This window comes from Chryseobacterium sp. CFS2 (assembly GCF_036543225.1).
Lineage (GTDB): Bacteria > Bacteroidota > Bacteroidia > Flavobacteriales > Weeksellaceae > Chryseobacterium > Chryseobacterium culicis_A.
Genome location: NZ_JAZHQU010000006.1, coordinates 230686 through 346028 on the forward strand (window position 1 = coordinate 230686; position 115343 = coordinate 346028).

Below are 115343 nucleotides of genomic sequence, written 5' to 3' on the forward strand. Positions count from 1 at the left end.
AAGTACGGTTACAAACCGCTGTCATAAACTGTTTATCGTGACTTACCAGAACAATAGCTCCGGGATAGTCTTTCAGGAAGTTCTCCAACCAGATGATGGATTCCATATCCAGGTGGTTGGTAGGCTCATCGAGAAGCATAATATCATTCTTCTGAAGAAGTAATTTTGCCAATTCAATTCTCATTCTCCATCCTCCGGAAAATTCATCAGTAATTTTCTGGAAATCGTCTGCTTTAAATCCTAAACCAAATAACACTTTTTCCATGTCACCTTCAAGATTATAGGCATCATGGTTCATCAAAAGGTCGTTCAGTTCGGTCATTTTATTAATCAGATCCGTGTAAGAATCGCTTTCATAATCTGTTCTGACAGTCATTTGGTGATTCACCTCTTCAAGCTCATCTTTCCAGGCATTAATCTGTTCAAAAGCCTGCATGGTTTCCGCCCATACCGTTCTTCCTTTTACAAAATCAAGATCCTGCTTCAGGAAACCAATGGTAACACTTCCTTCCGTCACCACCTCTCCTTCGTAGAAATTAATTTCTCCGGACAGCATTTTTAATAAAGTGGATTTACCCGCTCCATTTTTACCTACCAGACCTACTTTATCATCCTTTTTAATGGTGAAATTGACATTTTGAAATAAATAATTTCCTGAATGATGTAATCCTAAACTTTGAACCGAAAGCATCTTAATTAATAATTAGTAATGAATAATGAATTTTCGGGTGCAAAAATACGGAAAAAGAAATGAATAGCCCAGAAATAAAAAAACTGGCCAGTTTTGAATTGTTTTCTTTCTCAATCAAAAGGCAGGTATAGTTCCTGTAAGAGATTTTAGTAAACAGAAATTTCCTCCATTTTGAGAGGAAATTTTTATTATATACATTAGTGTAATCACAAAGAAATAACGATCCGTATATCAATCAATTGATTTTCATTATTTTATTCAATCAAAAAAACAGATTGAATTTCAATGCTTAAAGTATGCTTTAATTTGTGTGTGGAATCTAATACTTCACAAGTATTAACGAATTACATTTCATTACTCTAGCTCAATAGGGTTATGTCCTTTTTTCTCTGCTTCACTTATTTTTGATTTGTTTTGCCCTTCTGAAAATACAGTACCCATACTTTCTAACTCACGTTTTGCATTGGCTCTAAAATTTGCTCTTGCATCTGCTAATTCTTCTTGTGTGACTAACTTAGCCCCTTCGTATCGTACTTTTTTTATTGTGACGGTTTTGTCTTTTAATTTAGAACTAGATACTGCTTTTACTAATTCATAATCATAATCTCCCGTTTTATCAATTATTTTTACGATTAATCCGGGGAGACCACTGAATTTGTATGGACCATAGGGAAAAGGAATTTCGGTTGAATACCAAGCTACCCAGTCTCTACCTTTATAATTTACTTCTGCTTTTTTACAGTTAATAGAGTTAATTACTTTTGTCTCATTAACTAGCTTCCAATTACGAATTACCGGACTATTATACGATAGCAGAGTCATCCCGACTGATTCGTAAAATTCTGAATTTTCATTTGTTTGGATAATTAAAAAGTTAGACCTTGAGGCAGGAATACCACTTAAATCAATAATATTACTTTTTTTATTATATGCTGCTGAAAAAGCAGAATCAAATTTCAGTTTATTTTCACTACTGAAAAAAGAACGTTTATCGGTTATTTGTAATGAATATAATTCTTTTATAACGTAATCTCGATTTAGATTATTAGGCTTATACTGAAGTAAGTAGGTAAACTCACCCCTTAACGAATCACTTATAGCTGTCTGAGAAAGCGAAATAGAGAAAATGAATAAAAATATAATTGTTAAAGTGTGTTTTTTTATAAAACTCATAATGTATCATTTACAAGAAACGTTCAAAAAAACTTCGTATACACTCTTTTTTAATTGTAATTAAACAAGTAACTTTTCAAAGGTAAACACAAACTATTTTTTGAACGACTTCTTTTTTAGATTAATTTAATCAATCAGTTTCATTCTTTATAATTCAGTTAGTTAAGGAGTATATGGACTGTCATACATACAGTAATTACTTTGAATATTGGATCCCCAAGTATTCCATTGACCTTCAGACCAATCTTGGCAAGTATATGCTGATGTGCAAGATACTATTACTGTTCTACATTCAGCAAAGAATGCTGCTTTTGCTTTAGTCCTAGTATCTTTTTTTGACAAGACGGCTTTTTTAGTAACCGTTGTAACTTCTTTTGCTTTAGAATTTACTTTATCCAAGTTTCCTTTTGCACTTGCAAAACCTGCTATACCAACCATAGCAATAAATAATAATTTTTTCATGATTGTAATAAATTTGAGTAGCTAATATAAGAACATAAATCAATCAAATGAGAAAAATTCAATTATGTTAACTAACTCATTTAATGCAAATTAAATACTTAAAACATAAATATATAATTTATTAAATTATATCTCATGATATAATGAAATATTTAAAATAATATTGAATCATGTATAGAATAAAATATTTTTACAGTTGTTGATTTACAGTAGCTACATTATGAGAATTTTGGTTTTATCCGAATGTGAAGAACCTTTTTTCTATTCAGATTAGCCAAACTTTTTGCTTAGCCCCAACTTTTGCATCTGTTGCCTTTCTTCACTGTATGTAATATATAAAACATAAAAAAGGAGACACCAATCAGATGTCTCCTAACCTAAATTTAAAACTGAGAAGCTTGGGCACTAATTCTTCATTTCATTTAATATAATAGTTGCCGGCGTTTTTAAAATAGTACGAACCCAGATATCATTATTGGGAACGCTTGTCCCATAAAGGAAATCAGCAACAAAACTGTCTTCCGGCAGGTGAAGTTCTACAGAAAGTCTTGTCTGGCTTGCCTCATCTACAGAGGTGCTGCTTGAGACATTGAGTCCGTTGTTGATCAACTCAATATTAATTTCCCGCTGAGTTCTGTACTGGAAACTATCACTGTACAGTCCAAAGTTTGATGAGATATGGGTATAATCTGCAAATCTTCCAAAGTCATATATTGGTTTTTTGTTGATGGAAAGGTCTTTTAAATATTCTTTCATTTTGGTATAAAAACGACTAAGAAAGGAATGTTTATTATAATCTGTTCCAAAATATGCTTCATTCTCTGTATTAAAGATCAAGGATTTTGCATTGGTTTCATCCATCATCAGTTTTCCATATACTTTTGACAGATCATTGTATACTTTATCACGGCACACATAAGCCTGTGAAAGCCCATTAACCGTTTCTATTTTATATTCTGAAAGTAATGCTTCCCAGATTTTATTTCCATCAACATTGGTTTTTTCATTTCTGATATCTGAAACATAGTTATGCAGATCATCAACACTCATGAAATCTGTAGAAATATAAACAGATTGTGGTCCTTCCAGATATCCACCACCTATATCAGCATGATCTCCGGGTACAAAAATTTCTTTCCAGACGGATGACTGATTTTCAGATTTCTGATCCTGCATGATAACCGAGTTTTCAAAAAAACCGGTAAGCGGAAAGAAAAACCTGCTTTCATTGACTGCACAAATATGCAATGCATTCTCTACCTGTACAGGCATTTTCATATTATAGGTATTAAAAGGTTTAGACTCTACGGTATCAAAGACGCCCAAAAATTTTATTCTGCAATTTCCCACCGCATAATACGTTAAAAGCTGGTTACAGAAAGTTCTTGCCAGCATGCCTCCTCTTCCGAATCCGTATATATAAAAATGATATTCTGTTGTCTTATCACCAGCAATCTGCTGCACAAAATCGCCAGCTTTCTGAAGTTTATCATCGGAAGAATATCCTCTTCCATAGGGTGGATTTGCACAGGTTGCCATAGCAAAGTTACTATCTTCATTGCCTGTTACAGTACCGATTCCTTCAATATATATTTTTTCATCTCCAGTGAATAAACTGTATAATTTATAGATGTTGGTAAACGTACCATAATAGCTTTCATTATTATTCAGTGGTTTATCCGGTGAAAGAATATTTACCCCATTATTTCCTGTTCCGTCAAAGAAAATCCCGACGGAAATCACTCTGCTGCCATTCATGTTCTTACTTTAATTTTTTATTACAGATCTTGTTTGTGTTTTTTTCAATTAACATCCCCAAAAGAGACATTTCAAAATAACAGAAGAAAAACAAAGCGAGCTAGAGTGAAAAGTACCAAATAAAAAAATCCGTATTTCTACGGAATCAAATTATATTTTTTCAAGAGAGTAAATATTATTAACAATGGCATAGATCACTATTCCCACTGTATTTTTAGCTCCGATCTTTTCCAGGATACGCTGCCTATGGCTCTCTACAGTTCTTGGGCTGATAAAAAGTTTTTCTCCTATTTCGTTGTTGGTAAATTCCTGACAGATGAGTTTAACCACATCTTTTTCTCTTTCGGATAATTCATCTTCTGTTTCAAAAAGAGAATTTTTCTTGGCAGAACTGTTCATGTAAGTAAATAGCATCTGATGGTCTTCAGCCGTGAAAAAGACTCCATTTTTATCCACCATTGTAATGGCATCAATGAAGGTTTTCTTATTTGAATTTTTTGGAAGAAAGGCAGATACACCCAGCTTGACCATATATCCAAGAATAGAGGTTTTATAATGGGATGACAGGATAATAATTTTAAGATCAGGATATTTTTCCTTCAGGATTTCTACCAGTTCAAAACCGTTCATTGGTTTCATCTGAACATCTACGAGAGCAATATCAGGAAATTCATCTTGTGAAAGTTTTCCGAGGGCTTCTATAAAATCGGGACCATTATCCGCGGTAAGGTTCACCGATATATTTTTTTCATTGGACAGCAACATTTTTACCCCTTCGAGGATCAGCTGTTCATCATCAATCAGTGCTAGTTTGATTTGGGAACTCATGATATTTTGGAATTTTTATGATTAAACGACTTCCTTTGTTTGAAAATGTTTTTTTCCATTTGTGTGTGGCATTCATTGATTGGATGCGGGATTCAATATTTTTAATTCCCATTCCTTTTTTTACTTCTTCATATTCAAAACCCTGTCCGTTGTCGGAAATCACCACTGCCATATTTTCAGGATAATCCTTAATGTAGATCCAAAGATCAGTGGCATCCGAGTGTTTGATTACATTCGTAGTAAACTCCTGAATAATCCTGTACAACTGTACTTCCACAAAAAGATCTTTCTTTTCGTATCCCGGCATTACCTGCAGGGAAATATTAATTTTATGGGAAAGGTTGGCTATTAATTCTTCAGCGTATAAAACCAGTCCCACTGATTCCAGGTTTACGGGGTATAATGAATGGGAAATACTTCTGGCAGCATCAATCAGGGAAGACATCTGACCATAGATATTTTTTTTGATAAGCTCATCACCCTGGGTATCAAGGTTATTGAGCCATAAGGAAAGAATATTGAGCCGGTTTCCGATATCATCATGAATCATGACTGCAATTCTTTTTCTTTCTTCTTCCTGGGCTTTGATGTTTTCCAGTACTAATTTTTTCTGATGAAGAACTTCTGCCTCATGCTGTACATTTTTCTCTTTAATTATTCTGGTTATAAAAGCTCTGTAAGCTAACAGAATAAAGGATACTATAACTGTTATGGTAACAATTATAAGGATCAGCAGATTGATATTTAAAGTTACTTCTTTAATTTGAAAAAAGTGTATAAAAATGAACAGTACAAAATACTCGAAAGAATATTATTGGCACTGAGAATAATATAATAATCGTTTTCTGACAGATTCGCTATCTGATGCTGGATGATAAAGATAAATACAGAGACTGAGTAATAGAAGAAAATACTGGCATCTACAAGTAGAAAACGGTTCTGCAAAGATGTATTCTTAATCTCACGGATCAGGGTAAATCCGGAAAGACAGATAATGATAATATTGGAAACCACTTTTGCTATATCGGCATTTCCGGGATAATCAAATCCATATTTCGAGATCATAAAACCTGCCGCGATCAGTGCGGTACATCCAAGAACAGATTTTGGTAAGTCCAGTTTTCTGATAAATAAACCAGTCAGCAGAAAAAACTCTCCTGCAATATATAAAGGATAAAGGAATGACGTATCATTCAATCTGAAGATATAAGGCAGCGCAAGATTCAGCAGCTCAATAAAAAAAAGAAAAGCAATACAATGAAAATACTGCTTTTCTTTATGATTTAATATGCGGTATTTTGCTGCTCCCAGCAGTATAACAGATAGGAGCAGTGCATAATTCAGGAATAAAATTGCCTTATAAAGTCCAGCCATTCCTTAGTTTATCGTTTTTAAAATTCACCTCCAACTTCTACATCCGGAATACGGCAGATAGGCGGACATGGTTTTGCCCAGTCGTAAGTATTGGAAATTGGTTCGGCTCCAAGTTCTGCATTCCTAAGATTTTCACGGAAAGAGATAAAGATAAGCGTTACCAACATTTTCCCGTAAATATCATTGTATTTGATTCCAAATGAACAGGTGATACCTGCTAAACCATCATCTGAAAGGCAAAGGTCTGCTGTAGGAACATAGAATTTTCTGAAAATTCCACTTCCTTGATTTTCTCTGGTCTCTTTATAAAACCAATCCATCCCTTGATTTCTCCAGCGTTCAATAGCATCTACAGCTTTATCCTGCTCAAGAATTGGGGTATTGGAAACCGGAAGTCCCATATTGGCATTTTTTTCCATGCTCTCAAGATCTTTAGACAGAACCGCATTTCTAATAAGCGTATATTCCTGGATTTCCTGGAGTCTCAGATCCTTTTCCAGCTCGGTAAGGAAGCTGTATGGATATTCTTTTACATCTATTTTTACCCCATCATTGTTCATAGGATAAAAGATAAGAATCAATCGGTCTCTGTAAATTCCTACTGCCGCACAGAAGTCTTTATAATCCTTAAACTCCTTCATCCATTCAAGGTGTTCTCTGGAAATATTAAAAACATAGTTGGTAGGGATAAGTTTTTGAATTTTGGAAAAGTCAGAAAGGCATGCTTTCCACTGGTTTGACGCTGCTCTACATTCTTCTACAGGCAGCATATAGTCTACAATGTTTAATGTTGACATAAGCATAGTTTTTAGTCGTATAAAAATATACAAACTAAATATGCTATGCAAGAGGATTTTAATTAATAATTTTTCACAGTAATATGATAACAGCTCTGCTGCTTCTCTTTGATGTAATATATTCTACCGGCTTTCTCGTAATACTTTAAAACTTTCTCCAGAGCTATTTCCATTTTGGGATTGTATTTCAGAACATTGTTGAATCTTACGTAAGAAATGTCAAAAGAGTTGCCGTAGTTGTGAGAACTAATCCCCAGAGAGGCATTAGAATTCACTCTTCTCAGCCTGCACTGGTCTTCAAGAGTTCTGGTAATGGATGAAACAGTAAATGTACCACCTTTTGTATCCTTGCTGAACTTGGAACCTATTTTCTCAAGAGTTGTTTTTGCCTTGGATACCATATAAGGTCTGCTGTAATCAAGTCTCTGAACCTGATATCCTTTGCCGGATTTTTTTATTTTGTGGAATTTTCCTTTGTTGATATATTTCTGTACGGTTTTGGAATCTTTCAGTAATTGTACCCCAAAACTCTTTGATGCATCAAGATGAGGTTTATAAAGTGGCGTAGGCTCAACTTTCAATACAGTGCCAAGATCATAGCAGGGAAAAGCTTTTTTAGCTGTCTGCGAATAATGTAAACTATAAATAAAAGGTACAAAGACCACACAAAGAAACTTTCTCATTCACCATCCTTTAAAATTACAAATGAAAGATAAAACATTTATGTTATATCTTTCAAAACTGACGATAATACTCTCTAAATAAATCCCAAACAAACTTTACACCAAATTACAGATTTTGCAATTTTTGTTCCCACTTTTTTGAAATATTTTTTCAGTTTTTGCTTTTTACTTTAAGATTTAAATTTTACATTTGAGATACTTTAAACAATAAACAACATGATAAAAAAACTTTTCGCTGAATTTTTCGGCACATTTTGGCTTGTTTTCGGAGGGTGTGGAAGCGCTGTTTTCGCAGCTGGTGTTCCAGACATCGGCATCGGACTTTTAGGCGTTGCTTTAGCCTTCGGTCTTACTGTTCTTACGATGGCTTACGCGGTAGGCCATATCTCAGGAGGGCATTTTAATCCGGCAGTTTCTTTCGGACTTTTAGCGGGAGGAAGATTTCCTGCAAAAGACCTTGTTCCTTACATTGTAGCCCAGTGTCTGGGAGCAATTGTAGCAGCAGGATGCCTATATACGATCCTTAACGGTGCCGGAGCGGTAGAGTTCTCAAAACCCGGAGATTTTGCCACAAACTTTTACGGTGAAGCCGTTTACAATGGAAAAGCTTTCAGTATGGGAGCCGCATTTCTTGCTGAGTTCTTACTCACTGCTTTTTTCCTAATTGTAATCATGGGAGCTACAGACAAATGGGCTAACGGTAAATTTGCCGGTCTCGCCATTGGTCTTGCTCTTACTTTGATTCACCTGATTTCTATCCCGATTACGAATACTTCTGTAAACCCTGCAAGATCACTTTCTCAGGCAGTCTTTATGGGAGGCATTGCTATGTCACAGCTTTGGCTGTTCTGGGTAGCCCCTATTTTGGGAGGAGTTGTAGGTGGATTGATCTATAAGTTCTTACTTCAGAGAGATACTGCTGAAATTGCAGATTAATTTTAAAATAATATCCCATTATAAAATCCTGTCAGGCGGCAGGATTTTTTTATTTTCTGATTTTGAATAAATTGCTTTGAAATTCTTTGTAAACGCAAAGATTTTATGAAGGAGAGCTTTTATTCAAGGGAACAAAGTGGTTTACGACTACGTCGCTGATGAAGCTAATTGTAATGTTTGTTTAGTAAGAATCAATGAAATTGATTCCTTCTTTGCATCCTTAAGACATATCAATAAGAAATTAAACTTTGCGTTAAAAAAAAAATTTTTGATCTTATTTCAGTTTTTTGATTTCAAAAGGGTTTTTGAAGATCAGTTCTTCATGTTTTCCTTTGATTTCCATTTTACGCTGGAGAAGATTCAAAGCCATTTTTCTGATAAAAAGATCTTTATCATTCAGCTTCCAGTAAGAATCTTCATGAAGCTGTTTAGGGTTGCGGATCAGATAAAATTCAGTTTCCCAGGTATCAACATTATGATAGAATTCAATGATTCCGCAATGTTCAGGGATAAGTTCTGCATCTACCATTCCCATCGGGAGCAAGAAACTGAAAGCATTACACATATAATCTCCACAGGAAATTTTATCATGTTTCAGAAATTTTTCTCCGGTATCTTTATTCAGGTATGATTTTTTGAAATCATTTTTAAAATCACTTTTTGAAAGTTTGATCTCTATTTCATGACTTCCCCCATCTGAATCTATGATCAGAATATCCGCTTCCCAATCTGCCTGAAAATAATTCGTCAGTACAATTTCTTTTTCAAAATCGCAGTGTGAATGGATGTAGGCGTGTATAAGTTCTTCTATTTTGAGCATGAATATAATTGTACAAAGTAAAATGTATAATGTATTTATGATAATGCCGGAATACAAAATTGACAAGCAAAGCGAATTGACAATTCACCATTGCTTTCTTTAGTTTAAATCATCAACTCACCAGCAGACTGCATCCTCTGATATCGGAATGGTCTATTCTTCCTAATACCTGAAATTTATCACCTACTATTTTTCCTAAATCCTGTGTGGCAATAAATGAACAGGAATGGGTATTGGCAAGATCAATAATGTTAATAGCTCCTGTACGTCCTTCTTTTTCGTAAGCTAAAGGATCTTCTGCGTTCCGAACCATAATTCTCATCCAGTTTGGACATTCATATTCGTTATTTCCAAGGGAATAAGCCTGTGAAAGCAACTCTGTCATAGAATATTCAGAATAGATTTTATCTGTTTTAAGCCCTTCCTGCAAGATTTTCAACAATTCATCCTTTGTCATTTCTTCCTTTCGTCCTTTCATTCCTCCGGTTTCAATCACCACTAAATTTTCAGGGAATTTCAGAGATTCTTCGCTTTGCTCAGAATGACAGTAATCAAGAAAGTCTAATAAGGCAAAAGAAACTCCGAAAAGAATAACTTTTTTATCCTGCAGTGTATTCAAAAGTTCAAAGAGTTCAGAATGATTATAAAGGAAATATCCGTTTTCCGGTTTGGCAGATTTCTTCATCAGATAATCTACCATATAGATCAGTGATGAATTTTGTTTCTCAAGATAACTTGGGAGTAAACCCAGAAAAATAAAGTCTTCCGGTTTTCCGATAAACTGCTCAAAACTTTTATAAATGCTCTCTTCATAAAGATCCGGATCTGCTATAAAATGTTTGGAAAGATTCATCTGGGTAGTTCCTGAACTCTGAAAGAAAAGATCTGCAGCAGCATTTTTATCCAGGATCTGATGGTTTTTAAACATTTCAATAGGCAGGAAAGGAATTTTTACCAGACTGTCTACCTCAGCGGGATTAACCTTCAGAAAATCAACGAATTTCCTGTATATTTCAACATTTTCATATTGATAACGAAATGTTTTCAATGATGCATTCAGGAAATCCTGTTCAGTCTGTATGTTGAATATATTATTTAATTCCATAACTTTTTTCAACCCTGCTACCACCTCATTACAAGATAGTTACAAAGGTAATGTATTGATATTAATAATTTTTTAATGTATGAAACCTATTTTGGTAGACTTATTGCAATTATCTAAACGGAATATGGATTAAAAACAGGAATGGGTTTTCCACCCGTTCGAAAGTTACCTCTTTTAGGGGTAATTTTTTTTTGTTTTATTTTTCAAAAGTCCTGAGTTCAAAATCCTTTTCAAAAACCCCATAAGTGAAATAGGAAATCCAGTCTCCAAGGTTGATATATTTTGCATTCTGTTCAAGATCCAGCACCATTGGCAAATGCCTGTGTCCGTAGATAAAGTAATCAATCTTCTGCGTTTTCAGCTTTTCTTTGGAATAAATAATCAGAAATTCTTTATCTTCTCCAAGGAATGCTTTGTCTTCTTCTCCGGAGATCATTTTATTTTTTTGGGACATATATAAAGCAATTTTCATTGCAATATCCGGATGAAGCCATTTGAAGAACCATTGAGCCACAGGGTTTGTGAATAGTTTTTTCATTCTTTTATATCCTTTGTCTCCAGGCCCTAATCCATCTCCATGAGCCAGCAGGAACTGCTTCCCTCCCATTTCAAAATATTGTTTCTGGTAGAATACCGTGCACCCAATCTCTTCTTCCAGATAATCTTTCATCCAAAGATCATGGTTTCCGACAAAGAAATAAATATGAATTCCCCGGTCTTTCAATTCTGCAATTTTTCCAAGCACGCGCACGTACCCTTTTGGAATAACATGCTTCCATTCATGCCAGAAATCAAAAAGATCACCCATTAAAAATAAAACCTGAGCATCTTCTTTGATCTCGTCCATCCAGCGTATGAATTTCTCCTCACGCACCTTACTTTCCTTGGTTGTAGGAGCTCCAAAATGCTGATCCGAAGCAAAGTATACTTTTTTTCCAGGTTCTAAATTAATTGTTGTTTTTAGCACTTTCTGAGTTTTGTGGGATAAAATTATTGATTATCTTCTGCAAACCATTCTCCATAAGAGTTTTCTGTCTCATGAAGCTTAAGATAAGCTAAAGAAATTCCTTCAGGAAGTCTTGATTTGATTTTAGCAGCAATGGCATATAACATGTTTTCACACGTTGGCTGGAAGCTGCAATAGATTACTTTATGTCCCTTCTGCTCAAGATCATCTCCTAATTCTTTGTGAGGAGACAGGGCATTAACAAGAACCGCATGGTCCCATACATCTACGATTTCAGACTTTACGATACTTTTAATATCTCCGAAATCTACCACCATTCCATTTTTAGGATTTTCAATATCATTGATCGGTTTTCCTTTCACTGTTACAAACAGCTTATAAGAATGTCCATGCATATTTTTACACTTCCCATCGTAGTTGTAAAGTACGTGAGCCGTTTCGAATGTAAAAATTTTTGTAATACGTATCATAGTACAAAGATATGATAAAACAGCTTAATACAGAAGAGACTGTTTCTATTACAACGATTTTACCTATTCTTTTTAATCAATTTTTAACGTTAAATTATTATCCTGAGATCCATCCACATTCATTGCATTGGAAGGTACAGAAAGCCAACTATTTTTATTCATTATAAATTTAAACTGGTAAGTCTTTCCTTTTTCGAACTTAGATGTTGGGATTGACAGTTCAAAAGTATTATTCTTTTTCAGACTCATCTGAAATACTTTATCCTCAGGATTCCAGTCATTAAAGGAGCCTGCCACTGAAATATTTCTGATCAGCTCTGTGCTTTGTTTTTCAGGAAACTGATAGGAAAAAATAACAATATCTTTTTCTTTTCGGTACCCGTAAATTTCTTTTTTACGTCCGGGATGAACAAAAGATTCGGTTCTTGTATATTCCTCTGCCAGCGTATATGGGTTCAGCAGCTGTTTATCCATGATGCCTGCAATCTGGTTCACCATGGTATAAAAAACCGGAAAGGTTTTATATCCACTGGACATCAACACAATAGACATATTCTGGTCCGGATAAATTCTGTATGCACTAACATTTCCACCAGAAAAATGATATGATTTTATGTTATTAAAAGTTGACATATCCCAACCGTGGGTAAATTTGATATCTTTATTTTTATATTCAAAAGGTTTCCACATCAGGTCTTGCGTGGACGGTTTCAGGAAATCATTCTTACTAAGATGAATACTCCATTCTAAAAAAGCAGGCAGCGTAATTGCCAATCCATTGGCAGAGTGAGCCCTTCTTCCTTCCACAAAGGTGGATTTATCATAGTGACGGGTATCATTGTTGTAGATATACTTTACAATTCTGTTCGGAATTTTCTCCATAGAATCAGAGGAGAATACCACTTGATGTCGGGAGTCTGAAAACTGATTTTTTGTGATATAGTCTTCAAATTTCTCACCCGTTATTTTCTCAATAATCATGGCGATCAGCATGTAATTTGTCTGATTGTATCTATAATCACTTCCTGTTTCAAATTCCATTTTTTCTTTTGATAACCGCTCAATAACTTCAGCATTGGGAGCATCTATGGAAATATCACTGAAACGAATCCAATCCGGCAGTCCTGAAGAATGAGAAACAAGATTTTTTACCTGAACATTTTGCCAGTCTGTTGGTACATTGTCAATATATTTTGAAATTTTATCTTCCAGGGATACTTTCCCTTGTTCAACAAGCTGAAAAAGGCCGATATTTGACATCAGTTTGGTAGTAGAATATACCCTGAACATGGAATGGGAATCTACTTTTTTATCATTTTCCAGCGTTTCTGTTCCATAATATTTCTGAAAAGTTACTTTATTATCGGTTACGATTCCTACCGCTATTCCCGGTATTTCATTGATTTGAATAACCTTTTTTATATAGTTATCAATAGCTTTTGACTGTTCTGCTGTCTGGCTGTAACCCGTAAAGAAAAAACTTGAAAATAATAGAGTTAAAACAGATGATTTCATAAAGATGTTGGTTTGATGTTTCCTTATTAAAACAACTGTGTTTCTTATTATATTACATTAGGAAAAAGTTATCTGGGGTTTATGGTTTTAACTTGTCTGTTTCAAAACCTAATTCATTCAAATAATCAAATCCGTTTTGTATTTCCATTGAATTGAAGCCCGACCATCCTTTTTGTAAGCCCAATAAAATAAACTGTTTGATGTATTGTGGCTTATTGAGATTTACCTCATCTTCTGAACACGTGATTTTATTCATCAGCTTCACCCCTGATTTTAAAGGCTGTCCCATAATATAATCATCCACAGTCATACATTTGATGATTAAAGGAGTTTGTTTTTGTCCCTTAAAAAAAACTTTTACAGTCAAAGTATTAGTTTTAGTTTCGGAATGATATTGATCAGAAACTGAATACAAGTATTCTACTGCATTGATGGTTATTTTTCTTAACTTACTTTTCATTACCTCTTTTTTCTACCAAGCTATTTCAAACATTATTTTATCGTTTTTTCAAATCTATTAATGACTTTGTACTCTTTGTCTTTAATCACAATATCATAAATTCCTTTATCCAGAATTAAAAAACGATTGTCTTTGGAAGTATTAATCTCAATGATATCAGCGGGAATTCCTTCTTTTTCAAACTCTCCTTTTCTGTATGCTAACACCAAAGCCGGATAGCTGGAAACTTTAGAAACCGGAATCTTATAAAATTTTCTGTTTTTATTCAGCATCCAATCTGGTCTGCCTTTACTATATTGTGTGACGGGATGAATGATTTTAATATCGGTATACAAATCTTTGTCTTCACCATTATATATTCCCTGGTTTTCATCTTTTAAAACAACAGGAACAGTATTACGTACCAATCTTAAAAGCGGTTCATTATACTTCAGATTGCTTTTTTCTGAAAACTGAGTCTGATCAATGGTAAACGGATTAATCCCTGTTAAATCCGAAAGCCTTCCTGCCATTGTTTTCTCCCATGATTTATGAATTCCTTCATAAGCATGTTGATATCCGCAATAGATCAGATATTTTCCATCTTTATTTTTCTGCATAAAATTGAAGATATTTTGTGCTTCTCCAATTTCCCTTTCTTTATTATTTCCTTCAGCCTCGTATGGAAATAGGGTAAACCCAATTTTCAGAGCATTATAAATAAAATTCCCAAATTCCGGTTCTTTGGAATAATATCCACTGCTGAGGGTTGCAAACTTTTCGCTGTTTAAAGAGTCATTCGCCAATGTTTCAATTCCTAAATACCGATATCCTCTCTCATATAAACCCTGAAGTAAAGAAGAGGCAAAGTTTCTGTGGCTTGCATTGTGATGAGCTTCATTAATGATAACAATCTGTTCATGGACTGCTTTTTCCAAAATATAATCTTTTGCCTTAACAGGATTTAATTTTGTAAACTTCAAGCTATCTGTGACACTTAGTTTTTTAACCCTTAAAAAAGTCATATCCCAACTTTCTAGTGCAGGTTTATATTGTCCGCTTATTGAATAATACGTTGCTGTCATCTGGCTTCTCCATGACTGACTTTGAGTGGAGTCTGCCACCTTTTTTTTAATATCATCGGTAAACCAGTAGGGATTTTCCTGACTATAACTTGCTATGCTCAGCAATAGCAAAGCCAGTGAAGAAAAGAATTTCATGTGTATTTAGTTTTTGAATTAATGTTTTACTGCTAAAAAAACTTTTCCAGCCAGTCATGATCCAGACGTTTGATCTTCTTGGTTTCAGGATCAAACAAAATCCAGAGTGTACTGGAGGCCACCACAAGTTCATCATTGCAATAAAATTCAACTTTCCTTGGCTGCCTGGCTCCCTCAGGAGTCATGGGATAAGTTCTTACCGTGATGATATCATTCAGATAAACCTGCTTTTTATATTGAATATGATGATCCAGAAGCATCCAGGCATCGTTGATATATTCGGTTTTATACTTTAAAAGATCCCAATGCTCAGCGGCTACTTCTTCCACCCAGTGCACATACTGTACATTATTCACGTGGTTATTCTGATCAATATGTTCTTCTGTTACTCGTATCTGTTTTTCGTACATTAAGTTCATTCTCCTGAAAGTTTACTCAAATTTATCATTTTAAAACAGAACTGTCTTCATCCGGCTCTACACTTTTGTGCATAAAAAAACGGAATCATGCGTTATGATTCCGTTACAATATTCAGTATAATGAAATTCTTATTTTTTCCCCGCAGGTTTTGCAGGCGCTGCTGTAGCTCCTAATTTACTTTTCACAAGAGCAGTGATATCCTCACTTCCATCGTTGTAAACAAGATTATTAGATTCCTGTGATGCCACATCAAATATATAATTCAGGCCTCTTTCTTTGGCAGCAGAGGAAATAGCAGATCTTACTTTTTGCTGTAGAGGAGTCAGCAATTCACTTTGTTTAGCAGCAATATCTTTACCTGCCTGTGCTCTGGCCTCTTCTATTTTCTTACCAATACCTTGCAGTTCTGTTTGTGCAGCGATAAGTTCTTTAGTCACCGCTTCTTTATTAGCTTCACTCAGAGTTTTCTCTTTATCTTTTGCTGCTTTCAGTTTGTTCTGATATTCAGTAATCAGTTTTTCAATTTCAGTCTGCTTGGTTTTAGTTAGATTATCAATAGTGGTACCTATAGTTTTTGCTTCGGGTAAACTTGCAAAAATTTCATCAGTATTTACGCTTCCAATCTTCTGTTGGGCTTTCGCAGCATTTGCAGTAAGTGTTAATCCTAATGTAATAAAAAGTACTTTGATTAAATTCATTTTTAATATTTTTTTTCGTCCTCAAATATAATTCAAATTTTCATTATTTATCATGGGGATTTTTCATTTATCATTTCATTACCCGAATGAGACTTAAAACCGAACTTAATCACCATCAATACAGAAAAACCTCCCCACAACAGAGAAGGTTTAACATCAAAAAAATATGGAAAAAATGACTAATGGAATTGTGCGGTTTCTGTAGAATCTTTCATCGCTACGGTGGCTGAAGAGCCATTGGTAACAATATTCTGTATTTCATCAAAATACCCTGTTCCTACAAAAGACTGATGCTTCACTGCTCTGAATCCTTTCTGCTGTAATGCAAACTCACGCTCCTGAAGCTCTGAATATCCCGCCATTCCTCTTTCTTTATATGCTAATGCCAGTTCAAACATAGCTGTATTCAGCGCATGGAATCCTGCCAGCGTAATAAACTGAAATTTATACCCCATTTTAGCCAGTTCCTCACGGAAAGTAGACATTTCTTCTACGCTCAGCCTTGCAGCCCAGTTAAATGAAGGAGAACAGTTGTAAGCCAACATTTTCCCAGGGAATTTTGCATGAATTCCTTCTGCAAATCTTCTCGCCTGCTCCAGATCAGGATTTGAGGTTTCCATCCAGATCAGGTCTGCATACGGAGCATAGGATAAACCTCTGTCAATCCCCTGTTCTACTCCGTTTTTCACTACATAAAATCCTTCGGAAGTTCTTTCTCCTGTTACAAATTTCTTATCTCTGTCATCAATATCAGAAGTCAGTAAATCTGCAGCATCCGCGTCTGTTCTTGCAATAATAAGGCTCGGAACTCCCAGTACATCGGCAGCCAGACGGGCAGCAATCAGTTTATTTATAGCTTCCTGAGTGGGTACTAATACTTTTCCTCCAAGATGTCCACATTTTTTTGCGGAAGAAAGCTGATCTTCAAAATGAACGGCTGCTGCACCGGCTTCAATCATTTGTTTCATCAGTTCAAAAGCATTCAGGTTTCCTCCAAAACCTGCTTCTGCGTCTGCAATAATGGGTACCAGATATTCTTTATTTCCTGTTCCGCTCACAGACTGTACCTGATCTGCTCTCAATAAAGCATTATTTATTTTCTTCACAACAGAAGGCACTGAATTGGCAGGATACAATGACTGATCGGGATACATTTCACCTGATAAGTTAGCATCTGCAGCTACCTGCCAGCCTGAAAGATAAATAGCTTCCAGTCCGGCATCTACCTCCTGTACCGCCTGATTGCCTGTCAATGCGCCAAGTCCTGCCACATAATCCTGGGTATTTAATTTATCCCAGAATTTTTTGGACATTTCTGTAGCAATTGTGTAATCTATGGTATAAGATCCGCGAAGTTTCAAAACTTCTTCTGCTGTATAAGGTCTTTTCACCCCATTCCAGCGTGGATTTGTCAGCCAATCTTGTTCAATAGCCTGGATTTGTTCTTGTCTTGTTTTCATAATATTTGGATTTTGTTTGATTAGGTTTTAGATTAATTTTGTTACTAGTTTCTGATTCCATGGTTAATTGGTTTTCAACCAGCAACTATAAAACCAGCAACCAACATTTTTCCTAAATAAAAGGATATGCTTTAAGGGTCAGAAATTCTTCAAATTTTTCAGAAAAAATCAATTCATTGAAAAGTTCTTTGGCAAGATTAAATTTCCCGTTTTGGAAACGAAATTCCCCCACATACTTTTCAATATTGTCCATTTCTTCTTTTTCCCACTGCAAAATCATACTTCGGGTTAATGTTCTGTCATCACTCAGTACAGCTTCGTTTTTTAGCCATTGCCAGATCTGGGTTCTTGAAATCTCTGCAGTAGCAGCATCTTCCATCAGATTATAAATGGCAGCAGCACCCGTTCCCATCAGCCAGCTTTCAAGGTAAAGAATTCCTACATTGATATTTTTTCGGACGCCTTTCTCTGTGATCTCTCCTTTGGGAATTTCCAACAGATCGCTTTCCGTTATATGGTATTCAAATTTTTTCTCGATCTGATTTTTAGAAGGCATATATTGGTCAAAAATTTCTTTAGCAACAGTCACTAATACCGGATGTGCCACCCAGGTTCCGTCATGACCGTTTTTCACTTCCCGTTCTTTATCATTTCTTACTTTCTCAAAAGCAGCATTATTAGCTTCATCATTATCTTTTACAGGAATCTGCGCGGCCATTCCACCGATAGCATGTACATTTCTTTTATGACATATTTCTATCACTCTTTTTGAATAAGCACTCATAAAAGGAGAACTCATGGTCACCTGATCTCTGTCCGGAACAATAAATTCAGGAAGATTTCTGAACTTTTTAATGTAAGAGAAAATATAATCCCATCTGCCACAGTTCAGCCCTGCGCTGTGTTCTTTTAATTCAAATAAAATTTCATCAATCTGAAATGAGGCAGTAATGGTTTCGATTAAAACAGTGGCTTTAATAGTTCCCTCCGGAATTCCCAGATAATTTTGGGCAAAAACAAAAACCTCATTCCACCAGCGTGCTTCTTTATAATGTTCCAATTTTGGAAGATAAAAATAAGGGGCACTTCCTTTTTCCAAAAGCGGTGTTACATTTCTGAAAAAATACATTCCAAAATCAATCAGTGAACCGGAAGTTTTCTCCCCACTGATTTCAATATGTTTCTCCGGAAGATGAAGACCGCGTGGACGAACCTGTAAAACCGCAGTTTTTTCATGAAGAGTATACGATTTTCCTTTTTCGTTGACAAAATCAATAGTCCGGTTAATCGCATCAGAAAGATTAATCTGTCCCTGAATACAGTTTTCCCATACCGGCGAAGTGCTGTCTTCAAAATCAGCCATAAATGTAGACGCTCCGGAATTCAGGGCATTGATAATCATCTTACGGTCCACCGGTCCGGTAATTTCTACTCTCCTGTCCAGCATATCGTCAGGAAGCGGAGCACATACCCAATTTCCGTTTCGGATTTCTGCTGTTTCTTTTAAGAATTCAGGAAGTTTTCCTTCATCAAGATGCTCCTGTATATTTTTTCTTTCTTCTAAAAGTTCAAGTCTTTTATGATTGAAGTTCTGATGGAGTGCAATCAGAAAATCTACCAAATCAGGAGTAAATATTTCCTCAAACTGCTTCTGCGCCTTAATTTCTAATTGAGTCTTAGTTTCCATAACTTATTGATTTTGTGATTTGATGTTACAAACATAAATAAAAATTTTCACAAATAGCGAACGTTCGCTAAATTTATTTAAAATTTATTATGCGAATAATCGCATCTATTTATTTATATTTGAGTAATGAATTCAGAAAGCGACTTTATCAAAACAGTTTTTGGGTTAAAACTGAAACAGCAGAGACAAAAGAAAAACTGGTCTCTGCAGGATCTTGCTGTAAAGACAGGATTATCAAAATCTTACCTCAACGAGATTGAAAACGGAAAAAAATATCCCAAGCATGATAAAATCATTCAGCTTTCTGATGCTTTGAGTTGTACTTTTGATGATCTGGTTTCCACCAAGCTTGATAAAAGTCTTGCTCCTTTCAATGAAATTCTGCAGTCTGATTTCTTTAAAGAAGTTCCACTGGAACTGTTTGGGATCAATAAAAACAACCTGATCAGCATTATCAGTGATGCTCCTAAAAAAGTAACTGCTTTTATCAATGCGCTGATTGAAATTTCCCAGAATTATAATTTGGGAAAGGAAAGGTTTTATTTTGCGGTATTAAGATCATTCCAGGAGTTGTACGATAATTATTTCCCGGAAATTGAGGAAAAAGTAAGGGTATTTATCCTGGAAAACCAGTTACAAATCGGAAAAAATTTAAAATCTGAAGTGCTGGAAAAAATTCTTATAGAAAAGTTCAGTTATACCATTCAATCTGAAGATTTTGAAAAATACGGAACGCTGGATAATCTCCGTTCACTTTTTATTCCGGAGAAAAAACTATTGCTCTTGAACCAAAAACTAGAGAAGGATCAAAAAACTTTTATCCTTGCAAAAGAAATTGGATTCAATGTTCTGGAATTAAAAACCCGCCCGAACACTTATTCCTGGCTTGATTTCGGCAGTTTTGAAGAAATTCTGAATAACTTTTACGCTTCTTATTTCGCAGGAGCTCTGCTAATTTCAAAACAACCCGTTATTGAAAAAACTTCTGAGTTCTTTCAGCAAAACACATGGGAACCTAGCCATTTCGAGAACCTTATCAACAGCTTTACCCGCTCTCCCGAAACTTTTTATTACCGGCTTACCAATATTCTTTCGGCTGAAATGGGAATCAAAGATCTGTTTTACTTATGTCTGGTAAAAAAGAAAAATTCATATAAAATTCAGATTTTAAAAGAGCTCCACCTGAACCATCAGCAAGCTCCTCATGCCAACGCAATGAACGAACATTATTGCAGGAGATGGATTGCCGTGAAAAACCTTGATGATTTAAAAGAAAATGAAACCCTGACAGATGCTCAGATCTCACATTATAAAGATCAGGGAATAAGCTATCTGGTTATTTCCACCTCACAGAGAAATCCTTTTTCGGATGGAAGCAACAGAAGTTATTGTCTGGGGATTTTATTGAATACTCAGACGATCAAAAAAATAGGTTTCATCAAGTCTCCTTCTTTAAAAACGATCAATGTAGGTGTGACCTGCGAATCATGCAGTATTGCCGATTGTGAAGTAAGACAAGCACCTCCGGTAAGGCTGGAAAAGGAACATTTTAACCTGAGTATGAAAAGCTCTGTGGAGAAGATCAGGAAGAGGTTTGAGAATTAAAGGGTGAAGAATGAATGGTGAATGGTAAATCGTCAATTCGCTTTGCTTGTGAATTTTTAATACTGTTATGAAGTATTCTTTTATGAACTTTTCCGCCTTCAATTCACTTACGAAGTAAAATTCACCATTGACTTAATTGACTTTTATTTCCTATCTTAGTGAAAACACACTTATGATATTAGACTTATTGTTTCCGAACCGTTGCACCCATTGCAACAGAATCATTGATCCTGAACTTTTGATATGTGATCTTTGCCTTACCCAGATTCATTTTACCCATTATGATTATTTCGAAAACACTCCGATCAAAGAAAAATGCAGTTTATTTTTTCCGGTTGAAAACGCATTTGCTTTAATACAGTTTGAAGAGAAAGGCTTAAGCCGGCAGATTGTTCATGAGCTAAAGTACAGAAGCAGGGAAAAGGCAGGAAAAATTCTTGCAGACTGGACTATCGAACGCCTGGAATTCAAGGATGAAAAACCTGATTTATTGGTGAGCGTGCCCCTTCACCCCAGGAAACTTAAGGAACGCGGATATAATCAACTTCATTTATTCACAGAAACTTTATCTTCATTTTACAACATTCCTTTTAATCATCAACTCATTAAAAGAAATCATTATTCAAAAGCACAGGCTTTAAAGGATAAACAACACAGACTGGAATCTGTCCATACATTCTCCATCACTCAACCTATTACCGGAAAGCATATTCTTTTGATTGACGATGTTTTCACTACAGGAAATACGGTTTCGTCTATAGCATGGGAGATTCTCAATGCAGGAAATAATAAAGTGAGTGTTTTGGTAATGGCTGTGGATGTTTAATGTGGGATGCGAGGTTCGAGGTTCGAGGTTCAAGAAGGAAAGATATAGGGTGAAAAATTCAGAGTATGAGGTACAGAGCTATGTTCAAAAATATTCTCAAACACTAAAACCCTAAAACTCTCCCACACTCTTACCCAAACCATTTTCATCATTCAATTCTTTTTCCTAATTTTCCGGAAACTAAACCACTATGCCAAATCTGCTTTTACTGCACGGAGCCTTAGGTCACAGCGACATTTTCAAACCTTATCTGAATACTTTATCCCAATATTTTACGGTATACACTCCTTTGTTTTCAGGACATGGAGATCAGGAACTTCCGGCAGATGGCATTACCATTGAAAAATACACCCAAGAACTCTCCGAATACTGTAGAGTGAATAACTTAACAGATGTATCAATCTTCGGACATAGTATGGGAGGCTATGTTGCCCTTTGCTACGCAATGGAAAATCCTGAAAATGTAAATTCTATTATAACACTGGGGACAAAGTTCGACTGGACTGAGGAACAGTCTTTGAAAGAAAGTAAGATGCTTAATCCAGATGTTATTCTTGAAAAAATTCCGCAGTATGCCCAACTTTTAGAATCCCAGCACGGAGCAAAATGGAAACAGCTTCTTCCGGCTATTGCTGGTTTAATGATTGATTTAGGTAAAAATCCTCCTTTGGAAAACAATCTTGCTACGATTACTACTCCAACTCAAATTATGGTGGGAGATAAAGATAACATGGTAACTATCGAAGAGAGCACAAGGGTTTACAAAAGTCTTCCCAATGCAAAATTGGCCGTACTCCCAGACACAAAGCATCCTATAGATAAAGTACGACCTGATTTATTATTGAATTTAATAAAAGATTTCTGGAATCTTTCTTAAGTTATCTCTGAAGTTTTTCTCCGTAGCTCAAGTCTCCGGCATCTCCTAATCCTGGAGTGATATACCCTTTTGAAGTCAAGTGTTCATCCATTGCTCCTACCCAGATATGCGCTTGAGGATATGCATTCTGAATGGTCTCTACCCCTTGTTTTGATGCAATTGCTACAACAATATGAAGCTGGGTCGGATTTCCATTGGTTAGCAGGTCTTTGATCGCTTCAATTAAAGAAGCTCCTGTTGCCAACATGGGATCTGCCACAATCAGAGGTCTTCCCTCGATGCTCGGACAAGTCAGATAATCCTGTTTGATAGAGAAATAATCGTTGGCATCGTGTTTTCTGTAGGCTGCTACAAAACCACAGTCTGCTCTGTCAAGATAGTTCAGGATTCCTTCGAATAATGGAACTCCGGCTCTCAAGATAGTTGTAATAACGGGTTGTACAGCAATTTCTCTGCTTTTTATTGTATCTAAAGGAGTTTGAATTTCAACTTCTCTGTACTCCAGTCCTTTACTGATTTCAAAAGCGGCAATCTCCCCGATTCTTTCCATATTTCTTCTGAATCTCATTCGGTCATGTTGAATGTCAACGTTTCTAAGTTCGTTGATCCATTCATTGACAAGAGAAAAGTGTTGCGATAAAATAGTAAGCATGAAAATTTATTTTTTTAATTTCAGTTAATTGATATTAATTGCTGCAAAATTACAACTAAAAAACGAATTGAAAGTTTGGGCTTGAGGAGAAAATCTGCTCTAATTCAATAAAAAACTCCGGCAAGCTTTGCTTGCCGGAGTTTCTGATGAACACTTGTTCTCATTATTTTTGTCTGAAATACACTTCAATTGGAACTCCGGTAAACCCGAATTGTTTTCTCAACTGGTTTTCAGTAAATCTTTTATAAGGTTCTTTCACATATTGTGGAAGGTTACAGAAGAATACAAACTGTGGTGACGGTGTAGGAAGCTGTACACAATATTTGATTTTAATGTATTTTCCTTTTAGTGCCGGTGGCGGTGTCTGTTCAAAGATCGGAAGCATTACTTCATTTAGTTTTGAAGTTTTAATTTTCTTCTTACGGTCTTCGTAAACCTCCATGGCTAATTCTACCGCTTTTAAGATTCTCTGCTTCGTTAATGCTGAAACGAATAAGATTGGAATATCCTGGAACTGACCAATTTTATCTTTGATTGATCTTTCGAAATCACGCATCGTATTGGTCTGCTTGTCTTCGATCAAATCCCATTTATTCACAAGGATCACAATTCCTTTTCTGTTTTTCTGAGCTAAACCGAAGATATTCATATCCTGAGATTCCCATCCCTGGGTAGCATCTACCATAATGATTACCACGTCAGAATATTCAATAGAACGGATAGATCTCATTACAGAATAGAACTCAAGGTCTTCGTTTACCTTAGACTTTCTTCTCATCCCTGCAGTATCTACCAATACAAACTCATGTCCGAATTTATTATATAAAGTCTGGATACTGTCTCTGGTAGTTCCCGCAATATCAGTAACGATATTTCTTTCAACATCCAATAAAGCATTGGTCATCGTAGATTTTCCTACGTTTGGACGGCCCGCGATAGTGATTTTTGGAAGCCCTTCAAAAGGATCTTTATATTCTGTAGTGGGAAAATCTTTAATGATATCATCTAACAAATCTCCTGTCCCGGAACCTGTAGCTGAAGAAAGTGTGTAATATTTATCAATTCCTAACTGATAGAATTCAGTTGCAGGAAGCTCTTCTTTTGCAGAATCTACCTTGTTGATAACGATATAAATCGGCTTGTTGGATCTTCTAAGAAGTCTGTAGATTTCGTAGTCTGTATCAGTAAGTCCTTCTTCCACATTCATCATGAAGATGATAGAAGTTGCTTCATCCACTGCCAATTGTACCTGCTTACGGATTTCCTCTTCAAAGATATCATCTGTACCTACATCATAACCTCCGGTATCAATTACTGTAAAGTCTACTCCATTCCAGTCGGATTTTCCGTAATGACGGTCTCTGGTAACACCAGCTGTAGAATCTACAATAGCTTCTCTTCTTTCTAATAAACGATTAAAAAGCGTGGATTTTCCTACGTTGGGACGTCCAACGATTGCGACAATATTTGACATAAAAAATGTTTAATAATCCTTTTGCTTTGCTCAGGATATGTTATTAATGGGTTACTCCAACTTTTGGAGCCCAATTTTTTGCAAAGATAAGGTTTTATTATTTAACAGCACTTCAAGGATGGAAGCCGGAAGAAGGAGGCTGGGACGCTCTATTCATCGGAGAATTCATAAGAGTCATTCACTTTAAAACTGAACAGAAAATATCTGGAATGCCACTATTCTCCTTATAAAAGCAGATTATTTTTAAATTTTTATTGAAAAATAATTATTTGTATATCAACAAGTAAAGGGATTTGCACTCTCATTATGTTAACTAATCTTTAATTTTGATTTTCATATTTAAAATAAATTCTATAATTTCGCAACATAGAAACAGACCTATAGTGTAACGGTAGCACTCCGGTTTTTGGTACCGTCAGTCGGGGTTCGAATCCCTGTGGGTCTACAAACCATCCTTTTTAAGGGTGGTTTTCTTTTTTAGATCTAAATCTGAAATGAACGGCAAATCATCTTTTGTTATTTATATTGAAATTAATAAAAAAGGCAGCCATACATGCTGCCTTTCCTTATTTTCATTTTATCTAAACTTTTGGATGCACTCTAAATAACAAATTTTAATATTATTCATTAAAATACTCTTCGAAATATTTATCATTTTCAGGATTGTTTAGTTCGCACTCTACAATAATAACTTTTTTGTTTTTTAAAGTATTTAAATTAGAAAATACTTTATTAAAATTATCTATTAAAAAACTGATTGACTCGGAAGGAAATCCAATATTAGTAATTATAATAGTATCTTTTTTCTGATCCACAAGGATTTTAAGTATATCAATATGTAGTTTACCTAAAATATCATCAGTTCGAAGCTCAATATTAGTTAACTGATTAAAAAGTCGGATTAAATTATTACGTTCTTTCTTTCTAATTTTGTCATAAAAAGAGGTAATCATTAATGCATCTCCATAAGCAAAGTTTAAAAAAACATACTCATTTTTATTTTTTAAAAATTTCAATTCTTTTAAGTTTATTAATAATATTTCATTCATTATCTAGTTGGTTTTACTGGAAATTTATATGTTTTCGGTACATATCTAAGTGGATTACTAGTATCTCGTGTAGAATGTTCCATTAAAATGTCTAAATACTTGTAGCTTCCTGTTTGTATTTTATATTGAATTGCAGCATTAATCCTATGATTACCTTCAGTAAAGAAGAATGTTTCATTATAATGATAAGCATGTTTTCCTCAATATTTGTAAGAGTTTCTAATGCCTTTTCCAGTAGCTTTGGTATATTAATTTTGTTCTCTTCCGGCTTATCATTTAATTGTGTTTCTTGTTCTTCAATCTGCTCTTTATATTCTTTTTCATTTCAAGATATTCTTCATCGGTATTACTTCGAAAAGCAGTTTATTTCTTGCCAGAGAAACCTTTGAATTCAACCTATCAATTTCATCGGATATCTTCTTTCTTTCATCCTGTGGGGCTTTTATAAACTTCTGATAGTTATGCAGAAATACTTTTTTTATGAGTTTTTGTGCAGAGCTACTCATTTCCAATTGCTTTAATCCTTCTTCAAAAACTGAATTGACCAATTCTGCTCTATGGCGGAATCCACAGGCCCTCTTTCATAAGGAATTTATATCCGGCGGGATATTGTTAAATATTTTAAAATATCAGGCTGAGTAAAAGCAATATGATAAAAATGGACCATTTTTAACGTCTTAATATCATCATTATAATCATCCTTTATAAGGTACCACCACTCTCATCCTTAAGTGAGTTACATCTTATTCCTTCAAAAGAAGTTACTCAGGTACATTTCAAACGCCTAATATGATTTTCGATATTTTAAACAGTCTAATTTCTACTTTTTCTCATACACACATCCATTATTTTTGTTCGCATTAAAAAAAATAGAGCATTGAAAATCAACACTCTATTTCATCATCAATACGTTTAAGATTACCCCGTTAAAATATATATAGGACATTATCTAAATTATTGTTATTTCACACAACGATTCTTATATGAAAGCCCAAGAAAAGATGTGAGGTCTGTTATTGGAACCTCCTTATTTGAAGAATCATCAAACTTTTGAACAGTACCATCTCTCCAATGAGTAATAGAGCTTTTTAATACACTCATTTTTGTAGTACAATTGATCTGTACATAAAACTCAGTAAATGCTATTCCCGGATTATTCTTTATGGTTTCTTCTATTTTGTGCCATACATAAACTTTATTCCCATCCTTTCTTTCTAACTTTTCATATATTTTGCTGTCATATTGCCCTTTTGTCAGAAATTTATACTCATTTATTTGTTGGGCATATATTGATAAAGATACAAGCAAAATTATCACAAATAAACTTTTCTTACTTATTATATTTAATTTATATTTCATTTTATTAATAAGTGTTTATTATTTTTCCAGAATTATATCATTAATTTTTGTGCTATCAACCTTTATAGGTAATTCATTAATTTTCCATCCATTTAAGGGAATTGAGGAAGTATTGTATATCGGATAAATATCTAAAATAACATTATTTACAGGTTCTATTGAATCAAAAACTAAAAGATACCTTTGTCCCCTTTTTAAATCTAAATTTATTGTATTAGTATATTTTATATTATTTACAAAATATTCATAATCCACACCTATTCCATTAGTGTTTTTGTGATGCCAATCACTTACTACTAATGCTGAAGTGTATTTTTGTCTATTTGATACATTTTTAAGACCATTCACTGAGCTAAAGTACCAATAACCAATCACGACTATGACGATGAAAATTAGAATAAAATGGAAGTTCTTACTGACTATCTTGTTCATTTTTTTATTTTATTTTCTATAATAACATCTGTTGTATTAAAGTAAATTCCGGGTAAAACAGTTGTACCAAAGTAACCACTAAGGTAGCCATTTGTCAAACCATTATAATTTCCCACTCCCATTCCAAAAATACCAGTTAATGCTTTTGCGCTATTTACCTCAATATCTTTCATAAATCCTTTTTTCCCACCATCATAATATGAAGTACCAAAGTTATTAAGCATATTACCTCCGTAATTTAGCCAATTCACTTTGATAGCTCCAAAACCTTGCCCACCTCCTATAAATGCATTAATACCAGTTTGTTTCCAGTCAATACTCCCTTTTATAGTTTTTTGTAACGTCATATCTGCAACTCCTCTTATTAAAGCCCCTTGCAGATAACTAGCTGCTGTTTCTCCTCCAAGTGTAGCAATATAGGACCCCACAAATGGTGCGGCTAAAGCACCTCCAAACATTAAATAGAAATTTCGTTCTACTTTATCCGCTCCTGTTCTTGCAACTTCACTATAATAAAAAGCTCTATTTTGTTGAAAATTCCATTCCCCAAGTGCACCAGTGAGCTTACTCATCATAAGATAACTGTTGTAACCATAATTTTCAGAATCATTCCATGTAAATCTATTTCCATGAGCATTTATAGTAACTGGGATAACATTTTCCCAGTTACCCATTGTAAAAGTACCATCATACCCTACCGTAGAATTATAGGCAAGACCAGTGCCACCACTACCTGTAGGTCCGTCCTGATAGCTGGTAAATCCTCCGCCATCACTGAACCAATAAGAGTTTGTACCTTCTGGAGTTGCATTCCACATAGCCGCTACGATTTCGTCTGTTGAGTACCTGCCATCAGGATCAAACATATTAATAGCATTATTCATCACATAGGCATAAGGGCTGGTAGAATGATAGCTTTCTGCCAGCTGATCTATACCATTCCATCTTCCCAGATCCGGCATGTACTGTCTCCAGCCATAATCCAGATTCCCGGTACCTTGTAATTCTTTACCATTGTAAAGATATTTAAATTTATTATTACTTGTATCTCCTGTGTTGTAACCGGCATGTTTTAATCCAAAAGGATAATAATTATTTTCCTCCAGAATTACAGGCTGTCCAACATTACCTTTAGTATAAGACAATCTTATATTTCCCAAATGGTCTTTATACTGGTACACATATCTGCTGTTCACAAAATCATAGTATCCTTCCTCATTAGCCAGAACAAATGAAGTCTGTGCGCCTGTAGAGCTGTTGGCAGTGTACTGAAAGCTTCCCAGATAATCTGTTACTTCCGCATCTTTGGTCATTTGTACTTTCGTACCATCAGAAGAATAAACATATTTCAGCGTTTCTGTCTGGGTTGTAAAAGGAATTATTGAAGGAAGGTTCAGAAAATTATAAGAAATTTTTTCCAGTTTCTTATCCAGATGCTGTATAAGGTTTCCATTGGCGTCATACCTCATTACTGCTCCTTTTCCGCGGGCAAGTGGATACCCACTTAAGGCATTTCCTTTTCCTGACTCTGCCACATATTCCAGTTGGTTTCCACCACTTAGATAATTATAAGTAAGGTCATCCATCACCTCAGCTGTTCCATTGACTGCACTTCCCGTTCTATTCATTGAAATGATATTTCCACCCGTATCATAACCTATAACCTCACTATATTCTTTAGAATAAGGATTGGTTGCGGCTTGGAAGAATCCTGCCAATAATCTTGATGCTCCGTCATACACATAACCATATCTTCTTAATGACTCATTGGCACCGGAAGCTGTTTTCCAATCGGTTTCTACAATACTTCCGTTGTATTTCGGTTTCACTCTATGGTGGCTAAAAGAGTTGTTAGGCATTTCTACTCCCTCTACAGTATTATATTTTACTCTGTAGGCAAATAACTTACTTCCCATGCTGTTGATATCGGAACCATTAATTCCGGTAAGCCATCCATGGATATTATAAGTATAATCAATGCTCTGAAGTGTACTTCCTGTCTTCTTATTAGTTATCTGTCCTAAATCATTATAGGTATAGTCAGAAAGAAGTTCTTCTTGGTTGGATCCAATCTGCTGATAATGCTTCAGCAGGAAATTCTGAGGACTATATTCAAATCTGTCTTTTACCGTAATTTCAGTATTAGATGTATTTTTTGAATGGAAAGTATAGGACTCTTTTGTTTTCCCTGAAAAATCCAGTAAAGCTTCTGTACGAGTAAAACCACCCAGATGATTGACTTTATAGGTCCCGATCAACCTTCCCAAAGTATCATACCACAGTACCGATGAGGTCCATTTTTCATTTTCGATATTTCTTGTGATAGATACTGTAGGAAGCATTTTAGTACTTCTTACAGATGATAAACCATTGACAGTAATGGACAATGGTGCAGGAGCAAGGGTGTTGGTTCCTTGTATTTGTTGAGGCCTATCAGGCACCCCCAAAGGATACTCATCATAATAATTAACCCCTAAAACGGTCAAGCTTCCGGTAGGAAAAGCTTCCTGAGTATAGTATATGTTAAGATTATTCTGATTAAATGATGAACTGCTGGGCTTTTCATTATTAAGTACATTAACTGAGATATTATTCAATGCCACCTGAATATCAGATCTTGAAGCAGTGGAAGGAAAGAAACCATAGTATAAAGACCTTCCAAAAGCATCATATTTTGTGAACATCCAGCCCTTTTGTCCAAAATTGTTCGTAGTGGTTCTTAAATTTCCATCCTGTCCAAGTACTTGTCTGTTCTGTTTATCAAATACAAAATATTCCCAGTCCTTCCCCGGCACTTTTTTCTCAGCAAGCCTATTGTATTGGTCATATTTGTATTGGTAACATAACGTATTCAATACTGCCTGAATTTGCGCTGTAGTATTAAATACGGCTGCCTTAGGAGGAATTATAAATGCTATATTTCCAGTCTCATTATATACATAGTACGTATCAAGATTCTCCTGTAAACCATCTACAGTAGTATTGACCTGACGGCTCAGCATTTTCTTTCCTTGTGAGTTGGTAAATATTTGTGTTTCGTTCCCATCCTCATCTTTAGAAACGGTCTTAAATAAGGTGCCTGCCTTATAATATCCTCCAGAAGTATAGGCATCATCTGTTCCCGATGATAAAGAAACATCATAGATACCTGTTAATGGATTCCAAACTGTTACAGCCCGAAATCTCTTAACTTGCCCATCGGTATTGAGTGCGTATTCCATTTTTTGAACGTGTGTTCCACTTATCTGCCATTCTGTTCCAGGCATTGCCTGTTTCTCCGGTCTTCCCAATGGAGATTTTTCATAAGCTGCTTCCGAATAGGCATTGGGAACGCCATAATAAGTGTTTACAGTATTTCCATTCGTTGCTGGTAAATAAGCTCCATTCTGTGAATCTGCGGGTAAAGGGAGATAAGATTTAGTTTGTCTTCCTGAAGAATCATATGCAATAGGAACTACAATGTCTTTTGCTGACGGAGATCCCTTTATCGCAATATTCTGAATAGGCCTTCCCAATCCGTCCATATACTGTACAGTCTGGATCTGGGCAGCACCAGCCTGTTCTGAGGTAACAGCTTCCATATAAGTTCTGCTGTAAATATAGTTCTCACTCTGCGTTAAACTTTGCGCCTTGCCCAGAACAGAGAGAAAAAGAGAGAATGACAATATAATATTTTTCATACTGTTAGATTTAAGATATTAAGGTTGTGGCTTGTTGTTGTACTTATATTCCTTTAGAATATTTCCATTTACATTGGCTACTGTTTTCAGCCTTCCGCTTCTATCATACTGATAAATCTCTCGAATACCATTAGGAGGAGTGGTAGTGGTAACACCTATTAAAGGATCATAGGTATAGGTTGTAATCTGAAAATTTTTCAAAACAGCATTACTTCTGAACAAGTCTAATGCTTTAACAAGTTCTGTTTCAGATGGGATATCTTTGTCAGCATTGGATTTTAAAATAATATCATCTGCCAGAGTTCCTATATCTGTGAGTCTGGCTCCTTCTATTTTTGCAATAGGCATAGTTTGGTTATATCCCCAGATTAAGACAATAGGGAATCCATTTCCTGAATTCTCGTCAACATTTACCATATATTGACGTATATTCCCGTAGCTATCATAAACCTCATATTTTACAGCTGTTTTACTACTTCCATTATCTGTATTGCTGACCTTTAATGATATTGGATCAAATCTTCCCGAATCAGTATAGAAGTTTTCTGTTTTAGCTGCAGCTTTTCCATCTATCTTGGTCTCTGTTTCCAGTGGTACAGAAAAAATATTGGCATCCATCATCTGTGTTTTATTTTTATCTGCTGCATACCTGATCCAGCTTTCTGTTGTGATGCCGTCAGAAGATATTCCTTTCATAAATCCTGCTTTAAAATTGACAGGATTAAAACTTATTTCACTTATAGTCTTTGCAAAGACATTCCCTGAAAAATTTTTTGTAATGGTTTTTGTATTCTTGATGTAAGCAGGCTTTGTATAGATTTCTGCATTACCATCATATACATCTATTTTCAGATCAGGAAGGTTTTGAAGGGTCTCAAATTCTGTCTCATATTCTAAAGAAGATAATAGCTGATTTTGGACATTATATACCTCTTTCTTTTCTAATACACCGGATTTTGTTATTGGATAGTATTGCCAAAAGCTGGTAGGGTTGCCATCCACTGTATATGAAGTTTTTGAATAGTCATCCGGATTTTTGAAATAATAACGCACAAAACCGTTTTCTCCGTCACTTACTGATACATTTTTATACAATACATAGCCAGGGAAAAAATTATCACTACTTTCAGCTTCATTTCTGAAAATATACCCACTAGAGCTAATGGGATCACTGAATGAACCATAGTTATATTGTTCTGTTTTCGATGGAATAGTCTCCGTACTGCTCGTGTAATATTTAATATTTTTGAGTCTGGGGCCATACTTATAAGTGCTGGTTTTATTGGGATAAGTACCATTCTTCAGTTTTATCTGAGACATTAGAAGCTGTGCTTTACCTCCTGTCCCGGAAACATTTATTGTATAAGTACCTGGTAATAATTGATAGATGGATGCCTGGTTAGAAATACAAAATGTATTCATTACTTCATTATTTTTTTTCAGCGTATAGGTCAAGTCAAAATGATAATGCCCTCCTGGGTGAGGATCATTGCCTTCTGGATCTGGCTGATCATTGGGATCAGGGGTATCTGGAACCCATATTCCAGGGGGGTAATATTCACTGACAAGAAACTGTAATGCTACTGATTTTGTTACTCCCGGAGTTCCTGTAACAGTTAAAGTATATGATAAGCTCTGATTGGTATCTACATTAAGTACCGGAACTAACGGCTCCCAATCCTGGACATATGGATCACTTATTATTCCTGAACCCAATGCATTTTCCAGATATTGTGGCGTATTTCTATTGAAAAAGTAATCATGCGCCTCATAGTTATATTCCACGACTCCACCCATAGGATAAACAATTCTTTTTAACAATCCAGGCATTTGGTAAGAGTCGAAATTACCAGGTGTGGAAACAGGCTCAGGATAACAAGGATAAATAAACTTCTCATTAAGAGCATCCTGATAAGGGTTGTATACAAAACTTGTTTTTTCAAAATCTATCTGGTCTTTGTCAATCTTTATCAGTTTTGTTAGCAGCCTTCTTCCTTTCTCTTCGGTATTATCGGAAGGGGAGGAAGGATAAAGTTGAATCCAGCTGTAAGCGAATTTATATCCCGAAATCAAACTTCCCCATATATCTTTCAAAAGAATTTGTGAGATACTGTAGGGATCATTCATTGTCTTTTCCTTTGTTGTGTCATACTGATAATCTATATTCACAGATCCTATGCCGTCAGCATTTATCTTTGAAAGTTTACAACTCCGATATACAATAGGAGAAGTCCACTCTTCGGTAGCATGCTTACTGTCTTTTCTGTATTCGAAGCTTGCAACAACCGTATTATCCGGCATTTTGATCTGGCTTAAAAAGAAGGCTGATCTGTACGTTGTAATAGCATCAGCATTACTACTCTCACTATAATCTTTAAAAACATACTGATACCCGCCTTCATCTGTAATGGTAAAACTTAATACTGTAAAATAGATCGGTGCTGCGGTGTCCCTGATATAGGTTATTTTTACTTTATTCGCCGAAAGGCTTTGAATATCAATGCTACCAGTCGATGCATTTTTGTTAAATTTGAATTTTCCTGAAACTCCCGGTAAATTATAATAGTAAACATCATCAAAAATTTCCGGGGAATTACTCGATGGATTATTACTGTATTGAACCTCATTTAATGCGCCTATAATTTCTCTCGAAATAACCCCACCTGCAAAGAGAGACCAGCCTGTACCAGCTTCTCCTGCAGGTTCCAACGCTTTTACATTCATAGAATTATAAGACAGTGATAGTGGCAAAGAAATATTCTTGGATCGAGTAGGAAGCTCAAGCAAAGGAATAGATACGTTTGATGTACCACTAGCTATTGTAGCTGGGGTATTATTATATGCGGCTAAAGAGGATACTGATGCCACAGGATGGGCAAAGTTTCCAAAATTAATTTCCGGTGTCTGAGCCCTTAACATATTGGAGATTAAAATTCCGATCAATATTCCGGTAAAGTGTAACAGCTTGTATTTTATATTTTTTTTCATAACATTATTTTTTGATGAGCTTAGCATTTGCTGTTTTATTGTTATCAGTTTTTATGGTCACCAGATAAGCTCCCTGAATGAGTGCCTGAGTATTAACCTTAGTCACTCTATTCTTTGTTTTAATACTCTGAAGCTGTCTTCCGCTCATGTCATACAGCAGAATATCTGCATCTTTAAAATCAAAGCCAATTTCTATGTAAGCATAATCGGAAACTGGATTTGGATAGATTTTGATATCATATTTTTCAATTAACTGATCCACCTGCTTGTCACCAAGCTTTACAATCTTCCAGTTTTCTTTACCCAGCTCTTCTGCACTGGTTCCTGCCAGAATAATGGAACCATCTCTGTTGAGTTTTAAATCAGAAAGTCTTTCTTCCTTCTTTCTGGATTCTCCTTTGACATGTTTTCTCCACTGTTCATTTCCGTTTTGATCAAGGTACAGCATCCAGAAGGTTTCATCATCAGTTTGTATTCTTCCTTCAGCCTGAGTGTAGCCTCCTAATAGAATGCCTTTGGAATATTTATCATCTGCTGAATGCAGAACGCTCATACTCATTAGAATATCACGATTTTTGAAATTATAAGACTTCTGCCATTGTTCATCCCCTCTTTCATTTAAAGAAATCAGCCAAAGATCTGTTCCTTCTTCTAGTCCAACAGTTTTATTTCCTGATCTTTCTGATCTGGATTCTCCTCCAATGATGAAGCCAGTTGAAGTTAAGGCCAGGGTTCTGATATGATCATCTCCTTTCCCTCCGAAGTTCTTTTCCCATTCTATTTTTCCATCTTTTGAAAGTTTTACAATCCAGTAATCACCTTCACCATAGTTTTCAGTCTGTTTAGCAGTCTTATCTTTGGAATCACTCATAGTATGGCTTCTTGAATAAATTCCAACTAAGGCTCCTCCATCACGGGTGGGAATCATCTTTTCAACTTCATCAAGTCCACGTCCTCCTAATGTCTGTTCAGATAATATTTTTCCATCTTTATCAAGCCTTACAATCCAGACGTCCTTAGAACCATAACCTTTAGAGGAATTTTGTACATTTCCAGCTACAATAAATCCCTGATCTGTAGTCTGAATTACAGCTCTTGCTTCTTCATTTGAAGAGCTGCCCAATGTTTTTTGCCACAATTCGTCACCAAATTCATTGATTCGAATTAACCAAATGTCTGATCCTCCCTTAGAATCATCCTTTTTATCCAAACCTTTGCCTGAATATGAAGTTCCAGAAATCAGAAAACCGCCGTCCTGAGTAGTAACAGTTGAAGATAAATAGTCGTGATTGTTTCCTGAAAAATATTTTTCAAAAACCTGTTCTCCTTGCTGATTAAGTTTTACAAGGTGAAAATCATAACCGTTGTTTTGTCTGCTGTTCTGTTGGAGTTTATCACTGTGAATAGAACTTCCTGTGACAAGATATTGTCCGTCAATTGTTGTTGTAATCTGGCTTAGAAAATCCTGCGAATTGGATTTAATATCTTTCTGCCAAAGTACCTCCTGGGCAAATATGCCCGAAATAGTGCATAGAGATAATGCACACATGTAGAGTTTTTTCATACTTGTGTTATTAATGTTAAGTAAATGTTGATTTATTTATTGTGTATATAGAAATACACAAATTGCTGAGTAAAATTATTGTTTCATGGTTATGTTTTTAGCACGTTCAAAATTAGGAACTTTTAATCTTTATCTCAAAGAAAATTTATTAACTGTCTTTAATAAAAGCAAAGATATACCTGCAAAGCGACAATACTTGTCGTATTATATTTTTATAAAAAACTTTAAAGTAATAATATTGAATTCGTAAACTTTTGATAAGTACTCTCCCACAATGTTTCTTTAAAATTTTTTATATCTCATTACAATGACGAAAATAAAATAGTTTCTAATCAACTACAATTCTTTTTGTTGCGATTTTTCACAAACACATAAATATCTCATTTACAATAATTCATACATTTAAATTATTCACAAATATGATAAATCCTCTATAATATTTTTCTGTTAAATATTTTGTTCATCTTTTACTCTATCTCATTATGAATTGGTCAATAAGATATTTTGTAAAACAAAAAAAGACAGCATTTCTGCTGTCTTTTTACTTTTCATTTTTATTTATTAAACCAGATCAAACCTGTCCAGATTCATCACCTTTGTCCATGCTGCTACAAAGTCATTTACAAACTTTCCTTGTGCATCGGCACTTCCGTATACTTCTGCGATTGCTCTCAATTCAGAATTGGAACCGAAAACAAGATCAGCACGGGTGGCGGTCCATTTTGGCTGTCCTGTTGAACGGTCTGTTCCCATATATAACTCTCTGTCATCCGACATTGCTTTCCACTGTGTTCCCATATCTAAAAGATTTACAAAGAAATCGTTGGTAAGAGCTCCCGGACGATTGGTAAACACTCCATGCTTTGAACCGTCAAAGTTGGTATCCAAAGCACGCATTCCTCCTATCAGTACTGTCAGTTCAGGGGCAGTAAGTGTTAACAATTGTGCTTTGTCAATCAATAAAGACTCTGTAGACACTGTAAATCTTCTTTTCAGATAGTTACGGAATCCGTCAGCAATGGGTTCAAGATAGCCCATAGATTCTACATCCGTCTGTTCCTGAGAAGCATCCATTCTTCCCGGAGCAAAAGGAACTTTTACGTCCTGACCTGCATTTCTTGCAGCCACTTCGACTGCGGCATTACCAGCCAGTACAATTAAATCGGCCAATGATATTTTTTTACCTCCGTTTTGAGAATCGTTGAATTCTTTTTGAATTCCTTCCAATACTCCTAATACTTTATTTAATTGTGAAGGATTGTTCACTTCCCAGTTTCTTTGAGGCTCCAGCCTGATTCTTGATCCATTGGCACCACCACGCTTATCACTTCCTCTGAAAGTAGAAGCAGATGCCCATGCTGTAGATATCAGTTCAGCGTTGCTCAATCCTGAATTTAAAACTTTTGATTTTAATGCTTCCACATCATTTCCGTCCACCAATTCGTGGTTTACTTCAGGAATAGGATCCTGCCAGATCAGTTCTTCCTGTGGTACATCTGTTCCCAGATAACGGGCACGCGGTCCCATATCTCTGTGCGTAAGTTTAAACCATGCTCTTGCAAATGCATCGGCAAACGCATCAGGATTTTCATAAAAATGTCTTGAAATTTTTTCATACACAGGATCCAGTCTCAACGAAAGGTCTGTGGTAAGCATTGTTGGTTTATGCTTTTTGTCAGCATCAAATGCATCTGGGATAATATCTGCTCCATCCTTAGCTACCCATTGGTGAGCTCCGGCAGGGCTTTTTGTCAGTTCCCATTCATTTTCAAAAAGATTTTTAAAGAAATAATTACTCCATTGAGTCGGAGTTTCAGTCCATGTTACTTCAAGACCGCTGGAAATAGCATCTCTTCCGCTTCCTGATTTATAACTGCTAGACCATCCAAGCCCCTGTTGTTCAATTCCTGCTCCTTCTGGTTCTTTACCTACATGATCTGCAGGTCCGGCTCCATGGGTTTTACCGAAAGTATGTCCTCCGGCAATCAAAGCAACGGTTTCTTCATCATTCATCGCCATACGTCCGAAAGTATCACGGATATCTTTAGCGGCTGCAATCGGGTCAGGATTTCCATCCGGACCTTCAGGATTCACATAGATAAGCCCCATTTGTACGGCAGCTAATGGATTTTCAAGATTTCTTGAATGAATGTCTCCATCTGCATTATCATCGGTAGGAAGAACTGCCGAGTGACCTTCTACAACACCTTCCGAACCGTGGGCATAACGTAAATCGCCTCCCAGCCATGTTTTTTCTGATCCCCAATATACATCGGAATCCGGTTCCCAGACATCTGCACGCCCTCCCGCAAATCCGAATGTTTTAAAGCCCATGGATTCAAGAGCGATATTCCCTGTAAGGATCAAAAGGTCTGCCCATGATATATTTCTGCCGTATTTCTGTTTAATTGGCCATAGTAATCTTCTTGCTTTATCAAGACTCACGTTATCCGGCCAGCTGTTTAATGGGGCAAAACGTTGCTGCCCTGCTCCTGCTCCACCTCTTCCGTCACCTACACGATATGTTCCTGCACTGTGCCATGCCATACGGATAAACAAAGGACCATAATGACCGAAGTCTGCCGGCCACCAATCCTGGGAATCTGTCATTAATGCGTGAAGGTCTTTTTTTACAGCCTCCAGATCAAGGTTTTCAAATGCTTTAGCATAATCGAAATCCTTATCCATAGGATCAGAAAGGGAAGAATGCTGGCGCAGAAGATCTACTCTAAGCTGATCAGGCCACCAATCAGAATTTTGGGTTCCACCACCTGCAACACTCTTCTTCATTGTTCCGTTATGAAACGGGCATTTACTGATGTCATTCAAATCTTTTTCCATTGTCGTTTATTTTATTTTTTATGTTGATTAATTTAAATTCTCTGTTGTAAGAACATGACAAACCTACAACGTTTGAGTGATATACACAATCTATTAATTTTTATTTCAACGATAGTTAAAAACTATAAATGAGTATTTTCGACAGCTTTTGCGCTGAGACATAATTGTGGTATTAAGTTAGTCATTTTTCAGATTAACTTAAATAAAAACAGCGGGATACAAGCCAATTTAGAATTACTCAACGTAAAAAAAACACGCTATTTCAACAATTTCTAAAAGTACTTCCAGTTTCCATCACCCAACTTCCAGCTTTATCTCACTAAAAATAAATTATTTATCTTTATGTTACCAAACATGAACATCTGCTATGAAAAAAATAATTGTTGTCATTCTTGTTGCATTTATTATGATTCAGTTTTTTCCCATTGATACAACAAATCCTCCACCTACCCCAGGCATGGATTTTTTGAAGATTAAAAATACTCCGGAGAAAATTGCGCGTACTCTCAGAACCTCTTGTTATGATTGTCATTCCAATGAAACAAAGTACCCTTGGTACAGCAAAATATCTCCCGTCTCATGGTGGGTAAAAAATCACATCAATGAAGGCAGAAAACATCTTAATTTTTCTACCTTTGCAGTATATGAACCTAAAAGACAACTTCATAAACTGGAAGAATGTATAGAAATGGTTGAGAAAAAGGAAATGCCGCTTGAATCCTATTATTTGGGACATCAAAGCGCTAAACTTTCGGATGAACAACGTACAGACCTTATTCAATATTTCAAAAAAGTAAAAGAAGACACTGAGAGAGGGATCATGTTTAATAAATAAAGTCATGGAAAATTGGGAAAATAAACATATTGTTTTTTTTGACGGAGATTGCGGAGTTTGTAATTTCTGGGTGCAATGGATTTTGGAGCGTGACAAGAAAGATCAATTCATGTTTGCTTCGCTTCAGTCTGATTTCGGACAGCAGTTTTTGTCTGAAAGAGGATTGGAAACCCGTATATTCAATACCATGTATCTGTGGAAACCTGGAAGATATTATCAGATCAAATCCAGAGCTGTACTGGAAATCGCTAATTTGTTGGGAGGAGTTTATAAACTTTCCTTTGTCGGGAAAATTCTTCCTTCATCTTTAAGTGATAAAGTATATGATATCATTTCCCGAAACAGGATGAAACTGGCTAATCAGAAATGTTATCTGCCGGATCAGCATCAGAAGAAAAAATTTATTCAGGTATAATTTTCTTTGTCTGACAAAAATTTCTTTCAACATAATCTAAAATATCATTCCGTAAGAGTCTCCAACACATTAACATTAAAGATAATGCATTGTAGAGATTCCTACGGAATGACAAATAAGACGTATAATTGCTTTTGTTTAATGTTTAATGTTTAATGTTTAATGTTTAATGTTTAATGGAAATTAAACTGAAAAACAGTCTTTTACCAGCTTAATCAATTATCAATTATCATTCATTACTTATAAATTAAGCGACCACACAGAATAAGAATTTGGCGGGCACTGGATTTTCACCCACTTATCTCCTTGTGTTGTCGGATACCAGCTTGAACTTCCGGTGAAGTCTTTGATCTGCTGGCTGCTCCAGTTGGTTTCCACCCATCTTTCCTGCCAATTTGAGGAGGTGTTGATATACACAACAAGTCCTGGATTTCCATTATAACCGTTACGTCTCGCAATATATTCATCATTATCGATATACAGGATAGAAGTAGTTCCGGTAGCTTTATTGTTATGGATCCAGATCAGGTTATTCAATCTTTCTTTATTTAACCATTCTTCATAGTCTCTGTAAAAAATTGTGGGATACCCTTCATGGGTTAAGATATAGGCATATGCCGGCATTTTATTGTAAATGATATCTGTATCATGATTGGCTACAAAAGTAACTGCTTTGTAGGGATTTCTTTTCCACATCATATCATCATTCAGAACATTTAAATTTCCATTATCAAAAGCTTCATCCATTTTATAATACGCAGCAAAATCAAATACAGAGCTGTTGGCATTATTGGCCCACCACTCCAGTGTATTTACATTGGAATCCCATAGTTCTCCAACAGAAAATCCTCCTACATTGGAATTCCAGGTATTCACTACCCAAGGTCCGAATCCTTTAACGTAATCAAACCTCCAGCCATCGAACTTCATCACATTTTTATAATATTTACCTACAGAATCATCTCTTCCCCAAAGCCAGTCCTGTACATGGGGATTGGCGTGACATAAATCCGGAAAACCTCCAAAGGCTCCTTCATCATTATTTCCATAGGCATTTTTATAAAAATCATTATAATTTCGCTGAAACTTCCCTGATGCAACGCCTGAAAAATTGGTCCAGGTGTTAGTCCCTGTAAAAGGGTTGGCTTCAGATTGCCCGCCACTGTTGTGATTGATGACAATATCTGCATACACCTGCATATTTTCAGTATGTGCTTTGGTAATTAATGCTTCCAGTTCGGTTCTTGATCCGAAACGGGTTTCTGTGCTTCCATTCTGGTTAAAATTTCCGAAATCATAATAATCCGTAGGATCATATCCCATAGAATAGGCTCCGTTCTGTGCTTTTGATGCAGGAGGCAGCCATACAGCACCAATTCCGGCATCGGACCATGCCGTTAATTTATCTTTAACAGTATTCCACCAATTGCCTCCTTCCGGAACATCCCAGTAGAATCCCTGCATCAGAACTCCACCGCCGGGACCTGCTACAAATTTACCCTGCATAGCCCCGGACTCATTTCCAGTACTGAAAGGCCGACCGTCATGATTCGTTACATGTACTGTTTTGTCATGAACCTCTTGCTGCCTGGCAGGTTCCGTAATCATTTCATCTCTGTTCTGGCAAGAGCTCAATAGCGCCAAAGCCAGCAGAGAAAGGAAAAAGTTTGTTTTTTTCATCGTAATAATTAATTATCAATCTATTAAACAAGATACAATTTTATTAAAAACAAATTCAAATGAATGGGAAATATTTTCATTTTCTATAATAAATCAAGAAGAAAGGCCATTCAATTTTTCATTAAAAAATCATAAATTTTTAAGATTCTGGAAACAATTTTTCTTTTAATCCATATATTTGCATACTATGGAATACAATACCCAAAAAACTCAGCTTCATATGCCAGAATATGGCAGAATTATACAACAGTTGGTTGAGCGCTGCAAAGAACTTCCTACCAAAGAGGAAAGGAACGAAATGGCTATGGCAATCATCGATTTTATGGGTCAGAGAAACCCACAACTTCGCGACGAGGAAAATTATAAACATAAACTTTGGGACCATCTTTTTATTCTTGCTAATCATGATCTGGATGTAGATTCTCCTTATCCGTTCCCAACGATGGAACAGCTAGCAGAAAAACCTAAAAGAATGGAATATCCAAAACTTCAAGGTGACTTTAAGTTCTACGGAAAAAGTATTCTTCAATTGATAGAAAAAGCAATCGAACTGGAAACGGGTGATGAAAAAGAAGCCCTTATCGAAGTGATTGCCAACAATATGAAGAAGTCTTATAATGTCTATAATAAAGAACATGTGACGGATGATGTTATTTTCCGCCACCTGAAAGAGCTGTCTGAAAACAGGTTGGATCTTACCGGAATAGATTCTCTTGAGAAAAGTAAGATTTATTATACCAATAATAATAACAACAACCGAAATAACAACAATAACAACAGGAATAACAGCAATAATAAAAATAATAACCAGCCTAACAAGAGAAGGCATAATAACAATCATAAAAACAGAAAATAATGAGTGGAACATTTCAGATAAGAGGAGGAAAAAGACTGCAGGGTGAAATAACTCCACAAGGAGCCAAAAATGAGGCTTTACAAATTTTATGTGCGGTTCTCCTAACGGACGAAGAAGTAAGAATCAAAAATATTCCTGATATCCATGATGTTAACAGACTGATTGAAATTCTTGGAGATTTTGGGGTAAAAATTACTAAAAACGGACAGGGAGATTATACTTTCAAAGCTGATCAGGTTAATTTTGATTATATTAAATCTAACGAGTTCAAAAAAGACGGAGCAAAATTACGTGGTTCTATTATGTTGATGGGTCCAATGCTTGCGCGTTATGGAGAGGCTTATATGCCGACTCCGGGAGGAGACAAAATCGGAAGAAGAAGATTAGACACTCACTTTCAAGGACTTGTAGAATTAGGTGCTGAATTCAATTATGATGAAGAGGAATATTTCTATTCTTTAAAAGCTAAAGAACTGAAAGGAAAATTCATTTTACTGGAAGAAGCTTCTGTAACCGGAACAGCTAATATTGTAATGGCAGCGGCTCTGGCAAAAGGAAAAACAAGAATCTATAACGCTGCGTGTGAACCTTACCTTCAGCAATTATGCAAAATGCTGAACAGAATGGGTGCTAATATCTCAGGAATCGGATCAAACCTTTTGACCATTGAAGGGGTTGAATACCTTAGAGGAACTGAGCACACTATGCTTCCGGATATGGTAGAAATCGGTTCCTGGATTGGTCTTGCAGCCATGACGAAATCTGAAATTACCATTAAAAATGTAAACTGGAACCAGCTTGGTGTTATCCCGAATACATTCAGAAAATTAGGAATCGAACTTGAGCAAAGTGGTGATGACATCTACATTCCAGCTCAGGAACACTATAAAATTCAGAAATTTATTGACGGATCTATCCTTACGATTTCGGATGCGCCATGGCCTGGATTTACGCCGGATTTATTATCTATTATTTTAGTGGTAGCTACACAGGCAAAAGGAAGTATCCTGGTTCATCAGAAAATGTTTGAATCCAGATTATTCTTTGTGGATAAGTTAATTGACATGGGTGCTCAGATCATTTTATGTGATCCGCACAGAGCTACAGTAATCGGCTTAAATCAGGAGGCTCCGTTAAGAGGAACAACTATGGTTTCCCCGGATATCAGAGCAGGAAATGCACTTCTTATTGCAGCCCTTTCAGCAGAAGGAAAATCTATTATCCACAACATCGAACAAATCGACAGAGGATATGAAAATATTGATGGAAGACTAAGAGCCATTGGTGCGGACATCGAAAGAATTTAAAATTATTTTATTTGATAATACGAAAGCGTTCAGGGTATTCTGGGCGCTTTTTTTGTTTTACCACCCCGTCAAAAATTCTTTGAATTTTTGCCACCCCTCCGGAGGAGGGGAATTTTGTCCCGGTTAACGATTGATCTTTTTAATGTGTTTATCATCTGCTTTTGTAAAAAATAAAAAGTGCCTGGTAAAAAACCAGACACTTTGAGTAATTAAAACTATATGAATCTCACTTAAAAATAGGTTCTGCAGGTATATTCTACCGTCGTATTGATAAGTTTATTTTTATTCAGATAGAATTCAAGCTGCTGAAAATCTTCTGAATTGACATTAATATATAACTGTACGGAACCAAAACTATATCCGTTCACGTATTCTACATTAGCTGACAACACTCTATGGCAAATGCCTAATTGATTATAGATGGTATTCATTAAATGTTCAAATTTCATTTTCCCATTCAACTCTACTTCCAATAACAATTCTTTTTTAGGCAGGTTTATTTTATTTTGTAAAACCTGCAGGCCTGGATTAGGTGTAATCATCGCTAAACATTTTTTGGTTAAACACTCTTAGATCATATCGCGCTCTGCATTTAAATCTGTGACAAAAATATAAAAAAATATTAGTCCACCAAATTAGTAGACTAATATTTTTAAAAATTTAACATAAAAAAAAGAAGCCTTATAAGCTTCTCTCTCTATTTTACAGTGTATTTATTCTTTCTAATTTCTCTGAACCCGCAAGGCCATTAGGATTACAACCATCCTCTCCTTCAGGGACTTTCAGATTTTTTTTGGTGTAAAATTCTTCCCAGAATACATTTGTTTTTCCGGTCTTAGGATCAATAAATGTCATGGGTTCCAGTTTGAAAATATGTTCTTCCCGAAAAGCTCTTTCCACAAAATCTGAACAGTAATATGAATTTTCATCCAGAATATAATTGAAATTGTAAGGTTTTCCAAGCATGGAATGTGCCTTTTTAATAGCTTCAGGAATTGCTTTCTGGTATTCGGGCTTTAGACGATAGACAATCACTTCCTGCCCTTCTTCTTTCTGATCTTTTATAAAATCATGGAAATCCTGTTTCTGAGAACCACCTTTAGGCGCAGCATGCAGAACAAACATTCTGTTCCCTTCTTTTTCAAGAATTCCTATATGATCAAATGAAGCCGTTTTTTGTTTTTGAGTCACATTATTAATCGCCCCGGAAAGTCCGGATTCTTTTGCTGTGACAAAAAGAAGATCTCCATTTCTAAGCTGTACATTGCCAGAATGAGTATTTTTACACTGAACCAACAGGATCATTAAGCAGCACAAAAGTCCTGCAACCATAAGTTCTTTAATTTTTGGGCTAAAAGATTTTCTAAATTCAGACATGCTATTATACTTTCGCTGTCAAAATTACAAAATAGAATTCATTACATTTGTGGGAATATTGATCTATTCTTCACACCAAACATTTCCAAAATCTTATGCCACATATTTTATTAGTTGAAGACGATGACAGGCTTTCAAAATTGATTGCAAAAGGATTTCAGGAAGCTGAATTTGAGGTAACAGTGGCTTACGACGGAGTTACAGGTCTGAAACTGGCAATGCAGACCCATTTTGATCTGGTGGTTACCGATATTGTATTACCCAAAAAAGATGGCCTTGAATTTTGCCATGAAATCAAAACATTAAAACCTCATCTTCCGGTCATTATGCTTACTGCATTGGGAACCACTGATGATAAACTGGAAGGATTTGATGCCGGAGCAGATGATTATCTTACGAAACCTTTTGAAATGAGAGAACTGGTAGCAAGAATTAAAGTTCTCCTGAAACGTTTTTCGCAACAGCTTCAGCAAAAAGTTTTTATTCTTACATATGAAGGTATTGAAATGAACCTGGAGCAGAAAACAGTAAGCCGTGATCATACCCCGATAAAATTAACACCGAAAGAATTTAACCTCTTAAAATTCATGCTGGAAAATTCAGAAAGAGTTCTTTCCCGAAGTGAAATTGCAGAGAAAGTGTGGGAAACCCACTTTGATACGGGAACCAATTTTATTGATGTATATATTAATTATCTCCGAAAGAAAATTGATAAAGATTTTGAGGCCAAACTTATCCACACCAAAGCCGGTATGGGATTTATTCTGAAAAAAGACTACGAGTCAGGCATTGTACAATAATCATGAAGATGAACTAAAAATATCCGGATGAAAATAAGAACCAGACTTACGCTGCTTTTCACCTTAATTACGGCAATGCTTTTAGGGATATACAGCTTTTCGATTTATTATTCATCCAAAGAAGCCAGGGAGAAATCTTTTTACAGCGAACTTCAGAATGAAGCCATTGCCAAGGCTGATTTATTCTTCAGAAGCTCACTTCCTGAACAGGAAATGCACAAGCTTTATAAGAACAATACCAGAACGCTTAATGAGGTTCAGGTAGCCATTTATGATATCAATAAACAACTGATCTATCATGATGATGCCAAAGTAGATTATGTAAAAGAAACCCCGAAGATGCTTTCCCAGATATTCCAGAAAAAAAGGATCACTTTTTTTTTAGACAATTTACAGGTAATCGGGATGGTGTATCATTATGAAGGAAAATCGTATGCTGTAACTGCTGCTGCTTATGATCAATACGGATATGAATATTTGACTCATCTTCTTACCATCAGTATTATTTCATTCTTCAGTATTTTGATTCTGATTTATCTGGCAGGAATATTTCTTTCCAAAAAAGCATTGAGCCCACTCAGTGAAATGGTCATTCAGATAAAAAAAATTACTGCCGGAAAGCTAGAGTTGCGCCTGAAAACAACAAAAGAAAAAGACGAACTCAATGAGCTTGCCCAAAACTTCAACGGAATGCTGGAAAGGCTTGAAAATTCTTTTGATTCCCAAAAACATTTTGTCTCTAATATTTCACACGAACTGAGAACACCTTTATCAGCTATTATTACTGAACTGGAACTGGCCTCCGAAAAAGATAAATCCAAAGAAGAATATCAGGAAACCATTCAATATGCACTGGAAGATGCCCGCAATATGGTAAAACTTTCCAATAGCTTAATGGATCTTGCAAAAGCCAGCTATGATCCCAACGAGATCAGCTTTTCAGAAATCCGCCTTGATGAAATTCTTCTGGAATCTTACACCAAAATAATAAAAGAAAATCCCGGCTATAAAGTTTCATTAAACATCGAAGATTCATTAGAAGAACATCAGCTTATCATTCAGGGAAACGAATATCTTCTGCAGGTTGCTTTTAATAATCTCATCGACAATGCGTGTAAATATTCACCGGAACATACTTGTTCAATAGATGTCAGAACCCATTCAGACGTTCTTAAAATCCGCTTTACCAATACGGGAAATAGTATTCCTCAGGAAGATTTACCCCATATCTTTAAACCTTTTTACAGAAGTGAGACTCCAAGACAGGAAAAAGGCCACGGAATAGGACTTTTCCTTACTGAGAAAATTATTTTGCTCCACCATGCAAAAATTACGGTACTATCAAATCATCATGAAACTATTTTTACCGTGGAGTTTATGATCAGTTAATGAATCAAAAACTTCTTTCAAATTTATTTGAATCTTAACTTCCCTTAAAACCTTAATTAGCTTAATGGTTTAAAAAAGTAATCCCTCTACTCGTGAGAAAGAGATTTCTTATTGAAAACGGTTGTTCCTATACTGGCTGCAATGACGCATGCAATAGAAATCCATTGTAAAAAAGATAATTCTTCAGCCAGGAAAACCAATCCGGAAAGTGCGGCAAATGCAGGTTCCAGGCTCATCAGAATACTAAAAGTTTTTGCAGGAAGCCTTTTCAATGCCATAATCTCCAGCGAAAAAGGTAAGGCACTCGAAAGAATAGCCACCCCAAGCCCTTTTACAAAAATATTCGGAGTAAGGTTGAAAACAGCACCATCCCATATTGTAAATGGAATAATCACGAGGCTGGCGAATATCATTCCTGTCGTAACCGCGTCTTTTCCATCCATTATGTTGGAAACCTTCCCGCCCATTATGATATAAACTGCCCAGAACATTCCCGCAAGAAAAGCAAGCCCAAGTCCTATTAAATCTACATGATCATTCTGCCATGGAACAATCAGTAAAATCCCGACACATGCCAGCAACGCCCACACAACATCCAGCAGTTTTCGGGATAAAGCCAGCGCAAGAAATAACGGACCCGCAAATTCCACCGTGACAGCCAATCCTAATGGAATTCTTTGAATGGCCATATAGAAAATAAGATTCATCGCAGCCAAACCTATTCCGTATATCGCACAGTATTTCCATTTCTGTCTGTCAAACTGTAAAAATTTCGGACGATTAATCAAAGTAAGCAATACAGCAGAAAGTACAATTCTTAAAGTAACCGTACCAATAGCTCCGATAGCAGGAAAAAGCTGTTTAGCGATGGAAGCTCCGCCCTGTACACATATAATAGCTAACAATGTAGCAGGTATTGCTATGTTTGATTTTTTCATTTTTAATTCAAAGGTTTTGGAGGGAAATCTCAGGGATTAAACAAGCTCTTATTTTGTATGACCAATGGTGAAATTCATCATACAAAAACCAGCCTCCAAATGTATTGAAATTTTATCTCTTACCATGGGTACAGTTTACACATATTAATAGGATATAATAAATAATTATTCCTTGTAGAATCATCAAAAAAATACAAAGTAATTTTCTCTAATGATTTTCTAATAACATTCTAAAGCTTTTCTAACGGTAAAAAAAAGCAGTCATTTCTACTTTTGCACAGTAAAAAATAAAGCATATGGACCCAGATCCTTACCCTAATTATCAATCTTAAAAGCTTTAGTTGTATTCACTTTTCTATACAGCTGAAAAGCTTTGTAAAAAACAGGAAAAGGTATGAATACATTTGAATTTACCCTTCGTTTACTGACCGCATTCAGCCTGGGAGCAGGAATAGGCTTCGAAAGACAGTGGCGCAAAAAAAATGCAGGCCTCCGAACCAACACTTTGGTTTGCATTGGCTCAGCAGCATTCGTATTGATTGCCATCAGAATTGGTGGGGATGCAGCCGGAAGAATCACCTCTTATATCGTTAGTGGAATAGGCTTCCTTGGCGGTGGAGTGATCATGAAAGACGGCCTTACCGTGAGAGGATTAAATACGGCGGCCACTTTATGGTGCTCAGCAGCCATAGGCGCATTGTGTGCTCTCGGATACCCTATAGAAGCACTCATTACTGTAATCTTCATTGTCTCTACAAATATATTTCTGAGACCCTCATTATCCTCACAAAAAGAAGCCAGGAGCAAAAAACTGGTCAGTACCAAGAAAAAGAACGAAACAAAAGCAACAATCAGCAATAGCACTCAATTTTATTAAGGTCATGAAAAAAGTAATCTTATTTCTTATCAGTCTCTTTGTAGTCTCCTGTAAAGACAATACACCTCAACAAAACAAAGAATCTGAAATAATAACCCGTGGCGAGCAGGTTATCATCCCGGAAAACAATCCTGTTTTCAAAAAAATCAAAACACACATCGTTACCGAACAGGAACACAGCGATGGTGTAGTCTCGGCCGGAACAATCCAGGCGATCCCTAATCATTACGCAGAAATTGCAAGTCCGTTTTCCGGAAGAATAACCCAATCATTTATTCAGCTGGGACAAAATGTTTCTGCCGGAAGCCCGCTCTTTGAAATCCTTTCTTCCGATTATTTTTCGGTTCAAAAGGATTATACAGATGCATTGAATGATGTACAGCTTGCAGAAAAAAATTACAGACGCCAGCAGGACCTTGTGAAACACGGCGTAGGTATTCAGAAAGAACTGGATGAAGCAGACACGGATTTTAAAAATAAAAAAACATCTCTTTCCAATGCCTCTTCTGCTTTGAAGGTCTATAACAGCAAAGGCGGAGGAATAGGAAGTCCTCTTATTGTAAGAGCGCCCATCAAAGGAGAAATCATTTTCAATAAAATTGTAAACGGCCAGTATCTGAAAGGAGATGCAGATCCTGTAATGATTATCGCAGAATTATCAAAAGTCTGGATTTCCGGTGATGTCAAGGAAAAAGACATCCGTTTTGTGAATACCGGAGATCAGGTTTCTGTAAAAGTAAGTGCCTATCCCGACAGAAATATTACAGGAAAAGTATATCACGTCAATGAAATTGTAGATGAAGATACCCGAAGCATAAAAGTCCTTATTGAATGTGATAATCCCGACAGAAAACTCAAACCGGGAATGTACGCTACCGTCAATTTTTCCACAACGCCTGAAAAAGCTGTGATGATTCCCGTAACCGCTTTAATGCAACAGGATAATTCCCAATATGTATGGGTAAAAACAGGAAAGCATCAATATGCGAAACGTCCCGTGACAACAGGAGAAACCAACCAGAAAACAGTAAGAATCATTTCAGGATTAAAACCCGGAGAAACCATCATGACGGAAGGAGGAATTTATATGCTTGATGCGAAATAATGTAAAATGATGCGAAATCAGAAACTATGAAAAAATTACTTACAATCTCTATACAGAAGAGATGGCTCATGCTTGCTCTCTTCCTTTTACTGGGGTTCTTTGGATATTATTCCTGGACCAGATTATCCATAGAAGCTTATCCTGATATTGCCGACGTAACTTCCCAGGTGGTAACACAGGTTCCTGGACTGGCCGCTGAAGAAGTAGAGCAGCAAATCACCATTCCCTTAGAAAGATCACTGAACGGTCTTCCGGGAATGCATGTAATGCGCAGCAAAAGTACGTTCGGACTTTCCATTATCACTATGGTTTTTGATGATGGCATAGATGATTACTGGGCACGCCAGCGTATTCAGGAAAGACTGACAGATGTGGATCTTCCTTATGGTGCACAGCCCGGATTAGATCCCCTCACCTCTCCTATCGGCGAAGTATATCGTTATATTATCGAAAGTAACAACCACAGCCTTCGGGAATTGACGGATTTGCAAAAATTTGTCATCATTCCCAGGATCAAACAGGTTTCAGGAATTGCTGATGTAACGAATTTCGGGGGAATTACCACCCAGTTTCAGATTGAGCTGGATCCACATAAACTTGAACAGTATAATCTTTCCCTGTCAGAAGTAACAGAAACGATTTCCAAAAACAATGTAAGTGCCGGAGGAAGTATGCTTCCCCGTGGAAATCTAGCCTATGTCATCCGCGGAATAGGATTGGTAAAAGATTTAAATGACCTTGGAAAAATTGTAGTAAAAACACAAAACGGGGTTCCTGTTTTTTTGAATGATGTAGGAACTCTGAAATACGGAAACCTGGAAAGAAAAGGAATTCTTGGCTACACAGACCGGAAACGTAATTATTCTGAAAGCGTGGAAGGAATTGTTCTTTTACTGAGAGGTCAAAACCCTTCACAAGTATTGGAAGGAGTGCATGAAGCAATCGAAGAACTGAATAACGAAACACTGCCTCCCGGTGTAAAGATCCATCCTTTCCTGGACAGAACAGACCTTGTAAAAACAACGCTTACAACAGTTTCCCATACGCTTACTGAAGGAATTGTATTGGTTATTATTGTACTGATTATATTTCTTGGAAGCTGGCGTGGAGCATTACTGGTGGCTATTACCATTCCGCTTTCATTATTATTTGCTTTTATATTAATGCATTTCACCAATATTCCGGCCAACCTGCTTTCACTGGGAGCTATTGATTTTGGAATCATTGTAGACGGAGCTATTGTCATGCTTGAAACCATTTTAAAGAAAAGGGAAGAAAATTCTGAAGAAACACTGGAAGAAAAAACGATAACCCAAAGAGTGATTGAAGTGGCAAAACCTATTTTCTTTTCAACCATTATTATCATTACAGCATACCTTCCATTATTCGCTTTTGAAAGAGTAGAAAAAAAATTATTTACCCCCATGGCCTTTACTGTAGGATATGCTCTATTGGGAGCACTCGCCGTAGCATTACTTCTGATTCCGGGATTAGCGTATGTAATCTATCGCAAACCCCAGAAGATCTATCACAATAAATGGCTGGAGAAAGTAAGTACCGCCTATGGGAAGAGTATTGAAAAGATAATGCAGGCTCCCAAAAGAGTGATGATTCCTATTACAATCGCCTTAGTATCTGCCGGAATTCTTTCCTACAATGTAGGAAAAGACTTCCTTCCGGAGCTGGATGAAGGTTCTATCTGGCTTCAGGTACAGCTGCCACCCGGAATTTCTTTAGCTAAATCAAAAGAAATGAGTAACACCTTACGTGCCCGTACTTTAAAACATCCTGAAATTACTTATATGATGGTTCAGGCAGGACGTAATGATGACGGTACCGACCCATGGACAGCTTCCCATTTTGAAGTTTCAGTCGGGATAAAACCTTACAGCGAATGGCCTGCAGGAAAAACAAAAGCAGACCTCATCAAAGAACTTGCAGCTGATTATAAAGATATGCCTGGATTCACCGTAGGATTTTCGCAGCCTATGATTGACGGAGTAATGGATAAAATTTCCGGAGCTCACAGCGAATTAGTAGTAAAGGTGTATGGAGAAGATTTTAAAGAAACCAGAAGAATTGCAGAAAATGTACTTTCAACTTTAAATAAAATTCCGGGTTCCGCAGACCTTGCTATTGATCAGGAACCTCCATTGCCTCAATTACAGATTATTGCCAACAGAGACAAAATTGCTCAGTATGGCTTGAATGTAGCTGATGTTGCCGACCTTATTGAAGTGGCATTGGGAGGAAAAGCCATTTCCCAGATTTTTATTGGCAATAAAGTCTATGATATTTCATGCCGTTATACGGAAGACAGCCGTGATACTCCGGATAAAATCGGAAATCTGATGCTTACCTCAGCTTCCGGAGCTAAAATTCCTTTATCTCAGGTAGCAGAAGTGAAGTTAAGTACTGGTGAAAGTACTATTACCCGGGAAATGAACAAACGACACCTTACCGTTAAGCTGAACTTAAGAGGAACGGATCTTTCTTCATTTTTGAAAAAAGCACAGGATAAAATTAAAAAAGACATCCAATATGACCATGAGAAATACCAGATCAAATGGGGCGGACAGTTTGAAAATCAAAACAGAGCTTATTCCAAATTGGCGTTTATTGTTCCGCTGGCATTGGCAATTATGTTCCTGTTATTGTATGGTGCATTTGGAGACTTCAGACAGGCTTTGGTACTGATGTCTATTGTTCCACTGGCATTATTTGGCGGAATGCTGGCACTCAACATACGGGGAATGTCCCTGAATGTATCTTCGGCAGTAGGATTTATCGCATTGTTCGGGGTTGCCATTCAGAATGGAGTTATTATGATTTCTCATATCAACGATCTGCGAAAGAAAGGATATGAACTGAAACATGCTGCTATCAAAGGAGCAAAAGACCGTTTCAGACCTGTATTGATGACGGCAACGGTAGCTGTAATTGGATTATTCCCGGCATCACTGGCTACAGGCATCGGTTCGGATGTACAGCGTCCACTGGCAACGGTAATTGTCTATGGGTTAATGTTCTCTACTATTTTAACACTTTTTGTGCTGCCGGCTATTTATTTTATGGCTGAACGCCGCCACGAAAAACAAAATTTGAAATCAGATGAAAATTAAAGTTCATATTATCATATTATCTGTAGTATGGTTTAGTATTACAGAGATAAAGGCACAGGAAAAAGAGGTTTTGCAATTTGAAGAATACCTGAGTCTTGTGGGAAATAAAAATCTTGGATATGCTTCTCAAAAATACAATGTAAGTATGGCTGAGGCTGCCATTCAGACCGCTAATATGTTTCCTGATCCCCAATTGGAAATGGAAACCACCAATAATGGGGTGAATCAAAATATGGGCTATGTCTATGGCACATCAATCGGCTGGACGCTTGAATTGGGTGGTAAAAGAAAAGCCCGGGTAAATCTGGCCAGAAACCAATCTGAACTGAGCAAAATACAACTGCAGGATTTCTTCAGGAATCTTCGTGCAGATGCCAGTTTAGGATACATTGATGCTTTAAAATCAAAAGCTTTGCTTGAAGTACAGCAGGATTCTTATAAAAATATGCAGCAGCTGGCAAAATCCGACAGTATCCGGTATCGTTTGGGAACCATATCATTAGTGACTTCCAAACAGAGTAAACTGGAAGCGGCTTCTTTACTCAATGAAGTATATCAGGCTGAGAGTGCAGAACAACAGGCTCTCACCAGTTTATCAGTATTTCTTGGCGACAGCAAAATAACAGGCAGAGAGGTTGCCGGAGATTTCAATACTTTCAACAGGGATTTCAGTATTGACGATCTAACCTTACAGGCTTTGAATGAAAGAGCCGATTTATTGGCAGCAAGACAAAATACAGAAGTAGCTAAAAGCCAGATCAATCTTGAAAAAGCCAACCGTATTATCGACTTAGGCATTAGTGCAGGAGCAGAACGCCATACAGAAGCAACCAACGAAATTGCACCTTCTCCTACCGTAAATGCTGTAAAAATGGGTATCAGTATTCCTTTAAAATTTTCCAACAGAAGAAATGCAGGATTGAAGATCGCAGAAATGGCGCATTCTCAGGCAGAAGTTGAATACAAACAAATCGAACAAAGCATAAAAGCAGAAGTGATGCAGGCCTACCAGCAATATATAGCAACTCAGAAACAGCTCAGGCAGTTCCAAAACGGAATGCTTTCAGAAGCACAAAGTATCTTGGAAGGAATTACCTACAGCTACAAAAGAGGAGAAAGCTCTATTCTGGAAGTGCTGAATGCCCAAAGAACTTACAATAATATCCGGAAAGATTATTATCAGGCTCTTGCAGATAATGCCGCTGCTTTGATTGAACTTGAACGGAAAGCAGGAATCTGGGATATTCATTTTTAGAAAGGAAGAGGGAAGCTGGAGGATGGAAGTTTCTGAAAGCTGATGAATAAATACATACCATTTAATTAACTTTTAAATATTTATCAAGCTCAACATGAAATGACAATTGGTGATTTTAAAATACAAATACTACCTCCAGCTTCAAACTTCCAGCTTCCAGCATAAAAAAAGCTCTGAAATCAAGTAGATTTCAGAGCTTTTTTTATTTCTTATACTGAGATTCATAAATTTTGATCCAATCATCAGCAGTCATTTTTTTACTGAGTTCAGCGATCAGCTCAAAAGGAATATCTTCTACTTTTTTAAAACGTATGCATGATTTACCCATATCCAGCTTTTTTTTGGAATGTTTAGGGTATTCTGCCACAAACCAGTCGAGAAGCTCCGGTGTGGAATACAGTCCCATATGATACAGCGCTATAAAATTCTTCTGAGAAGCTACGCTTAAAAATGGCAGTGGAGTTCCCGGTGTACAGTGATAACCTGCAGGATATGTTTTCAAAGGAACAACCCAACCTACCATTCCATAATTTGTGGCCTCTTCGAAACCTTTAGGAAGGTTGTCATTCACGGTATCATAAAGCTTTTTGAAGGCTTCCTGTCTTTCTTCAGGAATTTTTGAGATATAATCCTCTATGGAAACTGACTGAATCTGCATATGGTAATTTTTTCTAAAATACGACTATTTTTAGATTATTATTCAAACAAATCATAAAAAAAGGCAGCCACACGAATGCAACTGCCTACAGAAATTATTAACTCAAAAAATTTTATTTCTTAATGGCTTTTACTGTTGATTTTGAGCCATCTTTAAAGTTCATTGTTACTAAATATAAACCAGCGTTCAATTCAGCTAACTGAAGTTCTGTAGTTGGGTTATCAATAGTTTTCACTACTCTTCCCGCTACATCTGTAACAGTTACAGATTTAACATCTTTGATATCTGCAATATGAAGAACATCTTTGAAAGGATTAGGATATACATTCACTTCTTTTTTCTTCAGATGGGTTTCTGAAGTTGATAATGAAGTAGCTACTTCAAAGGTAAAATCAATGAATTCTCCTCTTGAGATCGCTGAACAAGGGTTTGATGGTGCTGTACTGTTATAATCAGTTACTACTCTCATTCTATAACTTCCAAGAGGTGTTCCCGCAGGTACCGTAATAGTTCCGGAAGCATTTGTTATATAAGTGTTAGTAACAAACATTCTTTCTGAAGCTTCAAAAGTTAAATTATTATTCCAGTCTACCCAAACTGCAATTCCACATGTAGGACCTCCTGCGGTGAAAGACACTGAAGTGTCAGATCCCGGAGCATTGATGATCTTGTTATTGCTTGCTACTAAATTTTGATATCCACCTGCAACACTTGAACCGGATGAATACGTCATATTTACCAATCCTCCGGTAGAACTGAAGTCAGACAGCCATGAGTTCTGTGAAGTAGATGAAGGCAGACAGTAACCTGTTCTGAATGCTGTAACATCACTCCAGATACTTTTGTCACTGGCACTACATACAGATCTTACCCATGCATAGTAATTCGTATCAGTAGATAGAGAGCTCAGCGGTGCTGAAGTCGTAGCAGAAGTTGCAGAGTTGGAAGCGTTCAAAACAGTAGATGCATCAGGTGCAGTATTCGTTGTACTGTAATATACTTCATATCCGTTGGCAGGAGCAGAAGCTGGTGCCGTCCAACCGATCGTTGCTGTATTCATTGTCACGTTTGATGATGTAACAGCAGTTGGCTCAAGACAAGAAGGAATATCCTGAACCGTAATATTATCAATATAAATAGAACGTGAAGAACCTCCCAATCCATGTTTAAATGCCAATTGCAAATCAGAACCTGAAGGAATATTAACGGTATATTGTGTATGAGTAGTAGTTAAGGTAATAGGAGCTCCAATCTGTGTAAAAGAAGCAGGATCTGTAGGATTCGAAAGTGTTCCCACTAATAATGTATAATTACTTCCTCCTCCTTTTGCATAGAATCTTACACGCTTCGTACCATCTGAAAGGTTTATAGTAGGAGGAGCCACTAACATTTGGCTGCCTGTAGTCCCACTTGAATTATTCATATAATAAGAATTAGGTGCTGAATAGCTATTGGATGCTGCTACATATCCATACCCTGCAAATGAGGCACTCTCCAGATATGCCCAACAGCTTGGAGCATTCGTATTTGAAGAGGAACCTGTACTTGTTGTATCAAAGTTTTCTGTATAAGGAACCGTGAAAGTAGAACAAGCTGTTTTAAATGTTCCTGCAAAAGACCATACACTTTGGCTGGTTGCAGTATTACAGTTGGATCTCACCCAATAATAATAGGTAGTATTTGAATTAAGACCTCCAATAGTTGTACTTGTACCTGTTACCCCCGGATAAGTAGGCGTTACTGAGCTTGCCGGTATTGTACTGGAAGTACTGTGGTATACATCATAGCTGGCAGCACTGCCTGTCCATGAAACTAAAGCTGAGTTTGCTGTGATTCCGGAAACGGCCTGTAATACAGGAGGTGCACAATCAGAATAGGCATCTGCTGAAAAAGCAAAAATATTCGGTATCCCTGAACCACTAACTTTAGTTACGGTTACACTTTGTACTAGTTTTGCCTGATTTGCTGCATCTATTGCCAATTCAGCCTGATATAATCTTGGATTGGTTCCCCCTTCAGGAGAAGGCACATCATCACCACTGGCTGGAGTAGCCCCCGGCTTTTTAATCCTTCCTATTCCCTGTATCGCAAAATTAGATCCATTATACCAATCTGAAAGACTTATACTTGAAAACGTCTGCGAACTGCCATCGGTAAAATTAACCACTACACTTACCGTAGAAGTACCACTTCCACTTACAGCAAGCATATAGAGTTTGATCGCTGCCTTTGGTGTTGTAAATGCCAAAGTTCCGTTATCACTGGTTGCAGCCAATCTTAGAGAATTATTTGCATTTAAACTTGCCAGTTGAAAGCTTAATCCGGGAGTTGTTCCCACTACAGAATTAATGAGCCCATCTACAGGAATACCATACGTAATCGCTGCACTTGTAGAGGTCAGCTGAAAATCTTTCGCTACAAAAGCGTATGAAACTCCATCTACGTCATTATTTGTAGAAATTGTTGAAGAACCGATACCGTTTGCAATTACATCAGCGGTTAAGCCTGAAGTAATCGGCATGGTCTGATAATTTTGAGCCAGGAGTACACTGGCTGAAAACAGAGCGACAGCAGGTACCACTCTAGAAAATAAATTTATTGCCATTTTAATCACATTTGTGGCGAAATTTAGTAAAAATAACAATACAAAAAAGTTTTTTTTGATTAAAAAATAAAATAATTTCGAAAAAGATCAAATATTAATATTTAACGCACACAAAAATTAACAGAAGTAAAAAAAAAATTAAAGAACATTCTCCTATTTCTTAATTGACTCTTAATTTTATTATTGAGAAATTAAATCCTATTTTTGTCATACAAATTTTTTGAACAATGCCGAATATTTCAAACAGAGCACTGCATATGCCGCCATCGCCGGTAAGAAAACTGGTTCCCTTTGCGTTACAAGCAAAACAGAAAGGAATAAAAGTATATCACCTTAATATTGGACAGCCTGATATTGAAACTCCGGAAACAGCGTTAAATGCTTTAAAAAACATCGATTTAAAAGTATTGGAATATGCGCTTTCTGAAGGAAATATTGAATACAGAAAAGCCCTTACAGAATACTACCATTCATTAGGTTTCTCAGATCTTACCCCTGATAACTTTATTGTTACCAATGGAGGTTCTGAAGCCCTGAACTTTGCTATCTCTACTCTATGTGATGAAGGGGATGAAGTGATTATTCCTGAGCCTTACTATGCCAACTACAACGGTTTCACCAGTACATTTGATGTGAATGTAGTAGCAGTACCTTCTACAATTGACACAGGTTTTGCTTTGCCTCCTGTTGAGGAATTTGAGAAAAAAATTACAGAAAAAACAAGAGCAATCATTATCTGTAACCCTGGAAACCCTACCGGATATCTTTATACGCGTGAGGAGCTTCAGAAACTTGCAGAAATTGCTTTGAAATACGACATTGTAATCATCTCTGATGAAGTATACAGAGAATATGTATATGACGGAAAGCAGCAGATTTCCATGCTTGATTTCCCTGAATTAGCGGAAAACTGTATCATCATTGATTCAGAATCCAAGCGTTACTCTATGTGTGGAGTAAGAATCGGATGTATGGTGACTCGCTCCAACAAAATCCGTAATGCAGCCATGCTTTTTGCACAGGCAAGATTAAGCCCGGTTCTTTTGGGACAGATTGCAGCAACAGCAGCACACCAGAACGATGGCCCTTATATCAGAGCAGTAAGAGAAGAATATACCCACAGAAGAAATGTATTGGTAGATCTTTTAAATGCTATTCCTGGAGTTATCTGCCCTAAACCAAGAGGTGCTTTCTACTGTGTTGCAGAGCTTCCGGTAGATGATACTGAAAAATTTGCTCAGTGGCTGCTTGAAAAATACGCTCTTAATAACGAAACCATCATGGTTGCCCCTGCAGGAGGGTTCTACAGCAATCCTGAATTAGGTAAGAAACAGGTGAGAATTGCCTATGTTCTGAAAGAAGAAGATTTAAAAAGAAGTGCTGAAATTCTTAAAGAAGCTTTAAAGAAGTACAGAGAAGAATTCAGTCTGTAAAATATATACTATGCCGACAACAAAAAAACTCCATCTGAAAATTCTGTTTTCGATTCTTTTGCTGTCGGCATTTTTTTCATGTGATTCCAAAAAGACTGAACAGTCGGCACCCCACAGAAATCCACACGAAATTACATTCATCAGTGTATCTGATATTGGGGGAAACCTTGGAAATTACAGAATTATCAAAGCCACAAAAGATTCTGTTTTTGCAGAAAAAGGGATAACGGCCCAACAAAGCCATCAGGCATGGGCATCTGCTATCAATCCCCAAGTCTGGAAAAAGCTTGTATCATCAGTCCATATTGTAGATCTTGATCATATAAAAAGTTCTCCCAGCCAACAGTCTGTAGACGGAATAGATGAAACATTCCAGATCCGGACTCCGAAAAAATCCCATATTTATGTAAATGCCTACGCAGATACTTTACATTACAAACAGCTACAGCAACTTAAAGAACAACTAGACAAGATTCTTCCCAAAGAATACAAATAAAACATGCAGGAAAATTTTTCATTAAAACCTTATAACACATTCGGTGTTGAAGCCAAAGCCCATTATTTTACTGAAGTCAGTACTATTGATGAATTAAAAGAGGCACTCATTTTCTCGAAGACGAATTCCCTTCAGCTTCTCTTTTTGGGAGGCGGGAGCAATATTCTTCTTACCAAAGATTTTGACGGTCTTGCTATCCAACTGAATTTAAAAGGAATTTCCGAAGAACACATCAGTGAAAATGAAGTATTAGTAACCGCAAAAGCAGGTGAAAACTGGCATGAATTTGTGATGTACTGCCTGCAAAAAAATTATGGAGGACTTGAAAACCTGTCTTTAATTCCGGGAAATGTGGGAACTTCTCCTATGCAGAATATTGGGGCTTACGGAACAGAGATCAAAGACGTTTTTGTAAGCTGTGAGGCATTGGATCTGGAAAATCTTGAACTGAGAACCTTCAGTCTTGAACAATGCAGATTCGGATACAGAGATTCTGTTTTCAAGCAGGAAGGAAAAGGCAGATATGTTATTCTTGGAGTCACTTTTAAGCTTACCCAAAAAGAACATCGTATCAAAACCGAATATGGAGCCATCCAATCCGAACTGGAAAATCTTGGCATTAAAAACCCTACGATTCAGGATGTTTCCAAAGCGGTAATCCATATCAGACAAAGCAAACTGCCGGATCCTAAGAAAATCGGAAATGCCGGAAGTTTTTTCAAGAACCCAACAATTCCTTTGGCTCAGTTTGAAGCATTAAAACAGCAGTTTGGAAATATTCAGGGCTATCCCAATGGAAACATGGTAAAAGTACCCGCAGGATGGTTAATTGAGCAATGCGGATGGAAAGGAAAGCAGATAGGAAATGCAGCTTCCCACCAACTTCAATCATTGGTGATCATCAACGCTACAGGAAAGGCTACCGGAAAGGAAATTTTTGATTTTTCTACAGAAATCATCAATTCTGTGAAAGAAAAGTTCGGAATAGAACTTGAACGGGAAGTGAATATTATTTAATCTAAAAAATATAAAGGCTGATTCATATGAATTCAGTCTTTTTTTATTTCTTATTATCTTTAAGTATTGGATAAACGCAAAGTCGCAAGGATCTTTTATTTTCTTTGTTATTATTTTAAGGCCAGGAATTTATCTTCGATAAAATTTAATACTGTTCGATCTTTGTGCTACAAAAGGATTAACATTATCTTATTTCATTCTCACCCTTGCTGAAAACCTCCGATTTTCTCGCGCCTTAAAACGGCATATTATCCAAAACCTTTACGCCTTTGCGCTTACCCAACAAAAATTAATTCAGAATCAATTCATATCCAGTCTCCGGAAAATCATTATTTTAGCTTAAAAATTACAATTCGTGATGAAAATAGCTATTCTTGGAGCCGGAAATATGGGACTTTCTTTTTCAAAATCTTTTTTGAAATACGAACTGATCAAACCTGAACATCTTCATCTTATTATCAGAAATCAGGAAAAAATCTCCAAAATAGCTGAAGAATTTCCCCATTCTAAAATTTCTACGTTTGAAGAAATTCAGGAACTCAATGCCGATTTAATCATTATTGCCGTAAAGCCTCAGGATTTTCATGCCGTTGCTCAAAATATTCAATTTACCTTCAAAGAAAACCAGATGGTTCTTTCCATCATGGCAGGGATTAATATTGAAAAAATTCAGAAATCGCTGAATCATCCATTAGTAGTAAGAGCAATGCCGAACTCTCCTACCCTTTTGGGAATGGGAATTACAGGCTATACTGCGGCCAACGGAATCTCTTTCAGTCAATTAATCAGTATAGAAAGATTATTGAACAGTACCGGAAGATCGGTTTATCTTGAGGATGAAGAACTTCTGGATGGTGTTACCGCTCTTTCAGGAAGTGGTCCTGCCTATTTTTATTATATCATCGATGCCATGATTAAAGCAGGGGTTGAAATGGGAATTGAAGAAAACCTTTCCAAACTTTTTGTAAAACAAACCATGCTGGGAGCGTATCACCTGATTAATAATTCTGACAAAAATCTTGAAGAACTGATTAAAGACGTTGCTTCTAAAGGCGGAACTACTGAAGCTGCTTTAAAAACGTTTGAAGAAAACAATTTCAAAGAAATTCTGAAACAGGGAATTCTGAATGCCGAAAAGCGCGCGAAGGAACTTAATAATTAAATCTTTTATCAATAGCGCTGCACAATATCCATCCCAGATACACTCCAAAAGTATTCAGGATAATATCATCTACTTCAAATATTCCCATTCTTGTAAAGTACTGAAGAGCTTCTACAATTAAGATACATGAGATAAAACTAAACATCAGTGGCTTTAATTTTTTCAGCTCGGGAATCATCCAGCCCAGAAATCCAAAAGGAATAAACATAATAATATTGCCCAAAACAATCGTCACAATATCTACCGTCTTGTGTGGACCCTGAATAAATTTTATCGTAGAAAAAACAGGTTCTACCGTGATAAGATTTTCCTCGTACTGAAATCTGCCCATTCCTAAAAACATCAGATAGAGCAAAAGCAGACTATAGGGAACAATAATGATTTTATATATTTTCTTTAACATTGAACTGCTAATATATTCATTTCAAAAACATTAAATTTGTGTATTAAAATAATTTAATGAAATACGTTCTACTTACACTTATTTCAGCAATGCTGCTGTCGGTTTCATGGCCAACTTATGGAGTTCCGTTTTTTATATTTTTTGCTCTTGTTCCTCTTCTGATGATGGAACATGGAATTTCAAAATTCTCAGATTACAAAAGGAAAAGCTGGGTCGTCTTCGGATTATCTTACTTATGCTTTGTGATCTGGAATGTAGTCACTACAGGATGGCTGTATGGCTCAAAAAACCCTGATGGAAGCCACTCTATGATGGCTGTATTATTCCCGGTACTGGTAAATTCCTTTTTATATTCTTTGGTATTCCAATGTTATCACTGGTACAAAAATGCTCAGGGAACCTATTGGGGATTAGGATTTTTAATTGCCATCTGGATGAGCTTTGAGAAGTTTCATTTGGGATGGGAACTGACATGGCCATGGCTGAATCTGGGGAATGTATTTTCAGACTACCCAAAGCTGATCCAATGGTATGACACATTAGGTGCTACAGGAGGAAGCTTCTGGATTCTTTTGGTTAATGTTTTAATATTCTATACGGTAAGAACCTGGGAAGCCGGAAGAAAAAGAAAAGATCTGATTAAAAACTCTGCTATCGTAGGGGCTTTAATTATCTTACCGATGATTATTTCAGTAATCAAATACAATAGTTTTGATGAAAAACCTGTCGGGCAGGTAAGCGTTCTGATGCTCCAGCCGGATCTTGATCCTTATGCTGAAAAATATTCGAAAGACAGTCTGACGATAGAACAGGATTTATTGGCTCTTGCTGAAAAAAACTCAACAGGTAAGATTGATTACTATATTGCTCCCGAAACAGCGCTTCCTGGCAGAGGATCTATTTCTGAAACAGCGTTTGAAAAGAGTTTACTTTTAAATAATATCAAAGGATTTTTATCCAATCATCCGGGATCTGTTTTTGCTACAGGAATTTCTTCCCACCGTTTTTTTTATAATCCGGCTGATTTACCTAAAGAAGCCTATCAGATCAACAGCGGTGTTTGGGTAAGCAGCTATAATACGGCGATTCAATTGGTTCCTAACCAAAAAGTTCAGGTTTATCACAAGGGAAAACTGGTGCCGGGTGTAGAAATATTCCCTTATATGAATGTTTTAAAACCATTGTTGGGAGATGCCATGCTGAACCTTGGCGGTACCGTAGCCTCTTTGGGGACAGATAAAGAAAGAGTTGCCTTTTCAAACCCTTACAATAAAGGGAAACTGGCACCAATTATCTGCTATGAAAGCATTTACGGGGAGTTTGTAACAGACTATGTAAAAAAAGGAGCTAATTTCTTAGGCATTATGACCAACGATTCCTGGTGGGGCGTTACAGAGGGACACAAACAACTTCTATCTTACGCGAAATTAAGAGCTATCGAAACCAGAAGAGAAATTGCCCGTGCGGCCAACAGTGGGATTTCAGCACATATCAATGCTAAAGGAGAGATCACCGCAGATACTTTCTATGGTGACCAAACAGCCTTATTCGCAAAGGTAAATCTTTATGATACCATGACATTCTATACCAGAGCCGGAGATATTCTTTCAAGATTTTCCCTATTTGCATTAGGATTTTTATTGTTCTATTACCTGATTGAATGGTTTAAAAAGAAAACAAAGAAAGCGTAGTTCCCAAAGGTTAATTGATTTTAATAGATAGAAAAGTGAAAGAAAAATTATTCAGATACAGATATTCTGTCATTTTCCTACTATATTGCATTACAGCATACTATCTAAGTAGGAATGCCGATCTTGTATTTGAATGGAAGATAATCATGGAAGATTTTTCCGTTTATCATGATTATTATTATCTGGGTAAACCTTCGGCTTATATGCCACCTTTATATCCTTATTATTTACTTTTAGTAGAAAGTATTGTCAAGACACCGAATTGGGTAATGATTTCATGTGTTCTGCAGGCTGTCATTTTATTTTTCTCTGTTTTATTACTTGTTGTGTCTTTTGAAGAAAATGCGATAAAAAAAAACAGCTACTTCTTTGCTTTTGGGTGTATTATTTTTTTTCCGCCTATTCTTTTAGGCGCTACAAAAATCAGTTCATTTGCTCTTACATTATCTGTATTCAGCATTTTCTTTGCACTGGTATTGAAATTATCACAGAAGGTCACTGTAAAAAATGTAATATTAATTTCAATATTTTCAATAGCCGGGCTATACCTCCGATTTGAATTTCTGTTTTTAATGATCATCTCAGCAATTATATTGATCGGATATAAAAAAATAAAATATTACAACCTTGCACTGGTGTTCACATTTATTTTCATTACATATCTTCCATGGTGTATAAGGAACTATGAAAAAACAGGAGTATTCCATTATTCAACTTCTCTCAATTATAATTTTGCAAAGGGCAATAATGAAAAATATGATATTTTCTCAAGTGAAAACCTGCCGTATGATCCAGCAAAAAAAATATTATTAACCGATGAATATCTCCGTCAGAATTTTACAGATGAAAAACAAATAGATCAATATCTGAAACAGCTTAATAAAAATTTTATTTCGGAGCATCCGGAACTGTTTATTAAAAACAGTTTAAAAAAAATAGGAATTAACTTTTTAAATTATTATCCGGGAAATTATAATTTTTCAGGTATTTACATAATGTACCTCTATTCTATTATTTTAATGGTTTTTAGTTTGCTTTTTATTTACACGATCATTCAAAAGTTAAAATTAAGATTTTCATTTGATGCTGTATATACCGGAATCATTTTTATTTTTTATTTATTGTTTTATTCAGTAGCGCCATTACCAAGATATTTCCTGTTATATTTTCCTTTATTTTTTCTTTTTGTATTTCAGAACTTCAATGATAAACTCCACTCATATTTACTGAAAATCAAAAAAACAAACAGATAGAAAAAAGAAAAGCCAGCTGGACGCCTGGCTTTTCTCATTGATAGAAGATAGAATTGATTCAATTACTTAATCGTAAGTTTTCTGGTGGTTATTTCGTTTTTTATCTTCAGTTTTAATAAATATACTCCTTTAGGTAAATGAGAAACATCAATAGACTGATCTCCGTTTACCTTAATATTCAGTTTTCTTCCGTCCATCGAATACATTTCGGCTTCTGAAACTTTTTCGCCTTTGATATACACTTTATCTGATACCGGATTAGGATAGATAACAAGTTGCTTTTCAGGTTTGATGTCCGCTGTTCCCAGCACACTTTGAGCAGAAGCATCAGAATACACTTTTGAAGCATCAATAGATTTTACACTCCAGTATACATTCTGAATGGACGGATCAAGATCCAGAAACCATGAGGGTGTGGTTACTACATACTTAGCAATATCATGAGCTCCCTGTGTAGATCCTACGGTAATTTCATAACGTAAGGCATTCACCGGAGTTTTATCATCCGATGCTCCACTCCAGGTAAAATTGAACCTGTTTCCATTTTTCGTCATATTCAGCTGAGTAGGTGCTGAAGGTTTTGCATTGGCCGCTGTAGCATTATTTTTAAATACTTTCGTTAGTGAAGGCAGATCAGAAGCAGCCCAGTCGAATCCACCCAGTAAGATATCCAGATGATGATCGTTATTAAAATCAAAAAGCTGAACCATCCCCGGACCTCCCAGTTCATGGATGCCCGTTACGATTCCTTCATTAAATGTATTATTGGATGCATTATAGATATACGTTTTCACAACGGCATTATAGTTTTCATTCCCGGAAATAATAAAGTCGTAATACCCATCATTATTAAGATCACCAACACTTAATGCCGCATCTGAAATATCCCCTACCGCAATGGTCTGAGCATTCAGTGTACCGGTACCATCATTCATTAAAACGGCAAAATACCCATCATCATTGGCATCCCTTCCAATCACCACAATATCCTGGAAACCATCTGCATTAAAGTCTGCAAAATCCATTTTCCCTACTGCTACGGGAGCAAGATCCTGGGTATGGGTCAGAACCCCTGCCTGATTCATGTATACTTTGGATACTGGATCCCCGTTGATATCCGATCCGATAATCACAAGATCCAGAAGATGGTCATTATTAAGGTCTACCACTTTAAAACTTCCGCTCTGAGTTCCATCTACCCAGTTTTCTGTCAGAACAAAATCAGTCCCTGTATTTTTATAATAATCCAGGCTATTTCCGAATCCTCCTCCATGGGCATATTGAGTTCCATTAATGGCATAATCAGGTTTCCCGTCATGGTTAAAATCAAAAACTTCCAGAGAACCATATATTTTACCGGGTAACTCTGCTTCTTTTACAAATCCTGTCCCGGTATTTTTGAATCGGTATTGTTTATAATTAACAACATCCCAATAGCTGAGTCCTGTAGAAACAATATCCATCAGCCCGTCATTATTATAATCAATGAACTTAATATCTCCCAGATGAGTCACATCTGCTCCTAATCCTGCAAACGGCAATAAAGTCGTCCCGTTATTCTGATATACTTCATTGTAGGTACTGTCTACATTTCCATCACCGTCAGAATCTATCGCACCATTGAGTACAATATCCAGCGTACCATTGTTGTCTATATCAGCAATATCAGCTGCTGAATAATAAAAATTATTCATGTTGGTCTGCACCTCAGTAAAGTTCTGGGCCATCAGACTGACAGGCAACATAGACCATAAAATATAAATCCTCCTCATAGTTATTTTTATTTAGATTAATTAAAAACAAAGATAGAATATTAAATTCTTTGCTTAAAAAAAAGCCTGTATGAAATATATCAGCACTGATTAACTGCTGTATCCCAAGGATTCTACTATTTTAAAAATTCATGATTATTAATCAGTCACTTATTTGCAAATATTTTCTAAAAGATTTGTCTATCTAAAAAATTCTTCGTTATTTTGCACTCTCAAATATTATACAAATAAGAACATCGAGATATGTCAAGAATTTGCCAAATAACAGGAAAGCGTGCAATGGTTGGTAACAACGTTTCTCACGCTAATAACAAAACGAAGCGTCGTTTTGAAATTAACTTATTAGAGAAGAAGTTTTACCTTCCGGAGCAAGATAAGCACGTTACACTGAAAGTATCAGCTCATGGATTGAGAGTGATTAACAAGATTGGAATCGAGGAAGCTATTGAAAGAGCTACTAGAAACGGATTGATTAAAAAGAATTAATAAATCATGGCAAAAAAAGGAAATAGAGTTCAAGTAATCCTTGAATGTACAGAGCACAAAGAAAGTGGTATGCCAGGAATGTCTAGATACATTTCTACAAAAAATAAAAAGAACACTACAGAGAGATTGGAATTGAAAAAATACAATCCTGTTCTTAAGAGATCTACCCTTCACAAAGAAATTAAGTAATTTATAAATAATAACTTACCATGGCAAAGAAAGTAGTAGCAACCCTACAAACTGGGTCTAAAAAAATGACTAAAGTGGTGAAAATGGTTAAGTCTTCTAAATCAGGAGCTTACGTTTTCGAAGAAAAAGTAATGAATGCTGACGAAGTAGACGGTTATTTAAAGAAATAATCTGTACTTTGTTTACAATATAAAAAAACTACTCATATTTTGTGAGTAGTTTTTTTGTTATTTTTATGCTTAAAAAACATACAAATGAAATCGTTGTTTACACTGCTTTTGGGCACCATTATTTTCTGTCCCATTTCGGCTCAAGGTATTAAAACAAATACAAATAAAGGGGTCGTCTTAACGGTCCTTGGAAATGTACAGGATGCAGGTTCACCACAGGCAGGCTGTAAGAAAAGCTGTTGTGCTGATCTTTGGAAACATCCCAGACAAGATCGGAAAATTATATCAATGGGAGTCATTGATTACGATCTGCAAAAAAATTATATTTTCGATAGCAGTCCTGATTTCACTTCACAACTTCAATTATTACAGGAAAAATCCGGCACATTGGAAAAAACAGCTCCGAATGGAATTTTTATCACGCATGCCCACATCGGCCATTATACAGGTTTGATGTTTTTGGGAAGAGAAGGTATGAATTCTAAAAATGTTCCGGTGTATGCTATGCCGATACTTAAGAAGTATTTTGAGAATAACGGACCCTGGTCACAATTGGTTCATTTAAAAAACATTGAGATCCGGGAAATGAAAAATGAAGTGCCACTACAAATAAATCCTCATCTTCAGGTCACTCCTATTTTAGTGCCTCATCGGGATGAATACTCCGAAACAGTAGGATACTTAATTCAGGGGCCTCATAAGAAGGCTTTATTTATACCCGATATTGATAAGTGGAATACATGGAAGCACAGCATTACAGATTTCATCAAAAAGGTTGATTATGCATTTTTAGATGCCACGTTTTATGACGCTGAAGAAGTAGGCTTCAGAGATATCTCAGAAATTCCCCATCCATTTGTAACGGAAAGTATGGAGCTTTTTAAAAACCTCCCGGTTCAGGAAAAAAAGAAAATCTACTTTATTCACTTCAATCACACCAACAAACTTTTAATTCCGGATAGCCAACAGAGCAAAACGGTTCTGGCCAATGGATTTAATATTGCAAGACTTGGAGATACGGTAGAACTATAATTTTAAATAAGAAAAAGATACACAATACAAAGGCTTAACGTGGTGAGATAGTCTATATTTTATAGATAATGTAAAAAAAACACTCATTTTTTGGGTAGTTTTTTTGCTATCTTTGCTCACCAGATTATTAATCAGCAAAATATGAAAAAGATTCTTGTTCTGTTATGTACAGCAACTTTTCTATTTTCATTCAGTCAGAAAACTATGAACCCTGTAGAATATAAAAGTTCGCCGAAAGTTTTCAACATAAAAGGATTATCTCAGTCAGTAAGTATTGACTGTGGCAGTTCTAAAATGGTTTTATTATCCGGACAGGTGCCTCTGGATCTGGAGGGTAACCTTGTGGGGAATACTATTGAAGATCAGGCACAGCAGGTTTTCAAAAATATTGAAAACGTCCTGAAAGAATATGGAGGCACAGGAAAAGATATTATCAAACTGGTAATCTACACCACAGATATCAAAAAAACAGCTGATTTCAGAAAAGTGAGGGATTTGTATGTCAATCTTCAAAATCCTCCTGCAAGCAGCCTTGTGGAAGTGAGCAGGCTTTTCAGAGATGATGTGCTTATAGAAGTAGAAGCCACAGCAGTGATTAAAAATAAATAAGAATAAACTAAAACTATGAGTTGGTTTAAAAATATTTTCAAAAAAGAAGAAAAAGAAACTTTAGACAAGGGATTGGAAAAATCCAGTCAGGGATTCTTTGAAAAAATGACGAAAGCCGTAGTCGGCAAAAGTAAAGTAGATGATGAGGTACTTGATGATCTTGAAGAAGTACTGATTGCTTCCGATGTAGGCGCCTCTACTACCATCAAAATCATAGGAAGAATTGAAGAACGTGTTGCCCGAGATAAATATGTAAGTGTTAACGAGCTTGACAAAATTCTTCGTGATGAGATTTCAGGACTATTGCTTGAAAATCCTCATGCCGGTACAGGAAATATCGATACTTCCAAAAAACCTTATGTCATTATGGTTGTAGGAGTGAATGGAGTGGGCAAAACAACGACTATAGGAAAACTGGCTCATCAGTTCAAATCAGAAGGTAAAAAAGTGGTTCTTGGTGCTGCTGATACCTTCAGAGCGGCTGCTGTAGACCAGCTTGTCATCTGGAGCGAAAGAGTGGGTGTTCCTATTGTAAAACAGGAAATGGGCTCTGATCCTGCTTCCGTAGCATTTGATACTGTACAAAGTGCAGTTGCACAGAATGCGGATGTAGTAATCATTGATACAGCAGGAAGACTTCACAATAAAATCAACCTGATGAACGAACTTTCCAAGATCAAAAGGGTAATGCAGAAAGTAATTCCTGATGCACCTCATGAGATCCTGCTGGTACTTGACGGTTCTACAGGGCAGAATGCTTTCGAACAGGCAAAACAGTTTACCGCTGCTACAGAAGTAAATGCATTAGCAGTAACCAAACTGGACGGAACAGCAAAAGGAGGTGTTGTAATCGGTATCTCCGATCAATTCCAAATTCCGGTTAAATATATTGGTGTAGGCGAAAAAATGCAGGATTTACAGCTTTTTAATGGTACGGAATTTGTAGACTCATTCTTCAAGAAAAGATGATTTATATCATGTTTTCCCTTATATTAGTAAACAAATCATTTTTAAATATTAACAATAAAAAAATTTGCAACTATGGGAATATTAACATGGATCTTATTTGGTCTTATTGCAGGTGCTATCGCTAAAATGATCATGCCGGGAACTCAGGGAGGAGGATGGCTTATCACTATTATCCTGGGAATTCTGGGAGCGTTTATAGGAGGAGCTATAGGAGTTTACATTCTACACTGGGGAGATGTCACTTCATTCTGGAATCCTAGAAGCTGGATTCTCTCAATTGGAGGCGCTTTAATTATCCTCTGGATTTACGGAATGGCAACAAAGAAAAGCTGATATTAACGCTGATAAAAAATAAAATCCCGGATCTGAAATTTCAGGTCCGGGATTTTTGTATACAATATAAAATTTAGTTTAGTTGTTGATTCTAATCTGATAAGGCATTTCCATTTTCACCTCAGACTGTAGCTTTTTATCTGTAATCTGCTGCAATATTTCATAGTTGGACTTCCCTATTTTATTTTTAATGATTCTTGCAGAAACATCTTCCTCGTTCAGATCTTTGAAGATTTGCTCAAACGGTGACATTCTCTTAGGAAAAGCCTCTACATGGTAAGATTTTAATCCTGCTTTCTGTGCAGCAAACTTCACAGCATCTGTCAAAGTACCCAATTCGTCTACTAATCCTATTTCTTTAGCACGAACACCACTCCATACTCTACCGCCACCTACATTATCAATCTGTTCAAAAGTTTTCTTTCTGTTCTGAGTCACAAAATGGACAAATCTCTTATAGGTACCTTCTACGCTTCTTGTCATCATATTGACTCCGTAAGGGGTTACTCCGTTTAATCCTGAATAATACATAGAGTTGGCATTGGTAGAAACAATATCTGCACGGATTCCGTTTTTCGCCGCAATATCTTTATAATAAGGCATCACCCCGAACACTCCGATAGAACCGGTAAGTGTATTAGGCTCTGAATAAATTTTATCCGCTGCCATGGCTACATAATATCCTCCTGATGCTGCATAGTCACCAAAAGAAACGATCAGTGGCTTTTTCTTTTTCAGCTGCTGCAATTCAAATAAGATTTCATCTGAAGCATTAGCACTTCCTCCCGGAGAGTTGATTCTGAAAACAACCGCTTTCACTTTATCATCTTCCTGAAGTTTTTTGATATACTTTACATATTTTTCAGAATGAATATCATTGTATTCATCACCATTATTGATAGATCCGGAGGCATAAAGCACAGCTATTTTTTCACCTGATTGATCATCATCTGCATAAGAACTGATATAGCTTGTCAAAGAAACTTTATTAAGCTTTTCTTTATCTTTTACATTTAACTTCGTTTTAAGAAGATCTTCATATTCTGATTTCTGGATAAGTTTATCCGCAAGTTTATATTTTACGCCTTGTTCAGGAATCATTCCGTATAAACTATCTGTAATCGTTCTGAACTGAGCAGTATCAATCTTTCTTGAAGCAGCCATTTTATTGGAAGTGTTTTTCCAAAGATCATTCAAAAGAGTGCTTAGCTGTTCTTTATTTTCAGGAGAAATATAATTTCTTAAAAAAGGTTCTACTGCAGACTTAAATTTACCGTGACGGATCACTTCAATTCCGATTCCATATTTGTCAGCAAAATCTTTGAAGAAAGTAACCTCCGTAGAAAGACCTTTTAATTCTATCATTCCTGCCGGGTGCAGATAATATTTATCAGCAACAGATCCTAAATAATAGGCCGACTGTGATACTCCGTTTCCATAAGCATATACAAACTTTCCGCTTTTCTTGAAATCTTCAATAGCATTTCTCAAATCATCAATTTGAGTAAGACCCGCAGATAAATAATCAGTTTCTATACTGATTCCTTTAATATTATCATCAGTTTTTGCTTTATTAATAGCCTCCAATGCATCATATATAAGGATACTTTTATTTTGGGCACCTAATCCGAACAATCCCATCTCTTCTTCAGTGGGACTATCGATTATATTTGTTTTTAAATTAATCGTAAGAACCGAATTCTTTTTCACCGCCACCGACTTATCATTTCCCATCGAACTGAACACAATCATCATAATGAAAAAGATGAAAAATAGAGAGCAAAGTATGATAATTGCTACTATATTTGCCAAAACATTTTTGAAGAAACTTCTCATAAATCAATCAATTTTACAATATGTCGCAGCATAAGGTCGTTTTGTTACTAGGAAGTAACTTAGGAGAGCAAAAAAAAAATGTAGAGCTTGCATTAAAGAAGATAAATGATGCCGGAAATAACATTTCACAAATCAGCGAATATTTAATGTCTGACCCCGTAGAGTTTGCCAGTTCCAATATTTTTTGTAATATTGCAGCAATAATATTCACACATCTTTCACCAATCCAACTGCTTGATTGTATTAAGAATATAGAAGTTGAGATGGGAAGAATTAATGATTCAAAAGTCTCCGGAGGATATACTGACAGGATAATAGACATTGATATCATTAAGTATAATGAGTTAAATTTTAAATCAGAAAGGTTAGAAATCCCTCATAAAAAACATCTTTTTGAAAGGGATTTTTCCAGAATATTATTGAAAGATTTTATTTAAAACATAAAACATATTGTATGAAATTAGGTTTATTATTATTGGCTACATCATTGCCAATTGCAGCTTTCGCACAGAACAGCGGCACTACAGTAAACTCTTCCACAGAGTATCCTAATACATTCTCCTCAGGTTCCGCTAATGTACAACCCTTTGACAATAAAGCCAGACGTTTCAGAGACTGGTCTATTTCTGTCGGAGGAGGTCCTGCATTCATGGTACACTCTGATTTAAAATCTATCCGCAAGGATAAGACCAATTGGGGGTATAATGCTTATGTAAGCGTAGACAAACAAATCACCCATGCATTCGCATTAAGCGTTATGTATATGAGAGGAGAAACGAAACAGACAGCCCAACTTCCCGGTGCTGCAGGTGTAAAATCAGGAGTAGCTACTGCAACAACACAATTTGACAACATCTCTTTATTAGGAGATATCAACTTCTCAAATTTATTCAGAAGAGTAGACAATCATTCTCCATACAGATGGGCTTTCCACGGATATATGGGTATTGGAGTTCAGGGATTCAGAACATCATTACATGACAATGACGAATTCAGATGGAGTACTACCCCAAGAAGAACCCCTTTATTCATTAAGCAAGACATTGATATCAACTCTATCTTCTATCAGGGAGGTCTGGGAATAAAATACAATGTTTCAAAACTTATTGATGTTGAAGCAAGAACCATGTACATTATCAGTGGTGATGATGAATTCGATGGTGGCGGATGGGCTGATCCTAATGATTATGATCCTTCCACTCCAGGTTCAAAATATAATATGCTAAATTCCAGAAGATCTGATAATGCCTGGACGGTAAGTTTAGGATTATCTTTCAAATTAGGAAAGCAAGAATCTCACCTGGCATGGCATGATCCGCTTCAGGAAGCTTATTATAGAACCAGCGTTCTTGAAAATGCAAGTACCGATCTTGTTGTTTGCGAAAAAGGAGATGCAGACAATGATGGAGTATGTGATGACTGGGACAGACAACTTGATACTCCTGCAGGAGCAAGAGTAGATGGTGCCGGAGTTGCTTTAGATATGGATCTGGATGGAGTTATTGACCTTTACGATAAATGCGTAACGGTACCAGGACCTGTTGAAAATAACGGATGCCCAATTAAATAATTTTAAAAAACTTAAACTTCTTTTTCTAAAAGAAATCAAATAATAATACACGATGAAATTAAGTTTAGCAATTGTTGCATTAGCTTTGGCAATTCCTTCTGCCACATATGCACAAGACTCAACTGCAGATACTAGTGGAAAATATCCAAATACATTTTCTTCAGGATCTGCCAATGTTACCCCATTTACCAGCCAATCCAAGAGATTTAATGATTGGTCTATCTCAGTAGGAGCAGGGGTTCCGCTTCTTCAGTCAGCAGATTTGACCTCTATCAAAAATGGTAATGGTAAAAACCTTTTTGGATATTCAGCTTATGTAAGTATTGATAAAGCGATTACCCATGCTTTTGGGATCAATTTACAGTATGACAGAGGTGAAACCAGACAAGGATGGTTCAATACTAAAAATGCAGCACCAGATGCATCAGCAGTAGGAGCAAGAACTCAGTATGATGCAATCTCTATTTTAGGAGACATTAATTTTTCTAACCTATTAAGAAGAGTTGATAACCACTCTACTTACAGATGGGCACTTCATGGATATGCAGGTATCGGTACTATTGCCTACAGAGCATACCAGAAAGACGGAAATAATAAACAGAGATTGATGACTGAAATTAAGCCTTTCGAATTAGGTTCTATGTTCTTCCAGGCTGGTACAGGTCTGAAGTTCAAAGTGAACAGAAGAATCGATATTGAAGGGAGATTAATGTATGTTGTAACAGGTGATGATGAATTTGATGGTGGTGGTGATGCGTACAGCGCTATCAACAAACGTTCTGAGCAGGTTTCTGACAACTTCTTCAATGCTACTTTAGGTCTTTCCTTCAAATTAGGTAAGCATGAATCCCATGTAATGTGGCATGACCCACTTCAGGAAATCTATTATAAACTTGATGTACTGGCTAATAAAAACCAGGATATCGAAGTTTGTAAAAAAGGAGATGCTGATAATGATGGGGTATGTGACGATTGGGACAGACAGCTTGATACTCCTGCAGGGGCAAGAGTGGATGGTGCCGGAGTTGCCCTTGATACTGACCTAGACGGGGTTATTGACCTTTACGATAAGTGTGTAACGGTTCCTGGACCTGTTGAAAACAACGGATGTCCTATCGTTAAAGACAATAAACAAACTGCTGTAGAAGTAGAGAAAACCCTTAAGGATATTTATTTCAACTTTAATAAAGCAACGATCAGACCTGAATCTAACGAAAAATTAGATCTGGCTGCTTCCATTATTAAAGAAAACGGAGGTAACTATCTGTTAACAGGACATACAGATATCAAAGGAAGTGCAGCGTACAACCTAAGACTCTCTAAAGAAAGAGCAGCTGCTGTAGTAGGAGCTCTGGAAAACAGAGGCATTAATGAAAATGTCTTGAAATCAAGAGGAGTAGGCTCTGCTGAAGCAACAATTCCTGCATCAGCTTCAGATGCTGAAAGAATGGCAGACAGAAAAGTTACTGTAAGATTTATAGAAAGTTCAGAATGGGATTCTATTAAAAAGAAAGACTATGAAGATGCTCCTGTAAAAAAAGCAGTAAAAAAAGTTCCTGCTAAGAAAAAGAAGAAATAAATTTTCAAATACTTTATAAACCGAAAAGAATTACTCTTTTCGGTTTATTTTTTTTCTACTACGAATTTTTTTACATACCTTTAACATTATTTTCAGGACAACTCTATGAAACATATTAGAAATCAACGAGTTTCTCCTGAAAAAAATTAACGCAATATCACTTTTTAGCGTAAAAAATCATTTAAAATAACTTAACTTAAAAAAATAACACTATGAAATTAAGTTTAGCAATTGTTGCATTAGCTTTGGCAATTCCTTCTGCCACGTATGCACAAGACTCAACGGCAGTTTCAAAAGGAGAGTATCCTAATACATTTTCTTCGGGATCTGCTAATGTTTCCCCATTCACCAATCAATCTAAAAGATTTAACGATTGGTCCATTTCTGCCGGGGTGGGTGTTCCACTTCTTCAGTCAGCGGATTTGACCTCTATCAAAAATGGTAATGGTAAAAACCTTTTTGGATATTCAGCTTATGTAAGTATTGATAAAGCGATTACCCATGCATTTGGGATCAATTTACAATATGACAAAGGTGAAACCAGACAAGGATGGTTCAATACTAAAAATGCAGCACCAGATGCATCAGCAGTAGGAGCAAGAACTCAGTATGACGCAATCTCTATTTTAGGAGACATTAATTTTTCTAACCTATTAAGAAGAGTTGATAACCACTCTCCTTACAGATGGGCGCTTCATGGATATGCAGGTATTGGTACTATTGCCTACAGAGCATACCAGAAAGACGGGAATAACAAACAGAGATTGATGACTGAGATTAAGCCTTTCCAATTAGGATCTTTATTCATGCAGGCTGGTACAGGTCTGAAGTTCAAAGTGAACAGAAGAATTGATATTGAAGGGAGATTAATGTATGTTGTAACCGGTGATGATGAGTTTGATGGTGGTGGTGATGCGTACAGCGCTATCAACAAGCGTTCTGAGCAGGTTTCTGACAACTTCTTTAATGCTACTTTAGGTCTTTCTGTAAAACTTGGAAAACACGAATCTCACTTAATGTGGCATGACCCACTTCAGGAAATCTATTATAAACTTGATGTACTGGCTAATAAAAACCAGGATATCGAAGTTTGTAAAAAAGGAGATGCTGATAACGATGGGGTATGTGACGATTGGGACAGACAGCTTGATACTCCTGCAGGGGCAAGAGTGGATGGTGCCGGAGTTGCACTTGATACTGACCTAGACGGAGTTATTGACCTTTACGATAAGTGTGTAACTGTTCCTGGACCTGTTGAAAACAACGGATGTCCGGTAGCAACAACAGGACCTGTAGTAGAAACAGAAACTAAATTGGAAGGGATTGAATTTGACTTAAATTCTGACAGAATTTTACCATCAAATACTCCAATTTTAAATAATGCGGTAAACTATATTAATTCTTCAACTGGTTCTTACAATGTAATCGGAGCTACCGATACAAGAGGTACTGACGCTTACAACCAAAAACTATCTGAAAGAAGAGCAAACAACGTTAAGAACTATCTGATCAAAAACGGTGTTCAAAATGGTAAACTACAGGCAGTAGGAAAAGGTGAAAAAGACCTTAAATACCCTGAATGTGAACCAGCAACGAAGTGCCCTGAATGGAAAAACAGAGCCAATAGAAGAGTATACTTCGAAGCTAAATAATAAACATATTGATATATCATATGAAAGTCACGCCCTGCGTGACTTTTTTTGTCTAATTCTTTCCTTATTTTTACACCATGATTTCTCCGCAGGATTTTCAAAAGCTAAAATATGATACTCTTAAGTATTTCTGGGGCTATACAGACTTCAGAGATTCTCAGGAAGAAATTATCAATGCTGTTATCAACGAAAAGGACACGCTGGTTCTGTTGCCTACAGGAGCAGGGAAATCTTTATGTTATCAATTGCCCGCCCTATTAAAAGAAGGAACATGCCTCGTAATTTCTCCTTTGCTGGCATTGATGAAAGATCAGGTTAATCAGCTCAAATCCCGTGGTATAGAAGCAGAATACCTTTCATCTGAACTGGATGAATATGATGCTGAAACTATTTATGACCGCTGCAAAGAAGGTCTTACAAAACTGCTCTATGTTTCTCCTGAAAGACTTACCAACACTCAGTTTATTCAAAACATGGGGGAAATTCAGTTATCCTTTATTGCCGTTGATGAAGCGCACTGTATTTCAGAGTGGGGCCAGGATTTCAGACCCAGCTATCAGAATATAAAAGGATTCAGAAGTAATAACCCTGAGATTCCCTGTCTTGCTCTGACTGCAACTGCTACTCCCAAAGTACTGGAAGAAATTAAAAATAAACTGGAACTTAAAAAGCCTTTTGTTTTTCAAAAAAGTTTCAAAAGAGAGAATATCAAAATCTTTACCGATGAAGTATCTGATAAATTTCAGCGTGTTTTTGATATTTTAAAATACAGCAACGACTCCGGAATTGTCTATGTAAGAACCAGAAAAGAAGCTGAATTACTGGCAGAATTTCTGAAGAAAAATCAGCTGAAAAATGTGGATTATTTCCATGCAGGCTTAACTACTAAAGAAAAAAATGCAAGGCAGAATCTCTGGAACACCAGCGACAACCATGTCCTTATTTCTACCAATGCCTTTGGAATGGGTATTGACAAGGATAATGTACGATTTGTCATTCACTACTCTCCTGCTGCATCCATTGAAAATTATTATCAGGAAATCGGAAGAGCCGGAAGAGATGGAAAAGACAGTTTTGCCTTCATGCTCTGGAACAAACAGGAGCTCTTGAATTTTGATCAGATTTTAAAAAATCAAACCCCCAACAAAGCTGAGTTTTTGAAGATTGTTAGTTACCTCTACTCTATTTTTCAGGTAGCAGAGTTTGAACTTCCCGAAAAAACTTTTCAGTTGAATAGCCTTAGTATACAGAATTTTACCAGGCTTTCGAAAGCGAAAATCAATAATGTACTCAACTTTTTGCACAATCAGGAAATTGTTTACTACAATGATAATAAAAGTCTGTCTTCGCTTGAACTTTTTATCAAAGCCGACGAAATAGATCAGTTACCACAAAAAGATGCTCATTTTATAGAACTTCTTTTCCGCACCATATCCGGAATTACGACCCATAAAGTAATGTTCAGTGAACAACAGGTAAGCAATAAAATTAATGTCAGTGTCCCTTTGATCAAAGAACGACTGAAGGAAATGCAGCAAAAGAATTATCTTGAATATATCGATGGAGCACTATCCAGTATCAAATTCCTTAAACCTCGCGATGAAAGAGCGGTAAACAGTGCTTACTGGAAGTTATTTGAGCATATTCAGAGAAACAAAATCCAGAAATGGGAAGAGATGAAATTTTACGTAGAAAACAACGACTACTGTAAAATAAAACTAATTCTAGCCTATTTTGGTGAAAAGAATTCAAAAAACTGCGGTCAGTGTTCTGTCTGTGAAAAGAACAAACAATCCATTTTTGGAAAAAATATTTCCCAGCAGATTATCAATGTATTGGCCAAAAAATCGGCAACCATTGAAGAACTTTCTATACAGCTGAGTTATCACTCTAAAGAAAATATATTAGAAAATCTGATTTTTCTTTTAGATTCCGGAAAGGTAAGAATGCTGAATTTCAGAACGTATGCGCTTAATCATGAGTAATGAGTAATGAATAGTAAATGTATTGTGGTAAAATCCTGATGAACTTATCCTATCTCTAAAACTCTCCTGCCCTCAAACTTAAACACTTTCCGACTCTCAGATCAAAAACTTATCTTTGCATTATGAAATCATTGAAAGTCGTTTTTTTAGGGACTCCTGAGTTTGCAAAAACTTCTTTGGAGGCAATCCATCAATCTCACCATCAGGTGGTAGGTGTAGTCACAGTAGCTGATAAAGCAAGTGGACGTGGACAAAAAATTCACCAATCACCGGTAAAAATCTATGCAGAAGAAAATAATATTCCTGTTTTCCAGCCGGAAAAGTTAAGAAATCCGGAATTCTTAGAAGAACTTAGAAAACTGGATGCCGATGTTTTTGTAGTTGTTGCTTTCAGAATGATGCCTAAAGTACTTTTTGAAATGCCTAAAATGGGAACATTCAATCTTCATGCTTCACTACTTCCGGATTACAGAGGTGCTGCCCCTATCAATTATGCCGTTATCAACGGAGAAGAAAAATCCGGAGCTACGACTTTCTTTATCAATGAAAAAATTGACGAAGGTAATATTCTCCTTCAGCAGGAAATGGAAATTTTGCCTGATGAAAATGCAGGAAGCCTTCACGACAGACTGATGGAGATGGGCGCAGGACTTGTTGTAAAAACGCTGGATGCCCTTGCTGAAAATACGATTGAAGAAAAACCTCAGCCTCAGGTGGAACATCCTAAAAATGCTTATAAAATTTTCAAGGAAGATACCCGAATCAATTGGGTACAGCCCTCAAAAACTGTTCATCAGTTTATTCTGGGAATGTCACCTTATCCTGCAGCTTTCACCACGTTGAAGATTGAAAACGAAGAAAAAGGATTAAAAATATTCGGAGGAAAGTTTGAACTTTCTGATCACGGAAAATCAGCAGGAACTCTTGATATTTCAAAAAATGAATTTAAAATCTATACCCAGGACGGAATCTACTATCCTCTGGAACTTCAACTGGAAGGTAAAAAAAGAATGATGGTTAAAGATTTTCTGAACGGTTTCCGAAATTTTGATGGAATCACATTAATCTAAAGATTTATATCTTATCAAATATAAAGTCCCAAAAGTTTGTCTGTAGATACTTTTGGGACTTTTCGATTTTTAACCATCAGCTTTTACTGACAATTTTCTTGCGTATTCTGCTTATAAACTCAGGAGTTACTCCGAGATAAGCTGCAATCTGAATATTGGTAAGACGATGCGCTGTTTTCGGGTAATCCCTTAAAAATTCTACGTACCTTTCCTCTGAAGGTTTGCTTAGATTATCGATAATTCTTCGTTGCAATGCTATAATTGACTGCTGAAATTTAAGCCTCATCAATCTTTCAATTTCCGGCATTTCAGCATACAGTTTTTCTTTATCTTTTTTCGGAATAAGAAGAATCTCACTATCCTCGAGTGCCTGAATATTAAGTTTTGAGGGAATGCGGTTGATAAAACTGTCAATATCAGAAACCCACCAGTTTTCAATTCCAAAATATAATATTTGTTCGGCAGCATTGTGATGGGTATGAAAAACTTTAAAGCATCCACTCAGTATAAATCCTTCAAATTCGCAGATCTCCCCTTCTTTTAAAAGGAATTCTTTCTTCTTTATTTTCCGAAGGTTAAAAGCACTGCAGTATTTTTCCAGCTTTTCGTCTGAGATATCAATATATTCCCGGATATGTTTTTTTAATGGCTCAGTCATCGTTTAAAAATAAAAAAAGGTTTAGAAAAATCCTAAACCTTGTATGTTGTATGGTAAACAGTCATATATTGTGAAAAAATCACAATTGACTATTCATTTATTAGAGTTGTACCATCTCAGTAACCTCTACATCATATCCTCCAACCTGAGGTTTGATATTAGGGTTTTGTGTGATTACTTTGAACTTATTGATTCCTAAATTCTTCAAGATCTGCGTTCCAATTCCATAATCTCTGTAATTGTACGCTAATGTAGGATGCTGCTCCTGACCATCCTGATAGTTTAAGAACTGCTGAAGTTTTCTCAATGTATTTTCGGAATTAGAAACGTTATTGATGAAAATAATTGCTCCTTTTCCAGCTTCATTTACCATATTGGTTACTTTTTCCAATAATGGTTTTTCACCGTTATTTAATCTTGTCAATACATCAAAATAAGAATCTGAAGACTGTACTCTTACCAACACAGGCTCATCTACAGTCCAGGCTCCTTTTGTCAGTGCAAAGTGGATCTGATCATTAGAAGTTTCTCTGAAGGCATAAAAATCAAACTCACCGTAATGTGTTTTTACTTTTTTCTCTTCAAGTCTTTCTACAAGATTTCCTTTTTTAAGCTGATAATGGATCAGATCTTCAATAGAAACGATCTTCATATCGTGTTTTTGAGCAAAAGCATGAAGTTCAGGCAAACGAGACATCGTACCATCTTCGTTCATGATCTCACAGATCACTCCTCCTTCTTTTAAACCTGCTAAATGAGTAAGGTCAATAGCTGCTTCAGTATGTCCGGCTCTTTTCAATACTCCTCCTTTTCTTGCACGAAGCGGGAAAATGTGACCAGGTCTCATAAAATCTGTAGGTTTGGATTTTTCATCCATCAGTGCTAAAATAGTCTTTGCTCTGTCTCCTGCAGAAATTCCGGTAGATGTTCCGTTACCCAGAAGGTCAACCGATACGGTGAAAGCAGTTTCTTTAGGATCGCTGCTTCTGCTTACCATCACTTCAAGTCCAAGCTCATCACATCTTTTTTCAGGAAGCGGCATACAGATCAGCCCTCTTCCGTGAAGCGCCATAAAATTGATAATTTCCGGCGTTGTCAGCTCTGCCGCACAAAGAAAATCACCTTCATTTTCTCTGTCTTCATCATCTACTACTATGATTATTTTACCATTTTTAAGGTCTTCAATGGCCTCTGGAATAGTATTTAATTTAATATCGGACATTTTTACTTTTTATTTGTGCAAAGATACTCATAAAAATAAGCATCTCCCAACTAATTATGAATGGTTTATTACGCTTTGGATAGAGTTCGCTGCCTCTCTGAAAATCTCATAAGATCTCAATCTTTTCTGATGGTCATAGATATGTGAGTTGATCATCATTTCATCCACCTGAAATCTTTCCTGGAAATTTGTAAGCTTTTCCTGAACTTCCGCCTGATCCCCAATAAACGTATATCTCAGCTTTTGTAAAACCATAGATTTTTCCATGGGAGACCAGATCTCATCCATATCATCCACCGGCGGAGCAAAAGGCTTTCTATCATTTCTTACAATATTGATGAATGCCTGGAATAAAGTAGTAGATATTTTATGAGCTTCTTCCGATGTTTCTGCTGCCACCCCGTTTACACAGGCAATTATATAAGGCTTGTCCAAATATTTTGACGGTTCAAAATGTTCTCTGTATATTTTAAAAGCCATTTCCATCTGCTCCGGAGCAAAATGTCCTGCAAATGCATAAGGCAGCCCAAGTTCTGCAGCCAGCCATGCACTATCTGTACTTGATCCCAGAATATAAATCGGAATATCAAGTCCTTCTCCGGGAATAGCCCGCACCATGGCCTCTGAATTTTCTTTTGAAAAATATCGTTGTAATTCGAGGATTTGTCTTGGAAATTGTTCATTGATGAGAGCTGGATTTCTTCCTAAAGCCTGAGCTGTTAATCCATCAGTTCCCGGAGCTCTTCCTACTCCCAGATCAATTCTTCCCGGGAAAAGAGATTCCAGGGTTCCGAACTGTTCCGCAATGATCAGGGAGCTATGGTTGGGAAGCATAATTCCTCCCGAACCTACTCTGATTTTTTTCGTTCCATTGGCGATAAAACCAATCAAAACAGAAGTGGCTGAGCTGGCAATACTTTCCATATTGTGATGTTCTGCCAGCCAGAATCTTTTATAATCTAAATTTTCAGCGTGATTGGCTAATGATAAGCTGTCCTGAAAGGTATCGTGAATGCTTTTACCTTGCTTTACAGGGGCAAGATCTAAAACAGAAATTTCAAAATTTTTCATATTGAGATGTTAATTTTTTCAAAGTTGATCCTGAATCTCCTTTGTCAATTTCATAATTCTAAAGTGGGTTTTAAAAACCAAACAAATTTAAAACATAAAAACTGCATTAGTTACTTTTTGTAATTAATAAAAACAATGGCTCAGTTCAGGGAAAAACTATTGGAATAAAATTTTTGTTTATATGATTTTACTTATAAGGTTTTGGTAACTTGCAACATTATTTAATAACTAATAACATGAAGATAAAAATAATGTATATCGAAAACAAATCCTTCGGACACAGCGGGCCGGCATGGATTGGTTTTGTGGAATTTTCAAAGTCCGGACAAACTATTTACTGCAACGGGAAGGCTTTGAAAAAACTGAAAAGACCGGAATATATTGCCAACTATTTTGATATAGAAACCGGAGAAGAATACTGGGTATCCGGTATTAAGAAAAACGGACAGGACAGGCATTGGTGTGGAGGCGGAAAAATTATGCTTGATAAAAACTCTATGGATGAATATCTGAAATTGGTAGATTTCAATAGCATAGACAAAAATCACTTTGAGATCGTTGAATTCTCCCAAACAGATAAAAGCAGATTTAACGAATTAGAAAATACCGAAACTGAATTCAGAGATAGCAGTTTTCATGCTACTTTTTATGATAACAACCGAAGAAAATTAATCTTAGACACTAAAATTTAAATGAAAAATATTTATTTACTGCTTTTATCATTCTTTTTAATAAGCTGCTCTTTCAATCAATTTTATAAAGACAGAGAATCAGACAAAACAGATGGTGAAAAAATTCCCATAAAATTTTATTGGGAACTTCGTTATGGAAAAAATCCGGATGATATTTATAAGTTATTTGGTGAGAAGTTTTTTGAAGTGACCGATAAAGAAAAACTTGTAAAACTTATGAATACAGTCAATGCGATTGGTCCTGTTGAAGAATACAATCTTGCCAAATGGGAAACAATGGTTGTGAAGGGAAACAACGCACGAAGTCAATACTTCTTCATGTATAATGTAAAAAGAGGAACTAAGAAAACAGAAGAATCTTTTACTTTAGAAAAGAATAAAGAAGGAGACATAAAAATCGTTGGTTACAGAGTTAATCAAGATATGCTAAACGAATAAAAATAAAGGGTTTTGAACATTTTCAGGACCCTTTTTTATTTTACAGGGTTTTAAGTGATTTTTAAAACAAATAATACGAATAAGTATATTTTAACAAAAATAATTCAACAAAAAGAGAGATATTCATTATATTCGTATACCAAATTTTTAAAAACTTTAATATGAACAAAAAAACAAACAGCCTGTTTTATAAGCAGATGCTGACGGGAAAAACTGTGCTTATGAGTCTTGTAATGGCAGCAGCGTTAACCTCTTGCAGCAAAAATAATGAGGAAATTACCACCGATGCCCAAACAAATGCCTTGAGCACAGACAATGTAAAAAAAGGAAAATTTGGAGGTCAGGACATTACCTATGAAAGAAAAAACGGAATGAATTTCTTCCAGGGAGATATTGTTCTTACCGACAAACAATTGTCAGAAGGCAGTGAACTCAATAAAGGCGGCGCCAGTTATTCCAGATGGCCCAATGGTAAAATTTATTATACCATTGCCAGCAATATGGGTTCAATCAACGTTAATAAAATCAATTCCGCAATCAGTGAGTATAATAATAAAACCAATACTCAATGGATCTACCGAAGCAATCAGTCTAACTATGTTGAATTTATTTTTGGGAGTTCATCCGGATCAGATGGCTGGGCTCATATCGGATATCGGGGCGGAAAACAAACGGTTTCTTTGGATCAGTATATTTCTGTAGGATCCGTAATTCATGAAATGGGCCACACGGTAGGTCTTTATCACGAACATACCCGCAAAGACAGAGATCAATATGTAAAAATCCTTTGGAACAATATTCAAAATGGGCAGGCTTATAATTTTAACATCTATAATTCCGGGACAGACATAGGGCCTTTCAATATTAATTCAGTGATGATGTATTGGCCAACATCCTATTCTAAAAACGGACTGCCAACAATTATAAGAGCAGACAATTCAAATTTCACTTATAACAGAACAGGTTTTACAACCGGGGATATCAATACCATCAATGCGATGTATCCTTAATTTTAAAGAATTTTTGTGACCATCAAAAAGGGAAGAATTCTTATGAATTCTTCCCTTTCTTATAATTATAATGATTAATCAAAATCCTGATTTCATTGAATTCAAAGTGGTTGGGCAATGCATTCTTCCACTCAGTCAATGTTTCGTGTGGGTTTTTGTAAAACTCCTCTTCAAACGCTTTGATTTTATCTGAAGTAATGACTCTTGCAATATCCAGCAATCCCTGTTCTGCAAATTTGGCAAGATGGCCAATGACCGTTTCTTTTACCAAACCTCTTTCGAGGGCAATTTCCCCAATGGTTTTTCCCTGTTCAAACAACTGAAAAGTTAAAACCTGAGACGGAACTTTAGCTATTTTCAGATTGATTTCCTTATCATTTTTTTCATCTAAAAGTTTAGTTTCAAGAAGGTAAATATCTCTTAAACTGTTCAGGTATTCTTCAATATCCTCCAGCCAGCTTTTAAATTCTTCGTTATATTGTTTTAAACCTTTCGCTCCTTTTATTTCAGCATAGAATTCCTTCAAAGGATCGAAAATTTTATTCCTGGTTTCTGTAAAAAAGAAATTAACCGCTCCTTTTGACTTGCTTTCAATTTCGGACCAATCTTCTTTTTGTTCAATAAAATTATTGACCTTCTGAAAAATGATACGTTCCAGCTTTTCAAATATTTTCCCAAGATTTACCGCTTCATGTTTCAATTGCAGATAAAGCTGCTTGGTCTTTACATGATCGATATTTTTGGTCACCATCGAAAGGTTGTTCCATTCTTCTACCTCTTTTAAAAACCAAGTACAATCTAATGTACGAAGTACTTTTCTGATGCTGTAATCATATTTTTCCTGATTCAGGATGGCTTCAACATGGTCGTTGGCAATAGTATCTGTATGGAAATGTAAAATTCGGTTATCCTTGAAAATAACTTCAGGGGTAATTTTTGATTTTAACACAATTCCTTCCAATGTTCTGCAACGGGATAAAGCTACATATACCTGACCGGCTGTAAAACTTTTTCCTGCATCAATAATCACTTTATCAAACGTTAATCCCTGACTTTTATGGATGGTTACCGCCCATGCTAATTTGATAGGAAACTGCTCGAAACTTCCTAAAACTTCTTCCTGGATATTTTTATCCGTATCAAGGAAATATTTTTTCTGTTCCCAGGTTTCTCTTTTTACAACAATTTCGTTTTCGCTTTCGTCCAGTACAACACGGATTTCATTTTCATCTAATCCGATAACCTCGCCTAGTTTTCCGTTAAAATATTTCTTCTCACCGGAAATGTCATTTCGGATAAACATGATCTGGGCTCCGATTTTCAGTTCTAAAAACTGTTCGTTCGGAAACTGATTTTCTTTAAAATCACCTACCAATTTCGCTTCATACACCTGAGGATCAACTTTAATTTCTGTCAGTTTTTCCTGGTTGATCTCATCTGCCATTTTGTTGTGAGAACACAAATAAACGTAAGACTCTTTCCCCATATCAAAATCAGGATCATACCTTTCATTGAGATGATTAAAGTCTATATTATCTACATCTCCATCACGGATCGCATTCAGAATTTCCAGAAACTCTTCGTCAGATTGTCTGTATACTTTTGTCAGCTCAATGGTAACAATGGGAATTTCTTTAATGGCATGGCTGTCAAAAAAGAAGGGTGAATTGTAATACATTTTCAAAATGTGCTCATCCCTCACTACCGGAGGAAGCTGAAACAAATCCCCGATAAAAAGCATCTGTACCCCTCCAAATCTTTGATTATTCCTTCTGATGAATCTCAAAGAAAAATCCATCATATCCAGAACATCTGCCCTCAACATTGAAACCTCATCAATAATAATGATTTCTACTTCTCTCAGAAGCTTCAGTTTATCTTTACGATATTTGAAATGGGGCATCAGGTCAGCAATATTATTGGCCAAACTGGTATCTATCCTTTCTGTGGTGGGAAGAAAGGTTCTTAGCGGCAGTCCAAACATAGAATGGATGGTTACTCCACCCGCATTGATTGCAGCAATTCCCGTAGGAGCTACTACAATATGCTTTTTCTTTGTACGCCTTACAAAATCATTAAGAAATGTCGTTTTTCCTGTTCCGGCTTTCCCGGTTAAAAAAACGCTTCTGTTGGTATATTCTATTAAGTCAAAAAAATGATTGTTCATCGTTGTCAAAAATACGGAAATGAATTTGAATTTCTTACCTTGGCATAAGTTTTGAAAATTTATAAAAAGAAAAAAGTTTATTGTGAAAAAATTATTCTTTCATATCCCGGCAATAGTATTATGTACTACAATAACTCTGGTTTCATGTAATACATCAAAGAATGCCAATACCAATCTTCCTATTGATATCGCAGACAGACCTGCTGACGAAGAAAGTCAGAAATATGAACAGGCACAACTCGACCGATTAAAAGCCTCCATCGAATCTGAAGTATCAGGAGAAAAATGTACGGATGCCAATGAATGGACATTTGCTCCCATGGGATCGAAATCCTGTGGCGGGCCTCAGCAATACATTGCCTATCCTAAAAAAATAGAAGAAACTTTCTTACCAAGAGTGAATGAGTATACGGATAAAGTGAAAGCTTTTAATGAAAAGTATAATATTATGTCTGACTGTATGATGATCACGCCTCCTACATCTCTCAAATGTATCAATGGCAAGATAAGACTGATCACACCAGACAATAACTAACAATAAAGCAAAGGTTCTATATCAAATCGAAAAAGCTCTGTCCAAAAACAGAGCTTTTATATTTATTTTAAATAGATCAATGGTGAATTTTGCTTCGCAAGTGAATAGTGAATTTTTAACATCAAAAAAATTGACAAGCGCAGCGAATTGACTATTCACTATTCACCTGACAGCCTAAAATTGATGGTCTTTCACATTTTCCTTATACCACGATGAGTATTTCACATAGTTATCTGCAATTCTGTTCACTTCTCCTTCCAGTAACTGAGCATTAATATCTTTGATTTTTTTTGCAGGAACTCCACCCCAAACTTCTCCGGATTTTATGTGAGTTCCCTGAGTTACTACAGAACCCGCTCCTACAATGGAATTCTCTTCTACAAGACAATCATCCATCACAATCGCTCCCATTCCGATCAGTACATTATCTTTAATGGTACATCCATGAACAATCGCGTTATGCCCGATAGAAACATTGTTCCCGATATTCAAAGGAAATTTCTGATAGGTACAGTGCAGCATTGCATTATCCTGAACATTCACCTTATCTCCCATTTTGATATAGTTAACATCTCCTCTGATCACTGCATTATACCAAACACTGCAATCTCTTCCCATCTCAACATCGCCAATAATGGTAGCTGTTTCTGCTAAAAAAGTATTCTCTCCAATCTGTGGTGCTTTTCCTAAAAGTTCTTTTATAAGTGCCATAATATTAATTTGAAAATTTGAAAATGAGCCAATTTGAGAATGTATGATGTGTTATCTTTTCTTGTATCTAAGTTCTAAATTACAGCGATAGCAAAAATCTAACTCTCAATTTTCAGCTTCTAACTTCTAATGCGTATTTTTGTATCTCAAATTTAACGAAAAAATGCGTACCGTACTTATAGAACCAACTGAAAACCCAAAAGTGATGAAATTTGTAGCAGATTACAATCTCATCCCAGGGTCTTTAGAACTGGATAGAAATTCAGATATTTCAGAAATTCCTTTAGCACAGGAACTTTTCAATTATCCTTTTGTGGAAAGAGTTTTCATTACGGCTAATTTTGTAGCTGTAGCAAAACAGGATACCATAGAATGGGAACATGTAGCTGAAAGTCTGAAAAATGTGATTGAGGATGAATTATTGGCAAACCCAAGAATTTATCTTCAGAAGAAAAAAGAAATGTATCAGATTTATGCTGAAATGACTCCGAATCCCAATGTAATGAAGTTTGTGTCAAGCAAGCTGCTGATGGATGGTTTTGTGGAAGTAAAATCGAAAGAAGCTGCTGAAGAAGTTCCTTTGGCGCTGGCTATTTTTAAAGAATTTGATTTTGCAACGGAAGTTTTCATTTCTGACAACTTTGTAGCGGTAACCAGAAATAATTCTGTAGAATGGCATCAGGTAATGATGACTGTTCGTGCGCTTATTGCTGAATATCTTCAAAACGGAGGTGAAATTTCAAAAATAGAACCTCAGAAACATGAAAACCCTGTTGAAAAAATCATCAACAGAGATTATACTGAAGATGAGCAGAAGATTTCTGACATTTTAAATGAATATGTAGCTCCTGCCGTAGAAAATGATGGAGGAAAGATTTCTTTGATGGAATATGATCAGGAAAATAAAACGGCAAAAATGCTTCTGCAGGGTGCATGCTCTGGCTGTCCAAGCTCTACAGCTACTTTGAAAAACGGAATTGAAAATATTTTAAAACAATTCGTTCCTGATTTAGTAGAAAGAGTGGAAGCTGTAAACGGATAAAACAGTGGAAATGCCTCCCGAAAAGAAAATTATCATCATTATAGGAAGTGCTTCTAAAAGTTCCAGCAATCAGAAACTGATGGAACAGGTACTGAAAAAAATGGATCATGCAGATTTCAAGATGTATGATGATCTTTCTGTTCTTCCGCATTTTGATACCGCATTAACCGACGCTCACACTCCGGAAGAAGTTCTGAAAATCAGAGAGGACATTAAAAATTCAGCAGGCGTACTATTTTCTACACCGGAATATATTTTCAGTATTCCCGGAAGATTAAAGAATCTGTTGGAATGGTGTGTTTCCACAACAGTATTTTCTGAAAAACCGGTTGCTGTGATCACCGCTTCTGCCAATGGAGAAAAAGGCCATGAAGAATTATTATTGATTTTAAAGACCCTCGGAGCGGTAACAGATGATAAACATCAGGCATTAATAAAAGGGATAAAAGGCAAATTTGACAGCAATGGCTTACTGGAAAGTAATACCTTTGCTAAAGTATCAGAATTAGTAACAGATTTTACAACTTCTGTTTCATAATTAAAAATTAGAATATTGAATAAGAAAGGAATTTTACTGGTCAACCTCGGATCACCGAGATCAACTTCTGTAAACGACGTAAAGGAATATCTTGATGAATTTTTGATGGACGAAAAAGTGATTGATTATCGCTGGATCTTCCGTGCCCTTCTTGTACAGGGAATTATTCTGAAAACAAGACCTGCAAAATCTGCTGAAGCTTATAAAACAGTCTGGACGGATAAAGGTTCTCCACTGATTGTTATTACTGAACAGATTCAGAAAAAACTTCAGAAAGTGGTAGATGTTCCGGTGGAAATCGGAATGAGGTATGCAGAACCGAGTATTGAAACCGGTATTCAGAAACTGGTAGATCAGGGAATCACTGAAATCGTTCTTTTTCCTCTCTATCCTCAATATGCGATGAGTACTACGGAAACAGTGATTGAAAAAGCAGAAGAAGTCAGAAAGAAGAAGTTTCCAAAAGTAAAGATCAATTATATTCAACCTTTCTATAACAGGGATATCTACATCAACTGTCTGGCGGAAAGTATTAAAGAAAAACTTCCTGAAAATTTTGATGCCCTGCAGTTTTCGTATCATGGGGTTCCGGAAAGACATATTTATAAAACGGATCCTACCAAAACCTGTAACCTCAACGACTGTTGTTCCAGAGATGATAATCCAAGTCATCAATTCTGCTACCGTCATCAATGTTATAAAACGACACAGCGTGTTATCGAAAAACTGGATTTACCGAAAGAAAAAACAATCGTTTCTTTCCAGTCAAGATTAGGAAAAGACAAATGGATTGAGCCATATACCGACGAAACATTGGAAACCATTGGCAAAAAAGGGATAAAAAACCTGGCTATCGTCTGCCCGGCTTTTGTTTCGGATTGTCTTGAGACCCTGGAAGAAATTTCTGTGGAAGGGAAAGAACAGTTTATGCATGGTGGTGGTGAAAATTTCCACTATATTCCATGTTTGAATGATGAAGACCGTTGGATTGAAGTCGTAAAAATCCTTTGTGAAGAAAAACTGAATGATTTCTATCTGGTATAGTTTACTTTACACTAAATATACAAAAGGCCACAAGAATTAACTTGCGGCCTTTTTGTTGAATATATTAAAAAATTTGGTGCTACTTTTTAATCAGGTTTCCTGCTTTCTCTCCGTTTACCATTACAATATATACTCCCGGAAGAATATTGGAAGGAAGCTGGATATTAAGTCTGTTTACTCCATCGGTAATTTCTACTTTTTCAGAAATTTCTTTCTTACCTGTAAGACTTACCAATTCTACAATTCCTTTTCCTGATTTCCCTTCAAAGTTTATAGTGAATCTGTCAGTTGCAGGATTTGGACTTATAGTATACAGAGCTGTCTCTGCTGCGGCTGCTTTTCCTGCCGGAGAAGTTCCACCTCCTACCCCTACAGCGTTCCAGGCATTTTTAACCTGAGTCACTTCATTGCTGGTTGCTCCGTATAAATCGGTAGCTGCCTGAATAGAATAGGTTCTTGCACTTGCATAAGTAGAAGAAGAAGTCAGATAAGTCGTTAAAGTTCTGTAAGCAATAGCTCCTGCTTTATCCAGTCCGATGGCTGAAACATTATAAGCAAAGCCTTTGTCATTAGTACCGGAACCTCCTGTAACCAGTAGATAATACCAGAAGTTAAGGACTCCTGAGTTGGTATGAACTCCACAATAATCATTAGATTGGCTTGGAGTTACACAACCGGAAGTTGTTGTTGTTTTCCAATACGTTCCCAGATAAGTATCAGGCTGGCTGTATGCGTTAGGATTAGCCATATTTCGGATCACATAATTGAAATCTTCACCCAATGTCCAGCTTGCCTGTGTAGGTCTTGCCCAACGTTCAATGGTATTTCCGAAGATATCTGAGAATCCTTCATTCAATGCTCCGGGTTCTCTCTGATAGACAAGGTTAGCCGTTTTAGAAGTGAGTCCGTGTGTAATTTCGTGACCACAAACATCTATTGCTGTTAAAGGTTTTCCACCGTTTGTTGTAGAGCTTCCATCTCCATAAGTCATTCTGGAACCATCCCAAAATGCATTAAAATAGTTGCTGGAATAATGAACATATGATTTAATAGCGAAATTATTATTATCAATACTCTTACGTCCATATTTTGTATAAAAATAATCTACTGTCATTTCAGCTCCCCAATGGGCATCGGCAGCGTATTGATCTTTATTTGTATTAACATTATTCCAGTTATTGTCTGTATCTGTAAAGTCTACAGCAGAAGCATAGCTGGTTCCTTTTTTAAGGTTATAGGTTTCTACAGCTGTTCCTGCATTTCTTCCTGTTTCTCTTAATCGGTAGCTTCCGTTATAAGAATCTGTAGTGATGCTACGGGTTCCGCTATATCCTGTAACGGCTGTTCCCGGGCTGTTCACTTCATGAATAATGGCATCTACACCTAATACTTTTCCATTTTTAGCATCTACGAAAACATATTGTCTGCTTAATGGTTTTTCAGCATAGATATCAAATTTATAAGCTAGTCTCAGATCATTCAGCTTATCATCATCAGGATCTGAATAATACACTAATTCTCCTTTAGGGGCAAAGCTTGCATTGGGATCACCCGTTTCTTTTTTCAGAAAATCTTCCTCCTCTTTATTTTTCCATTTATAGGAATCTGCTCCCACAAATGACAAAGCACTTTGTAATGCAACATTTTCAGCAAGGCTGGCATTTTTATCAAGTTCTTTCGGAAGTTTAAGAACCCATTTTCCTGACTGTCCTATAATTTTACCATTTTTTGTCTGTACTGCCATCATTCCGTATTCTACAGGAATATCATTAACAGTCTGTTGAAATCTTTGGGTTTCAAAACCTAATGCATCCTTTTCCAAGCCTAGTTTACGAGCTTGTCCCGGAGAAAGTCTCTGAGACGCTTCGTCAAATAAAACAGGGTTCCCCTGATAGGCAGGAGCATTTTTTTCAAATCTCATAAACTCGGCATGTAATCCGCTTTTTCCCGGAATTAGTTTTGATGGTGTGTTTTGCCCAAAAACAAATGAGCAGGCGGCAACACTTGCCACTAAGATAAATTTCGTTTTCATAATAATATTTGGTTGGTTGTGGTGGCGAATTTATAAACTTTTCACAATAAAATGATATAAACAATGAATAAAATTCAATTGATATTATAAATCGATAAATAAAACACAATGATGATTTTAAAACAAAGAAAATTTTTTAAAGATAATTTTTCTGCAATACAAACTTTACATTAAAATAATTAATTAAAATCAAAATTTTGTGAATTATTTTTTTTCACTATGTAGTGCATTATAATTAAAAAAAATAACCCTATTCTGAGATTTTAGAGCGCATTTTATTTCAATATGGGCAAAAAAATTAGGACTATCTTAAGAGACAGTCCTAATTTATATGTATATTTTTTATACAAAAATGATATCAAGTCATTGCTTATCGTTTATTGGCAATTGGGGTTCTGAATTCTCCGTACCCCATAAGACCATCATAATTTCTTCCGAACGGTGCATAATAAAGGAATGCCTGATAGAGGTTTTCTGTCTGCCAGAAGTTACCATTTACTTCCCCAAAATTCAGAGAGCCATTTCCTTCTTTTGTTACCAAAACGTAGTTATAAAAACCTTGCTTCAGGAATATTTTGGCTACATATTGTTTCGTGGCAGGATCATATTGCATCTGATTTTCTTTGCCTGGTTTAAAATTATTAAATCCTCCCAGCACATAGATTTCTTTATCCACAGGATCTGAATCCAGGTAGAAATGTACCCATGAATAATCCGCTTCTCTTTCTGCATCTCTTTCCCGTCCCAGATCATTTCTCCTGTAATACCATGCTCCATTGACATCCGGCTGGTATTGGTAATTCAAAGGAAATGCCCATATCGGATGAAGATAGGTTTGGTTAACATCATCTTTTATTTCAGTGGCACGCACCATATCTGCTGCCATATTCATATTTTTATTATCAAAATAATAAAACTCATTGTCTCCAGGGAACGTAAGATTCGTCTGCTGAAAAAGCACCTGATTTCCTAAAACGCTGCTTGGCTTAAGATTAGAAATCACCATATTCGGGTTGTTATTCTGCATCACATTCATGGTGATGGAATTGACATTGGAAGAAATATCTCCTCCTTTCGGAGAAACATTCACTTCTACCCTTTGATTAATATTGGGATTTTTTGCATCTGCAAATCTTGAAATATTTAAACCTACAGAGGTTACATCCTCAACCAGATAAAACCTTTTTTTGAAAAGAGGCTGGTCTGCAGAATCTTTATAAACAATCAGCTCATAATTCCCTGAAACCTTCAGCTGGATTTTATCATTCGGAAAAACCAGTTTATAATGAGTGTATGCCTGCAATGTATTGAAAGAATACTGAAACTGATCCAGCAATGCATTCATACTTCCGGTTGCAAATTCTGTAAAAAACAGGTTATCCTCATTCCAGTTTCTGTCATAATGTTTAAAGGTATACCGGTAGATCTGACTGCCATTTGTAAGATCATCAAAGCCCAGAACCAACTGTTCTCCTATCTTAATTACCGGAGTTTCATCATTCGTCTGAGGATTGAACAACTGAACACTTTGGATATTTTGTCCAAAAACCAGTCCGCCCAAAGAAAGTAAGAGTATTCGCAAAGTTTTCATTATGACGAAGATAGCGAAAAATAGCCATTTTCTTAATAATATCGTATTTTTGAATAAAAAATATTCAGATATGCTTCAGATTCAAGGTTTCGTATTCAACTTTGCGAGTGAAAATACTTACATCATCTATAACGAAAATAAAAATGCCTGGTTAATTGATCCGGGAAATATGAATGCTCAGGAAACTCAAGCTATTGATCATTTTATTACAGAGAAAGAGCTGAAGATTCAGAAAATTCTTTTGACCCACGCTCATATTGATCATGTATTCGGACTACAGTGGGCTTTTGATAAATTCAATATCCCCGTGAATATGCATCAGGAAGATCAGGAAGTATTGGATATGCTTCAGGCGAGCGGTGTAAGATTCGGAATGCAGATAGATCCGGTAAAAGTAGATGTAGAATATATCAAGGAAGGAGATGAACTGGATTTAGATGGCGAGAAATTTAAAATTTATCATGTCCCAGGACATTCGCCGGGAAGTGTTGTTTACCATAATGAAAATCAGAAATTCATGATTTCAGGAGATGTTCTTTTTGAAGGCAGTATCGGAAGAACAGATTTGTATAAAGGAAATTATGATCAGCTGATTGAGGGAATTAAATCAAAACTATTCATTCTGGATAATGAAACGCAGGTTTTCTCAGGACATGGAAATCCTACATCTATTGGATTTGAGAAGCAGTATAATCCGTTTTTGAAGTAAGAAAATCTGAGGATTTGAGAGTTTGAGAGTCATATAAACGTCTTAAATCAACCTTAGATCTGACACTTTATATAAAAAATCATGTTCGATAAAATTTAAATATAATGAACAGGACACTCCTCCGGAGCTTTATTTTACGGCAATCTCATTTTTTCTACTAACAGTTAATCCCGATGGGATCAAATCCCAGCTTCAATAGGAGTTAACTGTTAATAGGACGTATTTATTTAAAATTAGAGCTCCGGAGGAGCGACCTGTTAATTCATGCTGTAAATATTGATATTTTCAATGTATTTATACTTTTTATCGGACAGTAATAATAAACCGTCAGGACTAAGCCTGACGGTTTTGTTGTTATAAAGAAATAGAGTTTAGAAATCTAAAGTGATGGAAGCTCTGGCAGCTGCTCCCATAATAGGTCTTGCCATGATGATTCCATCTCCATTGGGTGATCCGGCTCTTGGATCTCCTTCTGTAATACCAATCGTATTAAAGATATTGGTACCATCCACTGCAAAACGTATTTTTCCTAACTGATAAGACATTCCTGCTCCAAATTCTGTGAAAGAAGGTAAAGTCTGTACATTCAGCTCATCCTGGAAGCGTTTTCCATAATAATTCATGCTTACATAAGCTCTCCATGACTTGGTAATGTTCACAGCCGGTGAAATATTAAAATAAAACTTCGGCATTCTTCTCACCACATTTCCTTCCAGAAGACTTCCGGCTTCAAGGTTTTTATATTTTGGACTCTGAACTGTTCCGTTAAAGGTAACTTCCAACATATTATTGAATAAGCGGGCATACCCTTCTACCTCAACTCCATAGTTTTCTGTATTGGCAAAGGTATTTTCAGATTTTCCATCAGAGAAAATATCTGTAAATGAAAGGTTCTTCAAGGTAGAATAGAACGGAATCACGGCAATATCAAAGGTACGCGAGTAGTATTTATATCCTACTTCCAGCTGATTGGTGGTTACAGATTTTAACGGTTTATCAGGAGTCGGGTTGGAGAAATAATTGTAGTACGCTTCCTCATTCGGAGATCTGAAACCATTAGAAAAACGTGCATATACTGCATTCTCTCTGTTGATTTTATAATTCGCTGCTAATGTGAAAGAAACTTTATCTACGTTAAAATTCCAGTAAGTAAATTTATTTCCCAGTACACTCATATTATCATCAGCAGTTGTTGTGTTGAAACCGTGAGTTCCATCTGTTGTTAACCCTGAGTTATTTAAATTGGAAGTTGTTGTATTGGCAAAATTTCCTTTATAGTAATCATGGCTGTAACGAAGGCCTCCGTTCACACTTAAAGCATCGGTAATATTATAATCTAAGTTTACATAAAGGTCATTCAAACTTCCCTGAGTTTGTGTTCTTCTTTGCAGGAATGTCATATCCATCACCCCATTATAGGTTTTAGAATACCCATCATCTGTAGGGCTCATAGAAGGGTTTACCAGATTTAAAAGCTCAGGTCTGTCTGTTGCTGTGGTCAGAATATTGCTCCAGTTCCAATATTGCTGAGATTTCCAGTTGGATTTGTAAAAACCTGCCGTAATATTTCCTTTATCAAATTTATAATTGAACTGTAAATCATTCACAAAGTTATTCATCTGCTTGTCAATCGCCCAGAATCCTAATTTTTGTACGTACTCAGGATTTACAACTGCCCCGTTGCTTACCAGAGAATACTGATAATTGCTCATTCCAAGCCCGCCGTCTTTCACAGCGTCAGTCGCATATTTAGAAGCCACTTTGGGTGGTCCTGCCGGGAAAATCCCCGTATAGTTCATGTTGATATCCGTATATCGGGTTTTGTTTAAAACCGTGAAATTATTTCCAAGATCATATTTAAACTCAGCCCCTAGTACATCTACTTTCGGATGGATTCCGTCTTCAAGATTTCTGTTGAAAAACCCGCCTCCGGCCTGTGGAATATTCAGTTGGCTGATTGCTCTGTAGCTGTATGTTCCATAGTTGGGATCAAATCCCTGGAATCCTTTCAGTTTATTTCCGTTTTGTACTAAAGGAATTGGAAGGAAGAATGTATTTCTGTCATCCAGTTTTTTGTAATACACTTTTACATAGCCTTTATCAAAGACATATTTAAGATTCATTCTGATCTGCCCTCCATTATTGGCTTTGAAACCTGTTTTTCTGATTCCGTCATCTGTTCTGTAAAAACCTCCGACATTGAAAAACAATTTATCCTGAACCAATGCTCCACCTACGTTAACATCGGTACGCATTAATCCATAGGTACTTGTTTCCAGTTTTGCTGTACCTCTGAAATCATTGGTTCCTTCTCTGGTAATAAAGTTGATCAGACCACCGGGAGAATTCGTGGCGTAAATAGATCCGGAACCTCCTCTCAGAGCTTCCATACGATTCACGGAATTATCTACACGGAAAAAGTTATCCGCATTGGCAAACTGAAGCGCACCATCTTCAAAAACGGGAAGACCATCTTCCTGTACCTGTACAAATTCATAGGCTCCTGCAGAAGGAATCCCTCTTGCAAAAAGGTTGTTTCCTACTTCACCTCCTGAAGTTTCCACGGCAAACCCTGGAACTCTCTGTAATAAAGCAGCAGCACTGATTGGATTCTGCTTCTGGATTTCTTTGGAGCTGAATGTAGAAATTGCAGTACTGGATTCTATTTTTTTCTTCGGGTTTGAATTTCCGGTAATAACAATCTGATCTATAGAAGAAACTTTTGCAGAATCCTGCGGAGTTTCCTGAGCATAAGCATTATTAAAATATAACGTAGCTGTTGCGGCAATTAAAAAGATCGATTTTTTTTTCATAGCCATATTTTTTATTGTTAGTTTCAGTTTTGTTGTAATTGTAAATACACTCCATTGGTCCAACCGAATCCATCCTGATTGGGGTATTCCCCGCCGCCTGCTATTGTTTCTGTGTCTAATGCATTGTATTTTTCCATCAGTTTTCCAGTGTTTTTGTAGACTCTTTCTACGTTTGAACACCAGTTGTCTTTAATTTTTTCTGCCAGCTCATTAAAGCCATAATTTTTCATTGCTTTAAAGCCCAGCCATTGATAAGGAGCCCATGCATTGGGAAGATCCCATTGCTGTCCTGAGTTTTTGGTTGTGGTGACAAGCCCGCCTTTATAAAGAAATTTTTCAGCAACCGCTTTGGCCACCGCTTCAGCTTGTGTATGGTCTGCAATTCCCAGGAATAAAGGGTAAAGAGCAGCAATATGTTCAGACGGTGTTTTTGTGTTTTTTTTAGTGTGATAATCTTTATAATTGTTAGTATTTCCATCCCAGAAATATTTATTGATCATCTGTCTTCGGCTTGCTGCTCTTTCTGAAAAATAATTTTCTTTTTCACTCAGATTGTGAAGCGCTGATGATTTCGCCAAAGTTGTTTCCAAATGCCATAAAAGACAGTTCAGATCAACCTGTGCAAGGTTCAGCGTTTCTATCGTCTGTATATTTTCTCCGTCTGCGAACCATCTGCTGGAAAAATCCCAGCCGGATTCACAGGCACTTCTTATATTTCTGTAAAATTCATCTCCTGAAGTTTTTTCATGATCTTCAATATCGATCAGGTAACTTTCAGGGCGAGGTGCATTTTCTGCATCGTAATAACGGTTCAGAATATCTCCGTCTATTGTTTTAACTACTCTTTTTACACTGGAATTGTTTTCAAGCCATTCTTCACCATTCATCCAGAAAGCATATTCTTTTTCCAAAGTGTCATGGTATTCTGTATAAATTCCTTCGTCATTTGTGGTTTCAAAAAGAAGATCCAGCATTAATGAAAAATAGGGAGGCTGTGATCTGCTCAGGAAATGAGTTCTGCTGGCATTGGGAACAAATCCTACGTTTTGAATCAGATAAGAACAGTTCTCAATAATGTTATTCATCATTTCTACTCTGCCGGAAGCTTTTAGCCCAAGCATAATAAAATAGCTGTCCCAATAGAAAAACTCATTGAAACGACCTCCAGGAACAATGTAAGGTTTTGGTAATTTTAAAAGCGTTCCTTTTTCTTCATAGGCTGTACGGGTTAATTCATCCCATAATTTCTCAATATGTTCGCCAATAGGAAGTTGTTCTTCTCTGTGTACGGAAACTCTTGCTCCCAAAAAGTCAAAATGAGTCATCACAAAATCTTTCAGATCAAAACCTTCAGTATTTTTTGTTTGTTCATAATCTTCATTAATCTTTGCAATGGGAAACAGAGGAACTGCATCCGTCATCATTTTCTGATCTTCAAAAATTTCAGATCTCTGTACATCATCAAACAGACTTTGAATTTCGTTTATGTAAAGCTGATTACTCATTGTTATTTTTTAGGATTAATTTTTAATTTATTCATGAAAACCGCTGAGGTGATCAGTAATGAAAGCGGAATCAGGGAAAGGTAAAATGCCTGTTGTCCACTAAACTCCTGAAACACAAAACCGGTAATGATAGAACCTATAGTTCCCCCGATTGCTGAGAAAACAACAATCAGTCCTGACATGGCACTGTGTAAATATTTGGGGATGGATGCCAGAATTACAGAATTAATGCTCGGATAAATAGGTGCCAGCAAACCTCCCATTAAAGGAAATAAATAGACAACCAGAGGAGCATTCGCCCAGTTTGTATTCTTATCAATAGTAATATTATGTGTAAGGGGTAAAACCAGCAGTAAACTAATAGCAAAACCTACTACACAAAAAGAAACAACATAGATCCAGCTGAATTTTTTGGAGAAGAATCCCGATAAAAATCTTCCCAATGCAAAAGCTCCTGCCAAAACCGCTCCTGCCTGAATACTCATTGAGGTAGGCACTTTTAAAATCTCTTTATAAAAAGTAGGAGTCCATGTCTGAAAACTCTGCTCTACCAATACAAAAAGGAAAGCACATAATAAGAAACACAACACTTTTTTATAACTGAACAGGCTTGCACTGTTTTTTAAATCTCCCAAAAGATCTGTTTTCTCACTTTTAACTTCCTGCTCATTGAGTTTTGAAAAGAACAGGAATAAAAAAGATAAACTTGAAAGTGCTCCCAGCACCCAATACACATTCAGCCATTCGGTAGATTTCGGATTGTGATCATCAATATATAAACTGAATAATACATTTCCCGCCAATACGCCAATCATAAAAAAGCCTTCCAGAAATCCCATGAAACTGGAATGTTCTTTATCTGTTTCCGTTACTAATCCAATAGAAGTAAAAACTGATATTTTGATCAGTGCAAAGGAAACTCCTACCGTGGCAAATAATAATTTAAATACCCAGAAATCATTGGTAAATGGCATTACAAAACACATACAGCTTACCAGGAGTAAGGCGGTCAGCATTGATTTTTTGATTCCTATTTTAGGAAGGAATGAAGCCAGAATGAAAGAACATATGGCGATTGGAAGATCTTTGAAACCTTCCAAAACACTGGCCGAAGATTTTGAAATCCCAAAATTCTGCTGTACCTGTAGAATAACTGTTCCTACAGAATTCAGAAGAATTGCGAAGACAAAATAGTTTAAAAATAAAACGGCCTTGATGTTAATATTTTTCATTCAGGTTATTTCTTGTCGGCTAAGATAGAAGCATTTCTGTTAACGATAATTTAACACAGTAAATCAATATTTGAACTATATTAATATATTTAGTATTTTTAGTAATTAAATATGATTAATTAAATGAAAGTTACTTTTGAAAGGGTGATCCCAAATGAAAAGAGCTCGTTCCGTACCATTCATAATAATTCCCCTATTTCAGAATTTAAATGGGAGTATCATTATCATCCCGAAATTGAGCTGGTATGTGTCATTTCCGGGAACGGAACCCGCCATGTAGGCTACCATAAAAGTAATTATACGAATGGAGATCTGGTATTGATCGGATCCAATATTCCCCACTCCGGATTTGGACTGAATTCTATTGATCCGCATGAGGAAATTGTACTTCAGTTCAAGGAAGAAATCCTTCAGTTTCCCCAGCAGGAGGTAGAAGCCAGATCTATTAAAAATCTGTTGGAACTTTCAAAATACGGGATTCATTTTCATCAAAAAGTAAAAAAGGTAATGCTTCCCAAACTAAAACTGATGCTGGAATCAGAAGGGTATAAAAGATATTTACTATTGCTTGAAATTCTTTTTGAGCTTTCAAAATGTGAGGATTATGAGCTCTTGAATAAGGAAATCATGCCCTATACCATTATTTCCAAAAACAAAACCCGCCTTGAGAATATCTTTACGTATGTGGAGCATCATTATGACAAGGAAATTGATATTGAAGATGTTGCAAAACTGGCCAATCTGACTTTACCTGCTTTCTGTAATTTCTTTAAAAAAGCCACCCAGATTACGTTTACAGAGTTTGTAAACCGCTACAGAATTAATAAAGCATGTCTTTTGATGGCACAGGACAGATCTATTTCAGAATGCAGTTATCAATGCGGCTTTAATAATGTCACCTATTTTAATAGGATGTTCAAAAAATATACAGGGAAAACGCCTTCAGAGTTTATCAAGAACTACTCTCACAATAAAGTCAATATAGATTTAAAGGTTGAAAAAGAGGTTAAAAGTAAGGTGAGTTTTTGATAGTGTAAAGAGACTCCTACAGAGTGACAAGGTTGGTGGATAGACCATATCTCGTATTTGTCATTGCGTAGGAATCCAGACTCTCTTCAAATTTTGTAATAATTTACAATAAAAGATATGCAGAGACTCTTACAGAGTGACAAGGTGTGTGGATAGACCATATCTCGTATTTGTCATTCCGTAGGAATCCAAGCTTAACTCAAATTTTACAATGGGTTACAATAAAAATAGGATAAGCTATACTGAGACTCCTACGGAGAGAAAAAGTGTGTGGATAAGCTGCAAGTATTATGTTGCAATCAACAAAAAAGCCACTCTAAAAAGAGCAGCTTTGTATTATTGAGTAAAACCAGTAACTAAATAAACCAGCAACCAGCAATTATTTCCATTTAATATTACATCCCATGCTTGGTCTCTGGATTTCTTCCTGAGCTTCTCCAGCTAAAAGATTTTCAAAAGCGATGATTAAATCTTCACCGGTTACATCTTTATTATTTCCAGGTCTCGAATCATCCATCTGTCCTCTGTATACAAGATCAAGCTTGTCATCAAAGAAATAAAAATCAGGTGTACATGCAGCATCATAAGCTTTTGCTACAGCCTGGCTTTCATCAAATAAATATGGAAAATCAAATCTTCTCTCGATTTGGAATTCAATCATTTTTTCCGGAGAATCTGCCGGATATTTTTCAATGTCATTTGCATTAATGGCGATGAATTCAATTCCACGCTCGTTATAATCTTCGTATAATTCATTGATCTTGTCAATCACATGCAGAACAAACGGGCAGTGGTTACACATAAAGATCACCAAAGTACCTTTTTCTCCTTTCAGTTCGTCCAAAGACTGAAGTTCATTCGTTTTTGACGGGTTAGGAAGTTCAAAAAACGGAGCCTTTGTTCCTAATGCCAGCATATTTGAGGGAGTATTCATATCCTTATTTCTTTACCGACAAAGATAATTATTTCTTTTGTTAATTGAGCCGAGTTCTGAAACATGCATTTTATTTTTGGTAGAGTAAGGAAGTTGGAAGCTGGAGGCTGGAAGATAATAGGGCTTCAAAAATAGTTATAGTCAAATTCTATTAATAGTTTTTTCACACCCAAAATTAACTTCCAGCCCCCATTCTTCCAGCTTCCAGCCTTTGATTTATTTTCTTTAAATAGTCAGCAAATCTATAAAACTTACAATATCCTTTGGAACTTATATCAAAAAGTTTGTAGTTTTGCTAACGCTGTTAGTAAATAAATATCATGGGTCTACATGAACGCCGTCAACGAGAAAAAGAATCCATCCGTGCAAATATTTTGCAGGCTGCTTTTACGTTGGCTAAAACTGAAGGCTGGGGTTCGCTTTCTATGCGTAAGATAGCTGATGCTATTGAGTATAGTGCACCTGTTGTATATGATTATTTTGAAAATAAAGAAGCTATCCTATTTGAAATTTCTTTAGATGGCTTCCACAAGTTACATATAGAATTATTAAAAGCTCAGCAGAAACACGATACTCCGGAAGAGCAGCTTGTTGCTATTGTGGATGCTTACTGGAACTTTGCTTTTAAAAATAAGGAATATTACCAGCTTATGTTTGGTCTTGGAATGCAGTGTTGCGGAAAAGGTCAGATGAAAAAGGAATTCTCATCATTTCAGGAGCTTATCTATGAATGTACTTATGAGATTATCAAGAAAAACGGATCCAATCCGGACAATGCCTGCCATATGTCTCATGCTCTTTTTTCTGCGGTACACGGAATGATCTCTATTATGATGATGCGTACAGCTGATATTCCTGCAACAATGAATAAGACTACATTGGACGAAACTGTTTCGGCTTTCATTAAGTCTTTGTAAATTTTTTTTGAATTAAAAATTAACACCGTTAGGAAACTTAACACCGAATAATTAAAAGTATTCTGTTATTCCTGATTAAAAACTCAATCATTTATGAAACCATTCATAGAATTCAGTTGTTAAAATTAGTCATTTTTTGCTTACGAATTAACACTGTTAGTAAAATTAACACACCTTACACCATCATTATATCCTTAAATACATTAAAAACAATTTTCAATTATGGAAACAATCGACTTTATCGGACATTAAAAATTCTGTAATTTTTTTTGAACTAATTATTAACACTGTTAGGAAAAAATACAGCATTTATTAAAACACTTTACTTACCTCTAACACTTCATTAAAAAAATTAAACCAAAATGAAAATACCTGGAAAAACAAGGTTTATTGTACTTATTGCAAGTATAATTCTTTTACAGAGCTGCACAAAAGCCGCAGAAGGAACCAATGCCGCACCTCCAGCTCCAGAACTTCCGGTTTATACCGTTATTACATCACCCGCAACTACATATCAGGAATTCCCAACTGCTTTGGAAGGGAAAAACAACGTAGAAATAAGATCTCAGGTAGACGGATATCTGGATAGAATCTATGTGGAAGAAGGCGCTTATGTAAGAGCAGGACAACCGTTATTTAAAATAGATTCAAGAAGCTACGGTGAGCAGATGAATATGGCTCAGGCAAATCTTCAGGCTGCGAATGCCAATATCCAAAAAGCAAGAGTGGAAGTAGAAAGACTTCAGCCACTGGTTGCTGCAAAAGTAGTTTCTGATGTACAGCTTAAAACAGCAAAAGCCAATTATGATGCCGCTGTTGCCGCTGCTTCACAAGCCAAAGCCTCTGTAGGAAGCGCAAGAATCAATGTAGGATTTACAACGATTACAGCTCCAGTGAGCGGTTATATTGGAAGAATTCCTTACAAAAAAGGAAGTCTGATCTCCAGAACAGATGTAAATCCATTGACATTATTATCTGATATCAGTGAAATCTACGCGTATTTCTCTTTAAGTGAACTTGACTTCATTGCGTTCCAGAATAAATATCCGGGAGCAAGTTTAGAAGAAAAGCTTAAAAATATGCCAATGGTAGATCTTGTCATTGCTGATAACAGTACTTACCCTGAAAAAGGAAGATTAAGTATTGTAGACGGACAGTTTGATAAAACTACCGGAGCCATCAGTGTACGTGCCGTTTTCCCTAATGCCAACGGAACTTTAAGAACCGGAAACACAGGAAGAGTGCGTATGCCTCAACTGATCTCAAATGCTGTAGTAATTCCTCAGGAATCCACATTTGAAATTCAGGATAAAACCTATGTATATGTGATGGATAAGGATAAAAAAGTAATGGGAAGACCTATTAAAATAGCTGGAAAAACAGAGAGCTATTACTTTATTTCAGAAGGACTTTCCCGTGGAGAAAAAATCGTATTCACAGGAATTGGAAACTTGAAAGATGGTGCTTCCATTAAGCCGAAAAATATTTCTTCTGACAGCTTATTAAAAGCAAAACCATTATAGTCCTTTTTCCCAATACAGAAGACTAAAAAAATAAACTTCTTATGTTAAAACAATTTATAGAAAGACCGGTCCTTTCAACGGTCATCTCCATAATACTCTTATTATTGGGAGCTTTGTCTCTCTTTAATTTACCGATTGCCCTCTTTCCGGATATCGCTCCTCCAAGCGTTCAGGTAACGGCATTCTATCCTGGAGCGAATGCTGAGGTTGTTGCACGTTCGGTGGCTACTCCTATTGAGGAAGCAGTGAACGGTGTGGAAAATATGACCTACATGACTTCTAACTCCAGTAATGACGGTACCATGACACTTAGTGTATACTTCAAGCAGGGAGCAGATGCTGATAATGCGGCGGTAAACGTACAGAACCGTGTATCGAAAGCAATGAGCCAGCTGCCTCAGGAAGTAGTACAAGCCGGGATTTCAACCCAGAAAGTGCAGAACAGTATGATCATGTTCATGGGATTAACCAGTGAAAATGAAAAGCAATACGATGAATTATTCCTTCAAAATTATCTGAAGATCAACGTAATTCCACAGATACAGCGTATCCCGGGAGTTGCACAGGCTCAGGTATTCGGTACAAGGGATTATTCCATGAGAATCTGGCTGAAACCGGATCGTCTGGCATCTAACAACCTTTCTCCTCAGGAAGTTTTGGGAGCGATTAAAGATCACAACCTTGAAGCCGCTCCTGGCCGTCTTGGGCAGGGAAGTAAGGAAACTTACGAATATATCCTTAAATACAAAGGGAAACTGAATAAGAATGAAGATTATGAAAACATTGCGATCAAAGCGAACAGTGATGGTTCTTTCTTAAGATTAAAAGATGTTGCACGAGTAGAATTCGGATCTTATACATATACTGCCACCAACAGAGTAGACGGAAAACCGGTTGCCGGATTTGCCATCTTACAAACCGCAGGTTCCAATGCCAATGAGATCCTGACTGAAATTGAACAGCAGGTGAAAGTAATGGAAACTACCCTTCCAAAAGGAGTGAAACCCATTATTATGTATAATTCCAAAGACTTTTTGGATGCTTCTATCCATCAGGTTGTAGAAACGCTTGTTATTGCTTTCGTCTTGGTATTTATTGTAGTATTTATCTTCCTTCAGGATTTCAGATCTACATTAATTCCGGCTATTGCCGTACCGGTTGCAATTATCGGAACATTCTTCTTCCTGCAGTTATTTGGTTTCAGTATCAACATGCTTACCTTATTTGCATTGGTACTCGCCATTGGTATTGTAGTGGATGATGCCATTGTAGTAGTGGAAGCCGTCCATTCTAAAATGGAACAGACAGGAATGCCTGTAGAGCATGCAACGATGCACTCAATGAGTGAAATTTCTGGAGCCATTATTTCCATCACACTGGTAATGTGTGCCGTGTTTATTCCGGTTGGTTTCATGCAGGGACCTGCAGGAGTTTTCTACAGACAGTTTGCCTTCACACTAGCGATTGCAATTTTAATTTCAGCAGTGAATGCATTAACCTTGAGTCCTGCATTATGTGCGATGTTCTTAAATGATCCTCAGGGAGAACACGGTGAGCATGGTCATAAAAAAGGTTTTGGAGCAAGATTCTTCAATGCTTTTAATGCCAGCTTCAACAGCATGACGAGAAAATATATCTATAGCCTTAAGTTTTTAATTAAAAACAAATGGGTTGCGATAGGAGGCCTTGTTGTCATTACAGCTGCAAGTGTATTTTTGATCAAAAAAGCACCGTCAGGATTTATTCCTACTGAAGACCAGGGATTCGTACTTTATGCAGTGAATACTCCTCCGGGAAGTTCACTGGAAAGAACACACAGAGCAACCGCACAAATTGATAAAATTATCAACGGTGAAAAAGCAACCAACCACCTTTGGGTAGCAGATGGAATGAACTTCATCAGTAATGCCAACGCTTCTCCCTATTCTGCGGGTTTCATTAAACTTAAAGATTATGACAAGCGTGGTGAAATGAAAGATCCTGATCAGATTGCAGCAACATTAACAGGTAAGGTAAGCCAGGTAAAAGATGCCAATGCATTTTTCTTCAACTTCCCTACTGTACAAGGTTTCGGTAACGTTTCCGGATTTGAATTCATGCTTCAGGATAAAACAAACGGTTCTTTTGAACAATTGGGAACAACCACTCAACAGTTCATTGGAGAGCTGATGAAAAGACCTGAAATTGCTTTTGCCTTTACCACATATGCCGCAGGAAACCCTCAATATACCATTGATGTGGATACTGATAAAGCCAACCAGCTAGGTGTTTCTGTAACAGAACTGATGCAGACTATGCAGATTTATTTCGGTAGTAGCTTTGTATCGGATTTCAACAGATTCGGAAAATATTACAGAGTAATGGCACAGGCAGATATTCCTTACCGTACAGATGTTAATTCACTGGAAGGAATTTATGTAAAAAATAAATCCGGAGAAATGGTGCCGGCAAAAACACTGGTTACGTTAAAAAGATCTTTCGGTCCTGAAACGGTAACAAGAAATAACCTTTTCAACGCAGTAACGATTAACGGAACTCCAAAACCTGGTTACAGTACCGGAGATGCCATTAAAGCTGTAGAAGAAGTTGCTCAGCAATCACTTCCAAGAGGATATGGATATGAATGGACAGGAATTACCCGTGAGGAAATTAAAACAAGCGGACAGACTGCCTTTATTTTCTTCTTAAGTATTCTGTTTGTTTACTTCTTACTGGCAGCACAATATGAAAGTTATATTCTTCCGTTTGCTATTATTCTTACGATTCCTACAGGGATTTTTGGAGTATTTGCCTTCACAGGATTAGCCGGAATTGATAACAATATTTATGTTCAGGTAGGATTGATCATGCTCGTAGGACTATTGGCGAAAAATGCCATCCTGATTGTGGAATTTGCTGTACAGAGAAGAAAAGCAGGGAAAACATTAATTGAATCTGCCCTTCAGGCATCAAGATTACGTCTAAGACCGATCTTAATGACCTCTTTTGCCTTCATTGTGGGAATGCTTCCGCTGGTATGGACGCAAGGTGCATCTTCAAAAGGAAACCACTCTATCGGTTATAGTACAGTAGGAGGAATGCTTACAGGAGTAATATTCGGGATTTTTATCATTCCGGTGATGTATGTAATATTCCAGTATCTGCATGAAAAAATGCCAAGCAGAAAAAAGAAAAGACTTCTGAAAAAACAAATGGAGGAAGAACTTTTAGCTGCTACACACTAATAAAAAAATGAATTACAAAAACTTAGGGAAAATTTTAAGATCATAGGTTTACCTATTTACCTGCCTGATCTTAATGGTTTAAAAAAGCTGATTATTTTCTCCTACTAAAGACAATTTTTGCCTCTATAGAGACCTCTCTAAGTTTTGTATTCAACTAAAAGTTTAAAAACTATGAAACGAGTAAAAAATATTATTCTAACATTTGTGCTGGCCATCGGCTCTGTTTCGTGTGTGTCTAAACTGGCATACACGGAGCCTGAGCTTCCTCTTCCGGAAAAGTTCCAGTACACCGCAACTGCAGACACTGCCAGCATAGCCAACCTGGAGTGGAAACAGTTCTTCAGCGATCCTATTTTACAGGAACTGATTGAAAAAGGAATTAAAAATAATTATGACCTTCAGATTGCCCTGAAACAGGTAGCTGCTTCACAGGAAAAACTGAAACAGGCAAAATATATGCAATATCCGGACGTTGGATTCGGAGTAAGCGGACAGATTTCAAGACCTTCCAAAAACAGCATGAACGGACAAAGCTTAAATTTATTTTTAGGTTCAAGCCATGTTGAAGATTATAACGCAGCCTTCAACCTTTCATGGGAAGCTGACATCTGGGGAAAAATCAAAAACCAGCAGGAAGTTTCAAGAATGCAGTACCTTCAGACTTATGAGGGTTCAAAAGCAGTTCAGACTCAGGTAGTAGCAGCTATTGCACAAGGATATTATAATTTGTTAATGCTTGACAGACAATTGGCTATTGCAAAATCCAATCTGGAACTGAGCAGCAACACCCTATTGATCACCCAAAAAATGTGGGAAAGTGGTGATAATACCTCTTTAGGAGTTCAGCAGGCAGCCGCACAGAAACAGGCAACAGAACTTTTGATTGCCCAACTGGAACAGAATATTGCCATTCAGGAAAATGCACTGAGCATTTTGACAGGTGAATTGCCTAATAAAGTAAACAGAACCATAGAAATGTCTGATACCTCTTTACCTCAAAACATCACAGCAGGACTTCCGGCAGCTATGGTAAGCCGCAGACCGGATGTTCGTCAGCAGGAATTGGTTCTATTAGAATCCAATGCGATGGTAGGTATTGCGCAGGCTAATATGTATCCGGCATTGAAGATTACCGCTAACGGAGGGGTAAATTCATTCAAATTTGATAACTGGTTCCAGATTCCGGCTTCGTTATTCGGATCAGTTTTAGGAGGACTTACCCAGCCTATTTTCCAGAAAAGACAATTAAAAACAGATCTGGAAGTAGCAAAAATTCAGAGAGAGAAAAATGTTCTGGCATTCCGCCAATCGGTACTGAATGCAGTAGGTGAAATTTCAGATGCTTTGGTTTCAAACGAAAACTTAAAAATTCAGGAACAAAAAGCCTCTGAGCAGACCACTACACTGAAAGACGGAATTAAAAGTGCACAACTTCTTTACAAAGGAGGTTCAGCCAATTACCTGGAAGTGATTACAGCACAAGGGAATTCCCTACAGGCAGAGTTGAATCTGGCTTCCATTAAAAGACAGAGATTAAGCAGCATTGTAGATTTATACAGAGCTTTAGGCGGCGGTTGGAAGTAGTAAATTAAATTATATTTGTTAAGGTGCGGTTCTTTTTGGACCGCATTTTTTTACGATTTTATTGATGAAATAAATGATCATTAAACCATTAAGAATATTTAAGTTGTTAAGTTTAATTAAGAAAAATCAAATAGATTTTTAAGAATACTTCATAATGCGAAGCTTTCTTAATATTCTTCTTCATGGTTTAAAATGATTCAGGCAAAATTTATCATTGAAATTGCTCTCCAATCCATTTCAGCAAGTCTTCAAAATCATTTTGAGAATACCCGAGTGGTAAATAATGAATATCATCCGCCTTTCTATACCACGTCAGCTGGCGTTTCGCATACCTGCGGCTATTTTTTTTAATTTCTGAAACCGCAAAATCAAGATCCCACTCTCCGTCAAAATACTTGAAAAGTTCCGCATATCCTACTGTATTTAAAGCTGTCAGATCCTTGAATTTTTCAAGAGCTTTTACCTCATCCAGCAAGCCATTTTCCATCATCATATCTACTCTGCGATTGATTCTGTCATACAGTTCTTCTCTTGGCGCTTCAATTCCGATACGGATCACATTGAAATCTCTGCCATTCTGGGAAACCGAAATATGTTCAGAATATTTTTTATCCGTTTGCCAGATAATATCGATTGCTCTCAACAGCCTGCGATGATTGTGAATATCTACCACATTGAAATATTCCGGATCCAGTTCTTTTAAAATATCCTGAAGTTTTTCTATCCCCTCCTGCTCCATCATAGTCTGAAGTTTCTCCTGATTTTCAGCGTTCGCTTCCGGAAGATCATGTAAACCTTCTATTACCGCTTTTTCATACATCATACTTCCACCGACAAGAATAACAGTGTCATGAGTGGTAAAAAGTTCATTAAGTTTTTGAAGCGCATCTTCTTCGTACTGCCCGATAGAATAATATTCTTCCACTGAAAGATTTCCGATAAAATGATGAGGGGCACCCGCCAGTTCTTCTTCAGAAGGTGCCGCTGTTCCTATTTTCATTTCTTTAAAAAACTGGCGGGAATCACATGAAATAATCTCCGTATTGAAATGCTGAGCCAAATCAATTGCCAATCTCGTTTTACCAATTCCGGTGGGTCCCACTACAGAAATTAAATTTTTCTTTTTCACGGCGCTAATTTACGAAAACGAGTTTATTTAATTTGCTGGAAGATGGAAGCTGGAGGCTGGAAGTTAAAATTAGATCTATCACAATCTTCCTGCTTCCTACCTCCATCTTCCAGCCATTCAACATTAGCCAAACTATAGACTTAAATGATTATCTTTGTAAAACAATAAAAAACTATGATTTTATCAATGACCGGATTCGGTAGAGCCGAAGATGTTTTTGAAGGAAAAAAAATTACAATAGATATTAAATCTCTGAACAGCAAGAGCTTTGATTTGAATATTAAAATTCCTTTACGTTATAAAGAAAAAGAATTTGAAATCAGAAAAATTCTTAACGATAGAATTATCCGTGGAAAAGTAGACTGCTACGTTAATATTGAGAATCTTGAAGAGTCCAATGATGTAAAAATTAATAAAAACTTAATTGACTCTTATATCAAAGAACTTAAAAATATAGCTTCTGACGGTCCAGATTTCGAATACCTTAAAATGGCGGTGAGACTTCCTGATGCCATTACATCAAGACCAGATGAATTGACGGATGGTGAATGGGAAGCTTTGGCTAAAATTGTTAATAATGCTATTAACAAATTCGAAGAATTCAGAAAAACTGAAGGCAGCATTTTACATGAAGAATTGAACAGGAATATCCAGAATATCGACAAATATCTTGGCGAAGTAATTCCTTTTGAAGAAGAAAGAATTGTAAGCGTGAAAGAGCGTTATCAGAAATCTTTAAAAGAATTTGAAAACGTTGATGAAACACGTTTCTATCAGGAAATGGCTTATTTTACTGAAAAACTTGATATTTCTGAAGAAAAGGTAAGACTTACCCAGCACTTAAAATATTATAAAGAAGTAATGGATAATGAGTCTTTCAATGGAAAAAAACTGGGCTTCATTTCTCAGGAAATCGGAAGAGAAATCAATACATTAGGGTCTAAAGCCAATCATGCAGAAATCCAGAAACTGGTTGTGATGATGAAAGATGACCTGGAAAAAATTAAAGAACAAACGTTAAACGTATTGTAATGATAGATGCGCGTTACGAGATGCGTGATTGTCATTCCCAACAATGGACTCCCAACTCGAAACCCGTAACCCGAAATTGTAAAAAATGGATAAAGTAATTATATTTTCAGCGCCATCAGGGAGCGGAAAAACTACATTGGTAAAGCATTCACTGGAAACATTTCCCGAATTGGCATTTTCAATCTCATGTACTACAAGACAGCCAAGAGGAAGTGAAATTCATGCAGTGGATTATCATTTTCTGACACCTGATGAATTCAGACAGAAAATTTCTGAAGAAGCTTTTGTAGAATATGAAGAAGTATACACTGATAAATATTACGGTACTTTAAAATCTGAAGTAGAAAAAATCTGGAATCAGGGAAAAGTTGTTATTTTTGATGTAGATGTAAAAGGAGGCATCTCTCTAAAAAAATATTTTGGTGAAAAAGCACTGTCTATTTTTATAGAACCCCCTTCCATTGAAGAATTGGAACGAAGATTGATCTCCAGAAACACAGATGATGCAGAAACCATCAAAACCCGTGTTGCCAAGGCAGAAGAAGAAATGACCTACGCCAGCGAGTTTGACAAGATCGTGATCAATGAAGATCTTGATGCAGCTAAAAAAGAAATAGAAAGTTTAATAAAAAGTTTTATAGAAAGAAACTAGAAGTTAGAAATTAGAAGTTAGTTTTTTTAGTGTCAGGAAAATTATCCTCATTTTGTACTAACCTCTAGTTTTTAATCTCTAACTTCTATAAAGAAAAAATTGAGGTTGATATGAGTACCGAAACATTAGAAAAAGCTAAATCTGCAATTCCTGTCAGAGGATTTCTGGATATAAAAGATATTGCTATTCCTCAGGGAGAAGAATTGGTGAAAGCCATTCTTAAACTTAAAGAGGAAAAGAATGCTGTTATTCTGGCCCATTATTACCAGCCGGGAGAAATTCAGGATATTGCTGATTTCCTGGGGGATTCTCTACAGCTTGCAAGACAGGCAAAAGATACAAATGCTGATATGATCGTATTCTGCGGAGTACATTTCATGGCAGAAGCCGCTAAAATCCTGAACCCAACTAAAAAAGTAGTTCTTCCTGATACCATGGCCGGATGCTCCCTGGCAGACGGTTGTTCCGGAGAAGGATTAAGAAAAATGCGTGAACAGCACCCGAATGCTTTAATTGCAACTTACATCAATTGTAACGCAGAAACTAAAGCTGAAAGTGATATCATCGTAACAAGTTCAAATGCTGAAACAGTAATCGAAGCTCTTCCGAAAGACAGACCCATCATCTTCGCACCTGATAAAAACCTTGGAAGATATTTATCTAAGAAAACGGGACGTGATATGATCCTTTGGGATGGAAGCTGTGTAGTACACGAAGCATTTTCAATGGAAAGAATTGCTCAGCAGTTAGCAGACAATCCGGACGCTAAACTCATTGCACATCCTGAAAGTGAAGAAGCCGTTTTGAAGCTGGCTCACTTTATTGGTTCTACTTCTGCCCTGCTGAACTATGTAGAAAAAGATGACTGTCAGAAATTCATCATTGCTACAGAAGAAGGGATTCTTCACGAAATGAGAAAACGTGCTCCTCACAAGGAACTGATTCCTGCATTGGTTTTTGATGAAAGCTGTAACTGCTCAGAATGTTTCTACATGAAACGTAATACAATGGAAAAATTGTATTTATGTATGAAGTATGAACTTCCTGAAATTCTTATCGACGAAGAATTAAGATTAAAGGCATTGAAACCTATCGAAGCCATGCTTGATCTTTCAAAAAGCATAAAATAAACAAAGAGGCTGTCTCTGAAAGAATTTACTTTTTTGAGCCAGCCCTTTTTATTTTTAGTCTGCAGGAACTGCAACAAAGCAATCCGCACTTACAACTACGCACATCCTGCAATTCTCGGACAATGTCCAATATGCCTCGCACGAAGGATCACTGGATGAACCCGGCCCAAAAACCAGGTGGGTAGGGCAGCCATCACATCTTGATACACCAGCACCTTTCATCTGTTCCAAATCTCTTCTGTTTAATCTTTTCAAATTTTTCATAAAAGTCAAATTATCTTTTAAGAAACTCCTCCGTCCACACATTCCATACTTACCAGAACACACATCTTGCAATAATCAGGAAGTCCCTGATAAGCAGAACATGGGTACTGATATTCAGGACCATCTCCGAAAGTAGCAT

General features: G+C 36.4%; 101 protein-coding genes and 1 tRNA gene (2 of these 102 only partly in view). 50 read left to right on the plus strand and 52 right to left on the minus strand.

All coding sequences use genetic code 11. The features are described 5' to 3' along the window. The 9 genes from ODR02_RS15840 to ODR02_RS15880 all read right to left on the minus strand — a co-directional run. Nucleotides 1-691 carry the 5' portion of an ABC-F family ATP-binding cassette domain-containing protein gene (locus tag ODR02_RS15840; RefSeq protein WP_105681342.1) on the minus strand. 1235 nt of this gene lie to the left of the window's left edge, so 691 of the gene's 1926 nt are visible here — the first part of the coding sequence; its start codon is at nucleotides 689-691; its stop codon lies beyond the left edge, outside the window. A gap of 354 nt (nucleotides 692-1045) precedes the next feature. Continuing rightward, nucleotides 1046-1864 (minus strand): GLPGLI family protein, encoded by an 819-nt coding sequence (locus ODR02_RS15845; protein WP_309512750.1) that lies wholly within the window; start codon nucleotides 1862-1864, stop codon nucleotides 1046-1048. Between the two features lie 162 nt (nucleotides 1865-2026). Beyond that, entirely contained in the window at nucleotides 2027-2326 is a 300-nt protein-coding gene (locus ODR02_RS15850) for a hypothetical protein (protein ID WP_309512751.1), read from the minus strand. A 405-nt stretch (nucleotides 2327-2731) separates the two neighbouring features. Further along, nucleotides 2732-4084, minus strand: a complete 1353-nt coding sequence (locus ODR02_RS15855; protein ID WP_309512752.1) for a T6SS phospholipase effector Tle1-like catalytic domain-containing protein — start codon at nucleotides 4082-4084, stop codon at nucleotides 2732-2734. 150 nt (nucleotides 4085-4234) lie between these two features. Beyond that, nucleotides 4235-4912, minus strand: coding sequence for a response regulator transcription factor (locus tag ODR02_RS15860; RefSeq protein ID WP_209787488.1), 678 nt, complete (start codon nucleotides 4910-4912; stop codon nucleotides 4235-4237). Next, nucleotides 4881-5462 carry a sensor histidine kinase gene (locus ODR02_RS15865; protein ID WP_245169842.1) on the minus strand — a complete coding sequence of 194 codons (582 nt, stop codon included), beginning with the start codon at nucleotides 5460-5462 and terminating at the stop codon, nucleotides 4881-4883. The genes ODR02_RS15860 and ODR02_RS15865 overlap by 32 nt, the downstream gene beginning before the upstream one ends. A 200-nt stretch (nucleotides 5463-5662) precedes the next feature. Beyond that, nucleotides 5663-6286, minus strand: coding sequence for a hypothetical protein (locus tag ODR02_RS15870; protein WP_209787486.1), 624 nt, complete (start codon nucleotides 6284-6286; stop codon nucleotides 5663-5665). Nucleotides 6287-6303: 17 nt separating this feature from the next. Further along, nucleotides 6304-7083, minus strand: a complete 780-nt coding sequence (locus ODR02_RS15875) for a hypothetical protein (RefSeq protein ID WP_309512753.1) — start codon at nucleotides 7081-7083, stop codon at nucleotides 6304-6306. Nucleotides 7084-7145: 62 nt separating this feature from the next. Then, the gene (locus tag ODR02_RS15880; RefSeq protein WP_209787477.1) at nucleotides 7146-7766 is read right to left on the minus strand and encodes a DUF5715 family protein; all 621 of its coding nucleotides are present in this window, start codon (nucleotides 7764-7766) and stop codon (nucleotides 7146-7148) included. 219 nt (nucleotides 7767-7985) lie between these two features. Between ODR02_RS15880 and aqpZ the strand changes: the two genes are divergently transcribed. Further along, nucleotides 7986-8702: an aquaporin Z gene (gene aqpZ / locus ODR02_RS15885; RefSeq protein ID WP_105681808.1), complete on the plus strand. Its 717-nt coding sequence runs from the start codon at nucleotides 7986-7988 to the stop codon at nucleotides 8700-8702. Nucleotides 8703-8976: 274 nt separating this feature from the next. Here the strand turns inward: aqpZ and ODR02_RS15890 are convergent, their stop codons facing one another. The 11 genes from ODR02_RS15890 to aceB form a co-directional block, all read right to left on the minus strand. Next, the gene (locus ODR02_RS15890; protein WP_209787475.1) at nucleotides 8977-9522 is read right to left on the minus strand and encodes a hypothetical protein; all 546 of its coding nucleotides are present in this window, start codon (nucleotides 9520-9522) and stop codon (nucleotides 8977-8979) included. Nucleotides 9523-9634: 112 nt separating this feature from the next. Next, nucleotides 9635-10627: a LuxE/PaaK family acyltransferase gene (locus ODR02_RS15895; RefSeq protein ID WP_309512754.1), complete on the minus strand. Its 993-nt coding sequence runs from the start codon at nucleotides 10625-10627 to the stop codon at nucleotides 9635-9637. Nucleotides 10628-10823: 196 nt separating this feature from the next. Continuing rightward, complete coding sequence (locus ODR02_RS15900; protein ID WP_309512755.1) at nucleotides 10824-11594, minus strand: UDP-2,3-diacylglucosamine diphosphatase; 771 nt, start codon at nucleotides 11592-11594, stop codon at nucleotides 10824-10826. Nucleotides 11595-11617: 23 nt separating this feature from the next. Further along, a complete protein-coding gene (locus ODR02_RS15905) occupies nucleotides 11618-12064 on the minus strand; it encodes a 6-pyruvoyl trahydropterin synthase family protein (RefSeq protein WP_047097353.1) in 447 nt (148 codons plus the stop codon). A 72-nt stretch (nucleotides 12065-12136) separates the two neighbouring features. Continuing rightward, complete coding sequence (locus ODR02_RS15910; RefSeq protein WP_309512756.1) at nucleotides 12137-13579, minus strand: serine hydrolase; 1443 nt, start codon at nucleotides 13577-13579, stop codon at nucleotides 12137-12139. Between the two features lie 79 nt (nucleotides 13580-13658). After that, a complete protein-coding gene (locus tag ODR02_RS15915; RefSeq protein ID WP_309512757.1) occupies nucleotides 13659-14039 on the minus strand; it encodes a hypothetical protein in 381 nt (126 codons plus the stop codon). 32 nt (nucleotides 14040-14071) lie between these two features. Continuing rightward, nucleotides 14072-15238: a hypothetical protein gene (locus tag ODR02_RS15920; protein ID WP_309512758.1), complete on the minus strand. Its 1167-nt coding sequence runs from the start codon at nucleotides 15236-15238 to the stop codon at nucleotides 14072-14074. 32 nt (nucleotides 15239-15270) lie between these two features. Next, nucleotides 15271-15657, minus strand: a complete 387-nt coding sequence (locus ODR02_RS15925) for an acyl-CoA thioesterase (protein WP_209787463.1) — start codon at nucleotides 15655-15657, stop codon at nucleotides 15271-15273. Between the two features lie 129 nt (nucleotides 15658-15786). Beyond that, a complete protein-coding gene (locus ODR02_RS15930) occupies nucleotides 15787-16356 on the minus strand; it encodes an OmpH family outer membrane protein (RefSeq protein ID WP_209787461.1) in 570 nt (189 codons plus the stop codon). A 179-nt stretch (nucleotides 16357-16535) separates the two neighbouring features. Continuing rightward, nucleotides 16536-17816 (minus strand): isocitrate lyase, encoded by a 1281-nt coding sequence (aceA, locus tag ODR02_RS15935; RefSeq protein ID WP_309512759.1) that lies wholly within the window; start codon nucleotides 17814-17816, stop codon nucleotides 16536-16538. 112 nt (nucleotides 17817-17928) lie between these two features. Continuing rightward, complete coding sequence (aceB, locus tag ODR02_RS15940; RefSeq protein ID WP_309512760.1) at nucleotides 17929-19503, minus strand: malate synthase A; 1575 nt, start codon at nucleotides 19501-19503, stop codon at nucleotides 17929-17931. Between the two features lie 126 nt (nucleotides 19504-19629). On the opposite strand from aceB, the gene ODR02_RS15945 reads away from it, so the two are divergent. From ODR02_RS15945 to ODR02_RS15955, 3 genes are all read left to right on the plus strand, one after another. Then, complete coding sequence (locus ODR02_RS15945; RefSeq protein WP_209787455.1) at nucleotides 19630-21108, plus strand: helix-turn-helix domain-containing protein; 1479 nt, start codon at nucleotides 19630-19632, stop codon at nucleotides 21106-21108. 172 nt (nucleotides 21109-21280) lie between these two features. After that, nucleotides 21281-21934 carry a ComF family protein gene (locus ODR02_RS15950; RefSeq protein WP_209787453.1) on the plus strand — a complete coding sequence of 218 codons (654 nt, stop codon included), beginning with the start codon at nucleotides 21281-21283 and terminating at the stop codon, nucleotides 21932-21934. 190 nt (nucleotides 21935-22124) lie between these two features. Beyond that, a complete protein-coding gene (locus ODR02_RS15955; RefSeq protein ID WP_309512761.1) occupies nucleotides 22125-22811 on the plus strand; it encodes an alpha/beta fold hydrolase in 687 nt (228 codons plus the stop codon). Between the two features lies 1 nt (nucleotide 22812). On the opposite strand, the gene upp is transcribed toward ODR02_RS15955, so the two are convergent. Together upp and der are read right to left on the minus strand one after the other, a co-directional pair. Continuing rightward, a complete protein-coding gene (gene upp, locus ODR02_RS15960; RefSeq protein WP_209787449.1) occupies nucleotides 22813-23463 on the minus strand; it encodes a uracil phosphoribosyltransferase in 651 nt (216 codons plus the stop codon). Between the two features lie 163 nt (nucleotides 23464-23626). Continuing rightward, nucleotides 23627-24937, minus strand: coding sequence for a ribosome biogenesis GTPase Der (gene der / locus ODR02_RS15965; protein ID WP_209787447.1), 1311 nt, complete (start codon nucleotides 24935-24937; stop codon nucleotides 23627-23629). Nucleotides 24938-25311: 374 nt separating this feature from the next. On the opposite strand from der, the gene ODR02_RS15970 reads away from it, so the two are divergent. Beyond that, nucleotides 25312-25382, plus strand: a tRNA-Gln gene (locus tag ODR02_RS15970). A 175-nt stretch (nucleotides 25383-25557) separates the two neighbouring features. On the opposite strand, the gene ODR02_RS15975 is transcribed toward ODR02_RS15970, so the two are convergent. The 8 genes from ODR02_RS15975 to katG all read right to left on the minus strand — a co-directional run bounded on the left by ODR02_RS15975 (nucleotide 25558) and on the right by katG (nucleotide 38850). Then, a complete protein-coding gene (locus ODR02_RS15975) occupies nucleotides 25558-25986 on the minus strand; it encodes a hypothetical protein (protein WP_209787445.1) in 429 nt (142 codons plus the stop codon). Nucleotides 25987-26578: 592 nt separating this feature from the next. Beyond that, a complete protein-coding gene (locus ODR02_RS23600; RefSeq protein ID WP_442879488.1) occupies nucleotides 26579-26692 on the minus strand; it encodes a hypothetical protein in 114 nt (37 codons plus the stop codon). Between the two features lie 254 nt (nucleotides 26693-26946). Continuing rightward, nucleotides 26947-27345: a hypothetical protein gene (locus ODR02_RS15980; protein WP_309512762.1), complete on the minus strand. Its 399-nt coding sequence runs from the start codon at nucleotides 27343-27345 to the stop codon at nucleotides 26947-26949. An 18-nt stretch (nucleotides 27346-27363) separates the two neighbouring features. After that, nucleotides 27364-27777 carry a hypothetical protein gene (locus tag ODR02_RS15985; RefSeq protein WP_209787440.1) on the minus strand — a complete coding sequence of 138 codons (414 nt, stop codon included), beginning with the start codon at nucleotides 27775-27777 and terminating at the stop codon, nucleotides 27364-27366. Continuing rightward, nucleotides 27774-31457 (minus strand): DUF6443 domain-containing protein, encoded by a 3684-nt coding sequence (locus ODR02_RS15990; RefSeq protein ID WP_309512763.1) that lies wholly within the window; start codon nucleotides 31455-31457, stop codon nucleotides 27774-27776. Before ODR02_RS15990 ends, ODR02_RS15985 begins: the two co-directional genes overlap by 4 nt. Nucleotides 31458-31475: 18 nt before the next feature. Continuing rightward, complete coding sequence (locus ODR02_RS15995; protein WP_309512764.1) at nucleotides 31476-34445, minus strand: hypothetical protein; 2970 nt, start codon at nucleotides 34443-34445, stop codon at nucleotides 31476-31478. Between the two features lie 4 nt (nucleotides 34446-34449). Continuing rightward, entirely contained in the window at nucleotides 34450-36009 is a 1560-nt protein-coding gene (locus ODR02_RS16000; protein WP_209787435.1) for a T9SS type A sorting domain-containing protein, read from the minus strand. A 561-nt stretch (nucleotides 36010-36570) separates the two neighbouring features. Continuing rightward, the gene (gene katG / locus ODR02_RS16005; protein WP_309512765.1) at nucleotides 36571-38850 is read right to left on the minus strand and encodes a catalase/peroxidase HPI; all 2280 of its coding nucleotides are present in this window, start codon (nucleotides 38848-38850) and stop codon (nucleotides 36571-36573) included. 367 nt (nucleotides 38851-39217) lie between these two features. Between katG and ODR02_RS16010 the strand changes: the two genes are divergently transcribed. Next, nucleotides 39218-39685 (plus strand): heme-binding domain-containing protein, encoded by a 468-nt coding sequence (locus tag ODR02_RS16010; RefSeq protein WP_309512766.1) that lies wholly within the window; start codon nucleotides 39218-39220, stop codon nucleotides 39683-39685. A 4-nt stretch (nucleotides 39686-39689) separates the two neighbouring features. Next, complete coding sequence (locus tag ODR02_RS16015) at nucleotides 39690-40100, plus strand: thiol-disulfide oxidoreductase DCC family protein (RefSeq protein WP_209787429.1); 411 nt, start codon at nucleotides 39690-39692, stop codon at nucleotides 40098-40100. Between the two features lie 240 nt (nucleotides 40101-40340). On the opposite strand, the gene ODR02_RS16020 is transcribed toward ODR02_RS16015, so the two are convergent. After that, nucleotides 40341-41780 carry an alpha-amylase gene (locus tag ODR02_RS16020; RefSeq protein ID WP_309512767.1) on the minus strand — a complete coding sequence of 480 codons (1440 nt, stop codon included), beginning with the start codon at nucleotides 41778-41780 and terminating at the stop codon, nucleotides 40341-40343. 187 nt (nucleotides 41781-41967) lie between these two features. On the opposite strand from ODR02_RS16020, the gene ODR02_RS16025 reads away from it, so the two are divergent. Together ODR02_RS16025 and murA are read left to right on the plus strand one after the other, a co-directional pair. Beyond that, nucleotides 41968-42636, plus strand: coding sequence for a DUF4290 domain-containing protein (locus ODR02_RS16025; RefSeq protein WP_209787427.1), 669 nt, complete (start codon nucleotides 41968-41970; stop codon nucleotides 42634-42636). Continuing rightward, nucleotides 42636-43943 (plus strand): UDP-N-acetylglucosamine 1-carboxyvinyltransferase, encoded by a 1308-nt coding sequence (gene murA / locus ODR02_RS16030; RefSeq protein ID WP_105681373.1) that lies wholly within the window; start codon nucleotides 42636-42638, stop codon nucleotides 43941-43943. The genes ODR02_RS16025 and murA overlap by 1 nt, the downstream gene beginning before the upstream one ends. A 230-nt stretch (nucleotides 43944-44173) precedes the next feature. Here murA and ODR02_RS16035 read toward each other — a convergent pair whose 3' ends face one another. Next, nucleotides 44174-44485, minus strand: coding sequence for an NIL domain-containing protein (locus ODR02_RS16035; RefSeq protein WP_309512768.1), 312 nt, complete (start codon nucleotides 44483-44485; stop codon nucleotides 44174-44176). Between the two features lie 160 nt (nucleotides 44486-44645). Then, entirely contained in the window at nucleotides 44646-45320 is a 675-nt protein-coding gene (locus tag ODR02_RS16040) for a YiiX/YebB-like N1pC/P60 family cysteine hydrolase (protein ID WP_209787426.1), read from the minus strand. 95 nt (nucleotides 45321-45415) lie between these two features. Here ODR02_RS16040 and ODR02_RS16045 point away from each other — a divergent pair, with 95 nt between their 5' ends. Beyond that, complete coding sequence (locus tag ODR02_RS16045; protein WP_209787425.1) at nucleotides 45416-46120, plus strand: response regulator transcription factor; 705 nt, start codon at nucleotides 45416-45418, stop codon at nucleotides 46118-46120. 27 nt (nucleotides 46121-46147) lie between these two features. Further along, on the plus strand, nucleotides 46148-47509 hold the full coding sequence (locus ODR02_RS16050) for an ATP-binding protein (RefSeq protein WP_209787423.1): 1362 nt from the start codon (nucleotides 46148-46150) through the stop codon (nucleotides 47507-47509). An 86-nt stretch (nucleotides 47510-47595) separates the two neighbouring features. Here ODR02_RS16050 and ODR02_RS16055 read toward each other — a convergent pair whose 3' ends face one another. After that, the gene (locus ODR02_RS16055; protein WP_309512769.1) at nucleotides 47596-48447 is read right to left on the minus strand and encodes an EamA family transporter; all 852 of its coding nucleotides are present in this window, start codon (nucleotides 48445-48447) and stop codon (nucleotides 47596-47598) included. Nucleotides 48448-48841: 394 nt separating this feature from the next. Here ODR02_RS16055 and ODR02_RS16060 point away from each other — a divergent pair, with 394 nt between their 5' ends. The 4 genes from ODR02_RS16060 to ODR02_RS16075 are packed head-to-tail and all read left to right on the plus strand — an operon-like array spanning nucleotide 48842 to nucleotide 54806. Then, a complete protein-coding gene (locus ODR02_RS16060) occupies nucleotides 48842-49324 on the plus strand; it encodes an MgtC/SapB family protein (protein ID WP_209787419.1) in 483 nt (160 codons plus the stop codon). Nucleotides 49325-49328: 4 nt separating this feature from the next. Next, entirely contained in the window at nucleotides 49329-50429 is a 1101-nt protein-coding gene (locus ODR02_RS16065; protein WP_309512770.1) for an efflux RND transporter periplasmic adaptor subunit, read from the plus strand. A 26-nt stretch (nucleotides 50430-50455) separates the two neighbouring features. Further along, nucleotides 50456-53551 (plus strand): efflux RND transporter permease subunit, encoded by a 3096-nt coding sequence (locus ODR02_RS16070; protein ID WP_309512771.1) that lies wholly within the window; start codon nucleotides 50456-50458, stop codon nucleotides 53549-53551. Further along, nucleotides 53541-54806 (plus strand): TolC family protein, encoded by a 1266-nt coding sequence (locus ODR02_RS16075; RefSeq protein WP_309512772.1) that lies wholly within the window; start codon nucleotides 53541-53543, stop codon nucleotides 54804-54806. The genes ODR02_RS16070 and ODR02_RS16075 overlap by 11 nt, the downstream gene beginning before the upstream one ends. Nucleotides 54807-55008: 202 nt before the next feature. On the opposite strand, the gene ODR02_RS16080 is transcribed toward ODR02_RS16075, so the two are convergent. Together ODR02_RS16080 and ODR02_RS16085 are read right to left on the minus strand one after the other, a co-directional pair. Beyond that, entirely contained in the window at nucleotides 55009-55464 is a 456-nt protein-coding gene (locus ODR02_RS16080; protein WP_309512773.1) for a DUF1801 domain-containing protein, read from the minus strand. Nucleotides 55465-55576: 112 nt separating this feature from the next. After that, complete coding sequence (locus ODR02_RS16085) at nucleotides 55577-58069, minus strand: GEVED domain-containing protein (RefSeq protein ID WP_309512774.1); 2493 nt, start codon at nucleotides 58067-58069, stop codon at nucleotides 55577-55579. Between the two features lie 227 nt (nucleotides 58070-58296). Here ODR02_RS16085 and ODR02_RS16090 point away from each other — a divergent pair, with 227 nt between their 5' ends. From ODR02_RS16090 to proC, 4 genes are all read left to right on the plus strand, one after another. Continuing rightward, complete coding sequence (locus tag ODR02_RS16090) at nucleotides 58297-59502, plus strand: pyridoxal phosphate-dependent aminotransferase (RefSeq protein ID WP_105701883.1); 1206 nt, start codon at nucleotides 58297-58299, stop codon at nucleotides 59500-59502. A gap of 10 nt (nucleotides 59503-59512) precedes the next feature. Further along, the gene (locus ODR02_RS16095) at nucleotides 59513-59998 is read left to right on the plus strand and encodes a hypothetical protein (RefSeq protein WP_309512775.1); all 486 of its coding nucleotides are present in this window, start codon (nucleotides 59513-59515) and stop codon (nucleotides 59996-59998) included. Nucleotides 59999-60001: 3 nt separating this feature from the next. After that, nucleotides 60002-61015: a UDP-N-acetylmuramate dehydrogenase gene (murB, locus tag ODR02_RS16100; protein ID WP_309512776.1), complete on the plus strand. Its 1014-nt coding sequence runs from the start codon at nucleotides 60002-60004 to the stop codon at nucleotides 61013-61015. Between the two features lie 358 nt (nucleotides 61016-61373). Next, nucleotides 61374-62177, plus strand: coding sequence for a pyrroline-5-carboxylate reductase (gene proC, locus ODR02_RS16105; protein WP_309512777.1), 804 nt, complete (start codon nucleotides 61374-61376; stop codon nucleotides 62175-62177). On the opposite strand, the gene ODR02_RS16110 is transcribed toward proC, so the two are convergent. After that, nucleotides 62167-62580 (minus strand): VanZ family protein, encoded by a 414-nt coding sequence (locus tag ODR02_RS16110; RefSeq protein WP_309512778.1) that lies wholly within the window; start codon nucleotides 62578-62580, stop codon nucleotides 62167-62169. The genes proC and ODR02_RS16110 overlap by 11 nt on opposite strands. Before the next feature lie 56 nt (nucleotides 62581-62636). Here ODR02_RS16110 and lnt point away from each other — a divergent pair, with 56 nt between their 5' ends. Then, entirely contained in the window at nucleotides 62637-64271 is a 1635-nt protein-coding gene (lnt, locus tag ODR02_RS16115; protein ID WP_309512779.1) for an apolipoprotein N-acyltransferase, read from the plus strand. 146 nt (nucleotides 64272-64417) lie between these two features. Beyond that, the gene (locus ODR02_RS16120; protein WP_209787400.1) at nucleotides 64418-65524 is read left to right on the plus strand and encodes a hypothetical protein; all 1107 of its coding nucleotides are present in this window, start codon (nucleotides 64418-64420) and stop codon (nucleotides 65522-65524) included. Nucleotides 65525-65586: 62 nt separating this feature from the next. Here ODR02_RS16120 and ODR02_RS16125 read toward each other — a convergent pair whose 3' ends face one another. Beyond that, nucleotides 65587-67296: a T9SS type A sorting domain-containing protein gene (locus ODR02_RS16125; protein WP_309512780.1), complete on the minus strand. Its 1710-nt coding sequence runs from the start codon at nucleotides 67294-67296 to the stop codon at nucleotides 65587-65589. Between the two features lie 243 nt (nucleotides 67297-67539). Here ODR02_RS16125 and rpmB point away from each other — a divergent pair, with 243 nt between their 5' ends. From rpmB to ODR02_RS16160, 7 genes are all read left to right on the plus strand, one after another. Further along, nucleotides 67540-67782, plus strand: coding sequence for a 50S ribosomal protein L28 (gene rpmB / locus ODR02_RS16130; RefSeq protein WP_002976757.1), 243 nt, complete (start codon nucleotides 67540-67542; stop codon nucleotides 67780-67782). A 6-nt stretch (nucleotides 67783-67788) separates the two neighbouring features. Then, on the plus strand, nucleotides 67789-67971 hold the full coding sequence (gene rpmG / locus ODR02_RS16135; protein WP_027373683.1) for a 50S ribosomal protein L33: 183 nt from the start codon (nucleotides 67789-67791) through the stop codon (nucleotides 67969-67971). A gap of 20 nt (nucleotides 67972-67991) precedes the next feature. Then, nucleotides 67992-68141 carry a DUF4295 family protein gene (locus ODR02_RS16140; RefSeq protein ID WP_065722020.1) on the plus strand — a complete coding sequence of 50 codons (150 nt, stop codon included), beginning with the start codon at nucleotides 67992-67994 and terminating at the stop codon, nucleotides 68139-68141. Between the two features lie 84 nt (nucleotides 68142-68225). Next, nucleotides 68226-69173 (plus strand): MBL fold metallo-hydrolase, encoded by a 948-nt coding sequence (locus tag ODR02_RS16145; protein ID WP_309512781.1) that lies wholly within the window; start codon nucleotides 68226-68228, stop codon nucleotides 69171-69173. A 141-nt stretch (nucleotides 69174-69314) separates the two neighbouring features. Beyond that, nucleotides 69315-69782 (plus strand): RidA family protein, encoded by a 468-nt coding sequence (locus ODR02_RS16150; protein WP_309512782.1) that lies wholly within the window; start codon nucleotides 69315-69317, stop codon nucleotides 69780-69782. Between the two features lie 15 nt (nucleotides 69783-69797). After that, on the plus strand, nucleotides 69798-70751 hold the full coding sequence (ftsY, locus tag ODR02_RS16155; protein ID WP_047425904.1) for a signal recognition particle-docking protein FtsY: 954 nt from the start codon (nucleotides 69798-69800) through the stop codon (nucleotides 70749-70751). Between the two features lie 72 nt (nucleotides 70752-70823). Beyond that, nucleotides 70824-71084, plus strand: coding sequence for a GlsB/YeaQ/YmgE family stress response membrane protein (locus ODR02_RS16160; protein ID WP_050019846.1), 261 nt, complete (start codon nucleotides 70824-70826; stop codon nucleotides 71082-71084). Between the two features lie 78 nt (nucleotides 71085-71162). On the opposite strand, the gene sppA is transcribed toward ODR02_RS16160, so the two are convergent. After that, nucleotides 71163-72920 (minus strand): signal peptide peptidase SppA, encoded by a 1758-nt coding sequence (gene sppA / locus ODR02_RS16165; RefSeq protein WP_309512783.1) that lies wholly within the window; start codon nucleotides 72918-72920, stop codon nucleotides 71163-71165. Nucleotides 72921-72940: 20 nt separating this feature from the next. Between sppA and folK the strand changes: the two genes are divergently transcribed. The 6 genes from folK (at nucleotide 72941) to fmt (ending at nucleotide 80776) form a co-directional block, all read left to right on the plus strand. Next, nucleotides 72941-73357, plus strand: a complete 417-nt coding sequence (gene folK / locus ODR02_RS16170; protein ID WP_105681395.1) for a 2-amino-4-hydroxy-6-hydroxymethyldihydropteridine diphosphokinase — start codon at nucleotides 72941-72943, stop codon at nucleotides 73355-73357. A gap of 17 nt (nucleotides 73358-73374) precedes the next feature. Further along, nucleotides 73375-74490: a flagellar motor protein MotB gene (locus ODR02_RS16175; RefSeq protein ID WP_105681396.1), complete on the plus strand. Its 1116-nt coding sequence runs from the start codon at nucleotides 73375-73377 to the stop codon at nucleotides 74488-74490. Between the two features lie 52 nt (nucleotides 74491-74542). Next, a complete protein-coding gene (locus ODR02_RS16180) occupies nucleotides 74543-76069 on the plus strand; it encodes an OmpA family protein (RefSeq protein WP_209787389.1) in 1527 nt (508 codons plus the stop codon). A gap of 212 nt (nucleotides 76070-76281) precedes the next feature. Next, nucleotides 76282-77721 (plus strand): OmpA family protein, encoded by a 1440-nt coding sequence (locus tag ODR02_RS16185; RefSeq protein ID WP_209787387.1) that lies wholly within the window; start codon nucleotides 76282-76284, stop codon nucleotides 77719-77721. A 77-nt stretch (nucleotides 77722-77798) separates the two neighbouring features. Then, nucleotides 77799-79706: a RecQ family ATP-dependent DNA helicase gene (locus tag ODR02_RS16190; RefSeq protein WP_209787385.1), complete on the plus strand. Its 1908-nt coding sequence runs from the start codon at nucleotides 77799-77801 to the stop codon at nucleotides 79704-79706. Nucleotides 79707-79828: 122 nt separating this feature from the next. Next, nucleotides 79829-80776, plus strand: coding sequence for a methionyl-tRNA formyltransferase (fmt, locus tag ODR02_RS16195; RefSeq protein WP_209787383.1), 948 nt, complete (start codon nucleotides 79829-79831; stop codon nucleotides 80774-80776). Between the two features lie 76 nt (nucleotides 80777-80852). Here the strand turns inward: fmt and ODR02_RS16200 are convergent, their stop codons facing one another. The 3 genes from ODR02_RS16200 to ODR02_RS16210 form a co-directional block, all read right to left on the minus strand. Continuing rightward, nucleotides 80853-81434, minus strand: a complete 582-nt coding sequence (locus tag ODR02_RS16200; RefSeq protein ID WP_209787381.1) for a Crp/Fnr family transcriptional regulator — start codon at nucleotides 81432-81434, stop codon at nucleotides 80853-80855. Between the two features lie 100 nt (nucleotides 81435-81534). After that, entirely contained in the window at nucleotides 81535-82656 is a 1122-nt protein-coding gene (gene ribB / locus ODR02_RS16205; protein ID WP_101239474.1) for a 3,4-dihydroxy-2-butanone-4-phosphate synthase, read from the minus strand. Between the two features lie 54 nt (nucleotides 82657-82710). Continuing rightward, complete coding sequence (locus ODR02_RS16210) at nucleotides 82711-83727, minus strand: LLM class flavin-dependent oxidoreductase (RefSeq protein ID WP_209787379.1); 1017 nt, start codon at nucleotides 83725-83727, stop codon at nucleotides 82711-82713. A gap of 236 nt (nucleotides 83728-83963) precedes the next feature. On the opposite strand from ODR02_RS16210, the gene ODR02_RS16215 reads away from it, so the two are divergent. From ODR02_RS16215 to ODR02_RS16225, 3 genes are all read left to right on the plus strand, one after another. Then, on the plus strand, nucleotides 83964-84419 hold the full coding sequence (locus ODR02_RS16215; protein ID WP_309512784.1) for a hypothetical protein: 456 nt from the start codon (nucleotides 83964-83966) through the stop codon (nucleotides 84417-84419). Then, nucleotides 84420-84857 carry a hypothetical protein gene (locus ODR02_RS16220; protein ID WP_209787376.1) on the plus strand — a complete coding sequence of 146 codons (438 nt, stop codon included), beginning with the start codon at nucleotides 84420-84422 and terminating at the stop codon, nucleotides 84855-84857. 161 nt (nucleotides 84858-85018) lie between these two features. Beyond that, nucleotides 85019-85867, plus strand: coding sequence for a M12 family metallopeptidase (locus ODR02_RS16225; RefSeq protein ID WP_309512785.1), 849 nt, complete (start codon nucleotides 85019-85021; stop codon nucleotides 85865-85867). A 40-nt stretch (nucleotides 85868-85907) separates the two neighbouring features. Here ODR02_RS16225 and ODR02_RS16230 read toward each other — a convergent pair whose 3' ends face one another. Then, nucleotides 85908-88034 carry a helix-turn-helix domain-containing protein gene (locus ODR02_RS16230; RefSeq protein ID WP_209787372.1) on the minus strand — a complete coding sequence of 709 codons (2127 nt, stop codon included), beginning with the start codon at nucleotides 88032-88034 and terminating at the stop codon, nucleotides 85908-85910. 82 nt (nucleotides 88035-88116) lie between these two features. Between ODR02_RS16230 and ODR02_RS16235 the strand changes: the two genes are divergently transcribed. Further along, nucleotides 88117-88569, plus strand: a complete 453-nt coding sequence (locus ODR02_RS16235) for a hypothetical protein (protein WP_209787371.1) — start codon at nucleotides 88117-88119, stop codon at nucleotides 88567-88569. Nucleotides 88570-88743: 174 nt separating this feature from the next. On the opposite strand, the gene ODR02_RS16240 is transcribed toward ODR02_RS16235, so the two are convergent. Then, nucleotides 88744-89280, minus strand: coding sequence for a gamma carbonic anhydrase family protein (locus tag ODR02_RS16240; protein ID WP_209787369.1), 537 nt, complete (start codon nucleotides 89278-89280; stop codon nucleotides 88744-88746). Nucleotides 89281-89443: 163 nt separating this feature from the next. Here ODR02_RS16240 and ODR02_RS16245 point away from each other — a divergent pair, with 163 nt between their 5' ends. From ODR02_RS16245 to hemH, 3 genes are read left to right on the plus strand one after another with little or no spacing between them, the layout of a single operon-like run. After that, nucleotides 89444-90322 (plus strand): NifU family protein, encoded by an 879-nt coding sequence (locus ODR02_RS16245; protein ID WP_105681409.1) that lies wholly within the window; start codon nucleotides 89444-89446, stop codon nucleotides 90320-90322. Nucleotides 90323-90332: 10 nt separating this feature from the next. Further along, on the plus strand, nucleotides 90333-90860 hold the full coding sequence (locus tag ODR02_RS16250; protein ID WP_209787367.1) for an NADPH-dependent FMN reductase: 528 nt from the start codon (nucleotides 90333-90335) through the stop codon (nucleotides 90858-90860). Between the two features lie 15 nt (nucleotides 90861-90875). Then, on the plus strand, nucleotides 90876-91904 hold the full coding sequence (hemH, locus tag ODR02_RS16255) for a ferrochelatase (protein ID WP_209787366.1): 1029 nt from the start codon (nucleotides 90876-90878) through the stop codon (nucleotides 91902-91904). Between the two features lie 79 nt (nucleotides 91905-91983). Here hemH and ODR02_RS16260 read toward each other — a convergent pair whose 3' ends face one another. Further along, nucleotides 91984-93936, minus strand: coding sequence for a M4 family metallopeptidase (locus ODR02_RS16260; RefSeq protein ID WP_209787364.1), 1953 nt, complete (start codon nucleotides 93934-93936; stop codon nucleotides 91984-91986). A gap of 370 nt (nucleotides 93937-94306) precedes the next feature. After that, the gene (locus ODR02_RS16265) at nucleotides 94307-95527 is read right to left on the minus strand and encodes a type IX secretion system plug protein (protein ID WP_309512786.1); all 1221 of its coding nucleotides are present in this window, start codon (nucleotides 95525-95527) and stop codon (nucleotides 94307-94309) included. 70 nt (nucleotides 95528-95597) lie between these two features. On the opposite strand from ODR02_RS16265, the gene ODR02_RS16270 reads away from it, so the two are divergent. Further along, the gene (locus ODR02_RS16270) at nucleotides 95598-96236 is read left to right on the plus strand and encodes an MBL fold metallo-hydrolase (protein ID WP_209787360.1); all 639 of its coding nucleotides are present in this window, start codon (nucleotides 95598-95600) and stop codon (nucleotides 96234-96236) included. A 371-nt stretch (nucleotides 96237-96607) separates the two neighbouring features. Here ODR02_RS16270 and ODR02_RS16275 read toward each other — a convergent pair whose 3' ends face one another. The 3 genes from ODR02_RS16275 to ODR02_RS16285 are packed head-to-tail and all read right to left on the minus strand — an operon-like array spanning nucleotide 96608 to nucleotide 101786. Then, complete coding sequence (locus tag ODR02_RS16275) at nucleotides 96608-99049, minus strand: TonB-dependent receptor (protein ID WP_309512787.1); 2442 nt, start codon at nucleotides 99047-99049, stop codon at nucleotides 96608-96610. A gap of 23 nt (nucleotides 99050-99072) precedes the next feature. Beyond that, complete coding sequence (locus ODR02_RS16280) at nucleotides 99073-100554, minus strand: trehalase family glycosidase (protein WP_209787356.1); 1482 nt, start codon at nucleotides 100552-100554, stop codon at nucleotides 99073-99075. A 2-nt stretch (nucleotides 100555-100556) separates the two neighbouring features. Continuing rightward, nucleotides 100557-101786, minus strand: coding sequence for an MFS transporter (locus tag ODR02_RS16285; protein ID WP_209787355.1), 1230 nt, complete (start codon nucleotides 101784-101786; stop codon nucleotides 100557-100559). 123 nt (nucleotides 101787-101909) lie between these two features. Between ODR02_RS16285 and ODR02_RS16290 the strand changes: the two genes are divergently transcribed. Then, nucleotides 101910-102815, plus strand: coding sequence for an AraC family transcriptional regulator (locus tag ODR02_RS16290; RefSeq protein WP_209787354.1), 906 nt, complete (start codon nucleotides 101910-101912; stop codon nucleotides 102813-102815). A 379-nt stretch (nucleotides 102816-103194) separates the two neighbouring features. Here the strand turns inward: ODR02_RS16290 and ODR02_RS16295 are convergent, their stop codons facing one another. Next, entirely contained in the window at nucleotides 103195-103749 is a 555-nt protein-coding gene (locus ODR02_RS16295; RefSeq protein ID WP_034694944.1) for a thioredoxin family protein, read from the minus strand. Between the two features lie 320 nt (nucleotides 103750-104069). Between ODR02_RS16295 and ODR02_RS16300 the strand changes: the two genes are divergently transcribed. The 4 genes from ODR02_RS16300 (at nucleotide 104070) to ODR02_RS16315 (ending at nucleotide 110997) form a co-directional block, all read left to right on the plus strand. After that, on the plus strand, nucleotides 104070-104666 hold the full coding sequence (locus ODR02_RS16300) for a TetR/AcrR family transcriptional regulator (protein WP_209787353.1): 597 nt from the start codon (nucleotides 104070-104072) through the stop codon (nucleotides 104664-104666). Between the two features lie 362 nt (nucleotides 104667-105028). Next, nucleotides 105029-106189 carry an efflux RND transporter periplasmic adaptor subunit gene (locus ODR02_RS16305; protein ID WP_309512788.1) on the plus strand — a complete coding sequence of 387 codons (1161 nt, stop codon included), beginning with the start codon at nucleotides 105029-105031 and terminating at the stop codon, nucleotides 106187-106189. A gap of 41 nt (nucleotides 106190-106230) precedes the next feature. Then, a complete protein-coding gene (locus tag ODR02_RS16310) occupies nucleotides 106231-109413 on the plus strand; it encodes an efflux RND transporter permease subunit (protein WP_105681419.1) in 3183 nt (1060 codons plus the stop codon). Between the two features lie 171 nt (nucleotides 109414-109584). Beyond that, nucleotides 109585-110997, plus strand: a complete 1413-nt coding sequence (locus ODR02_RS16315) for an efflux transporter outer membrane subunit (RefSeq protein WP_209787350.1) — start codon at nucleotides 109585-109587, stop codon at nucleotides 110995-110997. A 211-nt stretch (nucleotides 110998-111208) separates the two neighbouring features. Here the strand turns inward: ODR02_RS16315 and miaA are convergent, their stop codons facing one another. Then, nucleotides 111209-112126 carry a tRNA (adenosine(37)-N6)-dimethylallyltransferase MiaA gene (gene miaA, locus ODR02_RS16320; RefSeq protein ID WP_209787348.1) on the minus strand — a complete coding sequence of 306 codons (918 nt, stop codon included), beginning with the start codon at nucleotides 112124-112126 and terminating at the stop codon, nucleotides 111209-111211. A gap of 174 nt (nucleotides 112127-112300) precedes the next feature. Between miaA and ODR02_RS16325 the strand changes: the two genes are divergently transcribed. The 3 genes from ODR02_RS16325 to nadA all read left to right on the plus strand — a co-directional run bounded on the left by ODR02_RS16325 (nucleotide 112301) and on the right by nadA (nucleotide 114940). Continuing rightward, nucleotides 112301-113158 carry a YicC family protein gene (locus ODR02_RS16325; RefSeq protein ID WP_105681422.1) on the plus strand — a complete coding sequence of 286 codons (858 nt, stop codon included), beginning with the start codon at nucleotides 112301-112303 and terminating at the stop codon, nucleotides 113156-113158. Nucleotides 113159-113243: 85 nt separating this feature from the next. Then, nucleotides 113244-113810 (plus strand): guanylate kinase, encoded by a 567-nt coding sequence (gmk, locus tag ODR02_RS16330; protein WP_105681423.1) that lies wholly within the window; start codon nucleotides 113244-113246, stop codon nucleotides 113808-113810. A gap of 110 nt (nucleotides 113811-113920) precedes the next feature. Then, entirely contained in the window at nucleotides 113921-114940 is a 1020-nt protein-coding gene (gene nadA / locus ODR02_RS16335; protein WP_034694934.1) for a quinolinate synthase NadA, read from the plus strand. A 281-nt stretch (nucleotides 114941-115221) separates the two neighbouring features. On the opposite strand, the gene ODR02_RS16340 is transcribed toward nadA, so the two are convergent. Next, a protein-coding gene (locus ODR02_RS16340) for a bacteriocin-like protein (protein ID WP_105681426.1) crosses the window boundary here: on the minus strand, nucleotides 115222-115343 show its 3' portion. Its footprint extends 88 nt past the window's final position; 122 of the gene's 210 nt are visible here — the last part of the coding sequence; the start codon falls outside the window, past its right edge; the stop codon is at nucleotides 115222-115224.

Excerpts from the sequence above, each read along its gene's own strand:
- ODR02_RS16180 (WP_209787389.1), top strand. The coding sequence starts at position 74,543 with ATGAAATTAAGTTTAGCAATTGTTGCATTAGCTTTGGCAATTCCTTCT.
- ODR02_RS16090 (WP_105701883.1), top strand. The coding sequence starts at position 58,297 with ATGCCGAATATTTCAAACAGAGCACTGCATATGCCGCCATCGCCGGTA.
- lnt (WP_309512779.1), top strand. The coding sequence starts at position 62,637 with ATGAAATACGTTCTACTTACACTTATTTCAGCAATGCTGCTGTCGGTT.
- ODR02_RS16055 (WP_309512769.1), bottom strand. The coding sequence starts at position 48,447 with ATGAAAAAATCAAACATAGCAATACCTGCTACATTGTTAGCTATTATA.
- ODR02_RS16245 (WP_105681409.1), top strand. The coding sequence starts at position 89,444 with ATGCGTACCGTACTTATAGAACCAACTGAAAACCCAAAAGTGATGAAA.
- folK (WP_105681395.1), top strand. The coding sequence starts at position 72,941 with ATGTCGCAGCATAAGGTCGTTTTGTTACTAGGAAGTAACTTAGGAGAG.
- ODR02_RS15950 (WP_209787453.1), top strand. The coding sequence starts at position 21,281 with ATGATATTAGACTTATTGTTTCCGAACCGTTGCACCCATTGCAACAGA.
- der (WP_209787447.1), bottom strand. The coding sequence starts at position 24,937 with ATGTCAAATATTGTCGCAATCGTTGGACGTCCCAACGTAGGAAAATCC.
- ODR02_RS15890 (WP_209787475.1), bottom strand. The coding sequence starts at position 9,522 with ATGCTCAAAATAGAAGAACTTATACACGCCTACATCCATTCACACTGC.
- aceA (WP_309512759.1), bottom strand. The coding sequence starts at position 17,816 with ATGAAAACAAGACAAGAACAAATCCAGGCTATTGAACAAGATTGGCTG.
- ODR02_RS16310 (WP_105681419.1), top strand. The coding sequence starts at position 106,231 with ATGTTAAAACAATTTATAGAAAGACCGGTCCTTTCAACGGTCATCTCC.
- gmk (WP_105681423.1), top strand. The coding sequence starts at position 113,244 with ATGGATAAAGTAATTATATTTTCAGCGCCATCAGGGAGCGGAAAAACT.
- ODR02_RS16020 (WP_309512767.1), bottom strand. The coding sequence starts at position 41,780 with ATGAAAAAAACAAACTTTTTCCTTTCTCTGCTGGCTTTGGCGCTATTG.
- ODR02_RS15905 (WP_047097353.1), bottom strand. The coding sequence starts at position 12,064 with ATGATACGTATTACAAAAATTTTTACATTCGAAACGGCTCACGTACTT.
- fmt (WP_209787383.1), top strand. The coding sequence starts at position 79,829 with ATGAAATCATTGAAAGTCGTTTTTTTAGGGACTCCTGAGTTTGCAAAA.
- ODR02_RS16035 (WP_309512768.1), bottom strand. The coding sequence starts at position 44,485 with ATGATTACACCTAATCCAGGCCTGCAGGTTTTACAAAATAAAATAAAC.
- ODR02_RS16000 (WP_209787435.1), bottom strand. The coding sequence starts at position 36,009 with ATGAAAAAACTCTACATGTGTGCATTATCTCTATGCACTATTTCGGGC.
- ODR02_RS16040 (WP_209787426.1), bottom strand. The coding sequence starts at position 45,320 with ATGTCTGAATTTAGAAAATCTTTTAGCCCAAAAATTAAAGAACTTATG.
- ODR02_RS16015 (WP_209787429.1), top strand. The coding sequence starts at position 39,690 with ATGGAAAATTGGGAAAATAAACATATTGTTTTTTTTGACGGAGATTGC.
- proC (WP_309512777.1), top strand. The coding sequence starts at position 61,374 with ATGAAAATAGCTATTCTTGGAGCCGGAAATATGGGACTTTCTTTTTCA.
- ODR02_RS16185 (WP_209787387.1), top strand. The coding sequence starts at position 76,282 with ATGAAATTAAGTTTAGCAATTGTTGCATTAGCTTTGGCAATTCCTTCT.
- ODR02_RS16045 (WP_209787425.1), top strand. The coding sequence starts at position 45,416 with ATGCCACATATTTTATTAGTTGAAGACGATGACAGGCTTTCAAAATTG.
- ODR02_RS15945 (WP_209787455.1), top strand. The coding sequence starts at position 19,630 with ATGAATTCAGAAAGCGACTTTATCAAAACAGTTTTTGGGTTAAAACTG.
- ODR02_RS15855 (WP_309512752.1), bottom strand. The coding sequence starts at position 4,084 with ATGAATGGCAGCAGAGTGATTTCCGTCGGGATTTTCTTTGACGGAACA.
- aceB (WP_309512760.1), bottom strand. The coding sequence starts at position 19,503 with ATGGAAACTAAGACTCAATTAGAAATTAAGGCGCAGAAGCAGTTTGAG.
- ODR02_RS15920 (WP_309512758.1), bottom strand. The coding sequence starts at position 15,238 with ATGAAATTCTTTTCTTCACTGGCTTTGCTATTGCTGAGCATAGCAAGT.
- ODR02_RS16325 (WP_105681422.1), top strand. The coding sequence starts at position 112,301 with ATGATTTTATCAATGACCGGATTCGGTAGAGCCGAAGATGTTTTTGAA.
- ODR02_RS16295 (WP_034694944.1), bottom strand. The coding sequence starts at position 103,749 with ATGAATACTCCCTCAAATATGCTGGCATTAGGAACAAAGGCTCCGTTT.
- ODR02_RS16145 (WP_309512781.1), top strand. The coding sequence starts at position 68,226 with ATGAAATCGTTGTTTACACTGCTTTTGGGCACCATTATTTTCTGTCCC.
- ODR02_RS16150 (WP_309512782.1), top strand. The coding sequence starts at position 69,315 with ATGAAAAAGATTCTTGTTCTGTTATGTACAGCAACTTTTCTATTTTCA.
- ODR02_RS15930 (WP_209787461.1), bottom strand. The coding sequence starts at position 16,356 with ATGAATTTAATCAAAGTACTTTTTATTACATTAGGATTAACACTTACT.
- ODR02_RS16010 (WP_309512766.1), top strand. The coding sequence starts at position 39,218 with ATGAAAAAAATAATTGTTGTCATTCTTGTTGCATTTATTATGATTCAG.
- ODR02_RS16125 (WP_309512780.1), bottom strand. The coding sequence starts at position 67,296 with ATGAGGAGGATTTATATTTTATGGTCTATGTTGCCTGTCAGTCTGATG.
- rpmG (WP_027373683.1), top strand. The coding sequence starts at position 67,789 with ATGGCAAAAAAAGGAAATAGAGTTCAAGTAATCCTTGAATGTACAGAG.
- ODR02_RS16275 (WP_309512787.1), bottom strand. The coding sequence starts at position 99,049 with ATGAAAAAAAAATCGATCTTTTTAATTGCCGCAACAGCTACGTTATAT.
- ODR02_RS15860 (WP_209787488.1), bottom strand. The coding sequence starts at position 4,912 with ATGAGTTCCCAAATCAAACTAGCACTGATTGATGATGAACAGCTGATC.
- ODR02_RS16210 (WP_209787379.1), bottom strand. The coding sequence starts at position 83,727 with ATGAAAAATTTTGAAATTTCTGTTTTAGATCTTGCCCCTGTAAAGCAA.
- ODR02_RS16280 (WP_209787356.1), bottom strand. The coding sequence starts at position 100,554 with ATGAGTAATCAGCTTTACATAAACGAAATTCAAAGTCTGTTTGATGAT.
- ODR02_RS16225 (WP_309512785.1), top strand. The coding sequence starts at position 85,019 with ATGAACAAAAAAACAAACAGCCTGTTTTATAAGCAGATGCTGACGGGA.
- ODR02_RS15995 (WP_309512764.1), bottom strand. The coding sequence starts at position 34,445 with ATGAAAAAAAATATAAAATACAAGCTGTTACACTTTACCGGAATATTG.
- ODR02_RS16175 (WP_105681396.1), top strand. The coding sequence starts at position 73,375 with ATGAAATTAGGTTTATTATTATTGGCTACATCATTGCCAATTGCAGCT.
- ODR02_RS16190 (WP_209787385.1), top strand. The coding sequence starts at position 77,799 with ATGATTTCTCCGCAGGATTTTCAAAAGCTAAAATATGATACTCTTAAG.
- ODR02_RS15865 (WP_245169842.1), bottom strand. The coding sequence starts at position 5,462 with ATGATTCATGATGATATCGGAAACCGGCTCAATATTCTTTCCTTATGG.
- ODR02_RS16285 (WP_209787355.1), bottom strand. The coding sequence starts at position 101,786 with ATGAAAAATATTAACATCAAGGCCGTTTTATTTTTAAACTATTTTGTC.
- ODR02_RS15990 (WP_309512763.1), bottom strand. The coding sequence starts at position 31,457 with ATGAAAAATATTATATTGTCATTCTCTCTTTTTCTCTCTGTTCTGGGC.
- ODR02_RS16120 (WP_209787400.1), top strand. The coding sequence starts at position 64,418 with ATGGAAGATTTTTCCGTTTATCATGATTATTATTATCTGGGTAAACCT.
- ODR02_RS15845 (WP_309512750.1), bottom strand. The coding sequence starts at position 1,864 with ATGAGTTTTATAAAAAAACACACTTTAACAATTATATTTTTATTCATT.
- ODR02_RS16240 (WP_209787369.1), bottom strand. The coding sequence starts at position 89,280 with ATGGCACTTATAAAAGAACTTTTAGGAAAAGCACCACAGATTGGAGAG.
- ODR02_RS16290 (WP_209787354.1), top strand. The coding sequence starts at position 101,910 with ATGAAAGTTACTTTTGAAAGGGTGATCCCAAATGAAAAGAGCTCGTTC.
- ODR02_RS15980 (WP_309512762.1), bottom strand. The coding sequence starts at position 27,345 with ATGAAATATAAATTAAATATAATAAGTAAGAAAAGTTTATTTGTGATA.
- ODR02_RS16080 (WP_309512773.1), bottom strand. The coding sequence starts at position 55,464 with ATGCAGATTCAGTCAGTTTCCATAGAGGATTATATCTCAAAAATTCCT.
- ODR02_RS16085 (WP_309512774.1), bottom strand. The coding sequence starts at position 58,069 with ATGGCAATAAATTTATTTTCTAGAGTGGTACCTGCTGTCGCTCTGTTT.
- ftsY (WP_047425904.1), top strand. The coding sequence starts at position 69,798 with ATGAGTTGGTTTAAAAATATTTTCAAAAAAGAAGAAAAAGAAACTTTA.
- ODR02_RS16075 (WP_309512772.1), top strand. The coding sequence starts at position 53,541 with ATGAAAATTAAAGTTCATATTATCATATTATCTGTAGTATGGTTTAGT.
- ODR02_RS15870 (WP_209787486.1), bottom strand. The coding sequence starts at position 6,286 with ATGGCTGGACTTTATAAGGCAATTTTATTCCTGAATTATGCACTGCTC.
- ODR02_RS16050 (WP_209787423.1), top strand. The coding sequence starts at position 46,148 with ATGAAAATAAGAACCAGACTTACGCTGCTTTTCACCTTAATTACGGCA.
- ODR02_RS15895 (WP_309512754.1), bottom strand. The coding sequence starts at position 10,627 with ATGGAATTAAATAATATATTCAACATACAGACTGAACAGGATTTCCTG.
- ODR02_RS15925 (WP_209787463.1), bottom strand. The coding sequence starts at position 15,657 with ATGAACTTAATGTACGAAAAACAGATACGAGTAACAGAAGAACATATT.
- sppA (WP_309512783.1), bottom strand. The coding sequence starts at position 72,920 with ATGAGAAGTTTCTTCAAAAATGTTTTGGCAAATATAGTAGCAATTATC.
- ODR02_RS16140 (WP_065722020.1), top strand. The coding sequence starts at position 67,992 with ATGGCAAAGAAAGTAGTAGCAACCCTACAAACTGGGTCTAAAAAAATG.
- ODR02_RS16215 (WP_309512784.1), top strand. The coding sequence starts at position 83,964 with ATGAAGATAAAAATAATGTATATCGAAAACAAATCCTTCGGACACAGC.
- rpmB (WP_002976757.1), top strand. The coding sequence starts at position 67,540 with ATGTCAAGAATTTGCCAAATAACAGGAAAGCGTGCAATGGTTGGTAAC.
- ODR02_RS16160 (WP_050019846.1), top strand. The coding sequence starts at position 70,824 with ATGGGAATATTAACATGGATCTTATTTGGTCTTATTGCAGGTGCTATC.
- ODR02_RS16065 (WP_309512770.1), top strand. The coding sequence starts at position 49,329 with ATGAAAAAAGTAATCTTATTTCTTATCAGTCTCTTTGTAGTCTCCTGT.
- ODR02_RS16070 (WP_309512771.1), top strand. The coding sequence starts at position 50,456 with ATGAAAAAATTACTTACAATCTCTATACAGAAGAGATGGCTCATGCTT.
- ODR02_RS15850 (WP_309512751.1), bottom strand. The coding sequence starts at position 2,326 with ATGAAAAAATTATTATTTATTGCTATGGTTGGTATAGCAGGTTTTGCA.
- ODR02_RS15975 (WP_209787445.1), bottom strand. The coding sequence starts at position 25,986 with ATGAATGAAATATTATTAATAAACTTAAAAGAATTGAAATTTTTAAAA.
- ODR02_RS16315 (WP_209787350.1), top strand. The coding sequence starts at position 109,585 with ATGAAACGAGTAAAAAATATTATTCTAACATTTGTGCTGGCCATCGGC.
- nadA (WP_034694934.1), top strand. The coding sequence starts at position 113,921 with ATGAGTACCGAAACATTAGAAAAAGCTAAATCTGCAATTCCTGTCAGA.
- ODR02_RS16060 (WP_209787419.1), top strand. The coding sequence starts at position 48,842 with ATGAATACATTTGAATTTACCCTTCGTTTACTGACCGCATTCAGCCTG.
- ODR02_RS16200 (WP_209787381.1), bottom strand. The coding sequence starts at position 81,434 with ATGACTGAGCCATTAAAAAAACATATCCGGGAATATATTGATATCTCA.
- ODR02_RS16260 (WP_209787364.1), bottom strand. The coding sequence starts at position 93,936 with ATGAAAACGAAATTTATCTTAGTGGCAAGTGTTGCCGCCTGCTCATTT.
- ODR02_RS16265 (WP_309512786.1), bottom strand. The coding sequence starts at position 95,527 with ATGAAAACTTTGCGAATACTCTTACTTTCTTTGGGCGGACTGGTTTTT.
- ODR02_RS15880 (WP_209787477.1), bottom strand. The coding sequence starts at position 7,766 with ATGAGAAAGTTTCTTTGTGTGGTCTTTGTACCTTTTATTTATAGTTTA.
- upp (WP_209787449.1), bottom strand. The coding sequence starts at position 23,463 with ATGCTTACTATTTTATCGCAACACTTTTCTCTTGTCAATGAATGGATC.
- ODR02_RS16025 (WP_209787427.1), top strand. The coding sequence starts at position 41,968 with ATGGAATACAATACCCAAAAAACTCAGCTTCATATGCCAGAATATGGC.
- ODR02_RS16250 (WP_209787367.1), top strand. The coding sequence starts at position 90,333 with ATGCCTCCCGAAAAGAAAATTATCATCATTATAGGAAGTGCTTCTAAA.
- murA (WP_105681373.1), top strand. The coding sequence starts at position 42,636 with ATGAGTGGAACATTTCAGATAAGAGGAGGAAAAAGACTGCAGGGTGAA.
- murB (WP_309512776.1), top strand. The coding sequence starts at position 60,002 with ATGCAGGAAAATTTTTCATTAAAACCTTATAACACATTCGGTGTTGAA.
- ODR02_RS16095 (WP_309512775.1), top strand. The coding sequence starts at position 59,513 with ATGCCGACAACAAAAAAACTCCATCTGAAAATTCTGTTTTCGATTCTT.
- ODR02_RS16110 (WP_309512778.1), bottom strand. The coding sequence starts at position 62,580 with ATGTTAAAGAAAATATATAAAATCATTATTGTTCCCTATAGTCTGCTT.
- ODR02_RS15910 (WP_309512756.1), bottom strand. The coding sequence starts at position 13,579 with ATGAAATCATCTGTTTTAACTCTATTATTTTCAAGTTTTTTCTTTACG.
- ODR02_RS16300 (WP_209787353.1), top strand. The coding sequence starts at position 104,070 with ATGGGTCTACATGAACGCCGTCAACGAGAAAAAGAATCCATCCGTGCA.
- ODR02_RS16305 (WP_309512788.1), top strand. The coding sequence starts at position 105,029 with ATGAAAATACCTGGAAAAACAAGGTTTATTGTACTTATTGCAAGTATA.
- ODR02_RS16270 (WP_209787360.1), top strand. The coding sequence starts at position 95,598 with ATGCTTCAGATTCAAGGTTTCGTATTCAACTTTGCGAGTGAAAATACT.
- ODR02_RS15915 (WP_309512757.1), bottom strand. The coding sequence starts at position 14,039 with ATGAAAAGTAAGTTAAGAAAAATAACCATCAATGCAGTAGAATACTTG.
- ribB (WP_101239474.1), bottom strand. The coding sequence starts at position 82,656 with ATGTCCGATATTAAATTAAATACTATTCCAGAGGCCATTGAAGACCTT.
- katG (WP_309512765.1), bottom strand. The coding sequence starts at position 38,850 with ATGGAAAAAGATTTGAATGACATCAGTAAATGCCCGTTTCATAACGGA.
- ODR02_RS15955 (WP_309512761.1), top strand. The coding sequence starts at position 22,125 with ATGCCAAATCTGCTTTTACTGCACGGAGCCTTAGGTCACAGCGACATT.
- ODR02_RS15875 (WP_309512753.1), bottom strand. The coding sequence starts at position 7,083 with ATGTCAACATTAAACATTGTAGACTATATGCTGCCTGTAGAAGAATGT.
- ODR02_RS15985 (WP_209787440.1), bottom strand. The coding sequence starts at position 27,777 with ATGAACAAGATAGTCAGTAAGAACTTCCATTTTATTCTAATTTTCATC.
- ODR02_RS16230 (WP_209787372.1), bottom strand. The coding sequence starts at position 88,034 with ATGAACAATCATTTTTTTGACTTAATAGAATATACCAACAGAAGCGTT.
- ODR02_RS16220 (WP_209787376.1), top strand. The coding sequence starts at position 84,420 with ATGAAAAATATTTATTTACTGCTTTTATCATTCTTTTTAATAAGCTGC.